Source organism: Rhizobium aethiopicum, from assembly GCF_014197535.1.
Classification (GTDB): Bacteria; Pseudomonadota; Alphaproteobacteria; order Rhizobiales; family Rhizobiaceae; genus Rhizobium; species Rhizobium aethiopicum_A.
Genome location: NZ_JACIFV010000010.1, coordinates 1 through 115,343 on the forward strand (window position 1 = coordinate 1; position 115,343 = coordinate 115,343).

A 115,343-nucleotide genomic window follows, 5' to 3' on the forward strand; every position below is an offset into this window, starting at 1 on the left:
ACCCGGCTCAGCCGGTCGGATCGGGGGCTGAGCGTCAGTGCCAGCGTCGCATTTCTAATCGGTTGGCAGAGTCGCATTCCTAATCAGCTTTGACAGTTATAACATTACGCCTTGTAATGCCGTCGATCGCTGTGAAAAGCCGAGAGCCCGCTAGGAGGAACCGGCCGGGAACTCGAAAGCGCGCGAATGTGTGCCTATCAGACCGCCAATCGGCGGTTTGCTTGAATCCCGCTGTTTCGCCGATGCTTCCCAAGGTCGACGTCAACTGGACATGCTTGAAATCTTCATCGGAGCCGAGTATATGCATGTGTATATGCAAGGAGTCCAACGTGCCCCATCTCCAAAATCAAGAGCCTGCTCCTCCGCGCGAGGCCAAGCTTTTCCGAAACAACAAGAGCCAGGCTGTCCGCATCCCGGCTGACTTTGAGCTGCCAGGAGACCGCGTGATGATCCACCGGGACGGCGATCGGCTCATCATCGAGCCGGTGCGCCGCAAGAACCTGCTGGAAGTTCTCGCTGGTTTAGATGCGCTCGGTCCTGAAGATCAGTTCCCGGATGTCGACGAAACCTTGCCTCCTGCGAAGGAAATAGACCTGTGAGCAAGCTTTATATGCTGAACACCAATATCGTGTCCGAGCTTGCTCGGAACCCGAGGGGCGCCGTTACTCGACGCATCGGCGAGGTTGGGCCGGATGTAATCTGTGTCAGCATCATCACGGCGTCCGAGTTGCGCTACGGCTGCGCCAAGAAGGGATCGCCGAAACTTCTGGCTCAAATCGAGGCGATCCTCGGGAGCGTGCCGGTGCTGGCGCTGGACGTACCCGCCGATGCCGAGTACGGCGGCATCCGGGCTGAACTGGAGACCGCAGGCAAGACTATCGGCCCCAATGACCTGCTCATTGCCGCCCATGCATCTGCTCTCGGCGCTGTTCTGGTGACGGCTAACACAGGAGAATTCATGCGTGTCCGCGCCCTGCAGGTCGAAAACTGGTTGAGTTGATTGCCGCTAACTTGAATATGCGTCGGGCCTACGCATCCTTGAGCGCTCTCTGAAGCTCGAAACAGGCTCGATCAGGCCGCAGCCGTGGGCGAATCATGCCCTCGCCGATGACTGAGACAAGGAGCGCCGTACAGCCGGAAGGATCGAGGCGCGAACCCAGTCGCGAGCCGCTAGAGATCCGGCCGTCCAGGCATCTATCATCCCAGCATTTCAAGAGTGTAACCTGCACCGTACACCGTCCGGATTCTTAGATTGCGGAGGTCCGCAACCGCCCTTCGCAACCGACCGATATGTACGTCGATTGTCCGTTTCCCCACGTCGTGCGGATCGGGCCACACCGCCGCGATGAGCTGTTTGCGGGAACTGATCTGTCCTTGCCTTTCCAATAAGAACCTCAGGATTCTCACCTCCATCGGCGCAAGCGCAACGCGCTTGCCTGAAGCGACGACAGCATTCGGCTCGAATACAATATCGGCAAGGGCAGGAAAAACCGTCGGGGCAATAGGCTCCCAGTGCTGTCTCCTTTCGTGCAGAAAAGCGAGGAGTTTTGAAGGCGACAAAGGACGTGTGATGCCTTCGTCGAGGCCTGCCTTGATCAACCGCAAATGCTGTTTGCGCATATCTCCGCCGATGAGCGCACCCACGGGAAGCCCCGCGTCCTTCAGAAGGGCACATAGCAGCGCAATATCGCTCGGCCAACCCGCGCAATCCAGGACGACGGCGCAAAGATTTGCTGATCTGCAGGCTTCCATGACATCGTCGTCGCTTGCAGCCAGACGAGCCTCGAAGCCCTCACGACGCAGGATATGCGCGAGGAGCAAATAGAGCTCGGCGTCTTGCGAGCAAACCAGAATGACAGGAGTCACGTCGATCGCCCCTCTGTTTGAACAGCCCCCCTCAACTCGGCGCGAACTCGCCGCCGTTGACATCGATGATGGCTCCGTTGACGAACCCTGCATCTTCCGACGCAAGGAATGCGATCACTGCAGCGACGTCATCCGGATCACCAAGCCGACCAGCCGGAATACGGCTGAGCGCGTCAATGTTGGTTTTGCTTTCCGGGCAGCCTGTCAGTGGCGTGAGGATGCGACCCGGCGCCACGACATTCGATGTTATGCCGTAGGAGCCGTATTGAGAGACGAGAACGCGGGATAATCCTGAAAGTGCGGCTTTTGACGCCACATAGCTCGGACCGGCGATCCGAGGCCTTGTCCGACCCGCAAGAGAACCGACGAGTATGACGCGCCCATAGCCTTTTTTCTTCATGGCCGGCAGAACGGCCTGGCAACACAACATCGCCCCCGTCAGGTTGACTGTGAGCACGTCGTTCCACTCTTCGAGGGCAAGATCGGAGATGTTAAGAGGACCGTTGGGGCCTTTCGGCGAGATCCCTGCGTTGCAGACGAGGATCCCGGGGTCGTCAAAGATATCGGCGACTTCCGCGAAAAAACGCGTTAGTGCCGCTGGCTCACGGAGATCTACCTGTCTCGCAATCGAGCGCTCTGGTCCGAAAGCCTTGACAAGCGCGCCGCCAGCGGTCGCGACGCTTGCCGCGCCATGGCTAAAGACGGCAACCCGATGGCCGGCTTTGAGCAGACGAAACGCGGTGGCAAGACCGATCCCGGTCGTGCCACCGCTGATGACCGCAACTGGGCTGCCGTCGGCGCTCACGCCGCTTGATCCATTGCCGCAAACAGCGACAGCGGCGGATGGGCGCCCGGTTCCGTCATGACCTCAATCAGCAGAGGACCCTCTCCAGAGAGACCGCGCTCGAGGTATCTGGGAAGATCGGTGGGGTCGAAAATGCGGACTGCCGGGCAGCCGCAGGCTTCTGCAATTTTTTGATGATCGACATCCGCAAAACTGCAGGCAGTCGTGAACCTGCCGAACTTGGCAGTCTCCGCGTCACGCTGAAACCCCAGTATGCCGTTATTCAACACGATAATGAGGATGGGAAGGCTGCTTCGCACCATCGTCTCCAGTTCTGCCCAGCTATGCGCGAAGCCGCCGTCCCCGACGATCGCAACGACCGGCTTGTCCGGCTCGGCGGCCTTCGCCCCGAGCGCAAGCGGCAGTCCCCAGCCAAGACCAGCAAGGCCGCGCGGCAGGAGAAAGCGCATGCCAGGCGAAAGCGCCCGCAACTGACCGGCAACCCACATCGAGGAATAGCTCGCATCGGCAACAACGGTCGTATCCGCCGTCATCAACTGTTGCAGTTCGAACATGATCCGCTCAGGGCGGATCGGGCTGGCATCAGATCGGGCAACGGATTGACGTTCTGCGTCGAACGCGCACCAGAATCCGGCGATCCGTTCAATCAGCTGATCGCGTTTCGATGCCCGGTAAGAGAGATCGTGGCCGGATAGCTCCCGTCGCAGCGCCCGGATTGTCTCTGCAGCGTCGCCCGCCAACCTGACGGCCTCGTATGTGCGACCGATTTCGGCGGGATCGACATCGACGTGGATGACCGACGCGGACCGCGGAATTTGACGCCAACTGTCCGTGCCATTCTGATTGGTGCGCGTCCCCACCAGAATGACGAGATCGGCCTCTTCGACGAGCGCAACCGTATGTCGTCCGAGTGACCGCGGCCCGACGAGAGCACCGAGAACGCCTGCCGACAGGGGATGGTACTCGTCGACCGCGCCTTTGCCCATATTCGTGGTGACCACCGGAAGCGAGGCCTCATTCTGTAGCGCCGAAAGTTCGCCGGCGGCACGGCTTGCGTGAACGCCGCCTCCGGCGATTATGACGGGAGCGTGAGCCGCCGCAATCATTGAAGCTGCGCGCTCGATGTCGCTATCGCGTGGACGCAATCGATCAAGCGGCCAATCGCCGAGGGCAGCCTGGCGCCGAAAGGGCGAAGGCGCTGTCTGCTCTCGCAACAGGTCGGCGGGAAGCAGGAGTGCGACCGGCCCAGGCCGACCCGAGGCGGCTGCCGTGAAGGCGGCATCGATATAATCATCGATCCGTTCCGCAACGATCACCTTGCGCACCCATTTCGTGCAGGATTGGAATAATGCGAGATGGTCGAGCTCCTGGAATGCGTTGCGGTCAGCCTGATCTCGTTCAACATCCTGGACGAGCGCGACAATCGGTACGCTGGCCTTCAGCGCCTCGGCCAGCGGTGGAACGAGAAGCGTTGCCGCTGGGCCGTTTTGCGCTGCGACCACGCCGATCTTCCCGGACAGGCGCGCATAGCCATCCGCCATGGTCCCTCCCATGTTTTCTTGGCGGTAGGCGACCTGGCGGATGCCGATTGCTTCGGCCGCCAGGATAACCGCCGAAGGCAGGCTCTGAGCGAAGATATCGGTGACGTCGTGTCTTTTGAGAGAATGCGCTATACGTTCGGCGACGGTGAAAACATCAGTTGCCATGGTTAGATGCCTGCTTCTGTTGGATTTGCTTCAAGGGTTGAAAGGAAGTCTGCGAAGGCTGAGATGACCGCGTCACCGTCAGCCTTGGTCATCGCCGTCGATAGGCAAGCCGCAGCGCCATTGGGCAGCAGAATGCCGCACGCGAGGAAATGCCTCGAGAGCCTCGCCATCAATTCCGTCTCTTCAGGGTCGAGATAAGCCTCGCGGAAATCTGTTGGCTCCTTGCCTCTCGGGTGGATGCGAAACAATGATGCGGCCCCCGTAACGCTGAAGGCTGCGCCACAACGCTCGATCTCCCTGCGAAGACCGGCTCGAATCCTGTCGCCAAGGCTTTCGAGCGAAGCGAACGCGGTCTCGGTCATCGCCTCCATCGCGACCCGCCCCGCGACCATCGATACGGGATTTGCCGAAAACGTGCCGCCTTGCGGAAGCAGCGGCTTGCCGCTGTCGCTCGCGAAGACCCGCATGACCTCCTCGCGGCCTCCAATTGCCCCGACCGGAAAACCTCCGCCGATGATCTTCCCAGCCGCGACCAGATCGGGCTGCAGACCATAGCGGGCCGAAGCCCCCATATAGGACTGCCGTAGATTGAGGACTTCATCGGCAACGACGAGGATTCCATATCGCCTGGCGATCGCACCAACGGCTGCAAGGAAACTCGGTTCGGGCGCAATCAATCCGGCGCGGCTCGGCATCGGATCAATGAGGATACAGGCGAGTGACGGGGCTGCCGAGGCGATGCGGCGCTCAAGATCTTCGACGTCGTTGAAACGGATGACGGTCACCTCCTCACCAACCGAGGGCGGCATGCCACGATAAGCAGGTACAGCCGGCGATCTCAGTGGGTCATTCCAAATAGCCGGCGATACCGCCTGCCCCGTTTCAGCCCAGTCATAAGCACCGTGATAGGCGCCTTCGATCCGTGCAATGCCTGGCCGGCAGGTGAAGGCGCGGGCGGCCTTGATCGCAAACATCACAGCCTCGGTCCCGCTGTTGACGAAGCGAATATGTTCGATCGCGGGAATGCGCTCGATCAAAAGTTCAGCCAGCGTGATCTCGTGTTCGGTGGGATTGGAGAAGCACGTTCCGCGGTGAAGAAGGTCCGCGACCGCGTCGGCGACAGGAAGGAAACCGTGACCGTGGATCAGCGTCGTGAAATTGTTGTTGAGATCGAGGAGCCGGTTGCCATCGACATCGATCAGATACGCTCCCTCTCCGCGCGAGATGTAAAGCGGGCTCGGTTCGTGATCCACGGTAACCCGCGTTATCCCGGTTGGAAAAACGCGCCGCCCCCTTTTGAAGAAATGTTCTGACCGCGACCGGGAGAATCCCCGGCCATTGGGTAAAATGTCAGCATGAAACATTGGAATTTCTCCGGTCGATGCGGGTCGCGGCGCGACCCTTCACAATTTTGTTGTAACAAAAATCATGAACCCGAAGAAGTTGCAACAAAAAAAATGCTGCGGCCGCGCTATTACCGCTTGAGTCGCTCCTGGGCCGCTTTTTTTAAGCGACGAAAGCCATCGCGAATATCGTTTTCCATTGCGGCGCGAACTGCAGAGGGATCCTTATCCACCAGCCCCTCGATGGCAGCCATGTGGTTGCGCACACCGTATTTTACTTCCGCGAACTCGGGATAAAGATCGTGAAACGAAGCGCCTACCCTTAACCAGAGGGCCTCGATAGTTGAAAAGAGGTGCGGCATTTCACACAGTCGATAGATCGTAAAGTGGAATTCCTTATTTTCGTGAAGAGCATCAGAATAGCGCCCGTCATCGAGGGCTGACGTTATTTTGCCTTGAAGTTCCAACAACTTATTTATCGTGTCATTGGTCGCGCGAAGAGCGCCTTTTTCAGTGGCCAAGCCCTCAAGCGCAATCCGCATCTGAGTGACCTCATAGAGCGCCGGTAGATCAAGATGCGGGACGATAACAGTCTTGGGCCCAGCCATGACGAGCGCGCCCTCCAAGACCAGCCTGTTGATTGCCTCACGTGCGGGCGTTGCACCAATGTGCAGCATTTCAGCAACCGAGCGGATCGGCAACTTATGACCAGGTTTGTATGCACCGCGTACGAGCTGCTCCTTGATGGATGAATAGGCGAAGTCACTAAGGCGCCCAGACTGCTGCTCCGACGGCGGAGATTCCTCTCCGGTTGTATTTTCGTTCAAAATCGACCCCCATGCGTTGACATTGTCGCATTTTTGTTGCAACAAAAATAACATATACGAATAGCGATAACGTAATGTGACAGCATAACGGGATCGTGAATATCCGCAACGTCATGGCTGCGGAACGCCGTGCCCGCAATAACTGCCGATCTTTTCGGCGTAGCACTGACAGCACCTGGCCGCATGAGCAGGCCGGGAGGTTTCAATGCGCGTCTCAGCACGCGAAATGGAGGAGATATCGTTTTGATTGGTGCGCCTGTTTTCATCGATCGCATAGGTAAAGCCTACGGCAGCCAGACTGCCGTAGCGGAAGTAACCTTGGACATTCCGGCAGGCGAATTCCTGTCGATCCTCGGCCCATCTGGATCGGGCAAGACGACGCTGCTGACGATGATCGCCGGTTTCGAAAGCCCCTCTGCCGGACGCCTGGTCATTGGCGGGCGCGATGTGACGGCCGTATCGCCCGACCGACGCAATATCGGGATGGTCTTTCAGCGCTACGCCTTGTTCCCGCACCTGACCGTCGCGGAAAATATCGCCTTTCCGCTGAAGATGCGCGGCATTTGCAAGAACCTCAGAGCCGAACGCGTTGACCGAACGCTGGACCTCGTCCAACTCCGCGACTACGCCAGACGTTATCCCCACGAACTATCCGGGGGACAGCAACAGAGAGTGGCGGTCGCGCGAGCAATTGTCTTCGAACCGCCTGTTCTTTTGATGGACGAGCCCCTCGGGGCGCTGGACAAGAAGCTGCGCGAATCCATGCAGCTCGAGATCAAACAGTTGCAGCAGCGTCTCGGCGCTACGGTCATCTATGTGACGCACGATCAGGAGGAGGCGTTGACCATGTCTGACCGGATCGCCGTTATGGCAAAGGGGCAACTCGCACAACTCGGAACCCCGGCGGACATCTACCACAATCCGCAAAGCGCCTTCGTTGCGGACTTCATTGGCAAGATGAACTTCCTGGCTGGAGAATTCGTGGGCGAGACCGCCGGCAACCAGACAATCAGACTAGGTGACGATGTGATCATTGATACGCCGGGCGCTGCCCCGGGTTTCGATGGTCCTGCAAGGATCGGTGATCGTGTTCGCCTTGCGCTCCGACCTGAGCGCCTTGGCCTTGCAATGCGCGGCGCGGGGGGAAAGAACGCGCTGCCCGGCAGGATCGAAACTTCGGTTTTTGCAGGCTGCTTCGATCTTCATCTCGTTCGGACGGACTTCGGAAACGGAGAAATCATTCAGGTTCAGGTCCCCGCCAACGGGACCGGATCGCCTTTTGCGGCGGGTACCCTCGTGGATGTCATTGCCGAGCGCGATTGCCTACGGCTCTTTACCGATGCGGAGGCATGAGATGACCATGACCGTCGATAATCTCGCACTCGCACCGACCGTTTCAGCAAGCTGGCTATTCTCGCACTCGGCCCGCCGCTATTCGCACGCGCTGACGCTCCTTCTTATTGCGCCGCTGATCCTCCTGCTCGCCGGAGGCTTCCTCTATCCGATCGGCCGGCTTATCTCTTTGAGCGTCATGGCGCCGGAATTCACGCTCGAATATTACCGCCGTATCGTTTCCGAGCCGCTTTACATCGACGTCCTGCTTCGAACGCTGCAGACAGGCGCGATTGTCACTGTGGCGAGCCTGCTTCTCGGATATCCGGTCGCCTTTCTCATGGCACGCGCCAAAGGCAAGATTGCCATGATCGTCGCGGCGGCGGTGTTCGTGCCGCTCTGGACCTCAGTGCTGGTGCGATCATACGCCTGGATCGTGTTGCTGCAGCGAAGCGGTATCGTCAATGGCTTGCTCATCGAAACCGGCGTCATCACCAGCCCTTTGAAGCTCCTCTATACCGAGGGCGCCGTCATCCTTGCGATGACACATGTCCTGATGCCCTTCATGATCCTGCCGATCTGCAATGCTCTTCGCACTATTCCTGCCGAATATATGCAGGCCGCCCGCAACCTCGGCGCCGGCTCCATGCGCGCATTCATGAGCGTGACCTTGCCGCTCAGCCTGCCTGGAATTTTTGCCGGCTGCGTCATGTGCTTCATTCTGGCGATCGGCTTTTATATCACGCCGGCACTCGTTGGCGGACCGGGAGCATTGATGATGGCAACGCTGATCGGCCAGCAAACTATCGTCCTGCTTGACTGGCCATTCGCCGCAGCGCTCGCGACAGTCCTCCTTACCACAACCCTCGTCTTTGTCCTTGCGTTCCGCAGAGCCCTTTCCATCAGCAAGGGAATGAACAGTGTCAACTGAGCCCATAAGCCCCGCCTCGTTCACCGCCTCTCGCGTCAACAGTAGCCATCGACCTTATGGCCAGGCAGTCTTGCAGCTTCTCGGGGGACTTCTGATCGGCGCGATCCTGTTCTTCCTGATATTGCCCACGCTACTCGTTATTCCAATTTCGCTGAATGATAGCAGCTATATCGAATTCCCGCCGAAAGGCCTGACGCTTCGCTGGTATGGCGAATTTCTCTCCGATCCGGACTGGCGCGCGGCGACGATTTTCAGTCTGAAGATTGCTCTGTCGACAACCATCGCTTCGACGGCAATCGGAACAATGGCCGCTATCGGGCTCGTTCGCGGCAATCTGCCGGGAAAGGCCCTTCTGCAGGCGCTGTCGCTCGGGCCAATGATTGTCCCCCATGTCGTCTTCGGTGTTGCGCTTTATCTGATTTTCTCGCCGCTTGGCCTGACGGGCAATTTTGCTGGTTTCCTGATCGCGCACACCGTGCTTTCGGTCCCCTACGTCATCATCACCGTATCCGCGGCACTCGAACGCTTCGACCCGTCGCTTGAGCTTGCCGCGCTGAATTGCGGGGCAAGCCGGAGCCGCGCCTTCTTCAGCATTGTGCTTCCAAACATCTCGCCAGCGGTTGCTGCTGCTTCGGTTTTTGCTTTTCTAGCGTCATTCGACGAGGCGACGGTTGCCTTCTTCATCTCCGATACCGGGGGCAAAACGATCAGCCGCAAAATGTTCGAGGATATCGATTTCAATCTCACCCCGGTCATTGCATCGGTTTCGACGCTGCTCGTCGCGATATCGCTCGTCCTCATGGGCTCCATCCATCTCCTTACAGGCCGCGGGGAGGATTAACGTGGCCATATTCATCGGGACAGAGGAGTACGCGATGAAAAATCGAATCGAAATCAAGCGTTTGTTGCTTGCGGCTTGCCTCATGATAGCTGGTGCAGGCGCGACGCAAGCCGAGGAACAGGTGGTCATCGCGACCACCGGTGGCGCCTACGATGCTGCGCTGCGAAAATTCTGGTTCGAGCCGTTCACCGAAGAGACAGGTATCAAGGTTGTTTCTATCGCAGCAACGAATGCCGAGATGCGGGCGAAAGCTGCGGCCATGGTCAAGACCGGCAATGTGACCTGGGACCTTTACCCGGATGGCGAGATCCAGGCGAGCGCTGAAGCGCATCGACTGACATCTGAAGACCTGGCCGAGTTTTGCAAGCCTTTCGACGGCCGGCCAGACCTCGTTGAGGATGCCTGTGTCGGTTCGGGCGCGAGGCTCTTTTCGACCGCAACGCTCATGGCCTACGACCCAACCGGTTTCAAGGAAGGCAATCCCTCGAGCTGGGCCGACATGTGGGACCAGACAAAGTATCCCGGCGGCCGCTCGTTTCCGAATTTCGACGATCCGTGGCGGGTCATGGCTGCCGCGCTGCTGGCCGATGGCGTCCCGCGCGACAAGCTCTTTCCACTAGACGTCGACCGCGCACTGAAAAAGCTTGACGAGATCCGCCCTGCGATATCGCTGTGGTGGAAGACTGGTGATCAGAGCGTTCAGGGATTTCGCAACGGCGACTACAGCATCGGGCAGATCTGGCTGACACGCGCAAATACTCTGAAGGCTGAGGGACGCCCGATCGCCTGGTCCAAGCAGGCTTCTTTTCTGGTCGGTGATCGCTTGACCATCATCAAGGGCGCGCCGAACCGGGAGAATGCGGAGAAGCTGGTCGGCTACTGGCTTGATCATCCGGAGGCCCAGGCCAGGGTCTGTGAGGAACTCCTCTGCACCCCGCCCAGTCGTAAGGCGACTGGATTAATGTCGCCGGCCGCACGTGCGGCGCTTCCAAGCGATAAGGATATCAGAGATTACATCGTCATTCCGGACGCCAAATGGATCAATGAAAACGCCGCAATGATGCTCGAGCGCTGGAACGCTTGGATCCGATGACACGTCATCCCCGGGCGAGAAGCGCCCGGGGATGCGGAGACCGGTCGCTAGCCCTTCAGGGCACGATTGATGGCGGCAGAGACGCCGCGCACTTCCGCGGTCGTGTGGCCGGCGGTCGGACATATCCGCAGTCCTGCCCTCCCCTTGGCTACCGTCGGGAAGAAGATAGCCGATGTATAGTAACCGGCGTCGAGCACCACTCTCGCGGCACCGATTGCCGCAAGCTCGTCACCGACGACGATGGTCCGGATGGGCAGTCGTGACCCCGCCTGCGCGGTCGGCACCAGTTCATCGAATAGAGAGATGTATTCTGCAAGCGCCTTTTGCCGCACGCCGAGTTCCGGCATGCGGTGGATCGCCTGGGAGGCGAGAGCGGCACCAATCGCCGCAACATTGATCGAGGCCGAAAAGGCGTGCGCAAGAGCAAAGCGGCGAAAGATTTCTTCCTGAAACGACGTTCCAAGCATCAGCATGCCGCCTGAGGCGCCAAAGCCCTTGCCGAGTGAGGCCGCAATGATCGTCCGCTCTCCGAGACCCTCGGGCATCTGCGAACGGGCAAAGCCCTCGCCTCTTTCTCCGAAGAGCGATATGCCGTGAGCATCATCGATATAAAGGAAAAGGCCGTACCGCTCCTGAAGGTCGCGCAATTCCTGGATCGGTGCGCAGCCACCCATGGAGTAGACCCCGTCACAGACATAGGCGACCGTCTCATTCTGACGGCAGATGTCCTCAAGCGCGTGAACATCATTGTGGCCTATCGTGCGGACCTCGCATTCCTCGGCAACGACGGGCTTGTTGAAGGCAAGCGTCGCATGGGCATAACGATCGAACACCATCACCGGTTTTTTGCCGCCGGTCAGGACTCCGGACGCAATCAGTGGAAGGGCGCTCATATTAGCGGCAAGTACCGTTGTGTAGGTGATGACCCTTGCCGCGAAAAGATCGGAAAGAGCATCCTCCAGATCTCCCAAGGCCGCAAAATTGAGCCGTGTCCGGGCGCAGGACCAGTGCAGTGTTCCATAACGCCGAACGGCCTCGATCGCACCCTCGACGATTGAAGGATGATTGTCGAGCCCAAGATATGAGCAGCGAACGAAGTCGACGAGGGGTTGCGATCGACTCTCCGAAATTGGCAGCGTTACCGCCCGACCGTGCGACGGATTGACATAAAGCGCCATGAGGCCGTCGAGATGGGCCGCCGCGAAATGAGGTCCGGCATGCCTGATCAAGCTGGCGGTGTTTCTATGGGATATAGTGGGCGAGCTTACGCCCGAATCAGCCTCTTGCATGTTGTGCTCCCAAAGGTTGGATCGATTACACGTTAACCGGGAGCTTTTCGTTTATACAACGAACGCCACAGCAAGCTTTTCCAAATTTTTGGTGAAGATGTGAATAGACAAGGTTCATTGCTTCAGGCGACATCGATCGCATATCCGACCTTTGGAACAGTGCGGATTACATCCCGACCAAGTGCATGCTTCAACGCCCGTCGGAGGCGGCCGATATGAACATCGACCGTCCGCGGCTCGACGAATGCTGTCTGCGGCCAAGCGATGTCTATCAGCTCGGCACGGCTGAGAACGCGGCCTGCGTTATCCATAAGGGCGCTCAACAGGCGAAACTCGATCGGACTAAGGTTGACCGGCTCGCCCCGCACCAGAACACGTCGACCCCCAGCGTCCAACTTCATATCGTCAAACATTCCAACCAGGGTGCCAGACGTCTTGTCGGAGGAACCACCTATGACACTGTTCAGATAAGACAGGAGGCGTTGCGGTCGCATTGGCCTGGTAAAGCTCTCATCGACGTTGGCCTTCAGGATGTCGAGATAGGCGGTCTTTTCGGCGACAAGCGCGATGAGAATAACACCGCTGGCCTTTTCCTTTAGGCTGAAGGCGATATCAGCCAGGATTTGCGAGCCCGGCTGACAGTCGACGATGATGGCTGCGGCGTCGCGCTCCGCCGCTGCCGGCACGGCTTCGCTCGGAACATCAATGAGGATTGGTGTGTATCCTGCTTCCTCCAAAATGTGTGAGAGCATCAAATAGTAGTCCGCATCTTGAGATACGATTATCAAAAGCTCGCTCATCGATCGGCCTCGCAATCTGGGGCCCTCACCGCGACAAGTTTTGATACCACAAATTGGTCGTCAGAATTCGTCATACTGATTGGCACATTACGCACATTGCCTCGTAAGGGCATCAAAGAATCGCGAAAGCACTCTCATTCCGAGTTTTTTTATAACTTGCCTTTTCATTTTGTTACAACATAATGTTGAGGGCGCGAGGAATTTCGCGCCGTAGCGCATAGCCAGGGACGGCACGTGATCGTGGCCCATGCGATGGGATCAACGTCCGGCATATTCTGATCACCTGTTTCCGGACGGTAACGGGGCATTTTCTATGCGCGAAAGATTCGAAGACTATCCGCTCGGTTGCGCCGCCGCGGCCACGCCTGATATTTGGAGTGATGGAGATATCGCAGTTACAAGTCATGCTGCTCGATCGCTTTACGGACCCAATGCGAAGACGGCGGCGGCGTGGTGCGCTTTAGGCGCGCGCGCTGACGGCCGCTCCGGTGACTTCAGCTTCTGGGTGAGAGTCTTCAAACACCTGAGCACAGAGGAGACCGCGACATCCCAGCGCGAAAGCGAGCAGGCAACAAGCGTCGATTGCCGGTTGTTCAGCGACCTTTAGAGATCGATGCCGCGGATGCGGTGAGGAGCACGCTGACGCCGTTCTGCGCGGATCTGCCGACTGCTTTCCGTGTGGACTGTCTGTTGCAGGACCTTCAACCTCTCCTGCATTGCCGCAAAGGCCTGGCGCTGCGCCTCTGGCACGCGGTTGATGAGATCCTTGCCGCCGCTGATGATGGCATTGCGGCCGAAGCGCTCGTCGAGCGCCTTGCTGATGTCGTCGAACTCCCGGCGGATGTTCGCGTCGAGAGGACCGGCCGAAACACTTGGCTTGCGCCCGTTCTTCCGCGCCTCCGCGGTCAGACGCACGAGCGCCTCTTCTGCCACCGTCGACAGGCCGGGAATAGCAACCGCCATGCGCCGGCGCTCGTCGATGATGCCCTGGCGCTCTGCATCGAAGATATTGGCATAGGCGGTCCCGAGAGAGCGCAGCCGGCTGGCCGCCTCGGGCACGGCCCGGGTCGCCTCCTTCCGCTCCCGGCCGGAAGCCAGCATTTTGTCCATCAAACGACCCGAGCCGCGCAAGGCGCCATAAGCGGCCGGATCATTGGTCACCGCAGCAGCAATACGCTCGGCGGCGAACTCTTTGACGATCAGTTCCTCGATCTTGCCGACAGCGCCGGCCGGATCACGCCAGATCGTTCTTGCCGCGTTCGCCAGTGCCGCACGCTGCTGACGGTAAAGGGGAGCGGAGAGAGTTCGCGATCGTGCCTCGTCGTCGACTGCACTCTTGAACTCGGTGACAGCGGCAAGCATGGGCAGCACGGTCACCTTCTCCTTGCCTCGCCCCTTCCCTGACTCGCTGCTCGTCACCGCGCTGGCCGCCGCGACGACCTTCGAGCGGTCCTGGCGCTCGGCCAGATACTGCGCCTCGGCAAAACGCTTGACGGCTTCAAACAGGTGGATCAGCCTTTCTCGTTGGGCAGCCGTTAGATCGTCCGGCATGCGCTCGGCCATATAACGTTCAGCAACCGCATCCGCCTTTGCGGTGAAAGCGCTCCAGCCGAAGCGGGCCGTCAGTGCCTCGCCGACAGCCTTGATCTCCTGCACAACCGTGCGGTCCTTCGCGGCAAGGGCAAAGGCTGTCTTATAGGCATCGTCCCGTCCCCTGTTGCGCACCGCCTCGATCTCCAGGAGACGGGCCGTCGCGCCTTCGGAGAGCGCCGGGATCGACAATGACATATGCGCGCGACGCGCCTGCTCATTGAGCTCGAAGCGTTCGGCGTTCCTGCGGAACTCGGTCGCATAGGCGCGAACCATGGGAAGCAATTCCGTCACAGCCGCCAGAGCGACATTTCGCTCCTCCCGCGCCGCGCGTCCGTCGACGATCAGCTCGGAGCCACGCAGGCGGCCAAGCCGATCAGGGCTCACGGCAAGATCGTCGGCGAGCCTGCGGGGTTCGGTGCCGGCCTCTGAAGCAAGCGCATTCAGGGCGACAAGTGCGCCATCCGGATCGCGATAGATCTTTTCCAGCACCGGTCGCAGCAGCGTTTCCCGTTCCTTCCACACTGGGGATGACAACTGCGCCAACCGCGCATCTTCATTGAGGCTTCTGGCGAAGTCGGTGGTCGGCGGGATCAGAGAATGGGCTTTGCCGGCGTTCGCGCCCGAGGTGGGCTGGGGTTCAGTTGGGTGGGATTCAGTTCGCACCTCGCTATAGGAGACGCGCCGTTCCCGCTCGATCGCAAAGCCGAGCGCCATGCTTGCCCGCTCCCAGAGCTTTTCCACCTGCTGTCGCTTTGCGGCAATCCACGCAAAGCGCCGCGAGATGTCCCCCTCGATCTCGGCCGCAGCCAGCGAGAGATGATCGAACTCGCGGCGGCGAGCGAAGTCCTCTGCATGGGCCCGATAGCCGGCCTCGCTTTCAAAATCGAGCGTCGTCGTCTTGGCGCCGGAGCGCGATAGTCGCTCGACGAGCGGCTTGAACAGATCCGGCCGATGACCTTCCCGCTCGATGCGATCCTGGCGCGCTTCGGCGGTTTCGATCTGCCTGGCCGCCCAGACGTTGCGGTCGACCTCCCGCTCCTCGTAACGTTTGTGGCCTGTCTCTTCATCGACAACGGCAATCTGCACCTTGACCCGTTCCACGCCGTCCTTGCGCAAGGTAACGGTGTCGCCCTCTGAGACGCCACCCTCCTCAAGCGCCTTCGGCAGGCTCACGCCCCACAGCCGATGGACGGTTCCATCGTCGGTCCTGACATCGGCATAGGGGCTGTCGTCGGCATCCTCATCATCAGGTCGGAACTTTGCTTCTCCGGTTTCGACAAGCTCGCCGGTCACGCCGGCGGCATGATCGACACGTGGCTTGCGTCCCCATTCCGGCTTTGGCTCAAAATCCTCGCTTGCCGCATAAAGATCGACGCGATCGCGATGACGGGTCATCGCCACATAGGTCAGGTGTTGGTCCATCATGCCGGTGGCAAGCACCAAGGTGCGCTCGACGGTGGTGCCCTGGGCTTTGTGGATCGTTGCGGCATAGCCGTGATCGACATTGCGATAGCTGTCTTCGCTGAAGACGACTTTATGGCCATTGTCGAGTCGAACCGACATTAGAGCTTCGCCGCGTTTGTCACCGGTGGAGATGACCGTGCCGAGCATGCCGTTCTTGACGTATTGCGGACCATACCTCCTGGCCCGCGGCTCGAGAAAGCGGGCGTTCTCCAAAAAGATGATGCGATCGCCGACGGCGAATTCCCGCGCCCCGCGTGCCGTCTGGAAGGTGCGGTTCTCGCTCAACGCACCCTCGCCGGCCATCACCGCACGCAACGCCTCGTTCAGCTTGCCGACATCGTCATTGGTGTGGGCAAGCACGAGCAGTTCGTCGCCGCGAAGCCGACCATCCCTGCCCTCGGAGATCGATCGACCGATCGCCTCTCTGCGCGCCTGGCTCCAGTCGCCAACAATCCGGTCGATCGTTTCCGCGCGCGTGCCCGCCTCGGCAAGGTGACCATGCCGGGCATAAACGTCGAGACCTTTCTCGATCTCGCCGCGGGCAAAGAGCCGCGAGGCCTCACGCGCCCACTCTTCGCGCTGGCGGCGCACGCCGGCAAGCTCGGCAAAGCCGATGCGGTCGCTGATCGCCCGAAAGGCAGCACCCGCCTGGATCGGCTGTAGCTGCATGGCGTCGCCGACGAGAACGACTTTCGCGCCCGCCGCCTCGACGATGTCAAGCACACGGGCCATCTGCTGCGAGGCCACCATGCCGGCTTCGTCGATGACGAGCACATCACCGCGGTGGAGCGTGCCGCGCCCATTGGCCCAGGCCAGTTCCCAGGATGCGAGTGTCCGCGACTTGATGCCGGAACTGTCTTCCAAGCCTTCCGCTGCCTTGCCCGCAAGCGCTGCACCGATCACCCTGTGACCTTTGCTTTCCCAGGCAAGGCGGGCTGCCGCCAGCAGCGTCGACTTGCCGGCGCCGGCAAGGCCGACAACAGCCGCTATGCCGCTGTCGCCGGTGACATGGCGGATGGCATCGACCTGCTCCGCATCAAGCCTCAACGGCTTTTGCGGATCGCCGGTCTCGACGTTTTGAACAGCGGCGGCCACTTGGGCACCGGAGATACCGAAGCCCTTTCGTTCCGAGAGAACCTCAGCCGAGCGCGCCATGTCATATTCGATGCGCAGGATCTCGCGCGTGGTGAACACCGCCGGCGCGACCGCCTTGCCGGTCTCAGCCTCAAGCTGCTGCGGCTTCAGCATCACCAATTCATCCGACGCCATCAGCCGGGCGCGGATGTTGGCGAAGTACGAGGGATCGTCGACATAGCGGTGCAGCGCCTTGGCGATATCCTTCTCGTCGAAGGTCGAGCGCTCGTTGCCGAGCTGCTTCAGCAGCAGCTCCGGCTCTGCCAGCAGCCGGTCGGCCATTTCCTGCCGGCGGGCGAGATCGGCCGGCGCGAAATAGAGCTCCCTCCTCTTTCGCGCCAATGCCGCCTTCTCCGGCCCGAGGTGCCTTTGCGCGATGCCGTCGAAACCCTGTTCGGCATAGGAGCGGCCATCGAGCCGGACCTCATGACCGGCAAGCGCCAGATGCCGGTTGGCTGTTTCCGCCCAGGCGATCTTCCAGGCCTTCAAGGTTTCCTTGTCGCCGGCCCAGCGCTCATAGATGATCTTGCCGTTCGGCCGGTCCGGCGTGACGACGCGCAGCGGCTTGCCGTCTTCGCCAAGAACAGCAACCTTCTTCGGGCCGAAGCCGTCCTCCGTCAGCGGACGCAGCGTGGTCATCAGATGGATATGCGGGTTGCCGTCCTTGTCGTGATAGACCCAGTCGGCCACCATTCCCTTCGAGGTGAAGCTGTCCCGGACGAACTCCCGGACAAGCGCGATGTTCTCGGCTCGCGTCAATTCCTCCGGCAATGCGATGATCAGCTCGCGGGCGAGCTGAGCGTCCGCCCGCGTCTCGAAAGCATCGAGCGCATTCCAAAGCGCCTCACTCGCTTTGGCAACGGATTGCTCACCAATCGCCGCCGTCAGCCAAGCCGGGATCTGATTGGGTAATGCCAGCTCCTCATGCACCAGTTCCCGCGACCCACCCCGGTAGCTGAAGGACGTGCCGGCCTGTTCGTCCAGCATCCGGGCGCGATGGCGATAGGCGGCGGCCGAGACGATGCTGCGCCCCGCTCCCCTGCTGATCACCTGCGCTCTGACGAACATGATTGCCACAGCGGCTCCGCACACCTTCCAAGCACGTCGCGGCAGCGACGTATATTGCGCCCTCAAACCGATCGGACCAAAGGGCCGATGCCGCTTTTCCGGAACACGTGGCCTGGCCGGAATTCCGGCTGCGACGTTTTCGAGGTCGATGCAAAATAGCCTATTTAACTATTTTATTCTAGTTAGTATAATCTGGCCGCTGATGTTGTTTTTAGGAAGGATAAATTCAAAGATGGCCACAAAATCATCGATCTCCGACATAGACGCCCAGATCGAGAAGCTGCGCGAGCGCCGGCGCGCGATGATCGCCAAGTCCGCCGAGCGTTTTGCGCGGGCCGCGACGAAGTCGGGGCTGGCGGAAATGGAGATCACCGACGAGGAGGTCGATCGCCTCGTCGAGGAGATCGCGGCTCGATTTCGCAAAGGCGAGAAGAAAGAGACTGATCGCGCACTCGTTTCGCCGCGTCGACCAGCAACTGGCGGCACTGGAGCGGCGGCGGAGGTTGCTCATGACGGCTGATCGCAAGCATGAGGCGCGCGAGAAGTTTTTGCTCGGCGGCCTCGTCGTCAAGGCGGGACTCACGATGGCTGACCGGGCATTCCTGCTCGGCGGCTTTCTGGAATTGGCAAAAATCGCCCCGGGCTCATCGGAGTATCGACGCTTGCGCGATATCGGCGAGGAGGCATTCAAGATCCCCAAGCTCGACGGCGGTTCGCGGCGCATCGCGGAGGCGGCAGAATGACCACGCGAGCAAAACTGCATCCGAGCCTGTTGCTCATTCTGATGCCGATCGCCATCATTGCTTTTGCCTCCTATCTCGTCGGCTGGCGTTGGCAGGAACTGGCCGCTGGCCTATCAGGCAAGACGGAATATTGGTTCCTGCGGGCCACACCCGTGCCGGCGCTTCTGTTCGGGCCGCTCGCAGGGCTGTTGACGGTATGGGCTCTGCCGTTGCACCGGCGAAAGCCGGTGGCAATGGCGAGCCTCGTCAGCTTTCTGGCTGTGGCCGGCTTCTACGCGCTGCGCGAATATGGCCGACTCGCCCCGTCCGTGGAAAGCGGCGCGGTCTCCTGGAACCAAGCGCTTTCCTATCTGGATGTCGTGGTCGTCATCGGTGTGCTGGTGGGTTTCATGGCGGTGGCCGTGGCCGCGCGCATTTCGACCGCGGTACCCGAGCCGGTGACGCGCGCCAAGCGCGGAACCTTCGGGGACGCAGACTGGCTTTCGATGTCTGCTACTGGAAAGCTCTTTCCGCCGGATGGCGAAATCGTCATCGGCGAGCGCTACCGGGTCGACAAGGAAATCGTCCACGAGCTGCCCTTCGATCCAAACGATCGAGCCACTTGGGGGCAAGGCGGCAAGGCCTCGTTGCTCACCTACAAACAGGACTTCGATTCCACCCACATGCTGTTCTTTGCCGGGTCGGGTGGATACAAGACGACGAGCAACGTGGTGCCGACGGCGCTGCGCTATAGCGGGCCGCTGATCTGCCTCGACCCGTCCACCGAGGTCGCGCCAATGGTGGTCGAGCACCGAACGCGCGTGCTCGACCGCGAGGTCATGGTGCTCGATCCGGCGAACCCGATCATGGGCTTCAACGTGCTCGATGGGATCGAGAGCTCACGCCAAAAGGAAGAGGACATTGTCGGCATTGCGCATATGCTGCTGTCGGAAAGCCTGCGCTTCGAAAGCTCGACAGGATCCTACTTCCAGAACCAGGCGCACAACCTCCTGACCGGTCTGCTCACCCATGTGATGCTCTCGCCCGAATATGAGGGACGGCGAAGCTTGCGCAGTCTCCGCCAGATCGTTTCCGAGCCGGAGCCCTCGGTGCTCGCCATGCTGCGCGATATTCAGGAGCATTCCGCTTCGGCCTTCATCCGCGAAACGCTCGGTGTCTTCACCAACATGACTGAGCAGACATTCAGCGGCGTCTATTCCACAGCATCGAAGGATACGCAGTGGCTGTCGCTTGATAGCTATGCCGCGCTCGTCTGCGGCAATGCCTTCAAATCGAGTGACATCGTTTCGGGCAAGAAGGACGTCTTCCTCAACATCCCGGCGTCGATCCTGCGCTCCTATCCCGGTATCGCGCGCGTCATCATCGGTTCTCTGATCAATGCCATGGTGCAGGCCGATGGCGCCTTCCAGCGCCGGGCGCTGTTCATGCTCGATGAGGTGGATCTGCTCGGCTACATGCGGGTGCTCGAAGAAGCGCGCGACCGCGGCCGCAAGTACGGTGTCTCGATGATGCTGATGTATCAGTCGGTCGGGCAACTGGAGCGGCACTTTGGAAAAGATGGCGCCACGTCATGGATCGATGGCTGCGCTTTTGCGAGTTATGCCGCGATCAAAGCGCTGGACACGGCGCGCAACGTCTCGGCGCAATGCGGCGAGATGACGGTGGAGGTGAAGGGCAGCTCCCGCAACATCGGCTGGGACACCAAGAACAACGCATCGCGGAAATCGGAAAGCGTCAGTTTCCAGCGCCGGCCACTGATCATGCCGCACGAGATCACCCAGTCGATGCGCAAGGACGAACAGATCATCATTGTCCAGGGGCATAGTCCGATCCGCTGCGGTCGCGCAATCTATTTCCGGCGAAAGGAGATGGATCGGGCGGCCAAGGTCAATCGTTTCGTCAAACCGGTGCAGTGACGATCGAAGCTGTGCGGCGACGAGGCTATTGCAAGCGAGACTCAGCGGAATCGGCTGACCTCCGTGGCCGACTTGCGGCGACTGATGAACTCGCGCAGCAGCGGCATGAAGAAAGCCTTGCTGAAGCGGCCGGTTGGCGGCTCGGATTCAACATAGAATGAGTTTCCGACGATATCGGTATTGAACTCATCAAAGATGATCCAAAGCCTGCGATCGGCATCGAGGCCGGCACGGCGCTTTTCGATCGCCGGCACTTCCGCGGCGAACCGCGATGCCTCCGGCTGCTTGGTGGTGATGGGAAAGAAGAGAACCAGATCACCGTCCGGCCGCGGCATTCTCACACCGACTGCGACCGGCCGCTCCTTGCGTCCTTCCGTTTCCCCACGTCCAGCCTCTCGCGCCCATAGGTAAAGATGACGCTTGCGGTCTGGATCAGCTCGTAGCTCATGAGCGGCCTGCCTCGTCCTCGGCGGCATAGGTCTCGACAGCGTTTTCGAACTCGGCAAACAGTTCATCGGGCATCGCTTCGATGGTCGCGACGGTACGCCGGTCCGATTGTTTCATCAGCCGCTCGTAATCTTCGATATTGAGGAGGACCAGACGGGGTTTATTCCGCTGGGTGATCGTCACCGGATGACGAAGTGCCTCGGCGATGATGTCGCCGGACTTGCGTGAGAGATCGCTGGTTGAATAGGATCCCCTCGATTTGGACATATGGCTTCCTTTGTTTGGTTCCTTTGTTGCCGTATTGTTGTTAAATACAGCATTTACAATAATTCCGCAATTGCTGGGAAACTTTGTTGCTTTCGTTACTCAACTCGCAACGCTGGCGGATGTCGTCAAATAAGAGCGACCTCGTCTGTCGCCTCTCAGTATGTGAGATGGTGCTTCCACTTATACGACGCGTCCCGCATTAATCGGAATACCGGTCTCCCTCATGATATCCTTGATGATCGGCGCCAGCGAACCGAGTTCATCCTCGATCAGCGCAACGAGTTTGGGATAGTTGGTTTCGACGCCGGTGTCGTCGGCAGCCCATGCGTTCACCCAATCGCCGCCGTTGACGCGGAATTCGTGCGTGTCGCAATCACATTCGAGATCGTCCAGCAGATTGATGGTGAAGCGCCCGAAGATCTCGTTTTCACCCTCCAACTGATATTCGGCGAATTCATCGTCCCCGATGAGAACACTTCGTTGCAATTCGATGATGACGTGGATCCGAGCGATTGCCGCGTCGAGCCCTTCAATCAGGCGATCGTGAAGCTCGCGCGAGAAACCGCTGTCGCAACCGAAGCGGTTTGCCAGGACGACGAGCCGGAAACCGGCAAGCTTGGTGTAGAGCATGAGGTTCTGATCGGTTGTCATAATGTGATCTCCTTCATCTTGATGACGGAGATCGGCCCCTCTGTTGCAAAGAGGGGTCAAGGACCGCGGAACGCGGCTTGCAAGCGGGGGAACCGATTTTTCCAGAGCGCAGTGAAACGCAGCGGCGGAAAAATTGGGGGAGACCGCGCCGTCCTTGACGCCGGATTTGCTGGAGTAAAATAGGACGTCAGAGAGAAGAAGACCCGCGGACCCGAAGGGGACGCGACCGCTTCCGGCGTGAGCCGGCAGGAAGTGTCGAGGATAGAACCCCCGCCCCGCGGCCGATCGATTCGCTCATATCATCTCGCAAGAAAGGGGGCGTAACCGGAGGGGAGACCGTGGGCTCCGTGCGAAGCGAATAGCACCCGGCCGGCCATCGGCCGGTTCGCCCAAATCCACGATCCTCACCTTCGATGATCATCACGAAAATGAATCGGTGTGGGCCGACCGATTCACAAGTGTCGTTGGACGCAAAAGCTGGAACCAGCGATGCTTCCTTCATGCTCGCTCAACCCTATCAGCTCTACATCGAACGCACGGACGCGACGAAAAACATGGCTCGCTTTTATGCGCTCGCGATCGAACCGACGCTGTTCGGCACGCCCTGCCTGACGCGGCGATGGGGACGCATCGGAACGGCCGGCCAGGCCATGGTGCATCACTTCGACAGGGAAGAAGATGCAGTAAGGATGTTCCTCGATCTTCTCCGTATGAAACGGGCACGTGGCTATAGACCGAACACAAATGTCAGACGTGAACCCATGGTCTGGGCTGTCAGCCGAAGCCGTCCTGATCCCTGCCGGTAATCATTGATGTGAAGCGCAGCTTCGGGTCGACGCGCCGGTCGATCCGGCGTACCGGCCCAGGCGAGAAGGCAAACGCCGCCCTCAGAAGGGTGGCGCGGCATCGATGGTGCCCTCCTGTTCGGCGATCGCTACCGTCAGTTCGGCCTGAGCGATCTCCAGCTCCGCTTCGATCTGGCGACGCTCGGCCGGATCGGCGTTTCTGAGTTCGGCGCGCAGTTCTTCAATCTGAATTTCGAGTGCAATCGTCATCGTCGTCATCTCCTGAATGATGTGAAAGATGACGCCCCGGGGTCGTGGGGGTCGGGCCGGGTCAAGGATCGCGTCAGCGACCGGCGGAGCCGGCGAGCGGAGGAACCGATTTTCTGACGGTGCCCTTCAGGGCGCCGGCTGAAAATTGGAGGGGCCGCGAAGTCCTTGAGGCGGCACGAGCCTCACGGCAGACTTCAAGTATCTGAGCAGACAGTCCTTGGTCTCGTGTGGCACGACAGGAGAAGTGACAAGCGGGCTCGATGCGCGCGTTCACTGCCGATACCGCGCGTGACAAACGAGACACGGCGAAGCTGGCCCCGATTGCTCGGGGCCGCTCGCTTTGCTCTTCAGTTCGGGCTGTTCCAGAGGATGACCTTCTTGCCGGGGTCACCACCAGGCGCCTGGGCGACATTGCCGAAGATCACGCCGATCTCAGGGGCTTCCAGCTTGACGGAGAGATATTCCTCGCCGGTCTGGCGGGCAATGCGGTTCCACGCCGCCCCGATTTCGAAGCCGGTCTTGCGGTGGATGATGCGGTAGTCGGGTGCGTCCTCGCTTGCCTTGCTGGCGTTGGGGACGATGGCGATCGGGGCGTTCACCCGGATGGTCGCAAAGATGCCTTCAAGGCTGCCGTCGGTCTTGGCGGTCAGGGTTGCGATGGTGGTAGCCATGGTATGTCTCCTTCGGTTGCTCGGGACCATTCCCGATGGCGCCCGAAGAAGGGGCCGAGCCGCAGGCGTCACCGGAGCGCCAGCGCAGGGGAACCCCTTGCGGGTTGACGTTGATGGCGGCCGGTCCCTTAGAAAGGCGACACAGGAACGGGAATGGTCCTCGATTGCGACCGAAGGCGGGTACAACCATCACGACAGCCCTTCGCGCATTGTGAGAGAGCCAGGCGGGCTTGAAATTCCCGCCACCATTCTGCGCAAGATCTCGCCCGTCCCGGTCACCACAAGCGGGAAGCACGTGCCAGCTGCGCAATCCTACACCGGCCCAGCGGAACCCCCGCAGCAATCGCATCGAGCCCGGGCCATGTGCAATGCCGTGTGGAGCTGTCGCTCCGAGGCCGAATACCGGATTTCAAACGGCACGCCCGGCAGTGCCGGCTGGCGGATCCCTTGCGCGGCGATTGGCGCGATATTAACGGGAAATCAGGTGATGACCGGCGGCATCGCAGTGGGTTTGGAGCCTTTCTGAGTTTTCCGATGTGGGACCGAGAAAATGGGCCACGGCTTGCTGCTCGGTCGCGAATATGTCGGTCCTGTCGCTGCCACGGCCCAACCCGCCCCAGGTTCAAACGACCGCGGTATCATCTCGATCGCCTCAAATATGGCCTCTATCCACGAGTGACTGCGCAGTCGGGCCATGCTCAGAGCCCACCGGAATACGAGACTGAACTCGATGTCAAATATTGACATCGCGATGCGGATACAGAACAATTCAGCAATCAGAACAAGGAGGGCGTGGCCATGACCAGCAGCCTGCATGTTAGCTTGCCCGATGAAATGCGCGCCTTCGTTGATATGCGCGCCAACGGGAAGAGCCAGTATACGACGCCGAGCGAATATGTGCGCGCCCTTATTCGCGAAGACATGGCACGCGAAGAAGATCGCCGCTATGCCATACGCTCGCTGCTGCGCGCGGAAGAGGAATTCCTGAGCGGAAAGATGCTGCCCCTTTCTGCGCTGGATACCATCGACGCCGAACTGGACGAAGAGCTGCGTTAGTGGCTCCTCGCGTTCTTATCCTGCCGACCGCACTTGAGAACTATCGTCTGGCGATCCGCGAAACGGCCCGGAAATGGTCTCCCGAACAGGCAAAAGCATATGGCCGGCTGCTGCGGGCGGGATTTGAAAGCATCCCTCAAGCCTATGCCCGCGTAAGGACAAAGAAAGACGAGCGAGTCGGAAGTTCAATCTTCCGAGTTCACAAAATCGAGCATCACTACGCCGTCTACATTGTCGTTGACGATGCAACGTTTGTCATTGCCGCAGTGTTGCATGAGCGGATGGATGTTCCCGCACAATTGCGGACAATCGAGCGATTGGCCGACAGAGAATATGAAGCTCTGATGGGACATTCTCGACCGAAGTTCTGAACATGGTCGAAGGGACTACGCCGCCGATAACAAGTTATCTGAAGTGTGCGGTCTTCATCGCTCGTCTTCCTCTCCTGGAAATGGCGCTCACGCGCCATCCTCCGCAGCCTGCCAGACCGGGATGCCGAGACGGCGTGCCTTATCAGCGAGATTGCCGGTGATACCCGAACCCGGGAATATGATGACGCCGGCCGGCATGACGGAGAGCATCTCGTCGTTACGACGAAAGGGAGCAGCCTTGGCGTATTTCGTCCAGTTCGGCTTGAAGAAGATCTGCGTCACCTTGCGGGCATCGGCCCAGCAGGCGGCGATGCGTTCGGCGCCCTTCGGCGAGCCGCCGTGCAGCAGGACCATGTCCCAATGTTTGGCGTGGACCTGGTCGAGCTTGGCCCAGATCAATTCATGATCATTGTACTCCATGCCGCCGGAGAAGGCGATCTTGGTGCCCGCCGGTATTAAGACCTCTGTTTCGGCGCGCCGGCGTGCAGAAAGAAAGTCCCGAGAGTCGATCATCGCCGCGGTCATGTTGGCGTGGTTGACCTTGGAGCCGGTTCGCGGCCGCCATGCCGAGCCTGTTTGAGCTTCGAATATGTCGGCCGAGAAATCGCGCATATATTCAAAGGCGTTTCGGCGCTCGAGCAGCGTGACGCCTTCGGCAACGAGGCGTTCCAGCTCGACACTTTTTACCTCCGAGCCGTCCTGCCCGCGCTGACCATCGCGCTGACCATCCTCGTTGCGCTGAAGTTCGCGCTGGATGCGCTCGCCGGCGCGATGAAAGAGGTTGACCGTCGACCAGAGTAGGTCTTCGAGATCGGGCTCCAGACGGGTGTCGCCGAGCATTTCGAATAGGGCGGCGAACATGGCGGTCAGCGCCGACTCGACGACCGGCTCCTCTGGCAGCGGGCGCGGGTCCGGTTCGTCCTGGAAAGGGCGATGGCCATAGATCTGCAACTCGTAGATGAAGCGGTCGGTCGCGGAAGAGCCGTGATGGGGCTCGAAGGCGTCGTCAATGGGAAGGACAAGGTTCATGATGGTCTCCGTCGGCTTGGGCCGCGCTTCTGGCGGCCTGACGGCGATCCCTGTCCATGCGGCAGACGGGCCGGAACCGCGGCGCCTGATGCCGCGGCCCAGCAGAGCGCCGGGCGGCAGAGGGAAGGTTTCTTTGCCGCGCGAGGAATGGCGGGCCGCGGCCCCGCCAGGGGAAGAAACCTGACCGACCCGCTGAAGGCCCACCCGCCGCATGGTAAGGGTCGCCTTTCGGCAGGCCCGCGGGCGCGCCCACCCGAACGGCGACCGCGAAGGAACCGGCCATCCTGCGATGCCCGCGCCCTAACCTGCCCTTTCGGCGCGATTATGGGAGCAGAAAGACCAGAGCGTCCTCCGGGGCGAGTTGCCCCCTTAGATTGGCGATGAGCCGTTCCGGGCCGAGCCGGCGCAGATCCTCATTGAAGTCGCCGAGCTCCGGGGCGAGCACCAGCGGCAGGATCCCGAGCGTCTGCGCGCGGCGGCTCAATCCCTCGATGCCGTGGCGGCCGGCCGCATCGGCGTCAGCTGCGATGTAGAGACGCCGGCAGCCATCGGGGAGCCGGAAGGCGGCAAGATGATTGGCGGTCAGCGCCGAGACCATCGGCATGCCGGGCATCACATGTGCGAGCGACAGGATGCTTTCGAGACCTTCGCCTGCAGCTATGACCGACACCGGTCCATGGAAAGGAAAGCAGAAGCGCACGGCGTTACCGAGCAGCCCGCCGAGCGCGCGGCGGGGATCATCGACCTTCGCCTTTCCCCCGCCCTGCGGATCGAGCCATGTGCGATGCACGCCGGTGATCGCGCCGGAGGGATCGGTCACAGCTGCGATTAGGGCCGGCAAGGCACTCGTCCTGCCGGTCACGAGGTCGCGGTAAAAGCACGAGGGGTGAAAGCGGAGCGCCGGGTACAGCGCTGCTCGCAGGATGCCGCGCTGGCGTAAATAGCTGTCGGCCAGTGAACCGCCCAGCGGCTCTGTCATCCGGAACAAGCGTCTTGCGCGTTCGCCAGCCGGTCTATTGACCGGCGGATCGGTGTGAGCGTCGCCCCTGCGGGACGACGCGGGGATGGGCTGGGGTTCGTTCAGAAAGCGCCGCGCCTCATCAGCGACGTCGCGGAAATCGACCAGGCCGCAGGTCTCCCGAACGAGGTCGAGCAGATCGCCGTATTGAGAGGTTGCTGTATCTGTCCATCGTCCGGTCCGCGGGCCGGAGAGATGGACATAAAGCGACCTGCCCTTGCTGTTGGCGGTATCGCCGACGATCCAGTAGTTGCCGGCCCGATGGCCGGCGGAGAGGTAATGGCGGCAGACCGCCTCGGCGTCGCGCGCGAGACGGTCCGCCAGTTCGGAGGCGGATGACATAAGGCTTCCTCCGTCACGAGCGGCTGGTGATAGGAAAGATCAAGCGGTCCTGCTGTTTAAGAACGGGCTGCGGTATGTTGCAGGCTTCGAAAACGAAGCCCGCTCGGCTCGGGCGGTCGAAGCAGCCATGCAAGGACATGCGAGTGCTCACGGCCGAGGAAGAAATCACGTTCATGGGAAACCTGTCGAGAGCAAGGAAAGAGCCGGCCTGCGCCGGCGCTCTCCAACCCGCCAAGCCAACCCTTCCCTGCCCTCCTCTTCCTCTTTCGCCAGACCGACAGCTGCGGCCGGCTTGAAGGGCCGGGCAGTACTCGATTAGAACTCACTTTATGCTGGCGCAGCTCCTAAATTTCGACGGATCGACTTCTAATCAACGAACTGTCGACTTCTAATCATGCTTGATAGTTCTAATTTTCGCAGGTTGGAACGGCAGACGCATGAGGTGGAGGTCGTGCTCGAGCGTAACCATGGGATGGTCGTCGGGATCGAGGTAAACGCGAGCGCCACGGTCAGGGCTACCGATTTCGGGGGCCTGAAGACGCTTGCGGACGCATGTGGGCAAAAATTTGCCTTCGGCGTCGTTCTTTACGACGGCGCCGATATCGCGCCATTCGGCGATCGGCTCACGGCAGTTCCCCTTTCCTGCCTATGGCGATGAGATCAGCCCCAGCGACTGTGATATCAATATACTAACTATTTTGCGCTAGTATAATCCATGAAGCTCGTGCTACGGCTCGATCAGCCTTGGTCAGGAAAGGGAGGAACGACGTGCGACAGTTTTTGATCGGCGACCAGGCATTCGATGACAGTTCTCCAGAGTTTCTGCCTCAGCTCGAACGCGCTTACGAACATAAGCTCAGGCCACTTTGCCTGTGTCGTGAGCCGCCGGTGCCTATGTACATCGCGCGGATGGATGACCAATTCCTGATCAAACGCATGCCGCTCTCAGGCCGGCAGCATGATCCCGGATGCCCATCATACGAGCCGCCTTATGAACTGTCCGGTCTCGGTCCGTTAATTGGCCATGCGATCCAGGTCGACGCGGCGACCGGTGCAACGATGCTGAAACTTGATTTCTCTCTCTCGAAACGGGCGAACCGACTGACGTCGACGGTGCCTTCAGACCCATCAGAAAGGGTACTAAGCGATCCCAAAAAACTCTCGCTGAGGGCGATGCTCCATTATCTCTGGGATACGGGAGAGCTTACGGAATGGACCTCGCTATGGGCTGGAAAGCGCGGCTGGGGCCGCGTCCGCAGCAGCCTGCAGAATGCCGCAAGACAGATGATCGTCCGCGGCGGCCCGCTCAGCGATATTCTGTTTATCCCGGAAGTGTATCACCAGGACGACAAGGAAGGAATTTCCGCCCGGCGTGCCGCAACTTTGGCCGGAGCCAAGGCAAATGGACCGGGACCGCGCAAACTGATGTTGATCATCGCGGAGGTGAAGGAGTTTTCGCCAGCTCGCGATAGCCAGAAAATCCTGGTTCGCCACCTGCCCTTTCCTCTCATGATCGATGAGGGAGCATGGAAGCGGTTGAATGGACGATATGACACCGAGCTGGAACTGTGGCGATCAAACGAAGAGTTCCATCTTATCGTGATCGCCACTTTCGGCATTTCGAGTGCGGGGATCGCATCCGTGGAGGAAGTGGCGATGATGGTGGTGAACGAGAACTGGATTCCGTTCGAAAACATCTACGAACAGCGGCTCCTCGAACGGCTCTCCGGGTTAAAGCGCAGAAGCAAAAAGGGATTGCGCTTCGATCTTTCACGTGGTCAGCCGATTGCCTCCGTGACATTACCAGATGCCAGACCGGCGCCCGTGGCCTTTTTCATCATTCCGACGAATGTGGACGAAGACTATGAGGTTGCTCTGAGCGAGATGATTGCTGCGAGGCCAGAGATGGCGCCATGGATCTGGCGTGTAGCCGAGGGTGAAATGCCGCGCCTGCCGTGATTGAGATCTTCCTTTATCTGCTCTCGAGCCTGCACAACGTTAGGCGAGAAGACGCGCAGATTGGCCTTGGCGGGTCACCAGTTCGACTGCCTGCTTGTCGAAAGACACGAAGCTCTCGCCGCCGAGCCATGCTCCTTCATGGGCGATAACGCCATCGGCGAAATCTCCACCCGCCTCCAGCACGGCCAGTCCCGCTTCGACTGCTGGACGGTTCATGGCCACATTGCCGGCATTGAGCAGGTCGCGGATGGTCTGTGAAACATCGTCCTTCGATAGCTTGGCACCTCGGCGCAGTATCCAGACGAGCTCACATAGGCTCGGCAGGGAAACCGCAATCAGCGATGCTTGCCTGAGGAGTTTTGCCGCCGCCCTCCCCTGCTTCGCATCGTCCTGCAGGACTGCCCGAGCGAGAATGTTGGTATCGACTGAGACCTTCATTCCTCGCCGGCCCAACCGGAGGCCGCGATTTCGTTCATCTCTTCGATGGTCAACGGCCTTCTTGCTTTGCCAGCATGCCGACCGATAAAATCGTCGATCGTCCCCGTTGGACGAGCCGCCTTCACCCGCAACTCACCCCCAGGCAGCTTGTCGAATTCGATCCGCTCACCGGGCTTTATCCCAAGATGTGTCAGCAAATCCCGTCTCAGCGTAATTTGCCCCTTCATTGTGACCGCCAGAGAAGCCATTGGAAATCTCCTATTTCAGATATCTGAAAGTAATGGATTTTTTACTTACATTCAAGGTTCAAACGGAAACGCGAGCACCCGGCAAATTTCAGCTCCCGCGGCCATTGTCATTCGCCTTGACGGCGTCCCGATAATAGACCTCGCTCACCCGAAACCGACCATCGATCCTCTTGCATTGGACGATGATATCGATCGCGGCCGTCAGCATCTCGCGGATATCGTGCCGCTCGAGATCCCCGCCGCCGTCCGACTCCTTGACCAGCAATGTCAGTTGCTCGAAGGCGAGGCGGGCGGAATCGGCGTGAACCGTGGTGATCGAGCCCGGATGGCCGGAATTGACGTTGCGAATATAGTAGAAGGCTGTGCCGTCTCGCAGCTCCTGCAGCAGGATGCGGTCGGGCCGCATGCGCAGACAAGATTCGAGCAGGTCCTTCGCGCCGACTTTGGCCAGCCCCTGGCCGCCCTTGGCGTAGAAGAGCCGAACGTGGTTGGGCTGCGGGACCACCAGTTCCGGCGTGTCCTCGATGGAAATGATCCGCTCGTTTTGCGGGATATGGCGGACCAATGCCTTCGAGAGGGTCGTCTTTCCCGACCCCGTCGCGCCGGAGATGATGATGTTCTTTCTGGCGAACACTGCCTCGCGCAGAAACGCCTTATAGGCGCCGATCCGATAGTTTTCCAGCAGCCTTTGATCTGATCGCCTTCCGCTGCCTTCCTCCGGCGCGATGTCGGCGAAGAGGCCCCCATGGTCGAGATCATCGAGGGTCAGCGACACCGACGATGGCTTGCGGATGGTGATGCTCACCGTTTCCTTCGTCGTGGCGGGCGGGATCACGATCTGAATCCGCTCATCATCCGGCAAGGTCGCCGACAGGATCGGGCGTGTCTCGTCGATCGATTGGTTGGAAAAGCTCGCGACCGCCCGCGCGAGACGCATCAGCCTGTCGTACGACAACTCCGGCACTTCGTAGGTCTGCCATCCCTCCCTCCCCTCCGTAACAACTTGGCCGGGCCGATTGACGATGACCTCATAGAGCGTCTTATCGCGAAGGAAGCGTGAAAACGGCGAAAGCAGTTCACGGACAACGCCTGAATCAGCAGCTTCAGTCATTCTCGAACCTATTTTGTCACAAGCCTTGAATCCGGCTTGAAATCTCCAAGCACGGCACGGTCGTAGATGCGATTGCGAGGTTCGGTCACGCGAAGCCGGTAGACGCTCGAAAAATCGAGATCACGCGCGACAAAGATCGAAACCAGTTCGCCCTGATGTTTCAGGAGGGTCGGGGCAATGTTGATCGACTGCTCGACCGCAATCGCTGCGGCCTGCTGACCGGCACTGGTGGTGTTTTGCGCCTCGACCTCGTTGTCTTGAAGCCGGCTGCTGGCATAGGAAGTCGCGTCGCCAACGATCGACAGCAGGATCGCGCTACCGAAACGTTCCCACCAATGCGTTTCGACATAACCGTCGACGCCGGCCCGCCCGAGGGCATCGGTTGCCGGCGACGCCAGCGTAATGATGACGCCTTTCGGCGTCTTCGCGCGATTCCAGAGGACGAACAGGCGTTTTTGACCGCGACGAAGACCGCCACGATATTCGCCGACGACCTGAGTGCCTTTTTCCATCAGCACGACACGTCCATTATCCGACAGAATGTCACGGTTGATGACACAACTCGTAAACCCTGGCTGGTCGGAGGAGAGCGCTGTTTCCAGAACACAAGGGATGGACGTGCCCATTGCGACGACAAAGTCTCGATTGCCGAGCGTGCCGGCGCGCGATCCCTGCAATTGTGTCGGCGATAGCAGGCGGTTGAACCGCTGGTCCTCGTTTTCGTCCTGCGAGGAGAAGCTGCCCGGATTGGAGCCGAGCGGCACGTAGTTTGAGCTCTCATCGGACCTTCCGGCCTCGTCCTGTCGCGGCGTCGGCGACTTCTCGCCGCCATAGGCGATGACCGGTGCGCGGCGCGCAGCATCGAGCAGCTTGTCATCGTCATTTGGCGCCTGCTCGGTTACGCCGGGCGTCGGGAGCAGGACCTGCGCCGGCGGCGCCACCGGCTGAACCGGCTCCTTCGCCGGCTCGAAGTCTGATGTCTGACGGATCACGACCCGCTCCGGCTGCACGCCACCCGACGGCTTATCCTGCCCGCGCATCGACCAGAGCGCGAAAGCGACAAAGGTGACGATAGCCAGGGCGACGGCGCCGCGTTTGAGGATCGGGTTGTTGTCCAGCCGGCGACCGATCGAGGTCTCGGCGCGTTCGCCTGGAATCGGGGTAATTTCTTCTTCGGCCATGACACCGACACCTCCTATTACGCAGCGTCCGGCTGCTCCTTGACGACGCGCTCGACCGACGGTGACGTCGTGTTGGTCTCGGGATTGATGCCGACCCGATCGTAGGCTTCGTTGAAGACGCAGAGGACATCGCCGCCCCTGCGCAACACGAATTTGCGGCTGATCGCATGAACCAGCACCAAGTTCCCGTCGACGGATTTCGGGACCAGGCTTTCGGTGCCGTCGGAGTTTTCCATATAGATCGCCGGCATTTCCTGGTTGCCGACGAAGGCGAAGGTGGTGACCTTGCCATTGTCGTAGACTGCTTGCGGCTCGAGCGCGTGGGCCCCTTGCGCCGAGTAACGCCAGTTCGCGGTCCATAGGCCTCGTGAAGGGCAAGCACGTGATCAGCCTCACCGGCCTGTGCTGCCTGCGCCCGGGCAGCCGCCGCCTGCCGGCGCCGCTCGGCTTCGTCGGCCGGGTAGCGATACTTGACATAGAAGTAGGTGTTCTGGCCGGCTTCGACGCTGCCGTTGCGGACCGTCAGTTCCATCTGATAACTGCGGGTCGACCCGTCCCGTCGTGTCGTCACCACCGAGATGTTTGTTACCGGCTGGTTTTCCCGGGGCTTCAGGAACAGGATATTGCCGGCCGGCGCCACCTCCCACGCAACGCTGTTGCCAACGGCGACATGGGCAATTTCCTCGTCGGCTGCGAATTCGATCTGCACCGAAGAGCGTAGCGTGCCGACGACTTTGGTGATGTTGTAGGGCTGGTAATCGACGAAGCGGATGCGGCTGTCCTGCGTGGCGCCGCGCGGGATTTCGAGCGCAAGCGCCGCGGAAGAAAAATTGGTGGCCAGGATGAGCGGAAGGAGAAGACGTTTTTTCAATTGATGGCCTCCGGATCGGCGCGATATTCACTGACGGCGAAGCCGAGGGGATTGACCAGCCGATCTGTCGAGGACATCGGAGCGTTGACATAGGAGAAGGTGAGCGTTGCGACCCAGTGCGTAGTGCGCACGTCGTCACCACGGGTAACGGTTCTCATATAGCGGACGGATGCCACATTCGCGTTGATCAGCGAGATCGAAACGATATTGATCCGCGAGGTCGCACTGCGGCCGTAAATATTCTGCGGAGAGTCCGGGTTGCCGCCGCGGTAGACCGCTGCAAACCGGGTCTGCTCCGGTTGCGTCGACAACAAGGCGACCGTCCGAAAATTCTCCTCGCCTTCGCTCCAGACATAGCCCTCCCGGGATCGAACATACTTGGCCGCAAAATATTTGGTGACGGCCTCGTCATAGGTGCCGGCTGTCGATGTCAGCGCCGAGACCACGTCGACGATGCCTGTGGAATTATCGACCCGCACAACGAAGGGCTCGACGGTTTTCAAAGGCGTAAGGCCAGCGACGGCAAATGTGGAGAAGCCCGCAAGGACGCTGGCGCAAGCGGCAACGAACCAGGCGATGCGTGCGGAACGCTCGACCTGCATCATTCGATCCTGATCGAACCGGCGGGCCTTTTCAAAATAACTTTTGAGACTGTCCGTGGTCACCATGTCACCTGCCCCCACAAGGACGATAGGAACCCGCGAGATCAAAATGTGCGAAGGCGGGCGGCGTGGCCGAAGCCGATCCTTTTAGATAGGAGGCGGCATGGCTCGTGGTCTCCGCGGCAACAGTCCCGGCCGCCGGCTGCTCCGCTTTTGCGTTGCCGTCCCACTGCCACATGGCGCGGTTCAGCGGTCGACGGGAATAACCATCACATTTGGGAAGAGGGTGGGAGATCGAGCCGCAAGCCGTCAGGCTGGCGACCAGGAAAAGCGATAAAACGAACCGGATCATGCGGAAATAACCTGTCATTGTCTTGAACGTTAAGCCGTCATTCGGTCCGGCCTGGCGCCAGGCGGCGGCCGACCGCACGCGCCCCGCGGCCGGCGGCTCTCACTGTGTGAGATGAGGCCCAGGCGAGCGTGCTTTCGTGTGCATCGCGCGCGGCGCCATAGCCGTAGGTCAGCGAGGCTCCGCCCGCAGCAAGTGCCGATGCGATGCCGGGCAACTGGTAGAAGACGTAGAGAGCGGCAAGGCAGATGGCGCAGAGCGCGATCGGCCGCATCAGGACGTCGCTATAACCTTCGATCGCCGCAAAGGTCGTGTCGATGCAGGTGATCAGCAGCGAGCCGATGGCAACGACCAGCACCTGCAAGATGACGAAGTTTACAAGCTGGCCGATCCAGGATTCAGTGAAACGGCGGGTCGACTGAAACATGGCGAGCGCGATGAAAATCGGGCCGATCGCCAACACGATCGCAAGCGCCAGCCGGGCGTAGAGGGAAACGATATAGCCGATCGCCGCCACGATGAAGCTCGCGCCGATGACCATCATGCCGCCGATACCAGTGACGATGTCGACCGGCCAGGAAGCCCGAGACCAGATTTCGTAGGCACACTTCTGGCCCTTATCGAGCAGACTATCGAAGGTCGAAGCACTTGGCGCCGTGCCGGAGTTCAGCGCCTGGGAGATCTCGCGCGGCAATGAGTCGAAAAAGACATTGGTGACGTAGGTCTGATAGTCGCTCGCATTTCTGACCAGCATGACGATGATGGCGAGCTTCATCGCCCGGAAGGCGAATTCGAGGATCGGCTCCTGGACGGATCCGCGGAGAACCAAGTAGCCGTAGAGCACCACATAGAGTGTCAGCGCCGCCGTCAGCGGGCCGCTGACCCAGCTGGCGATATTCGAGGTGCCGGAGGAAATGAAGTTTTCCAGTGGCGTCTTGAACTGCCCGTCGACGAAGCTGAAGACCTGATACATCGCTCAGCCTCCGAGCGCCCTGCGCCCACGCTCGAGACGCAGCTTGCCGTCGGCGGCTTCAGCGTTGCGGCAGGTGGGCGTTTCCCAAAGCTTCCCGGCATTGTTGCGGCACTCGCCGAGGATCTTTGTCAGCAACGCCTCATCGCCGGCGAGCTCGTCGACGGTGTAGATCTTGTCTGTTTGGGGGGAACAAGCCGACAGGAAAACCAGCGTCGCACTGGAAAAGAGCCACTTCATTTGAGCGCCGCTCCCATCGTGTCCATGCGCTTGCGCCAGTCTTCGGCTTTGCGCTGCTCATCGACCTGCACCTGAGCCTGTTGGACCATCTGCAGGCCCTGCATGCGAAGGACGTCGGTCTGCAAGAAAGCGGTTTCAACCTGGAGGCGGGCCTGCAGGTCGGCGATATCCTTGGCGTCGGCCGCACTGGAGATCTGCTGACGAAGCTGATCAATGCCGTCGATGCGTTTGGTGGCGGCATCGTAGATCTGCTGCCCAAGGCTCATCTGACCTGCATTCTGGTTTTGAAGGCGCGAAAGCTCCTGCGCATAGAAATCTTCGGCATCGGTGCGATAAGTGGAATTGTTCTCAAGGAATTTTGATGCGGAGCTGCCGAAAACCCCCGTCCCGGAACCCTTGAACAGCCCCTCGATCGCGTTGAAGTCCTGCGGGAGCGCCTTGCGGATCGAAGGATCGTTCAGCAGGCTCGCCACATCAGCCATATTGGTGATCTTGTTCAGCGATCCGTAGAGCTGCTGGGCCTGCTGAAGCTGCTGATTGAGCGTATCGAGCTGCGACTTCAGCTGAGCGATGCTCTCGATCTGCTTGGCGATCGCTGATGTATCGATGACCGGGATGCCTTGGGCCTTTGTCAGCCCCGTCGACAGGAGCAGCATCAGCAGCGCAACGCTTGCCCGTATTCCATTCGCCCGCATCAGCCCGCCCTCCTTCGTTCTTGGAACACCGGAAGCCAATCCTCCAGCCCGTCGCCGACCTCGGCACGGATGGCATCAGCAAGTTCCACATTGGCTGTCCGGCCAGAAAGGATGGCGAGCTCATCGTCAAAACCATTGAGGTTCAGTTCGGCGACGACACTGTTGTGTCCTTGCTTGACGATGAACCGCCGACTTTCGACGGAGAGCTCGCGTGAGACGAGCTCGAATTCGCGCTCCGTCAGCTTGAAACCGGCGACGTAGTCGCTACGATCGCCGCGCGGGTTCGGCAGGAAAATCTGCGTCGGGCACTGTTCGATGATCGTATGGGCGATCGGCGAAACGATAGCGTCGCGTGGGCTCTGGGTCGCAAACAGCATGAGCCCGTTCTGCTTTCGGATGGTCTTCAGCTTGTTTTGCGCCAGGTCGCGAAAACCTTCATCCTGCAACGCCTTCCAGAATTCGTCGATAACGATGATGATGCGGCGCCCGTCGATCAACTGCTCGATGCGATAGAACAGATAGGCCATCAACGGCGTGCGAATCTCCTCGTTGTCGAGGAAATCGGTCATGTCGTAGCCGATGAACTTGGCGCCAATGCCGATGTCGTCGGTTCCGCTGTCGAAGACCCAGCCGAGCGGCCCTCCCCTCTCCCATCGTCTCAGCCGCGAGGCGATGCCCTCCGGATCGGTGTTGTTGAGAAAAGTGCGCAGGGCGCCGATGGAGCGACGCTCCACCGGCAGGTCCGCCACCCCGTCGACCGCCGAGGCGACGTCGCGCAACTCGGTGATCGATAGTTCGCCGGATGCTGATCCGACCAGCTTGGCGATCCAGCCGGTGAGGAATAGCTTGTATTCTGGAGTAAGGTCCAGCGCCTTCAACGGCGCGCAGCCGGTGGTGATACCGTTCTTCAGCGGCAGATAGGTGCCACCGGCCGCGCGCACGAAAAGGTCGGCGCCCCGGTCCTTGTCGAAGAAGACCATATGCGGATCATGCTTTTCGAGCTGGGACAGCATGAAGTTCAACAGTACCGTCTTGCCGGCACCTGAAGGACCGCAGACGAAGGTGTTGCCAAGGTCGCTGTGATGGAAATTGAAATAAAAGGGCGATCCCGATACGGTTTTGAGCATGGCGACCGCCGGTCCCCATTCGTTGCCGTCCTTCTGGCCAGCCGGATAAGAATGATAAGGAGCAAATGCTGCAAAGTTCCGCGACGTGATCGCCCCCGAGCGCGCCCGAAAACGGAAATTACCTGGCAATTGCGCCCACCAGGCAGCCTCGAGCCCGAGGTCCTCGCGGGCGACGACCGCACCACCACTGGTGAGATAGGCGCGCGCCTTCGCTATGTGGTCGGTGAGTTCCTTGACCGAGGGGGCAAAGACCGACAACGCAAGATGATGCTCTCCGAGAACGAAACGGTTGGATTCCAGCTCGTCCATCGCCTCACTAAGCTCTTCGATCTGCGAGGCCGCCTTGTCGCCGGCGCTGACCATTTGGTTCTGCTTGCGGCCCATGATCGCACGGGCATCGGCTTTGGAGGCGAAAGCGAAGGACTGCGTCAGGATGAGTTCGAAGGGTGCCGTCAGGATACCGTCGAGCATGCCGCTGCGCGTGGTCGCCGGATATTCCTTGAAGCCGAACATGCCGGCATAGCGGCTTTCGGCCTCGTGGCGGATCTCGACGGTCTCGCGCCCGAAGATGACCCGGTCGGAATAGATCGCCGAAGAAATCTTTCCCTCCGTCAGCGGAACCGGTTCTCGCCGCCCGCCGACGAGCTGATGGAGAACTTCGCTCGGCTCGGAGAACAGGATACCGTCCTGCTCGTGTAGAGTGAGGATACGCGGCTCGAAACGTTGCAGCCCCGCCAGCACGTCCGCCACCCGGTCGGCTAAATGCTTCAGGGCCTGCTCATCGAGTTCGATACCGGACCGGCGCACCTTGCGCAGCCGGGAAAGAAGGCTGGCGGCCTTTTCGACGGGATCCCGGCTGGAATGCCAGACCAGGGTGAGGTAGAGGTCGTTGCAAAACAGATCTTCGCGCACCATCCGTTCACGATACTTGGTATTGAGGCCGTCGGAGAAAGGATTGGCGAACCGCCCCTCGGGATAGGCATTGGCACGGCGGCGCACGACATGCGTCCAAAGCGCCAGCCGCTCGTCGGCGATATTGCGGTAGAGCGTGTTGAGGCTACGGTGCAACCCGTTGAGGTCGCGGGTATCGGCGGTCTCGAAGGACACACCCTGGAGAGCGATCATAGTCATCAGCGCTCTGGAATCGAGCGCGATGGTCGTCTCGTCGACATGCCTGACATAGGGGATGAAAGTCTCCGGCCCGAGTTCGCGGGACCGGAGGGTCGCTATACTAGGCAAGGCTGAGATCCCTTTCGTCATAGCGCCTGGCGAGCGTCAAAGGGGAGAGCGTGGCGCCGCCCCAGTAGGTAGCATTGCGCGAGCGGCCCCGGGTCTCGATCCATGCCAGGAGGATCCGGAACTCGTTATGGTCATGTCTGACGAGGGCGCGAAACAGGAAATGAAAGACGACGCCGGTGAGCGCATAGGCGATGGATCCCGCGGTGATATAGAGGATGGTGGTCAGCATGATGTTGACGCCCATCGCCTCCACGGTCACACCGGCGATCATTGCCGGGCGGGTGCAGGCGAGAAACAGCGTATCGTCGTCGAGGCGCGGGGTGCTCACCATTGCGATCAGCTCCCGACGATAGTGTTGACCAGTTCGGTGGCGCCGAAAATTCCGCCGATACCGATAATCCAGAAGCCTGCGCGCCTCAGATCCATGTATCCAAACATCCAGGCAATGCAGATGATGATGACGGCGATGACCGCCAGCAGACGGGCGATATTGCCGGTCAGCATATCGACGATGTTCTGGAGCACGGTTTCGATGCCCGCGGCCTGGGCGAAGGCCGGTTCAACCATGCAGGCGACGAGGACGGTCGCCATGAGTGTGGAGGCGACAACGGGTCGAAGACGGGCTTTGGAGATCATTCACTTTGCTCCGATCGATCATTATGGAAAACGAGAACCGAGGATTGCCGTCGGGAATTGAAAACGTCCCACGATGCGGCTTCAGTGGCTTTAGCGGCGTGGGCGGGCTCTTTCGGAGGCGCTTGCCCCGGCTGATCCTTCGGCGGTGTGGCTGATGGAACCTGGCTGTCCAATCCGGCAATGGTGAGCGACGCCAGGATTGGCGATAGCTGCTTTATCTCCTGGCGCACCTGCTCGTCATACCGGACCATTGCGCCAACGGATGGATCATCGCGGCCATAGTAGGAGCGGAGCATTACCGTCTCTGCCCGAGCCGGATCGTCACCCGCGCGCACAGCCTGACGGTAGTATCCGTCGAGAAGCCTCGCTGTGGCCTTGAGGTTCAGGCAAGGATCGAGGGCGTCCGCAACGGACAGATCGAGTTTCTGAAGCGCCTCGATCCCGAGGCCACCAAGGCCGATCTGAATATCCTTGCGATCAGCAATCAGAGATGTGGCCACCTCAATCGCCTCGGCCTTCGAAGCGGGCTGGTCGGCAAGTGGCGGGCCGCTGTTGACGCGAATGGCGAGAGGCTGAAAGTGGCTCTCAAGGCTGACGACGCCCGCGAGCGTTTCGACCTCCGCCATCGGCGCGCAGGCCTGTGCGATATCGACGAACACAGCGGCCATTGTCAGTACCACACTCTCTGCGTGGTCGAGCCGTCGATGGTGACGTCGATATAGTGAGGCTGCGGCCTCATATTCGGGCGCACAATCGGATAGCCCATGCACCGGCGGCGCCCATCCTGACGCTGCCAATGCGGCGACAGTACCGAATTGTCGCGGGCGCTAAAGTCGTCACCGTTATTCGGGCAGAGCGCATTGCTCACCGGCTGCGGCGAAATCGACACACAGGTCACTTGCCGCCCCCTGGGGCCGCCATCACCGGTCAGCCTGTACCCGGCGTCGCAATAATAGGGTTCGTAACCAGGCCGCGAGCTGTGAAAACCGACGCCGCTGCAGGTCGGGAACGAGTGCCCCCTGGCAAGCTCCCGCCACAGTTTCTGGATCGGCGGCCGGCATTCGCCATACTGGGTCGGCCCGCCGGGATTGGAAAGGCACAGGATAACCTGACATCCCCAATCTTCAGCTTGCGCTTTACTGCCGGAAATAAGATAGGATGAGATCATGCAGTAGATCGCAAGCAACGAATTCAACAGAAGGCTTTTCATGGAAGACCCCTTCGGAACGACAATGCTCCATCGCATTCGGGAAGGCCTTGCAGAGTTGCCTTCCCGCTCTCATACTGCCTTATATAACACAGTTAAATGACATGACAAGCGCCCTAAAAAAACAGTGGCACAATCTTGCCTTCTCGGGACTTATTCTCCACGAGATCCTCGATCATCCACTGGAGGACGAGACACCGCAAGCACGGCTGAAGCAGGTCGGCATGATGACGATCCTCTACACGATGAGCCAGGCTCACCAGAAGCTAACCCTTTCGAATATCATCGAAATTACCGAGTTGACGCGAACTGGCGTGAAGGAGACCGTCGACCTTCTGGTAAAGCGAGGAATGCTGACGGAGACGATGGTGAAGAACTCCATGGGGCGGGGAACGGCACGGCAGTTCGAGATCTCGGAGGATCTTTTGAACAAGTTGAGTGCCTTCCGCGTCAGCCAGGAACGCGGGTTAAACTGACTTATTTTGGAGAAATTCTAGGACGCAATGGCGAATCACCTGCCGGCCGGACCGTGCTGTTGACGCCAGAAAAAGGGACGGTGGGGCAACCCGCCCGCCGGGCGGGTTCCAAACAGACGATGAAGAGTATCGGAGAAATCAGCATAGCGCCGCCGAAGGCGGGATTTCGGGAATTCTCGCCACGCTAAGGGCGGAACAAGGGCAGCCGCGGGAGCCTCAGCATAGCGGCCGGCAGGGAGGCGGAACCGACTGCCCCCGCCCGTGCGTTCCTTTCTCCCAGAAATGCTGCTCGCATGCGGTCGTCAACGAGCGCGGAAGGCGTTGAGGGATATGGCATTTCTGGAAATGGCGGCGCCGCCAGTCGGGTTCGGACCAATCGACGGCATCGCTTTGTGATAGGTGCGATCAGGCCGCGCTTTCAAGTAGCTTCCGTGCCTTGCCTTCCAGTTCGAGACGGGTGTCCTGATGGGTCTTGTCACGCGCCAGTGCCGTGATCCCCTGAACGAAATCGAAGATCGATTCCGGCGGCCGGCCTTCTTCGGAGAAAACAGTCTCGATGATCTTGTTCGTTTCGCTTTTCGAGAAGCCACGCCGGCGCAGGAACGTTTGGCGATCCTCATCGTCGCGGGCGACGATCCGCTCGCGGGCGGCACGGATGCCAGCGACAAAAGCCGCTGGTGAGGAATTGGCAAAGCTTGTCAGCGCTGGTGCTGCTTCATGGGCGAAGCGCTCGGCGGCGAATTTGCTGTGCCGAATGCTGATCTCCTGGAAATTTTCCGATCCCCAGATGTTCCGGTTGGCGCAGACGGCGCGCAGATAAAAGGAGGCGATGCCGAGCGTCTTCGATCCGACCTCCGAGTTCCAGGCATAGAAGCCGCGGAAGAACAGGTCAGGTTCGCCATTGGGCAGGCGTCCCGCCTCGATCGGATGGGTATCGTCGACCAGGAACAGGAAGACATCGCGGTCGGATGCGTAGAGCGTGGTCGTATCCTTGGAAATATCGACGAAGGGATTGTGGGTCATGCTTGCCCAGTCAAGCAGACCCGGTACTTTCCAGATCGTGTCGCCGGTTCCGTTGCCGACGATCTTCATCACGGCGGAAACGAGCTCGTGGTCCCATATCCTGCCGTATTCCGGACCGGTCACCGCCCGCAGCTCGACACGGCCGTCGTCCATCTCCAGCGTTTTGACGAGCTCGCCGCGATGTTTGAGTAGGCCATGCTGCAGATTGATCGCGGCAAGAGGCGCGGGAAGCTGACGCATATAGGTGGCGGGCGCCCCGACCAGTGTGCACAGCTGACTATAACTCCAATGCGTCGGCGCAACCGGTCGCTGGTTGCCGGACACGATCAGTTCGAGCCGCTCGGGATTGTCGCGATTGGCTTCGAGGCGGATTGAGGAACTTTCCACCGTGCGGGCATGGGCGCGGTCAGCGCGCGACTTGACCGCACCGAAGAGTTCGCCGAGCGAAAGATAGCGCTCGTCATCAGGCCGGGAGAACCATTCGGATGAGACGCGGCCATTACGCTCACCGCGCGAGATGTCGACGTTGAAGCCGGAGGATACTGTTTGCGAGGCAGAAGTGATGGTGTCCATGATATTAGCTCCTTAAAACGAAAGCGGTCCGGTTTCCTGTCGGAGCCGGACCGTGCGAGTGGATCGGAATTGAAGGCCCGGCGTACCGACCGGACCTTGACTGGTCGGGTTAAAGCCTACTCGGCAGCATCGAGATGCTTCTGCTCCTGAACGGCCTCGTGCGGCTCCGCTGCCGTTTCGTCGATATTCGCCTTGCCACCGAGGATAGCTGCAAGATCTGAAGCCTCAGCTTCGGGGAGAGCATCGCCGCCGGTGTTGTCGGCGACGTCACCGGCTGCTGTCCCGGGGCTATCTGCCGATGCCTCTGCAATCGCCATCCTCAGCGGCTCGGGAAGCCAGCCGCTGCCGGCGAGCAGACGCTCGGCTTCACGCGCCATATCGGCCTTCTTCAGATGATCGATCAGATGAGCCGACTGCTCGCCCGTCGCCTCCCGCACGGCCTGCAGGATATGCGCCTTGGTAACGCGTCCAAGATAGGCATCGACTGTCGGCGCCCAGCCGGCGGAGACCATGTCGAAACCGATCGAACGAGCGACCTGATCGGCATGAGCGACCGCGCGCGTGCGCTTGTTCCATGGTTCGATCACGACGTTCAGCGAAAGGGATGCGCAATGGGCAAACAATGCCAGCCGGCTGACCTCATCGAGCGTGATCAGGAAGTCCCAGAGCTCGTCGGGCGCCTTCGGAAGGTCCTGGCCCCATGCCTCCTGCCGCTGATCGATTTCCTTTGCCCAGACCGTGTCGCCCAACCCTTCGCTCTGGCCGAACCTGGCGCTTTGCAGCGTCAGTTCCAGGCACGTGTCGGAGCTATATGGGTAGAAGGTTTTCAGGACAAACGCGTGCAGGACGGCAATGAAGGCAACGGCTGGGTTGTTGGCGAGCGCATTGCGCAGGGCCACGGTGCGGATCGCCGTCAGATCGACAACCAAGCGGTCGGACAAGGGGCGGATGACATCGTCTTCCTCCTCTGCCTGGTCATCCACAGCCCGGCCGCCGATTGATACCCCGCCGGTCGATGATGATCCGGTCACGTCGCGGGCGACATCGCTCCTGAAGATCAAGGCATCGGTCTCCACCGTCTCAGGCTGCGGTTCGTCCTCCGGTCGGACAAAGCCGCGCTCGATCCTCAGTTCGCCGCCGGTATCGAGCGAGACGAACACGCCGCCACGGGCGACGTCCTGAGAATCGAAGACATATGGCCGATCGTTGAACCGATCGAGTTCGCGCCCGACCTCCTCCAGCCGATGTTCAGTTGCCTCGCAAGGCTCCTCGGCCTCGCCATAAGTTGCGTCGAGTTCGTCGTATTCGGTCTTGAGCGCGCCGTACCGAGCAATCTCCTGCCCGGTCATTTCGGCCTGGTGGCCATAGAAACGACGCAGCCCCGCTGTATGACCGTAAGGAAAGTCGAGGGCAGCTTCGACCCACTTCCAGCCTTCCGCTGCTTTGAGCGCCTCGGCATCTGCCGTTAATTTCTCCAGTGCCAATTGCTCGAGCAGGGCAGGGTCCTGAAGCCATCCGCCGTTGTCCTGCTCGAACAGGTCGCGCATTACGACACCGCCAGCGGCTTCATAGGCGTCGATTCCAACGTAGACGGAGCGGCGATCGCTCGCGCGGACCGTCGTTTCCGTCAGAAGCCTGCGGATATAGTAGGGTTCGCGAAGCTGCTGGCGCGAGATCGTGTCCCAGACCTGCTCCTGCCGGGCATGGTCATTGGTGATGGAAAAGGCCATGACCAGTTCAAGTTTCATGTCCTCGTTGGCATAGAGTTCGAGCAGCCGCGGCGAGACCGATGCCAGACGCAGCCGTTGCCGGACGGTCGCTGCCGAGACAAAGAAGCGGGCTGCGATTTCCTCTTCGCCAATCCCCTGCTCGCGCAGTGTCTGGAATGCGCGGTATTGGTCAAGGGGATGAAGATCGACGCGCTGGACATTTTCGGCAAGAGAATCCTCAGCTTCGGGGGTTTCGCCGCTGCTGATGATGCAGGGAATTCCCGCGGTCTTTGCGAGCCGTTTGCGTGAGACAAGCAGTTCAAGCGCACGGTAGCGCCGGCCACCAGCCGGGATACGATAAAAGCCGGTCTCGTTGCCGCCATCATCGACCTGAGCCCGAACATTCAGGCTGGTCAGCAATCCGCGGCGCGCTATGTCCTCCGCGAGATCTTCGATCGAGACGCCCGCCTTTACCCGACGCACGTTTTGTTCGCTCAAGATGAGTTTATTGAAAGGGATGTCACGTCCAACACTGAGCGTGATTTTCTCAATGGCCTGTGCCATGTCGTTTCTCCGTAACGAGCCGGCCGGAACTCTCTCCAACCTCCAAACTCGCCGCGAAATCCCCTTCCCTCCTCTCACTCTTCCGCTCGCTCAGTTTCTGGCGACCATCGCCACAATCCCGGTTCGGCAACAAATCCAGGTAGCGCCGCCTTCCATCAAACGGCCGCCCATCAACGATCATCAACCGATGTCGCAGCGACGCAACCGAGCTGCCGCTCCCCCAAGGCTGATCGATCTGGGCAGGTCTCTTGCCGCACCGTTCATGCAACTGGCGACATGGGTGGTGGACCATCTGGGCGAAATTGAAGCCCCATCGGCCTTTGCACGACGAAGAATCAAGACAACTGCGCGGGTAGCTCTGCAGTTATGGTCTTGAATCCACGTCTGCACCTTTTGTGCCGGCGTGTAAGCCGCTGCTCACAAATGGATGCAAGACTGGAAGCCGCAGCGCTCAAGCCCGCGGCTCCCAGGTGCCTTTACGTGAGTGCCAGTGCGACCTTTCCTCGTAGCAGTTGAAGGGATCAGAACCAATGGCGCGCAGATCCATACTCTCGTTATCGCGACCAGGGATTTATCACTTTCAACTCAGCGGCCTCGAACGGACTTGTGTCGCGAGTTGCGACTGCGAGGCCGTTCGCTGCTGCTGTGGCGGCAATGTAGCTATCGGCCGCACCGATCGCTTTCCCAGATACTCGAGCGCGCGCCATCAGTTCCGCGTAAAACTGTGAAGTCACCAAGTTAAAGGGGAGGATACGCTCGGAAAAGTGAGGCAGCACTTCGCCCTCAAGGCGGTCTCGAAGGATAGTCTGCCGTTTGCCCGAGGGCATGGCAGCGATCCCGAAGCGAAGTTCAGCAATCGTTATTGCGGAAAGGAACAGCGTCTCGATGGCCTGGGCGTCCAACCAGGCGACCACTGCCTCGTCAGGAACCGGTTTCCACGGCTCGGATATAACGTTCGTGTCCAGCAAGATCATTCGAAGGTCATCGGTGCAACTGGCGTCTTATCGCGATTCTCCTGCAGGCCTTCAACGTCGCTGTCTGAAAGCTCAGCGTCCCGACCAATAGACGCCAGCAAGGAGCCGAGCTTAACACGCTCAGAGGGACGAACAGCGGCCTCAATAATGGCGCGGATCTCGGCCTCGGTGCTTCGGCCGTGATGAGCCGCTCGCACCCGCAGAGCACGATGTGTTTCGTCAGAAAGATTCCGAATGGTCACCGCCGGCATTGATATCACCTCTGCAGAAACAATGGCTTTGATATCAAAGTATGCAGTATGATACCAAATTTCAAGTGCTTCGATAATGAGGGCGAAAACCATGCCTAATCACAAGAGTTCAGATAAGGCTTTTGGATAGATATTCGCCGTGCTCTAGTGCGGGTACAATCTTCGCGCGAAATGACGGAGACGGGGCATGCGTCGCAATTATCGCAATCCGCAGAAGAGATCACTGCTGTTCGAGGCGCCGGGCCTGCTCATCGGCGCGCTCGCGTTTGGTGCGGCCGGCGGCTGGACCGCGAGTGACATGCTGGCCTCATGGAGCGCTTCTGGCGGCTCCGGTCTATCGTGCAGGATCAAGGGCAACATCTCCATCGAAACGGGCGAGCGCATCTTCCACGTGCCGGGGCAGAAATACTACGCACAGACGAAGATCAGCCCCCAGTATGGAGAGCGGTGGTTCTGCTCTGAATTTGAAGCTTGGGCAGCCGGCTGGCGGAAATCGAAATCGTGATGCGGAGATTGCCTAATTGCAAAGCCGCCTGCATAGCGGCCCTTTTTCCGAGATATCGCGTGGCTTCGTTCAGCCCGCGCTTTTAATACTTGTATTGCATAGGCTCCAATAGCCGCCACCTCGCTGGCAGAAAGCTACCACCTCGAGACAGGTCGTCATCTCAACGTGTACGGAGACATAGGAGAGCTCTTCGGCGCCATCACCTACGGAATAAAGCTGAACAAGACCTACGCGAAGGGTGCCGATGGTCGGCTTGGCAACGATTCATGTTGAGATCAAAACCATCACGACCGTGGGAACTAGGCGTAGATTTTGTCACCAAATGGTGCTATTTAAAACATCAGAACAGGGATAATAAACGATGCGATCGACTATCAATCTCGACGACACTCTTATGGAAAGGGCCAAGTCCCTGACCGGCACAAAAGAAACCGCGGCTCTCGTCCGCCAGGCGTTGGAGACGCTTGTCCGAGTAGAGTCCGGAAAACGCCTGATCGCGCTCGGTGGAACTATGCCCGATGCGGAGGCAGCTCCACGTCGCCGGAGCGCGGCGGCCAAGTGATACTGGCAGACACTTCTATATGGATCGATCATTTTCGCAATGGCGATGCGGAGCTTCGGACGATCATTGAGGACGACCGTCTACTCTGCCATCCGGCTGTGGTTGGCGAACTGGCACTTGGCAGCCTTCGAGATCGCGAGCGTGTGATTACGTTTCTGGCAGCCCAGCGCCACGCGTTCGTCGCAACGCACGACGAAGTAATGACAATGATCGATCGTCACGGCATTTTCAGTATGGGCATCGGCTATACAGATGCCCACTTACTCGCCTCGATACTGCTTGATCGGCGAGCGGCATTATGGACCAGGGACAAGCGTCTGCAGACGGCGGCCGAAAAGGCAGGCGCTTCATTGCATAGGCCAGCCACTGCTCGCAACTGAACACCAAAATAGTCCCACCGAGTTTCGGATTTTTCCCGTCTCTCGCCTTGAGAGATTTGAACGATCGACCACGCGACTTCCCTGGTGCGGCATATCGTTGATTTATGGAACTTAGTCATGTCGACGACGGCAATCCGGCAAGTTAACCGCATGTTTACTACCGTGGCAGCTTTCGATTTTGGTAAATCGTCCTTTACCTTTCAGCAGTTAGCCTCGGCCGCTTGGAGGTACCTATGTGTGGTGTGGCCGGCTATCTTGGATATGTTGCTGACGGAGTGGCTTTGCTCTCCGCAATGTCTGGTGCTATCGCTCATCGCGGACCGGACGGCGAAGGCATCAGCGTCTTCCCTCACGCAGGTCTCGCGCACCGCAGGCTGGCAATCATCGACCTTGAAAATGGACGGCAGCCAATGGCGAGCGAGACCGGCCGGTTCGTGATCTCCTTCAATGGCGAGATATTCAATCATGTTGAGCTGCGGCGCGATCTCAAAGCGCAGGGGCATCGCTTCAGAACCACGACGGACACGGAAGTGATCCTGTGTCTGTTCGAGCGCATCGGCGAGCGTTGCCTTTCCCTGCTGAACGGTGATTTCGCCTTTGCCATATGGGATACGCTGCGGGAGCGGATGTTCATCGCCCGCGACCGGATGGGCGTGCGACCGCTCTTCTACACCCGCCACCGTGGGGCGGTCTATTTCGCCTCGGAGGCAAAGGCACTCTTGAAGGTGCCGGGCATCGAGGCGAGGCTTGACATCAAGGCCCTCGACCAGATCCTGACAGTCTGGGCACCGATAGCGCCTCGGACTGCCTTCCAGGATATTTTTGAGCTGGAACCGGCGACATATGCGTTCATCGACCGGAACGGCCTGGTCATGACACCGTACTGGAAGCACGAATTTCCCGATTATGGCGATCATGCGGGCAGTGCGGCCGAGGAGAAGCTCGACGATCTGCTGACGGATGCCGTCCGGCTGCGGCTCAGGGCTGACGTCGAGGTGGGCTGCTACCTCTCCGGGGGCCTCGATTCCTCCGTCGTGGCGGCGGTCGCCGCCGGACTCGGCGCGCAGCCACTGCGAACATTCGCCATCGCCTTCGAAAGCAAGGAACACGACGAAAGCTATTTCCAGAATATCATGGCTGTGCACCTCGGGACGCGCCACGTCCAAATGCGGATGACCAGTGCGGATATCGCCACCAATTTTCCCGATGTTGTGCGCCACATGGAGCGGCCCGTCATCCGATCGGCACCGGCACCGCTTTACACCCTCGCCCGGTTGGTGAGGGGCAGCGGGATCAAAGCCGTCCTCACCGGCGAGGGCGCCGACGAGATTTTCGCGGGCTACGACATTTTCAAGGAAGCCAAGGTGCGCAGGTTCTGCACCAGACAGCCGGGCTCCAGGTTCAGGCCGTTGCTTTTTCGTAGGCTTTATCCCTATCTTCCGAACCTCAGCCGGCAGACGCCGGAATACCTCTCCGCCTTTTTCATGGCGGGCTCGGCAGAACTCGGCGATCCCCTGTTTTCCCACCGGCCGCGGTTCCGGTCGACGTCGGCGACGAAGATGTTCTTCTCAAGAGACGTCAAAAGCGCTCTTGCCGGCTATGACGCTGCCGAGGAAATCGTCTCGCTCCTGCCTGCTGATTTCCGCCGCTGGCATCCGCTGAACCAGGCGCAGTACCTCGAAACGCGGTTTCTTCTTCCCGGATATATCCTGTCCAGCCAGGGAGACCGGATGGCGATGGCGCACGGGATCGAAGGACGTTTTCCCTTCCTCGACCACCGCCTGGTGGAATTCGCAGCCCGACTTCATCCGGAGCAGAAGCTCAAGGGCCTCGACGAAAAGCACGTGCTGCGCGGCGTGGCCGACAAGCTGCTGCCGAGCGAGATTTCCGGGCGCCGCAAGCAGCCCTATCGGGCGCCGGACGTGGAGGCTTTCGTCGGCGAAACGAAGCGTGCCTTCGTCGAGGCCGCCATGGGAGCGGAAAGCATCGAGCGGTTAGCGATATTCGATCCGGTGACGGTCGAGAAACTTCACAGGAAATGCGCGATGGGCGCGCCGTCCGGCTTCAGGGACAATGCCGCGTTCGTCGCAATACTTTCAACGCAGCTTTGGCAGGAAACCTTTTCTGCAGGATCGGCCGCCCGTGCGGTCGCCTGACAACACCAAGAGAGGCAACAAATATGTTTGACAATCCGCGTCCGACCATCAGGACCTTCATCATTGAGAACTTTCTCTTCGGCGACCCAAGCCCGATGCCTGACGACGCCGGCTCGCTAATCGAAAACGAGATACTGGATTCCACCGGCGTGCTGGAACTGGTAGCCTTCATCGAGGACACCTTCGGCTTCACCATGGCCGATGACGAAATCGTGCCGGCCAATCTCGATTCCGTCGCGAAGATCGCCGATTTCGTGCTCTCGAAGACGTGGCGCGCATCGGCCTGAGTGGAGGCGTACATGCGTGTCGAACGCTCCCTCGAAGAAAGTGCTGGACGGTTCGCCGCGAAGACGGCGATCGTCGCCGGCACCGAGCGGATGACCTACGGCGAGCTGCAGGCCCGCTCCCAGCAGCTCGCGACCGTCCTTTTCGAACGCGGCCTGCGCCGGGGCGATCGCGTGCTCGTCTTCATGGACAATTGCGCTGAAGCAGCGGTCTCCATCTTCGGGATCCTGAAGGCCGGCGGCGTCTTCTCGGTCATCAATTCATCGACGAAAGCGTCGAAGCTCGCCTATATCGTCACCGATTGCGAACCGGCGGCGATCCTGACGATCGGCCGCCTGCTTCCTGTCGTGCGCAGCGTACTGGCGGAGGCGGCCACGAGCCGCGCGTCGTTCGTGCTGTCGACAGGGCTCGACGCCGAGGCGGCTTCCGATGAGGTCGGCGCGTTCGAGGTTGGCCCTTCGGCGCCTTCCGATCGGGTGGAGCATGATGGGAGCGAAGACGATCTGGCGATGCTCGTCTATACCTCGGGCTCCACGGGGCGGCCCAAGGGCGTGATGATGACCCACCGCAACATCGAGGCGGCATCGGGCTCGATCATTTCCTATCTCGAGAATACCTCCGACGACGTCATCTTCAACGTCCTTCCTCTGGCCTTCGACTACGGCCTCTATCAACTGCTGATGTCGGTCCGCCTGGGGGCGACGTTGCTGCTTGAAAAGTCGTTCGCCTTTCCGGCCGCGATGTTCGACGTGATGCGGCGGGAGAAGATCACCGGATTGCCGCTGGTGCCGACGATGGCCGCCGTCCTGCTGCAGATGCGCGATATCGCGCCGGGCTTCCTGCCGACGCTGCGATACATAACCAACACGGCCGCAGCCCTGCCCGTCGAACATATCGAAAGGCTGCGGCGGCTGTTTCCCGATGCCTCGCTGTATTCGATGTATGGGCTGACGGAATGCAAGCGCTGCACCTATCTACCGCCGTTCGAGCTGGACCGGCGACCGGATTCAGTCGGCATCGCCATTCCGGGTACGCATGCCTTCGTCGTCGACAGGGACGGGCATATCGTTCCGCCCAATGTCACCGGAGAACTGGTCATCCAGGGACCTCACGTCATGCAGGGCTACTGGAGGGATCAGGCCGCGACGGCTCGCGCCTTGCGCACAGGTCCGATTTCCCACCTGCCCGCGCTCCACACGGGAGATCTCTTCCGGCGGGACGAGGACGGTTTCCTCTATTTCGTCGCCCGGCGCGACGACATCATCAAGACACGCGGCGAGAAGGTCTCTCCCAAGGAGGTCGAGGCCGTCCTGCATGCGCATCCCGCTGTCGTCGAGGCCGTTGTCATGGGGATACCCGACGCTGTTGTCGGGCAGGCCGTTTCGGCCATGGTCGTCTCGCGCGACGCAGCCCTCACGGCGAACGAACTCATCCGCCACTGCCAACTGAACCTCGAGGAATTCATGGTGCCGAAATACCTGACCTTCGCGGAGAGCCTTCCGAAGACGGATACCGGCAAGGTCAGCCGCAAGCTGGCCGGCGAACTGCTGGAGAGCGCCCGTTGAGCATCGCGATCACGGAACCGAAGCCGCCCGCATCGATTCTCGAGATCGACTGCGCCGCCGAAGCCGACCGGATCGCGGCGGAGATGCGCGGGCAGCTGCGGGCAATGAAGAAGCGCGGGCTGGTCGTCGGACTGTCCGGCGGCATCGACTCCAGCGTCTGTGCGGCGCTCGCCGTCAAGGCCGTTGGCGCAAAAAACGTGCTTGCCCTCTTAATGCCGGAGCACGATTCGGAGACCGACAGCGGCCGTCTCGGGCGTCGCGTCGCGGACCTTTTCGGAATCGAATGCATCGAGGAGGATATCGCTCCTGCGCTGGCCGCGCTCGGCTGCTACGAGCGGCGTGACCGCTTCATCCGGCAGGTCGTGTCTGATTATTGCGCCGAGTGGCGGTCGAAGGTGGTGATCGCCGATCTCACCTCGGACGAAGGGTTTCGTCTCTCGTCTCTCGTCGTCGAGGATCCGGACGGGAACCGCAGTACATACCGCTTGCCCATCTCCGTCTATCTCGGCATCGTCGCGGCGACCAGCATGAAACAGCGGACGCGCAAGCAGATCGAATATTTCCACGCCGACCGGCTGAATTTCGCTGTGCTTGGCACACCCAACCGGTTGGAGTTCGACCAGGGATTCTTCGTCAAGAACGGCGACGGCGCCGCCGACCTGAAGCCGATCGCCCACCTCTACAAGACCCAGGTCTATGCATTGGCCGCTGCGCTCGGCATCCCTGACGAAATCCTGAACCGCCCGCCAACCACTGACACTTACAGCCTGGCCCAGACCCAGGAGGAGTTCTACTTCTCCGTGCCATACGCCCAAATGGACATCTGCCTTTATGGCCTGAACAACGGGCTTTCCTCTGCAGATATTGGCGTTGCGGCCGGACTGACGAGTGAGCAGGTCGAACGGGTCTGGCGGGACATCGTTTCGAAGCGCAAGTCGACGGCCTACCTGCATGCCAGGCCGCAACTGGCCGGCGATGTTGCTGAGGTGCCGTAAATTTCGGTCATCAGGTGAAATTGCCGCCGATGTGGCGGCCCCAGCTCTCTCCCGCAAGGCCGTTCGCCAACGCCTGGCCGCGTCGGAAGCAATCGATGATCGCCTCGTCGCGACAAAAGGCGACGGTGTTCGTTACGTTTGCGAACATCATATTCCTGCCGAGCATGGCTTCCAGAAAGGCGGGATGTGTGCGCCCTCGCAGGCCCGCGGCTCCGCGCCGATCGGCATCGGCGAGCAGGCAATCGATGACCTTGCCCTCGCGGCCGGGCAGCGCCAGCATCTGGAGGACGCGGCCGACCCCACCCTCGCGCAGATGATAAAGGAAGGCGCCGATGGGCGAACCGTTGCCGGTCACCAGGGCTGCGACCGGCTGTCCGTAAAGAGGTTTTTCAAATGCCTCGCGAACGACGTGCCGCCACTGCGGCCCCGGCCAATCGGGCCGCAACTGATAATGCGATGTCAGGATTTCCACAGAACCCGCGAACGCTTCGGCGTCGACATGCTTCACCGGCTCCGCCTTTGCGGTCCGAGCGGCATCTTTTGCGACCCGGCCGCCGGCATACCCGCTCCACCCGTGGAGCCAGTCGAGCCCGCGGGCGGCCGGCAACGCCCACTTCCGCAAGGATGACTTTCTGAGCGCCATATCGCAGGCGAACGCGGCCGGCTTGAGGATGCGCATCCATTCGAGGCTGTAGGATGCGAATGGCACGCCCCTGAGCGCCTTTGCCATTTCGAGCGAGGTCGTATTGGCCGTTTCGCTCAACGAGAGATCCTGCGGACCTGAAAGGAAAGTCTTGAGCAACCTCGCTCCAGCCATGGGATCCTGTTCTCGATCGCGCACCATCAACGTGCCGCCGAAAGCGGCGCGCAGCCGGTTCTCCGAGAATTTCATCGGGACGACGTTAACACCGACGAAGCCCGAAATCGCGCCCTTGTCGTTCACATGCACCAGAGACGGAATCTGCCGATCGACGGTCGGTCCGCTCAGATAGAAGTTCTCGAGACAGGTTATCAGATCCAGAGAGGGGCTTTTGCCGCGCCGGAGGAAAGTCTCCAGGTAAAGTGCGGCCACCTGGTCGATGTCGGCGGCCTCGAGCGGCCGAACGCTACTCATCGGACAGGCCTTTTCATTGCGCCGTCATCGGTCTCCAGGCGCCGTGCGACGGCAACTCTCGGAATACCGCGCGGATCAACGGCGTTTTCGAGAGATTGGTATCCCTTGCTGCGCCCGATCAGGCTCGCGACCTGCCGGTCCTGCCCCTCTCCGAACTCGCACATCAGAAACCCGCCCGGCTTGAGGAAGGCGACGGCGTCTCGGATCAGGCGCTGGTGTATCGACAGCCCGAAGGGGCCGCCATCGAAGGCTTCCCGTGGCTCCCCCCGGAGAAGATGGGCGCTCGGGCCGTCGAGGCGGGACGCGGAAATATAGGGGGGATTGCAGACGACGAGGTCGATCGTCTCTTGGAGCCTGTCACCATCGAGCGCGGCGAACAGATCGCCCTGCCTCACTTCGATGCGATCCGACAGCCCGTGGCGCTTGACATTGCGCCTGGCCGCGCCGACGGCGGCATTCGTCAGGTCGGTGGCCCACACCCGACAATCAGCGACGTGGATCGCGATCGCCACGGCGAGATTGCCGCTGCCGCAGCACATGTCCACCACCCGCAGAGGTCGGCGCGCGCCGATCTCCCTGAGGTAGTCGACGGCGCGCCTGCCGAGAAGTTCGGTTTCGGCACGCGGCTTGAGGACATCCTCGGGTGCGAGGATGTCGACGTCCATAAATTTCAGCGAAGCTCGATGCTCGCCAGTCGGCATGGCATATCCCTTGCGTTCAAATTGATCCGGTCGGGCATCAAACAGCAGCTGCCTTAAATTCGTACTAATCTTGCTACGGGGACCGTATTGTTCTCTTCAGCCATCAGTCATCTGCTTCGTCGCCAAGTCTGTTTTCGACTGAGTGCAATTGACGCCATCGTGGTCTGAGCCTCCAGCTCCAGCATAAGCTTGCGGACAAGGGGCAGAGCAGGTCCGAAAGTGTCCGGATGTGTTTGGACTCGGCATTGCGATCGTCATAGCGCTTTATTCCGCCCCATGTTTCACCATTCCAGACCAAAGTAGATAATTGCCACGCGGGGCGAACGTTTCGGGAGGATATCGGTTCAGCTCGGCCGCAGCCCCTTCGGCATTGAAATAGGTGACCGAGTATCGCACCAGCGTCGAAGTTTGCGTTCTGGATAACACCGCAAGGAGGAGATTTTCCAGGGCCATCGAAACTATGTTCGCAGGCCAAGGTTCCGTGTTGGGTGGAAGGCCTGGAGGGGACTCATAACATACCTATCCAAGCCTTCCAGCGTCCTTCAGGGGGCGGACGCCACACGCTATGCCAGTTGGTCCACACGTGGAAGCCGGACTTAGGTCCTGTTCAGTATCGTACCGAGCGCCAGTAGGACCCAGCGCCATCATGCGTAACGGCTCCGCTCGTGGAGGTTCTCATGTCCAACGAACTCTAGCCTGCGCGCTGTCCTAACGATGCCGTCCTCGTCGAGCAATTGAAGATCGCCGGAGGAAGCCACCACACGGTACCTGTCGCCGCTCGGACTCGGACTTTCTGAGACGGCATAGAAGTCGCCGCCCAGTTCTTCCAGCATTTGCTCGTTCGTTGAACCGTCGGCGAAGCTATTCCGACCGATCGGAGTGTGGGCTTCAAATATCACGATCTCGATCGTCCGATTGTACCGCGGCAAATTTGGTAACATGCGGTCGCACCAGCGCCCGATTGTGATTTCCGCGGGCATGGCAGGCGCGGCGATCAGAGCGGCTGCCACAAGCACGATTGCGTATCTCTTCTTCATCTTGCCCCTTCTGAACTGCGATGTTTTCCGGAGTACCCCGCGCTGCTCGTGCAGCGGTTTCATGGTGATCGAAGGACCGCTTTAGCCCCATCAATCTGTTCTGGATCAAGAAATGCTTCCGGAGATAAACCGCGCCGCCGAAACAGCGCTGGATCGCATAGCAGGCGGCAGCCGTTGATGCCATTCCGTGTGGCTGGCTCCGCAATTAGTTCCTGACCAATCTTGAACCAGCGTTCCTTCCCGGCTATCGTCGGGGTATAGAGATATTCCCCCCGTATCCATGACCCGGGCAGAAAGAAGGCGTTGGAATAGGCCAGATTCCCAGTTTTCGGAGGAGCCGCCTCGAGGGCCTCCCGAACGTTCCCGTTTGCGGCAGACGCTTTAGGTCGCCTTGATCGCGGCAGCGCACAGGCCCTCAAGCATTCGAGACCATTCCAGAGGATCGGCGTCGGCGGCCGCAGACGCGGATCGCATAAGCCTAGCTGTCTCAGCGTGTACCTATCCTTGCCAAAGTTGCACAGGGCGCAGCTGATGACAATGTTCTCCTCGGCTGACGCGCCGCCGTGGCTATGCGGCACAACATGGTCGTACTGGAGCCAGAGGCATTGAAAGGCTGCGTGCTGTTTGCCCGGGTCGCTCGCCTGCCAGGGAACGGCGTCTGGATAAAGCGCGTGGGCAATTTTGCGGATATCGGCATGGATCACCGGAATGCCGCAGTAACGGCATCGATACCCGTCGCGCGCCAAGACCGCCGCCTTGACGTGCAACGGCGGGTGCCGAACTGGATCGCGCATGGTTTTCGGAATCTCTTGCGTGTCGCCTTCGGGCTGATGATTCCTGACATTCAGATGAGGCTTCTCCCAGTCCGGATTGATCCAGTTCCAGATTTCCCGCATGTCAGCTTGACAAAACAGGGCGTCGGCGACCTGGCGTTCGCCGTTCAGATGAGCGTCCGCCGCGGCTGATAGAAGCCCGCAGACCTCGAATATGGCTGGAATAGGCTCCTTGATGAAGTAATGCGGAGGCACCGCCCCAGATGTCATCGTGTCATCCCCCTATTGCCTGGTTGCGACAAGACCTTCGCAAATCGTCAAGCGCCCCTTGTGATGGCCCCTCGACGGCCGCAAGTCTTCCACCTCTCTTCGAAGGCGCTACGATGCGGGGTTGAATTCGGCTCGCACCAACAGGTGGCGCTCTCGGTTTTGTTTCGAATACGCTGTGGCCATTCGCCTAACGCATCGATCAGAGAAAGGGCTCACTGAGATGCCTTCCTCCATCCAGCTTCGCGCGCCGCCTCCTCAGTGCAGAACCATCGCTCCCCTCGTAACGGATTGACCACTGCCTCGCGGTAATATTCTTGGCCAGGGACGTGAAAAATTCGCTCGCCGGTGTGGCTGACATTACCTTTGATGCCGCAGCCGACGCCGGACGCCATAGGCGATGTGAATATAACGGTGGCGAGTATCGCAATCCCTGTCGCTAGCGCTGCGCCAGGTACCCAGCTGGGAAGCTGACTGTTGATTGGATTCTTGCGGGCAGAGCGCCTCTGCGGTCCGTGAGACGGTGTGCCTTTCGCCTTCCATTTCCGACGCTTTCGCGGATCGAAATCGATAACGTTGCCCATATGTGCCCCCTGGCCAGCACGATGACGTACATCGGCGGGCAAGTCCATTAGTCCCATCTGATGAATTGACGAGGCATCGAGCCTCTTGGTCGTTGCGCTCAGTAGCACAGGACTCCGAACTCCAATGATCGACTTTACCCAGTTTTGAGTTCGCACCAGCGATCATGTCGCGGGTTGACTGTCTGAGTGAACTTGGCAGATCTCATCCAGCCTAGACAATTCTGACTGCGATCATTTACGACGAAGCGCGCCCGAGGCTGGGCTCTTTCCTAGAGGGGCGGCAATCGCCGTTTGACAGATGTCCCCTTGATGACGGCCGTGCTGGTGACGGCGTGTTCCGAGAGCCCTTCAAGAACATCGTCCATCTGCTCGATCGAATGGACGACCAGGCGAGCGAGAAAAGGATCGTCGCCGGTAATCTTGTCGCATTCGACGAACTCCGGCCGTTCCTGAATGAGCCGCTCGACCAAGTGCAGTTTGCCAGGTAGCGGCCTAATCCTCACCATGGCCCGTATCTGATAGCCGATCGCACGGGTGTCGACATCAACGGTGAAACCCCGAATGACGCCGGCGGCTTCCAGCCGACGAACCCTCTCCGATACGCTCGGCGCGGACATACCGACAAGGCGGGCAAGCTCGCTCATCGACAATCGGGCATCGGAATCCAGTGCGGCAAGAATGCGAGCGTCCGTGCCATCCAGCGTCGAATTTTCGGTTTGAAGGTTTTGAGGTGCTTTTGCCTTTGACATGGCGGGCAGAATAGCTGCCGATCCACTGTCTGGCCATATAAAATCGGCAGATCACATAGCATGATCGCTCCAAAAAGGGGAACATCATGCTGCTTGGAATTATCGCGGGCCTTACCACCTGCGCCTTATGGGGACTGACCTTCGTCGCTCCGCGCGCGATCGCGCCATTTACGGCATGGGATTTGGCCATTGCCCGCTATGGCATCTTTGGCTCGGCCTGCCTGCTCCTGATGATCGATCGGCGGTTTCGACCCACGGGGATAGCACCATCGCGGCTCCTCGTCGGCTTGCTTCTTGGTGGCGCGGGCTATGTGGGCTATTTCGTCAGTGCTGCTTTCGCCGTTCAGCTCGCCGGCGCGGCCGTCCCGCCGGTCATCATCGGCACGATGCCGGTGTTCCTGGCGACCATTGCCAACTTTCGGGACCGATCAGCACCATGGCGAGCTCTTGTCATGCCTCTGACAATGATTGTGATCGGGGTGGCAATCGTCAATGTCGCGACGATCGGCGTGGTCGATCTCGCCGCAACGGCATCTATCATGCTCGGTGTCCTCGCCAGCTCCGTGGCGCTGGTAATCTGGATCATCTATGGCCTGGTCAACGCCGCGGTCATGCGGTCGCCCGACGCGCCAGACGGACTGCAATGGACAGGATTACAGGGCGTCGGTGCGGCGATCGGCAGCTTGCTCCTGTTGCCGCTGGCTTCGTTCGATCTGACGGATACGATCTCGGGTTCCGAGGTCTTGCGCTTCGTGGGCTGGGCGTTGGTGATGGGGCTGGCCGGCTCTTGGCTCGCAACATGGTTCTGGGTGGTCGCCTCCCGTCGTCTGCCGCTGGCGCTTGCTGCCCAGCTCATTGTCGCCGAAACCGTGTTCGGCTTTGCCTACGGGTTTATGTTCGAGGAGCGGCTGCCATCCTCTGCCGAAACGATCGGCGCTACAATGCAGCTCGTTGGCGTCTGCATGGCCACGGCGGCGTTCAATAAGCCGCGAAGCTCCAATCAAAGTCTGCCTTGCCTGGATGAGTCGGCACACTCTCGTGTCGCTCGGTAAGGACCTCGCTGGATCGCGCAATCTTTTATAGCGCTTCAAGACTGGCTTGATTATTTGGGCCGCGATTCCGAGCTGAGGCACGATAGCTTTGCCGAAACCGCTCTCGATGAGGGCAAGGTTCCGCGCGAACGACGCCACCGAGCTCGCATTGCCGAACTCGAAAACTTGCGGAGGTACAAACTCAGAAGACGACAAATCGCTCAAGCATCTGTCGAAGCTGCAAGTTCTCCTGGCGGAGTTGCTTAATCAGCAATGCCTTGAGGCGTCGGTTTTCCGCATCAAGTGCAGCCAACTCATCAACGGGTGCTTCGACGTAAGCGGCGGAAGGCTCCTCGCCGCGGGCGTTGCTTGCACCATTGACATGATTTTCTAAGCGCCTTTGATCGATGCGCGTCGCCGGACTTGCCGGCCTTGCGGTCGAAATTTTTTTCGATTGCGAGATGGAGCCGACGTGACCGTGCTCGTTCCGCGATGGATCGATTTGCACCGGTTCGATCAAAGGAGCGGCGATCTGGTTTTGGTCGATGACGGCATCGCTCTGATCGGGCTCGTTTCCTAGCTTTTGACCCTGCGGAAGCTCGACAGGCTGATTTGAAGCCTCCAATTCCATCTCGGATTTGAACAGGTGCGGCGCTTCCGTCTCGGCCTGACGGACAAAAGCCTTGATGTCAGTGCTTCCCCAGATCGAGCCAGGATGCGCAGTCGATCGCCGGCGGCCTGACTTGAATTCGACGACGAACTTTCGCTGCGGTGTTTTCATTAACTCTTAGACCTCTAAATTCCATGCCAAGCTCAAGAAATGTCGAAGCGCTTCAGCATCTTTTTGAGCTGGGCGTTCTGTCGCTCTAGTTTGCGAGCGAGCTCACTTCTAAGCTTCTTGATGTCCTCATCAAGGCTTGCCACTTCATCGAAGAAGGCATCCCGGGAAGATGCGGACTGCATGCTTTGACCTTCATGCGGAGCTGCAGCACTCGGCGCGACCACGGTCACCCAGCTTCCCTTTGTCCGTTCGGCGCTGCTGAGCCGAGGCTTTCTCCGAGACCTAACACTAGCCTCGGCCGGCCCATCAGTCCCAGGATCCGAATGACGGGAACCTCTTGGCTCGGCCTTCCGTTCCTCTTCGCCATCAGCCGGCGGTGCCGATGACTGCGCGACTTGGCGACTGTCTTCCCTCTCATCCGATGCAGCTGCCACTTGATCAACCGGAACCTTCTCACGGTTGGCGAAGGTGGAGACTTCGATTGAAGGAGGTGCCGGCGTTTGCTCCGCCTCGTGATCGAGAGCTGCGGGATCGGTGTCATTCCCGCCCGAACTCTCATGTTCCTTTGCCCATCGTCGCCGCGACGTCAATTCGGCGAGGAATTTCCACGGTGTTTTCATGGGTTTTTCACCTCAATGAACCCGGGTTGCGATGCTGCGGCAGGTGGCTTGCCCCCACGGCAGTTCGGCCGGGCACGACGAGAGCGCCCGACGACAATTTTTCCTGCTGAAGATCCGGTGGCTGAGGCCGCTGTGGCGGCCGACTGACGTCTGTGTGCTGATTAATCAAGCCCGAGCCGTTTGCGCAGGTCGCTATTTTCCTGGCGCAGCTTTTCCGCCAGCAATTTGCGCAGTCGCTTGTTCTCTTCTTCAAGCTGAATCAGATCTTCCAGCTCATCGATTACGGGCGCGGACACCGTTGCGGTTTGGCCGGTAGGCCCAGCGATTTTCTTCCTCGGCGTCCCCTTGCCCCTACGATCGGAGGCTTTCGTCTCGATCGACTTCGGCTTTCTTCCCCTGCCTCTTCCGCCAGCTTTTGCCGCACCTGTCGCCGGCGACGGTTCGGTCACCGCGTCCGACACGGCAGGCGCCGGTTCGGCAGCTTGCTTTTGACGACGTGGCGCACGCTGCTTCTTAACGTCCGTTTTTATCGGCGCATCCGTTTCCCCCGCCCCGGCAACGGGGACCGTATTGTTCTCTTCAGCCATCAGTCATCTCCTTCGTAGCCAAGTCTGTTTTCGACTGAGTGCAAGAGTGAGTCAACAAAAGACGCAATGACGATCCAACCAAACGGTTGAATTCGACAGCTCGTGACTCGGCCGCGTACGCCACATAATTCTTTTAGCTAACTTTTCGCGGATCACGCGCGCGTCCTACTATGTTGGCGGGAAATCCGGAGAGGGGCATGCATTATCGCCAAAGGTCGATGCTGTTCGCGGCACCGTTTGCGCTAATCATCGGAGCTGCCGCAGTAGGCGCGTCAGCCGACATAACTGTTGCAGATCTCGATAGGCCGGAACTGCTGATTGCCGCGCTGTTTATCGGTTTCGTCTTCGGCACGGCCGTTGAGCAGCTCCTCGCCGCGATGAGGAAACGGGCGTGGCAGGAGGAAAACAGGTCACGTCGGGAGGCAAGGCGCAGCAACGAGCGCATCGTGCTGGGACCCTGGCGGCCAGTGCCAGCTGCGGAGTTATTGAGACCCGTCGATGCCGCAGATCAATTGCGTGTCGTGGTGCGCTCGCAGTTCACCATTCAGCCGTTGCTGAACAAGAGCGAAGCGCGCGTGTTTCGGGAGCTGGACAGCATCGTGATCGGTTGCAATTCTTCCTGGCAGGTCATGGCGCAGGTGTCGTTGGGCGAGATTCTCCGAAGCGCCGATCCGGACGCCTACAGTTGCATCAACTCAAAGCGGGTCGACTTACTGCTCGTGGACAGCAATTGCCGACCGCGGCACGTCATCGAATACCAGGGCGGAGGACACCATCAAGGCACCGCGGCCGCACGCGATGCGGTAAAGAAGGAGGCGCTGCGACGCGCCGGGGTCGGCTACCACGAGGTGGTGGCTGGCCACACCACCCCATCAGAACTCAGGCAATTGGTCGAAAAACTGGTGGATAAACCGATTGCCAGCTAACGCGCTACTCATGTCTGCACGGCCGAGCCGCTTCCAACGGAAGAAACCATCTCCTCGTCTTGATGGTGGGGAGGCGCAAACGGGATGATCTCCGATTTTCAGGCCGTTCGCGAAAATCTGTTTCCGGCCAGCCGCGGAGCCATCGAGGACTGGGAGGAATTCCCCTGGCATCGCGACCGAACCAATCGAATTCAGGCTCATAAGGCACATTCGTCACAAGCCATCGCGATCGATGTGTTCGGCACAATCAAGATGAGCACAGATCGCGAGCGCATCTTCGACGCCATCGCTTCAACAATTGGCGTAGCACCGGGTGGTCCATGGGCGATAACACTCGAGTGGACGGATAGTAATCGGCTTTTGGGAGAACCAAGGCCTACGCAAGTCGATGTCCTCGCCGTCGGCTCGAAGGCTGCGCTCGTCATAGAGTGCAAATTCACCGAACCCGGCGGACAATGTAGCCAAACGGCCTTGTTGCCCTCGGGCGAGCGCCAATGCAACGGAAGCTATATCGAACAAACCAACCCAGGCAACGGCTTGCGCGCCCGCTGCGCTCTCACAGGCAAAGGCATTCGTTACTGGGAATACATTCCAGATGTCTTCGCGCTCGATGCGGCTGCAGACCATACGCCCTGCCCATTTAAGACTGATGCCTATCAGTGGATGCGCAACGCCGTGCTGGCGGCAGCGTTTGGCAAACAACACGGCCTTCAAGCGGCCGCCCTCGCAGCCTTTGCCGATCATCCCAGTTTTCCGACGGCGCGCAAAGCGAAGCGAGGCCTGATCGATCCTGGTCTCAGTGGCCGGGCTGCCATCACACCCATTTCCTACCAGCAGATCATTGCGATCGCTTGTCAGGTCGGCCTCGACCAGGAACTTTGGCACGGCCTTTCTGCGTGGGTCGATCGAAAGATCGCAATGGCGGCGGCGCAAAAATTGGAACTCCATGGGGTTTGAAATGGATGCTGATATCTGGAATCGAGCCTTCTATGACGACGGCGAATGGGTTTCTTGGTCCGACGTGGAAGAACAGCTCCGATATCATGAGTGGCGCGCAAATATCCCAATGCGGTCACATCTTTAATACGGTATTTTGAGGAGCTCTTGTCGCTGGCAGAAAGCTACCACCTCGAGACAGGTCGTCATCTCAATGTGTACGGAGACATAGGAGAACTCTTCGGCGCCATCACCTACGGAATAAAGCTGAACAAGTCGTACGCACAGGGTGCTGACGGTCGGCTTGGCAACGATCATGTTGAGATCAAAACCATCACGCCATTCAAATCCAAGGACGAGGTTTTCGTGAAGGTATCTGGCATTTTCAGCAAGCTTCTCGTCGTGAAGATCAACGCCGCCTTCGAAGTCTCATCCCGGATGGTTGATCGCAAGAAGCTTCCCAAGACGGCGAAATCTCTCCTGAGGATAAGGTGGAGCGATCTTCCTCACACCAAATAAGGGGGCTCATCGACAACGCGGACCTAGAAAAGAGCAGAGCAAATCGGGACCTGATTAGCGATGGCGCGGGTTCAAATTGCGAACGCAGTACGGAATGCGGAAAGCGCCGCCTTAGGCAACGCATCATGATGCTTGGACGGGCCGAAGCCGAACTCTCACGCTCCCTCGCAAACGGATTTCACCACTCAATGGCATCCCTGCATCGACAACTACACCAAGCCGATGCAGGTGAAAGCAATCGAACCGATACACCCCAGTTAGCTTTGCTATGCCCCTGTCCACCCTGCGTTATTGCGGCGTAGGCGGCTATTATGGAACTGCCGGAGAAGGTGATTGGGAATTTATTAACGGCGACTGCGAGGTAGATCATGGCCGCGAAGCTCGCAGTCCGCCGTCACAAGCCACCGCCGCAGGCTTGCCATAATCACCCTCGCCTTCAATTAAATTTCACCTCAGCGACAACGGTGAAAAAAAGGGCGCTCCACGACCGTCTGTCGGAGCGCCCTTGGCTGCATCGCCCGGTGTTGCGTTTGTGGACGACGCGCCGAAATGATTAAATTCACGATAGGTCAACGAGCGGAGTCGATTTATGATGGCACCGCCTTCGGCCAAGGAGCCTATTCATTCGATCTTATCGCTATCTGGAGAGAGCGGAGGATGACAAGCGCCGACCATCGCCAGCACCCGAACACGATGGTCCGAAGATACAATTCACCATGATCCACATCGCTAAAGATGAAATAAGAAATTTGGGCGTCGTGTTTCCTGAATTTTATCGTTCAAGCGGACGCTCTATTGGCAATTTGTAATTGAGCTTCAAATTCTTCTTCATCGGAATCCGGCACCTTGGGACTAGCGACGGATAGAAGGTTAAGCTCATCGATGCAAGATGAACAAATCATCTCGTCTCCATCGATCTTCTTGCCGTTGCCACACCGCATGCATGTATGCCCACGTTTCTTCCTGCCGAACAACATCGAACTGGTTCTTCCCCACTTTGTAAAATGCTACCAGCAACGCGAGTGTTATACTCGCGATGCATTGCGACAATGCCTATAATTTCCATTGCATTTTAAGATCTCCCAGAGCTCACCCTGCGCTTACTGCACAGCAATGCTTTGGCCCATGCGAGCGAGCGAAAGTTCTTTCAGGATCGTACAACGCGGACCGAGACACGATTGTCGTATCGCCTGCAATGCCCGAACCAAGCCCAGCGAGGAACTCGATGGGATCTGACCTTTCGGCTTAACGGGCGCAGGCTATGCAGCGAATAATCACTTGCATCCCTTCGAGCTGGTTTCTTCTGGAAAGTGCCGTAAGGGAGGCACCAAACGCGGGCATCGCAGTCGCAGCGCGGTGCCACATAAAATATCAAATTTCAAAACTATCCCCAACAGTACCTAAACCATCATAAGCCCAATAATCTGGACCTTCGATCGCGCCCAACCTTATTACAAACACTAATTGCAAATTTCTTCGTAAAGTCGAGCCCTTCCGCGGACTTTTTTTGGGTTTAGATAATGATCCAAGACTTTATTAACAGACCTGTCGGCATCGTAAGCTCAAACATTTATTTTCCCCGAAGTGACTTCGGCGGTTGTTAAGGCATTGAGTCAGTAATTCATCGGAGTTGTCGAGCATCATCCTTGCTCCGTATCCGGGTATTCCGGTGTTGATCTTTTACAGACCGTCGAGATCGCTCACCTCTATCCAGCTGTTGTCGGTTTGAAGCGCACCGCCTGCTGTCCCATCAATCGAGCTCTCGAACGGGTGACGATCGCTCAAAGAAACGACCGAACTATTTCGGTCTCGCTTGCTCAAAGTAACGGCAGCACCTGACCTCAAAACGCCTAATGGCATGGATGCGTTGCTGGCTAAGAAGCGCACTGCGATCGTCGATGGACGGACGCGGGCACGGCAAGCCGGTCGGCACCCCGGAGTGATGATCCGCGACCATGACGAAGGTTACATCAGTTAGGACGAATACGAGCGCACCGCGCCCCTGTGATGGAAGAGAACATCGCCGTACGCCACTCATGAAGGAGCGCGGATGATACCCTGAAAGCCCATCGACCTCGCCGGGCGACGGTCTAGCGGTCGGCATCAAAGCCTCGCGCTTCAACTGCCGCCACACCTTTCGAACGCCGTGGAGTCCGCAGTCAGCAACCAAGACGCGTGTATATTGGATCCTGAAGGAGGGTCTTTCTGCGGCGGGACCGAAAGGCGGCCCACGTCTACACCCGATCCGTCACTTCGGGGTCAGTACGCGCTTTCATCAAAATAACGAAGGGGCATTTCCCATACGACGTACTTGAGGTTCTTCTGATCGACCAACTTTCCCCTGAGAAAAGTTTCCATTGGCTCAAAGGGGCCCTTCCCTTCCTCAGCAAAATTGACAACGTCTAGTTTCCCCTCTGCCTTTAGCTGAGCTTCGAAACTCCATTTGGCATTGGCACTGTAGCTGGAGCCCACAATTGCTACCTCCGGTGCCTCATCCTCATCCGAAATCAGGTCATCGAGGCTGGCATCCGTCGTCACGGCCTCAAGCGAGGTGAGAGGATCCCCCGGCAAGTTAACAAGAGGCTCAAAGATAGAGAACTTGGCAAACTTGTAGAGGTCACCCCGATGCACGATCTCATCTTTTGGCTTCAGCGCGAATTCTTTGCGCTTCAGCCTGGAATCCTGTGCCAACACCTGAGCGACAGAACGTGCGGCTATACCTGCGCCCTGTACCGTCCAATGCGTGTCTGACTTAAGGAATATTGGTTCCTCTTTTCGCGCTTGTAGAAAGAGTTCTCGCAAATCGGGGGCCGACACGCCCATGCTGCTCAGCTCGAGCCGAACGCTCTCATAATACTGCTCGCGTGACGCAGGCGCTGAAACATTACCAAGCTTGTCGCGATAAATGTCCGCTTTTTCTGGAATCAAAAGAAGAATGGGTTCGACGCCGGCCTGCCTGAGCGTCGAAATCGTGTTTCTGATAATGCTCAAGTGTTTGTCGAGCATGCTGGAGGATTTGCGGTTCCAGCTGAACTCTTCATCGCTGAAAAACCAGTCGTCAGTCCCCTTGATTAGTCCCTTACGAGCTTCGCCAAATGCCTTGAAGCTTATAAGGTTCAGCAGGCCAGTAGAGAAATCCCGAATGGGAAACACATCTTTATAGATCCTCTCGACCGCCGATGCCTCACGTCCCTGGATAACGTCAGCAAAGGAACGCTTCGACTGCATGTGCGCGACCATCTCCTTGCTATTCCAGAAATGACCGAGGACCACAACGCCGCAAGCAAATAGCACAAAAATCGAGAGAGCGGGGAGATAGGCCAATATCTGATTAAGACGAAGCCCGCCCCTCTTTGACGGAGTGTCTATTTCACCGGAAGTGACTACCTGAGTGATCTCATCCATATCAGGGGCTTCCCTTAAAATTGAAAATAGAGGAAAGGCGTGTCGCTGTCGGCGACGAGCTTGACGATCGCGGCCAGACCGAGAAGCGCCGCGGTAATTCCCAGGACGGGATTGACATGCGGATGATCTATCGCTCCCACGAATACCAATTCCTTGGTGGTTTTCAGCCTGAAGAGCCTCCGCAATTGCGGCTCGCCAAGTGCCGTGAGTATGCCGACGATCATCAGCAGAAATCCAAAGTTGGGGAACTCCCAAGCATAGTCGCTACGCAAACCGAATCCATTCAGCCCGACCATTCCGGCAAGCATGTTCATCGCTTCGGTCATGTTGGCTGCTCGGAAGAAGACCCAGCCAATTATTATGAGGAGCATGGTGAACAGCCAAGACGAGACACGAAAGGGCGCACTGGCGGAAATGTTGAAATAGCGCTCCACCGCCAGCCATAAGCCGTGCCAAGCCCCCCAAACGAGGAAGGTTGTGTTTGCACCGTGCCACAGTCCTCCGAGCACCATTGTGGCGGCCAAGTTGAAATAAGTGCGGCCGACGCCCCTTCGATTGCCGCCCAACGAAATGTAAAGATAGTCGCGAAGCCAACTCGACAATGAAATGTGCCAGCGGCGCCAGAAATCGGTGATGTTGACTGACCTGTAAGGTGCGTTGAAGTTCTCGATGAAATGGAAACCTACCATCATGCCGAGTCCAATTGCCATCGACGAATAGCCAGAGAAATCGAAATAGAGCTGGAGCGTGTATGCTATCGCGCCGAGCCAGCTTTCGGCCATGGTCGGATTTGGGATCGAGAAGGCCGCGTCGGCAATGGGAGCGATTGAATCGGCGATTAGCACCTTTTTGGCAAGCCCAGTCAGAAATCGCATCGCACCGTAATTGAACTTCGCCCAGTTGTGCTCTCGACCATAGAATTGTTCGGCCAGATCGGAAAAGCGCAGTACTGGACCGGCGATCTGATGCGGAAAGAAGGCGATGAAAGCCGCATAGTCAACGAAAGTGCGCGAAGGTTCGAGATCGCGCCGGTACACGTCAACGACATAGCTGATGTTGTGGAAGACATAGAAGGAGATGCCGATCGGCAAGATGACGTCCGGTAAGGACCAGCTATAGGGCTCGCCCCGATTGAACAAATAGGCACTGCTGTCCGCGAAAAAGTTGAAATATTTGAAATAGAAGAGCAGGGCGAGATTACTGGCCACGGTTCCAATGAGGAACAGTTTTCGCCTATGATCGGTTTGTGTCCCGTGGACTAACAATGCCGCGAAATAGTTGAAGGCGGTCGTCGCCAACATGAGCAGAGCAAAATCCACACGCCACCATGCATAGAAGCAATAGGACCCGATCAGGATGAAATATGACCGGTGGCGGGTCGGCCAAGTGTAATAGAGGGCGAGGAACAGCGGCAAATAGACGAAAATGAAGATGACCGACGAAAAAACCATATCCGCAATTTCCTAGTTTAGCTCTGATGGGAACTCAGGCGGCGACCCGTGCAGCTCGACGCCCAGGAGGGCAGGTAAACCGCGCAAAGCTGTGTCGGCATGGTCAAGAGCAAGATCAGTGGCCAGGTTGATGTCCTCATTCATGATTGCAGACCGGCATCCAAGCCGTTCCAACGTCGGGTCAGATCGGGAAAGAAGGGGTGGAATTCACCGCAACTGTTTTAGGGTATCGTCGACTTCGTAGATCGAGCAAAGGATGTGGTAGAGACTGCTGGCAGGCACGGGCTCCTTAACAAACTGGCCGCTGGGCGGGAGCTTGTCGTACCAGAGCCCAGCAATGTCGGTGGCGAGGAATTTCCGTAACGCCCCCGCTGCCCTCACGGCCTGTCGGAGGTAATAAGTCCGTTGCTCGCCATTGCTGATCAGGGCCAATGCAGCGGAAGCCTTAAGCCACTCGGTCTGTGGCCAAAGTCTGGCAACATGGTCTGAAATCGAAAAATCATCAAACAGGCCCATAAACACCACCTGTCGCTCCTCGCATATGCCGTGTTCGACACCGATCTCAAAAAGCCGTTTGGCGGCCGCAATTGCCTCCGGAGCGTTGCGCGCATTTCCCCAGCGTGTCAGAAGCCATGCCCATTCAAATTGATGCCCCGGCTCGACGATCCGTCCACTGTCACCAGGAAAGGGTGTCCAGTCGCGGTCAAAGAACTCCCTAAGCGCACCGGTCTCTCGGTCAATGAATCGAGTCATTGCAAGGTTGGCAATCTCATCGGCGGATGCAGTCCATGGTGTGGGATCGGCAGCGCTCGCTTCCCAGGCGAGGCAGGCCTCGAAAAGATGCATGTGCGGATTTGAGCATAAAGGCAGCTTAACTGGGCGACCCTCCTGGAATCCCGCTTCCGGATGGGCGTATTCCGTCTTGAGCGCGCCGAGTAGGTCGCGTGCCTTTTGTTCCATCAGTGCCTTTTGCTCGGGAATGGACACCGCCAGATGCGATAAGGCAAATAGCGCAAAAGCCTGATTATAAAGGTCGAAGCTGTCGTCAATCATCTCACCCGAGGGGGACGCGACACTACCAAAGAACGCATCGTCCCTGCGATAGACGCGCTCAAACCATGAAAATCCCAACTGCACCAGTTCGCGCCAATCGACTAGCGCTTTGCGCCCCCCCGCCGCCGCGAAGCAGTAGATCTGCCGCGGCTGTACCCGCGCCCTCCGATTATCCGTCACACTGGGCGTGCCTTCGAGCTCTATCCGTTCGAAGAAACCTCCTCCCTGTCGGTCATAGCCAACCTCGAACCAAAGTGGCAACGCGTCATTGTGCAGCCAGTCGCGCAAGCATGAGACTTCGTCCGCAAACGTGGCCAAGGCCCGTGCGTATTCAGCATCCAACATCGTCAATGCTCCGGTCAGGTTTTGGATTTGAGGTAAGTCAGTGCGAAGAGATCACCTTGGCCGGCTGCCTTATTGAGATATTGCAGCGCCATCTGCTTGGATTGCTGATTGCCGCCGTTCTCGTAGAGATCGACACCAAGCTCGTATTGAGACTTGGCGTCACCGGCATCGGCTGCTTGTTGCAGCCACTTCAGGCTCTCTGCCCGATCGGCGGCCTTGAAGCCGCCGATTCGATAGAGCGAGCTAAGTGAGCGAGCCGCCTCGACGTTGCCTTTTTGTGCAGCTTTTACGACACCGTCGAACAGGATGTTCGCCGCGCCCTGTCCGGCTTCCGCGCGCATTAACTGCGAAATCATCAGATCAAGCGCCTCTGGCTTGCCCTTGGAATAGGACTCCACGAGAAGATTGTTGATCTCGCTCGGTTCGCCCCGCGTGCTGATGTAGATTGCCGCCAGTTCAAAGGATGCGTTCGGATCGTTTTTGCGCGCTGCGGCCTTTAATGGTTCGAGGATTTTAGCGCGGTCAAGATCGGTCTTGGCACCGCGATATGCTTCCAGCAACTGCTCTCGCGACAGCACGTCGACGCCGGCGGCGGTCGCAACGCTAATCAGATAGGCCCCGTCCGTCGCGCCAGAAGTGGTGCGATAGACACGCGCCGCCAGCTGGCCGGCGCCTTGCTTATCGAGCTTGCGCGCCAACTCGAGCCAAGCATGACCAAGCTTAGGGTTTGGACCGCCTTCAAGTCCGAGATACTGAACCCGCGCCTGCCGCAGGGCACGATCGGCCTTCGATGTCTTTTCAGCCCGGTAGTAATAATCAGAGGCAAGGGCTACATTGCCGGACTTTTCTGCTCGCTCGGCCAATTGCCGGAATGCCTTCGTGGCGCCCGCCGCCGCTGCTTCGTTCAGCCAAAGATCGACTGTGCGAGATTCAGCGCCGCCGATCTTGCCCTGGTCAACCAATTGCGCCAGCAGCAGTCGCGTGTTTGCATCGGACTTATCAGCCGTCAGCGGCAAATATACCGACTTGGCTATCATGGAAACGTTTTCCGGTTGATAGACACCGTCGAGTTGCCCCTTGACTAGGCGGCGACCGGCGCTTGCGTCGCCGGCAAGCGCGGCGCGTTCATAAGCCGCGTAGGCCTCTTGGCTCTTGCCATGATCGAGCGCTAGCTTCCCATAGGCGCGGTTGTAGCGGACCACCTCATCGGGTGTCTTCGCATTCTGCGCGGCATAGGAAAGCAACTGCTCCGGATCACGCAGTGATTTGAAACCGGCCTTCTGGTGGCCGATCTGTGCTTTGGCGTCCTCATAGGCCAATTTAGGCGAACTCGTGCACCCCGCCGCTGAGATCGCCACCGTTCCGATGACGAGCATCCTATTAAAAGTCATCTTCTTCATTGTTAATCCACCTTACCCCTCAAAAAAATTAAACGGCGGTCCCAACCGATCATGCGTCGGCAGATCCAAACCCACTGCCAGGACCGGCGTCAGGCCGTTCCTATCCCCTCATTCAATACTGATCGAGCGGTGCCGAAGTTGCGTAACAATTCCAGGCCGACATCCAAAACATGCGCCGTCTCCTCGGCGCTCCCCGCCTCGACATAACAACGCATCTCAGGTGCATTGCCGGACGGCCTGAAATGGACCACTCTGCCATTGGTCAGAGTCACCCGCAGTCCATCGAGTTCGCTTACCCTGCAAACCTGCCCTAGCGGAGCAGTAAACTGCTCGAGATTGGCGCTGTCGGCACGCAGCCAGGCCATCAATGCGGCAGCCCGCTCTGTCGCAAAATTCTCCAACCGGTCGGCAGCTGCGAATGGAAGACCGAGCCCTAGTTTCAACTCCGACAGAGCCTGACGATTAGCCGCTGCAGTAGCAAGCACCGCCAGAATGGGGAGGAATGAGTCCCGCGTTGGCAATGGGTCTATTGCCCCTGACGCAACTGGAAAGGAGGAGCCCGTCAGGGTACCGCCGTTAGCTTCGAAACCAACGACGCCTTGATGCGTCTTCAGCACTTCTTGCATCCCGGCAATCACGAAGGGAGAACCCACCTTGGTGCGCATGACATGCCTGCCGAGCGCCTCTATGCCGGAGTTGGAGGTGATTGGCGTGACAATGGCATCAGCGCCGAGAAAGCGGGCAGTGATCAGTCCGCAAATGTCTCCGTTGATCGGCGTGCCGGTTTCGTCGGCAATCAGAGGCCGATCACCATCACCATCGGCCGACACGATTGCATCGAGCCGGAGTTCCGCGGCCCATTTTTGCAAGGTCGCGACGGTTTGGGCAGAGACAGCTTCAGTATCGACCGGAATAAAAACTTCGGATCGGCCGAGGACAAACACATCAGCCCCATAATAACTCAGTATCTCGTTCAGCATGTCTCGCGCAACCGTCGAATGCTGATATACACCGACGCGCATACCGGAAAGGGCGTGTTCCGGCAGCAAGGTTTTGTTGCGATTCATGAATAGCAACGCGGCATTCGCCGCTTCGTCGATTTCCATAGCCGGAGCGACGCGCTCCAGATCCACCAACTCCTGGGCGATTGCGGAAATTTCCTGCTCGTGAGTTTTTCCAATTTCACCATCTGGAAGGTAGAATTTGATACCATTCCGATCGGCCGGAATGTGCGAGCCGGTAATCATCATTGATGCAGCGCCCGTGCGGATCCCGTAGAAAGCAAGCGCAGGCGTAGGCAGATTGCCGCAATCGACCGGCTGCAGGCCGACTGCGCCAATCGCCGATTTGACGTTTGCGGCGATCGCAGGACTGGAATCCCGGAAATCATAGCCGACGAGAACGCGATCGCCGATTTTTGCAATGCGGTTTCGCAGCAGAGAGGTTGCGAATGCTGCCGAATAGATCAAGGACGGCTTTCCCTTCAGATCCACCGCCAGACCGCGCAAACCACTTGTACCAAATTTCAGGCTCAAAGCGGCCTCCTTGAATTAAAAACTGGATAAATATCAATCTCGTTCGGATACGTTGTAGAGAACGCTGATGCGGCCTCCGAAATTCGAAGAGAACAACGCTCCGTCAAAAAGCTTGCCGTAAAGTTTTCTGTCCTCTGGATAGTAATGCAGGTAGGCATCCAGCCAAGCGATGCGATCAGGACGGATTAGCCCATTCTTATCGCGTGGCAGCTTGACCTGTGGTTCTCCCGCCAGCGTTTCGATCCTCGAGGGATCGTTGATCGAATCCAAGGCGAAGTGCGCCAGCCTCTTCAAACCATTGTCGCATTCCGACAAAGCATCGTATCCATTAGCCTGTAAAAGGGACGCCATCATCACCAGAGGTCCGGTAGCATGGAGATGATAGTCTCGCGCCTTCTTCTTGCGCATAAGTTCGAGAGGTAGGGCACCGTCGGCCGTCACCTGGCAAACGCCAAGCTTATAGCTCTCGAAACCGAAATCCAGATAGTCCTTTCGCCCGATCGCAACTCCCACCGCGGTGACGGCCAGCCCGCCCCAATAGCGATGATTCTGTTTGTTGGAGGTACGATCACCAGATTCCGTGTAGATCGGAATCGTCCGGTCGGCGAGACCGCTCAGCCATTTCTCAATGGTACCGGTATCGAACTTGAGCAGTGCCGCAGCAGGACGGACTTGAATATAGGCCAAGGCGGCACCGGCCAGAATTCGTGTCGTGCTCAGATAGCTTTGGCGCGTCTTTAGATCCGAAAGCGCATCGGCACGAGCCCAGAGGTCCAGCGCTTTCAAGGCGCAACTTGCGGCGTCCAACCGGTTGCCATCTGTCCCTGTATAGTTACTCGCTTGTCTCGTAACGAAGGCGGCGAACTGGCGGGTCTGCGCGACAGCTTTGTCGTAGCGATCCTTATGCTGCGGATCGATTGTCGAGTGGCTATCGTCGTCATCCTCGTAAATGCTGGACAAATTGAGCGACACCACCGGTGCTGGAGGGTTGTCCGCGCAATTTTCCTTACCATTATTTTTCGTAACATGCCTTGCCAGCTCGAAAGGCACCGTCAATGTAGCGGCCTGAATGGGCTGCACTGTGCCCACCAAGATAAGGGCGCCTGCCATGAGGCTGAATCTCGAAAGCTTGACCAATGCCATTTACTCGCTTGTTTCGTTGCACAGACAGCCCCAGCCGGTATGACCGGGGCTGCTTTCATCACTGTCCTGCAGACATCGACCTGTATTTGCCGTCCCAATAGACAGCTTTTTCGGGATCGGGATTTAGGCCGGCAACGCCGACCTTGTAAGCGATCGCCAATTCGCGGGCGGCCTTGGAATTCCCGGCTTCCGCCGATTTCGTCAGCCATTCGAATGCCGTTGATGTATCTTTTGTAATGCCGCTGCCAAAGAAGTAAGCTTGGTAAAGGCGATACATCGCATTCGGCTCTCCGCCCTTAGCCGAGGTCGTCAACCAACGGATAATAGCTGCATCATCCCGCTTCCCCAGTTTGCCGTCGATATTGAGGCGCGCGATCTTCAGCAGGTACTTGCCAGGCGCACTGACATCCGGTCCCAGGAAGATCAGAAGCTCGTTTACTTCGCTCGGTATCGACGCGATGCGTTCATCCGCGATCTCGCTGATCAATTTGTTCGCCGCATCCTTGTCACCGGAGGCGTAGAGCTTCAGCAGTTCTTCCTTGGCTTTCTCCGGTGAGGAGTCAGTCCACATTCCCTGCAGATGGCCCTCTGCCAAGTCACGCAGCACTGAGATGCGTCCGAGATCATAGGAGCGCAGAAAGAAGTCTTCTGCCTTGGCTCGATTGTCCACGCCGTCCACGCCGTCGCGGAATGCTGCGCCGACCGCATAGAGGTCGTCCGCGTCCTGATCTGACATACTCTCGGCCAAAGAGAGCCAGTAGCGCGCCAAGTTCTTGGCCTGAGGATCAGGCAGGGTCGAGTAGACGCGAGCCAGATTGACGATAGCATCGACCGTGCAAGCTTCGCCTGCAGCGCTGATTTTCGCCAGGCTCTGCAGAGCGTTGGGATCGCCGGGATCAACAAGCGAGATTTTCGCTTTGAAATCGCCAGCATCGGCCGCCTTTTGCAGCCACGCACGCCCGGATGTGGAGTCCTGTGACAAGTCCGCCAAAAGGATCTTGCCGTATTCCCGCATTCCCCGGGGATCGCCCAAGTCAGCGAGTTTCTTGTAAATGTCATTTAGCGCAGCTGGCGTCGCCTGCCCGGCTCGCTGCAGGAGCTGTGCTTTCAGCATCAGCGCATCCCGATCACCTGTGCTGATCAGCGGATCGAGAGCGGCGATCTGCACGAGTTTGTCGTTAAGCTTGGTCGCAACGTCGAACCGATTACCGATGATCGACAACTGCGCCAAGCGCTGCTGTTCCTTGTCCTGCAGCGACGAGACGAAGTGGAGCAGGCGTTGAGTTGCTTCCGGGTTCCGCTCAAAGCTGTTGGTACCGGTCTCCCATCGGGCAACAACATAGCCGATTGCATCGGGACTGCCCTTGAAGGCCGCCTGTTGCAGGTAAACACGTCCCTTGGCGCGCTCGGCTTCTTCGGCCTTGGTCATCATGTTCAGGCCTGTTACGTAGATCGAATATACTGACCCGAAGATCGCAGCCTTATGGCGCCAATCGTTTGCCAGCTCCACTGAGATCGGCGCGCCCTGTCCGCAGGCGAACATGCCGGCGAGTTTCGCCGCGCCGTCAGAATTTCCAGCCATTGCCGCGTCGCTGAAGAACTGCATGGCTTCGTTCAGGTAGTTGGGATCCTTCCTACCCATTGCCAGATAGATCTTGCCGATCTCATCGCTGGCATCAGAGGAGCCCGCTGCGGCCGCAGCCTGCAGGATCTTCACTGCTTTCTCAATGTCGTCCTTTGAAGCATCGCTACCAGCAAGAAATTCGCCATATCGCAAAGGCACATCTTCTGAACGGTCAGGGGCCTCCATGGCGCGGTCAAAATAGGGTTTCGCCTTCGCTTCGTCGCGGCCACCGCCGAATTCACCCGAATAGATTCGAGCCAACCACTCGTCTGCCGGGCGAAGCCCGGCCTCGCTGGCGGCGGTTAGGTACTTTACGGCCAACTTGAAGTCCTGCGGCACCGAGATCCCGGTCGCGTAGGCTTTGCCAAGGCTGAACTGAGCCGACGACATTCCCCCCTCGGCGGCCTGCTTGAGATAGCTTATGGACTTCTGAATATCGATCTGGTCGATCTGGTTTGAGCGGTAAAGTTCCGCTAGGTTCTGCGCCGTTCTCGGATCGCCGGTTTTAGCGAAGGCTTCCAGCCACTTCAGCGCAGTGTTCACCTCCTTGCTGACAAGATTGCCACGCAGATAGAGAAAACCGATCTGACTAAGGGCCGAGCAATCGCCCTGCTTAACCTGGGACACGAGTCCAAGCAGAGCGTTGGTCACTGCACTCTTCTTCTGATCGTCCGGAGCCTGCGGGTCGAGGGTGATGATGCGGGCATATTCGATCATCCCCTGGGGGTCGGATGCTAGCGCCGATTTTTCTAAGTAGAAGCGCGACTTGGTCAGATCACGCATCTCACTCGGACCTTCGTCACCATAGAACTGGCCGAGCACGAAAGCAGCGCGAGTGTTGCCGGAACCATAGGCGTCGAGCAGATAGGATTCCGCCTCCCGAAGTTCGTCAACCGTCGAGCCGTTCTCCATCAGTGCACGCGCGAGCGGAATGATAAAGATGTCACGTTTGGTCGGATATTTCTTCAGGCCAGCGCGCAAGAGTTCTTCAGCCACAGCAGGTGACTTTTGTACCCGTTCGCTGCCCCGACCATACTCAAAGGCAAGAGCGATGACATCCTGCGCCGACAGATTGACGTCGCCGATCGGGCTCTTCGTCCAGTCCCGATCGAGTTTCACGCGCTTTATCTGATCTGTTACGGGCTTGCATACAGCCTTGTAATCGAGATTCGGGGGGTCGAGCGGGATTACCGGATTGTCGGCCCGCACTGCCGTTGCAAACCCGACCGAAGCGGCGGCGACCGCGACGGCAGCGACTAAATTCTGATGAAAATGAAATTTGCGCACTCTACTCGTCCCCACTCTCGTGCCCCATGTATTGCGAAATTATCGGTCGATACCCGTCGCTGCCAGGAAACCGACCGGGCCGTTCGCCGTTTCCACGACGACGACGTTCTGTCGATCCTTGGCGGTCAGAGAAACCTTCCCTATCTCGGTGACCTTCCTGTTTCCCTCAGAGACTTCCAGGCCGATGTCGATGACCGGCAATTCCTTGGATGCCATGGCCGCCGGAGCGATATCCTTGAACAGCACCTTGCTGTCGCCGTTGAGGCGTAGCGCAAGGTCGGCCGGCTTTGTTGAGAAATTGTAGAAGGTTAAAGCTGACTTGGAGGGATTTTCGACCTCCTTGTCGGGAATAACTACGATACCATTTTGTCCGACGCCGTCGGCACCGACCGCCACGGTGTAGAATTTGCCGGGTTCGAGCTTGGCGTCGGTCGAACTCGCATCGTCGGAAATTTTATAGGAGCCGTTGCCGATCAGACGGTAATTCGACAATGCGACGGGATCGACGTCGAACTTCTGTCCAGAGAAATCGAGGTTCACTCCGTTCTTCAACTTCACATTGAGGAAGCGAACGAGGCTTTTGTCGGCCGGGATAGGCGCATCGTAGAGGCCGGCGTCATTTGCCAGCACATGCGTCGAGAAGGTGCCCACCGAGGCTCCCAAGACGAGTGCAATACGGATTGCTTGGATTTTACATTTCATGATCTCATCCCATTCTTCAATTTGACGTTGCCGCACTTTGGAAAATGCGTTCCGGATAACGGCACAGCTTCACCGAACCCGCCGATTTTGCCGGTCCCTCAATCTTGAGGCGAACATGGACGGGCGCATTCCGCGTCCCTCCGGGGAGCGCCTGATAAAGCCTGGCAAGTCCGCTCACGCGCGACGGGTTTTGGAAAGATACGTTCTTCGCGGGACCATTAGCGTAACTATAGCTCGACTGGAACCCAGTGAGTGCTTTGTTGGTAAATTCGTAGACCAGGTAATGATCGGATGCCTTGCCAACCAATGCAGGTAGATCAAGATCAACCGTATCTGCCTCATCAAATGCCTTCTCAGCGAGCTTCAATTTATCGTCGCAATCACCGACAATTGCAGGAACGATCGACTCGTCAACATAATCCACGCTTCGCAGAACAGACTGTAGATCCGAGTATTCCCACACCAATACTTCAGGCTTCTTGGCCAACCCATTGGCGTTCTGTGTCCAGCCGTAAATCGACTGCGTCAAACCACCACCAGCAATCGAGAAACCAGATACATCGTGCTTCAGGGCCTCCCGAAGGAAGCCGTTGAAGTTGAAATCCATCCGCTCATCCGTAAAGGACGTTCCGACGACATGGACCAGTTCTCGACCCGGCTCGTCCCCCTCAGTCAGCAGCTCATCTAAGCTATCGACGTTGCGCTTGGTCGAATAGCCGGTGACGCTTTCAGGAGGGATCTTATCTTGGCAAACTTCGTTGAGCGCTTTACCCATATTGAAGCGTATCGGAGCGACCTTGCCAGTCATCTCCGTTTTAAACTCAACGGCGTCAGTTATGTCGCCAACCACGTCACGGATCCTCTCGGCCAGAGCCTCGGCAACCACCTGTGCCCCCTCCGGCGTCCAGTGAATATCCCGCTTCAGATAGTACGCACTCCAGTCGAACTCTGGTTTGGTGTCCTTGATTTTAGTAATGTCGACTGCATCAATCCCGGCGCCCCGCAAAGACTGAACCATCGCTCGGAACTGCTCGGCGGAGAACGCCGGATCGTAGAACATGTCGGAAAATATGCCCCCATTGGGGATAAACTGCGCGCCGGCAACACCACGTGGCAGCATCGGAACCAAAATGAGGTGAATGCCTCGATAGCGCAGGGCGTCGTTTACATCTTTGAACGCATCCAGCGTTTCCGCTGACAGCTCATACATGTTCTCCATGTCCCCTTCGCGGAAGAACCAGCCGCCATAACCCTGATACACTTTTACAGCTATCGAGGTCTGGGGAGACTTTTCCTCGAGCTCCTCACACTTGTAGAGTATTTCACCAGCCGACACGGAAGTTACAGAAGAAAGAGCGCAGGTAAGAGCTGCCATGCCGAATATGGAAAAAATGCTCAATAAACGAACTGTGCTGAAGAAGTTGGCTTGCATCATTTCGAAATTCCTGCGCGGGCTTCTTTGACAAAGGAGTTTTTCAGCCGCCGCGCGAATTGGCTGCCCAATTCCTCGGCGTGATCGAGCAGGGCGAAGATTTCATCCTTGTTGGCGTCCTTATCGCGGTCGTAGAGAAGAACGGCCTTGCGCAGGATCATGTCCGGAACCTCCGCCGCAACGAGCGCATTGAGCCAACGTTCGGCCTCGGGGTTCTGGTTGGTCGGGTTCTTGATGAAGGAGTAGTAGTAGAGCTGTATCATGGCGTCGGTGTTGCCGAGCGCGGCAGCCTTTTCCAGCCAGGCAACGCCCTTCTGTTCGTTCTGCACGGCACCCGCACCGGCAAGATAACTCCGGCCCATCTCCGTCATTGCGGTGACAGACCCGTTGAGCGCGGCCTTGATGTAATAGGCGAAAGCACGCGATTCATAGACGCGTGAACTCGGTCCCTTGGAATAGCTGCGCGCCAGCGCCAGGGCACTACGGTTTGATCCCATGAAGGCCAAATCCCGATAGAGCGCTTCGGCCCGATCGCGATCCATCTCGACGTCCTGGCCGAAATAATAATTTGTCGCGATGCTGTTTAGGGCTTCCTCGTTGCCGAGTTCAGCTGCCTCCTTGGTCAATTGGTCGGCTTTGGCGAAGTTCTTAGGCCTGTATTTGCCGGACAGGTACTGCCGGGCAAGGAACATGCGTAGATTGCCGTTGGTCGGCAGATGCGGCAGCGCGCTTTCGACCGTATCGATCAGATATTGGTAGCTCTCGTCGCCGACCGCCTTGGCATTGACGTTAACGGCTACGCGTGTCAGTGGGCCGCCCTGTCCGCGTTCAGCGAGGATATTGCACCAGCCAACCACCTTGCGGAAATTTAGTGCTTGGCTCGATGGCCATTTCTGGCGGATTTTGAACGCAGCGGTGATCGCATTGACATCGCGCCGATCGGCAAGTTGTGCCAGCCGTATCAAAACAGGTTCGGCAAAATCCGCGCTGAGGCCGTCCTCTAGCGACAATTTCTGGATGAAGCCAAGTAGAGTGGCATCGTCACCATTGAAGGACACGACGACATCTTTCATTTGTCGGTGCGCTTCCGCCGCGTCTAGTTTGCCATTTGCAAGCCCTACTTGAGCCAGGAGAAAGCGGCCCGTCGGCAACTCCATCATTTCCGGCGTGTTCAGCAGCGCCTCGGCCTCGCTGAACTGCTTGAGCGCAAAATCGATCTTTGCTAACTGCACCTTGCTTTCCGGCGTCAGGGTGCGCGGATCGAAGCTTGCGTAGACGTCGGCAAGACGCTTGAGCTTGTCGGGACTTCCAGTCGAAAGCGCGAGTTCGGCAGCTTCTGGTCCGGCGGTGAAATAGCCTTCCGACAGGGCATTCAGAAGCAGAGTGAATCCAACCTCCAGATTTGCTTCGAGTTGCGGGGCCCCCTTTGCCAGCAGTACGCCATATTCCTTCATCGCCCAGAGGTTGTGCTGATCCGCCAATGTACGGACTTCGGCATAATAGGGCGAGTAGTTGAGCGTGACTTCGAGATCTTGGCGGACCAGCTTGGCTAGTGCCTCGCGCAGTTTCAGCTGCATTTCGGACGAATCCGCATACTGCTGCTTCAATTCTTCGTAAATCGCTCGAGCCCGGGTCGGCTCTTCCTTGACCAAGCGCCCCTCGCGAAAAATATCGCCGAGGATGAAACCTATCGAAAGGTCACCCGCGTTATAGGCGCTCGATAGCTCGCCGACGAGCTGCTCCGGCGGGATCGGCATGTCTGCCTGCGTCGCATAGTAACCGGCCTTCTCGGCGCTGACGATTATGCGAGCCAGACGACCGATGACTGACGAATTCCCCCCCTTCCAGATCTCCAGATAAATCGGTAGGGCGTATTTTGCGATCAGGCTGTCCGACAGGTTGATACGGGCGAAGCGGTCGGCAACTATAAGACGCTCCTGTCCTGCCTCCGCGGCACCTTCCAGCATTTTATCCATGGCAGCAGTGGCGCGAACCAAATCCCTTTTGACATAGATGCCCTGGTAATAAAGCTTTGCGTTCAGGTAATTGGCACGGTAGCTTTTGGCCTCGTCCAGCATCGAGAGGGCCCACTTGGAATCCGTCTCATCGAATCCGTAAATGTTGTCGTCGACCAGGTCGAGCGCTATAAGCTCGGCGGCGCGGGTCGAGCCGCCGTCAACCAGCATCCATATCAGATGGCGCAGTTCCTCCTTGCCGAGAATGGAAACTAGCACATCGCGGTTCTTTTCGATGACCCCGACTGCGCTATCACGCCCGCCGGCAGCGGTCAGCTCGAGCAACGACTTGAGCACACTAGGATGTTGTTGTGCATCGAAGGAGGTTGCATAGCGCCCGGCAAGGCGGATAACCGCACTGTCATCGTCGAGTGCTGACAGGTTGGCCATCAGCATCATCTGGCTGCGCAGTGTATCGACTTCGTTGGAATTCTCACGTTTGAGCGACAGAAGTAGCTCGAATGCCGCATCAAGCGAGCCATTTGACATCTTATCGCGCAAAGCCGCCTCGGTGTCAGTCGACAGATCCTGCGTCGGTGCTTCGACGTCGGCCGGGGCTTGGTTAACTGGTTTAGCAGGTTGGAGTTTGGCGCGCAGAGCCTCTGCTTCAGCTTCGTTTGCAGCGCCGCCCCTGCGCATCAGCAATTCGCCGAGCTCCGCCGTCACCTTGGCATTGAGCTTGGCATCGCGACGGTCAGTCAGCAGGCTGCGGTAGACGGCAATGGCCGCGTCGATGTCGGCAACCCGCAAGGGATTGTGATCGCTGGTTATTCTACCCCGCGCCAGCAGTCGAGCGTAGTCCAGGAGCTCGCTCGCCTCCTTGGAAGCCCTATAGTCCGCGAGTGCCTTCTGCTCGGACTGATAGGCCTTCTTCGTCTCGGCCGCCAACTGTCGCGGCATTTCGGACGCCCTCAAAGCTGGCGCCAGCGCAAGGATCACCACCGTAGTCGTCAATGCGCCGACCAGGAGGCGGGACTTTCTCGTTGCGAGATTCATCCTCTCACTCCCCTTGTTGCGCATTGAACGCGGCCGACTGCGGCGAGCCAGCGGCGTCGATACAATAATTGGCCGAGGCCTCATCCGAGCGGAATTCAGGTTGCCGGGATTGCGACATGATGATGCCATTCTCTGCAAGCGCGCACTGCTTTTTCACCGGCAGGCGCGGCACGCAAACCGATCGGACCAGTACCCCCGTCTTCATGTTGCGCGTAACGACGTCGAGCCCGAGCGGTTTTAGATCACCCGAAACGTACCGAGGCAGTTGGTCGATAAACTTGTTGCCGTAGAACATCGCCTCGGACGCACCGCGGGTCATCAGACCGGCTCGATTATGCTCGAGCAGGTTATCTCGGGCAGCCACCGTTGCGACAGGATAGTAGGGATCCTCGGCGAAGTCGCGAAACTCGCTTTGCTCTGCTGCCTGCAGGTTGTCGATATAGGCTTCGATACCGGCCGCCTTGTTGTGACGGATCTGGTTGCCCTCCACGTGGACATCCCAGGAATTGCGTACCTTCACGCCAGATCGACCATTGCCGTAAAACACGTTGCTGTCGATAAGAGCGCAAGGACTTTCCATTGCGGAGAACCCATCACCTTCGTTGCGGCTCGCATCGTTCGCATAGACGATCGTACCGTAGCTCTGTCGGTCAAGCATGATACCTGTACCGTGGTTCTCGAACGACAGGTTACCGAGGATGAAGCTGTCGTCGACCTCGCGCGAAATGATGATGCCATGCTTCTTCTGCGTTCCGTAGGCTGTATTGTAGGCCATCATCAGGTTCTTCGATCGGTCGTGCGGGTCGAGACCATAGATCACACCGTTGACCAGCTCGTTGCCGACGAAGACGATGTCTTTCGCCTCGAATGCGTAGAAACCGTAATAAAGGTTCTCGAATGAGTTATTGATGAAATAGCCTGTTGGTGGGGCCGCCTGCACCTTGCGAGCGACTGTGTCGGTCGAACCGGAAGACAGCGACATCCCGTAAGTGCGGCCGCCGGCATAGCCCAACGCTACGAAGCGGGAATTCGCGGCAAGAGTCTCGCTGCCGCTCCAACTCAGGATGAAGGGGCGGAAGAAGATGCCCTTCTCGTGATCGAAGACGAAACTCGGTTGACCCGTCGTCTGATCTACCGACGAGACGGTCACGCCATCGAAATAGATCTTGCCGCTGTTGACGATGAAGGCGCCGGCCTTGGTATTGAGCTTCAGCGATTTGATTTCTTGTCCACTGACGATCAGCGCGGCACCGTCATTGACGGCAAGAGGTACGTTCAGGGTAACGTCATTGCCATCCAGCGAGATGGCGTCCGGATCGCTCGCCCGCACCTGGGCGATGAGCTCGCTCATGGTCAGCACCCCCCGCGTAACGAAGATGATGCGCGGAACGGTCGACTCAGAATTGAGGTAGAGATATTCGCGAACACCGAGATTGATGATCTCGTCGAAATGTTCGGACGAGAAGCGGATCAGGCGGGTCGCACGTGTCTCGCCGCGCTTGGAAATGTCCGCAAGCGCTTCATTAACCTCCCGCAGCGGCGGCACAGGAATCTTCGAGTTGACTGACTCGGGTCCGAGCAACAGATTTGGCATGAAAGGCCGGGCGGCCAGCGGTAGGCTGTTTTCTTTTGACGAGGAGACGGCGATGCGGCCGTCGCTGATGGTCGGCGTGCCACCGAGGTCGAACATATTGGGTGCCGATTTTGATGGAGCGGTGGCGCTGTTCAGCCAGCCCTTGTTGTCAAGCACGCCCGCGCGGGCCTCGGCTAAGCGGCGGAATTCGCCGACGCGGGCTTTATAATCAGAGACTTTCTTTAGAGTGGCGGTCGCCAAGTCGACATTGCCGAAGATGGCCTCCGCTTCGTCGACTGCAGCCTTTTCGGGCACGGCTGCTAGCGGAGCCATGGACTGGCCGCTCGCGGCCAGATAACGCGCGTAGCGTGCTAATGCTTCGCCCCGCAGCTTGGCGGGCTCCGCCACCTGGCCTATGGATGCGGCAAGGAGCGTCTGCCCCTCGCCAGAGGTCAAGGGAAGCAGGTCTCCGATAGCGGCGATGAAGTCGCTGGTTCCGGCGCCGCCGAAGCCAGCAAAGCCTGTCACGCCGAGTGCAACCGCCTGCCTGAGATCGGTGTCGGCTCCACTGCGTACGAAATTAGCCAGTAGTTCTCGACGGCCGGCATATTGCCATAGCCGCGCGGAGACTTGCGAGAGTAAGACAATATCGTTGCCGCTCGAGGAGTCGAGCTCTGCGAGCGACGCCGCATCCGGCATCTCACCGTTGATCAGGCCTGCGGCCACCTGCAAAGCCTTAGTCGCCGACGGATCTATTGCAATCGTCACCGCGCCGATGGGCTGGTCGACGGGAAGGGAAAAGACATTCCGGATAGCGGCTCGCAATGCCGTAACCTGCGAGATCTTCGCGGCCCCCGGTATCTCCTCTCCCCGCGCAAGGATGAAAGCGGGGTCACGAAGAATTTCGATGTCACGGAACAGCGCCACGACCTGCCCGTCGCTCAGTTGCACCTGTTTCGATTTGGCGGCTACAGCCACGGGCTCTACCAATGCCTTCACATAGTTGGCGTAACCCGCTGCGGAGAAGCTGTGAATAAGGGCAAGATAGGCGTCAACAGCAACGGCTGGCGGGAGCGCAAGATTGACTGCCCTATCATAGCCCACCAGCGGTCGCTCTTCTCGGATGTCTGCCATGACCGCGTCCGAGACCAGCCGGTTGCGAGCGACCTCGTCCTTTTCAGCCAAGATCAGTAGCTCGAAGGCGCGCGTGTCGAGGTTCCGTCTCGCTTGTTCGCGAAGCACCCCGATATCGTTTTCAGGTTTGCGGCCGTGCGCGAGTTCGACGCTATTGGCCCACGCGGCCAGAACGAGATCTCCAGAATCGGTAGCGGTATCCCTGGCTTGACGAATGAAGTCGATGTCAATCTGATCGAACACCAGTTGAGCGAGTTCCACCTTCTCCGCCCGCGGCGACATCCGCAACAGATCGGTCAGCACCCGTAAGACAGCCGCATTGCCGACCGCTCCGGCATTCGCGCTCGCGAGCTTCATCAGCTCCTGCCGGTCCATTGCCGAGCTCAGGCCATCGAAATAGAGCGGCAGGAAATCGACATAGATGTCCAGGGCAAGTTCGTTCAGATTTGACTGAGCCAACCGCTTGGCAAGATCGAGACTGAGCTTCGCCACCTCGATCCCGGACATGTAGTCGAGGATGAGCGTGTAGCGTACCTTGAACCAATCCGGGTCCGTCGACGACAATTGGTCGGAGCTGGCAATGAGAGTCTTAAGTGCGCTGATGCCGGCATCGCGTGCCGACAGTCCCTGGGCGTTCATCTGCTTGTGTAGCTCGGCGGCTGCAACGGACAGGTGGCTGCGCACGTCGACGCCGGCGATCTTTGTCGCATGGTCGAGGCTCTCGATACGAGCAACTTCCCTGAAGATCTCGAAGTAAGCATCAAAACTGCGAGACGTCTTCTCGTCGCGAAGGGCCTGCCAGCGCGTGAGCGCGAGCTGTGCTCCGTATTTCAGGGTATCTTCGGTAAGGTCGCGCTCTGCCGGCGCGAGCTCGTCCATGTGCAAGCTTTGCTCACCGGTCGTCAATTCCTGCGCATGGGCGGCATGAAAATTCAAGTCCGTTGGTGCACTCGCGAAGAGCACAGCCATAGCTGTAAGGCCGACCATGCCCTTGACCACGGCAGCAGTAATCAGTGTCAAAGATGTGCGCATGCCGTTGATCCCTATGACAGCAGTGAGGAGACGGACTTCAGCCACCGCGGCGATATCACCGGAGACGTCCATACCGCCCGTCGGAACTTGACTATCACCGGCTCATCGACCGGGACGCTCAAGCCGTCTGGGATTCCAAGGTTGATTTCTGCAAGGGGCTTGCCATCCTCGTCGGTCAAGACCCTGGTGCTGTTGACGTAGTCTCGGGCATCGATCGGAACCGAAACGACCCGTCCAGATTGCGGAAACTCGATTCGGGCTTCTGCTGCGTTTAGGGCAGTGACCGCATCGCTCAGCTTGACAAAGGCCGCCACATAGGGCCTTGCATCCTTGTCCGAGAGACGCACGACTGGCGTACCTTTGCGCACGTAGTCCTGTGGCGAGACGGCCTGAGCACTGATTTCCCCTACACTGCTGGCCTCGAGAAACTTCGTGAAATCCCGCGATGTCTTGAGTGCGGCGAAGAATTCCCCCTTCGCCACCTTGCCACCATCCCTTACATACACGACTTGGCCAGCGGTATGGGAACCGAGCTCCTTGCCGGGCACAGCGACATAGGCCACTTGCGATACGGCGCCCATGCTGCGCTGCGAAGTCAACTGGAAGATTAGTCCTATCAGTACGAGAGAGACGATGCCAAAGCCTGCCAGCCTAGCGTATCCGGCCAAGCCTGTAGTAGCACTACGAGCATCCGGCGGAACCCTGTCGGCGAACTGATCGGCATAGGAGAAATTGCGCCCAGCATACCAACCGAGGACACTGACCAGCCTTCTATATTGCTCGCGCTCGCCTGTCAGAAGGAGGTTGATCTTGTCGCCATGCTGTTCCGCGCGAACAAGGACATCTCCCTTCCATGCCATTTCGCCTTTGGCCGTCGCGACGCGCGCTGTACCGCTATAGCCCAGCAGCTCTTGTGCCAACGGCACGATGAGACCACCGGAACTTAAACCGAGCACAGAGAACGTGCGGCCAGAAATTTCCACCGTTATATCCGCAGACGCGTTCATCTAGTTGGTATTCCTCGTGCTCAACCGACACGGACCTTCGAAGCTTCGACCTCGGCCACCTGTGGAAACCAGTCATCGATCTTCCAATTGAGGTCAGGGTCTTTGCGGACATACGTGAACTCGGACAGCCCGGAAGCGTTGCGGATCGTCACGACCTGCCCCCTGCTGAAAGAAACCGGATTGCCCGGCACGAAAGGTGTGAAGTCGCCGTCCACTCCGTACTCAGCGCGGTGATCACCGTGCAGAAACCAAGTCTCGCGCTCGGCACCGGAGACCCGGTAGGTGACTGAATTCCTACCGTGGAAGGTCACGGCGCAGACTTGGCTATCGTCGTAGGTGCGGTCAATCTTAACCGCTCCCCAGCTCTTCAGCGCACTGCGGGTGAAGCTTACCTCCGGCGCATCCATCTTCTTCAGCGAGGCAACGATGTCCTTTACCCGTTGGGCCTGAGCCTTGGGCAGGACAACGATGGCATCTTCGCTATCGATGACCATGATGTCCTCGATGTGACTGAGGACGACGCGGCGTCCGGACTGCGCGTGCACGAGACAATTTCGCGACTGCGAGACGAAACCGTCGCCACGCAGGACATTGCCGTTCTCATCCTTGTCGCTGATATCCCATAGAGCTGACAGCGACCCAATATCGGCCCAGCCGATATCGTCGCACGGCACGACCGCGACATTGGCGCTCTTTTCCAGCACCGCCGTATCGATGGGAACGTCGTTCGGGCAGCGGGCGAAATCCTCATCGGCCGGCATCAATAACGTATGACTGCCGAGGTTACGGGTGGTGCCCCGAGCGATTGAGGCCGCAACCGCTTCATAGACGGACGGAGCATGCCGCTTGAGCTCTTCCACCAGTGCCGACGCGCGAAAGAGGAAGATGCCCGCGTTCCAGAGATATCCCATCTCGACGAACTGCTTGGCTCGCTCCAAGTCCGGCTTCTCCAGGAAGCCGCCGGGCTGGTCGACTAATGCACCGACCGCCTCACCGTTCACGAAATGGGGCTCACCCGGACGGATATAGCCGAAGCCGGTTTCCGGCACCGTCGGCACGATGCCGAAAGTGACGATCTTTGAGCTCTCAGCCAGCGGTATCGCCTTTTTGACAGCGTCCAGAAAGAGCGACGGATTGTCGATCACATGGTCGGCCGGCATTGCCAGTACGAGCGCATCTTCGTCACCCTGACTGGCGGCCACTGCTACGGCCGCAAGTGCCGCGGCCGTACCACGTTGAAATGGCTCGAGAACGATTCCAGCAAATTCCTGGTCCATCTGCCGTGCCTGAGCATTGACCATCTCGATGAAAGCGCGGCTGGTCAAAAGCCAGGGCGCAGAGAATATCGGATCATTGATCCGTGCCAATGTATTCTGGAAGAGGCTGCGGTCGTCGACCAACTGCAGGAACTGCTTGGGCATATTGCTGCGTGACAACGGCCACAACCGTGTGCCGCTACCGCCGATCATGATGGCAGGCGTTATTTTCAAAGACTTTGTCGGTACGCTCATTGTCATGCCTCCGGCTTCGTCGACGGAATGGATCTCAAACTTGGCTTCAGTGCCACGGGGCCGTGTCGAACGTTGCCAGAACAGGCTGACCGACCATGGACGGGTCGAGATCGCGACCTGGCTGGACCTGAATCTCGAGCTGCGTGGCGGTATATTCTGTCACCTTGGGAATGGAGACGATGCCAACGTTGTTTGCCTCATTGCCGTCGAGGTAGCTGAGCGAGATCTGCGGCTTATCGGAAATATTCGCGAGCCGGCGGAACGGCACGCGAACCGATACATAGAGGGGCGCATCCTGGCGGACGAGAGAGAGCATCCGGCCTCCCGCGCGGCCGTAAGTCAAACTCGGATGCTCGATCGACAGCACATAGCAATCGCAGGCCGACAGTACCTCCATGGTCGACTTGCCGTCGGCAGTCGGCGAATCGAGGGTAATCGTTGCCAGACGGTCTCCTTGCTTTACCTTCTGCGGCAGGCTGGCATATTCAACCACGCCATCCCGTGGCTGATAGACCGTAACTGTCTCAGCAGCGATGCTCGCCGAAACCGCATCAAAGGTGAAAAGCCTCTTATAGACGATATTGAACAAGAAGGAGAAAGCGGCCAAACCGACGACAACGAATATCAAAAGCCCGATTATGCGGCCTGCAAGACCGTTGCCAGTCGACGACGTCGCACCGACCACCGCAGCCTTAGCATTTTCTATTTCTGCCATCTGATTTCCCAATATGTAAATTTTTGAACCGCGTTGAATGACTCGCCCGGCGAGATAGAGGTCGGCGAAATGCGCCAACGGCGCCGTCTTCTCCGCAGGGTCGAGAATTTGTAGGCCCGCGCGCTTTTCCTTAGGATTCACCCAAACGACCCGCGTGTTGAACGTCAGCTCAAGGCAGGAGCCATCGGTTTCCAGGAGCAGGGTCACGGCGAGTTGGTCGCCTGGAGCTTGCGTAAGCTCGACTTCAGCGATTCCGAGACCAGTCACTGACCAGTCGCACACCTCGACGCGCTTTTCGTCGATGAGCGCCACCAATGGCAGTTTGAAACGCGGAAACTCCCGTTCACGACGCGTTGACACGGCAACCGCTGTCATCAGAACACCCTGTTGGTGATTTTCGGCAAACGTTCCGGCACTTCGTCCGTAAAGTAGCTACCGAGATTGGCGAGAAAGACTAAAACGGACACGAAGACCAAGACGGCAACGGTATTGACCAGCCGTGAGGACCATAGCTTGAAAGCTGCGTCCATCCGGGAATCGGTTCTCTTGAAGGCGGTCTTCTGACGCGTCCACTTCTGCCGGTCGAGCCGGAAGAAAATCATTACCTTCACCGCCGAGCCGAATATCTGATTGAAGTAGAGTAGCGGGATATAGACGAGATTGATCGACGGACGTACAGTGAGGAATGTGAGCGCCAGGATATATCGCGAGACGATGACCCAAAGAATATAGAAAGCAGCCGTCCAAGGCGTGATCATCATGGTGCCCAGGAGGGCAAGCGTTACGCCGGACAAACTGGTCCACATCGACATGCGCTGATCGAGAACCGACCACCATGTAAACGCGCCGATCTTCATAGGCCCAAGATTGAGGGCGCGAGCATTGGTGCGCAACATGTTGCCGAACCATCGGGTCATCAACACGTAGGCGGAGCCGATGAAGCTTGGGCTTGGCGGCTGCTCAATGGTCTCCACCTGAACGTCTGGCACGTAGTACATATTGTAGCCGTTCTTCAGGAGCCAGAACCAGCTTGACTTGTCGTCACCGGTCAGCATGCGGATTCGGCCTAACCGCCAATGGTCGATATAGTCGTTCTGCACATGATCGATGAAACCCGGATCGCAAGCGAGCCGCGCACGGAACATTGACATGCGTCCTGTCAGTGTCAGCACGCGCCCTGCAAGGCCGTGTGAAGACATCAGAATCTGCCGCTGTGCGAAACGCATTGAATACCACTGCTTGAAGATTTCCGCACCTTCGACTGTGCACACTTCGTCCGTGGTAAGCGCGCCCAGATTCGGATTGGTCAGGAACATGCAGGCACAGCGCTCGACGAGATCGGGCGGCACGATGCTATCGCCGTCGATCACCGAGACGGTGTCGTCGCCAGAAGGATTGAGCGCTGCAATGGCGTGGAAGCCGGCAGCCAGGGCGTCGCGCTTGCCCGTCCCGGGGATGCGTACAATTTCCAATCGAAACGGCGGGGTATCGCCAAACATTACTTCGGCCAGACGACGAATGAGGCGCTCGTCACCAATTTCGACGATAGAGCAGACGATGGTTGCACCGGCTGGCGCATTGGCTGCCGCAACGAAAGCGCCGCGATAAACCTTCGTGGTGGTCGGGGCGTCTATCCTGAAGCTCGTAATCAGGAAGTAGGCATGCCCCAACCCTTGCGACTTCGACGCCGCTTCGGCCGCACGGCGCATTGCCGGAAACCGCACCAGTCGGAACCAGACGCTACGCAACAGATGGAGCAGTCCCCAAGACCATCGCCACAGCCCAATGACGCCGACGACCAATGCGGCATCACGCGCCTTTTCGTCGAACGCCTGCTGCGGCAGCAGCGCTGCACAAAGAGCCAGCAGCAGGACGAAAACGATATGCTTGAGGACCCCCACCATAAGCGTTTACCAGACGAGACCTTCGTAGTGCACGCCGGACGGCATCTCCACGGGGATGCGAACCAGGTCGATGACCTTGACACCTTCCCGTGCCCCTTTAAGAGCGTCCTTGGTAGCCTGGCCGTTGATGCCGACAACGATCGCTTCGCTCTCCGACACGACTTCCTCCGGCGACGCGCGCATGAAGCCGGCGAGGTGCGAAATGTAGTTCCGACCACCATGATTGTTGGCCGAAACGTTCGAGTCATAAATTGACAGTTCGTAACCCTTGCCGATCAAGCGTTCGGCCAAGAGCACCAGCGGGCTTTCACGCAGGTCGTCCGTGTCCGACTTGAAAGTCAAACCAAGCAGACCGATTTTTTTGGCCCCGGAACGATTAACGAGACGGTAGGCTCGCTCGAGCTGGTATTGGTTGGCCTCGACAGTGGCGTCGAGGACCGGAGTCGACACGTTCTGCATCTTGCCGAAATGGCGCAATGCACGGAGATCCTTCGGCAAGCAGGAGCCGCCATAGGCGAAACCCGGCTTCATGTAGGCGCGGGAAATATTAAGCCGAGTGTCGGCGCAGACAACATCCATAACTTCGTGGCTGTCGATGCCCACGGACTTGCATAAGTTCCCTATTTCATTGGCAAAGGAAATTTTGACCGCGTGCCAGCAGTTGTTGGTGTACTTGACAATTTCGGCACTGCGGATCGGAATGACGTGCGGCTTTAGCTCGACCGAAGCGCACAGGTCATGTAGTGCCTGAATGGTTCTTTGGTCGTCTTCGTACTGGCCAAAGACGATTGCACCTGGACTGTAGTAGTCAGCTATCGCAGTGCCTTCACGTAGAAATTCCGGGTAGTACGCAAGACCAAAGTCGACTCCAACCTTCTTGCCGGAGGCGCTTTCAAGAGCAGGGATGACAACAGCCTCGACCGTCCCTGGAAGGATTGTCGAACGCATGACAACCATGTGGAAATCGCTTTTGTCACGCAATGCGACACCGATTTGCTCGGAGACCAGCTTCACATAGCTAGTGTCCAGCGAGCCGTCTTCACGGCTCGGAGTGCCCGGGCAACAGAATGAGATATCGGTTTCGTTAATTGCAGCGATATAATCACTGGTTGCAGTCAAAAGACCATTTTCGACACCCGTTTCGATCAGATCAGGCAGACCCGGCTCGTAAATCGGAGAGCGACCCTCCGAGAGGCACTTGATCTTGTACTGATCCGGATCGACTGCAACAACTTTAAAACCGTCGTTCGTAAGGCAACCTGCCGATACTGCTCCAACATAACCTGCGCCGAAAATACTTACACGCCAGTTTTTCTTGCCCATCACCTGGACCTTTCCCCCAATGTCTATTCAACAAAGAATGCAACTTCCGTTCTTCTACCCGTCACAATAAATTCAAATAAATCTATATGCAGGACCTCGGAACGGCGCCCGTTTTGGCAATACAATATTTCTTCGGAACGTCAACATAACCAAATTCAATTTCCAGTATTTAAGTATTTGTAAATATGCACAAAAAGCGGGCACACGCATGTGGAATCAGCCGGTTTGCGGACATAGAGGGAAAAGTAGGAGGGCCAACTTCGACAGGGATATCAGTTGGTTAGTAAACCGTAAAAAAACACGCGTTCGATGCACGATCATTGTGCGATGCACCATTAACCAAGATCCTGTTATCTTAAGTTTTTTTTAGCTGAGGCACTGCAGCAACGTCCAATCGATTACGGTACCGGACAGAGAATGCATCCCAAGGGATACTTGCTAGAGGCATGCGCTATCCAAGGTGGCGACTGCTCCTCCGCAGATCGGTTCCGGCTTAGGTGAGGTCGACGAGTAGAAAATGACTGTCTCCCCTTTTCATGAGCCTTCAGATTCCCTTTTGAACCTCATGATTCAAAGTAACCGATGAAGACTTCGTACCGGGAACGGCACCGACTATCTCCTGAGTATACGGCGGGTTACATCAGCAGGTCAGGCAGAGCCGGGACGCCACTGTTCTCGTCGTTGCATGTTTGGCAAATCATCCGCGGTTAAGCTGAGTTTTTCACTAAGCGCGTCCGGGGCCTCGGGATGGGAGCGTTGACGGGGTGGGAACCATTGATCGCTAAGAGAAGCGCAGACACGTATCGAGGCGATCGCGATAGATCCCATTGCCTGTCCGGCCGCATCGTTAGCTGAATGCTTGTTGGCGCGCAGGAACAGTGATCCAGAAGCTATTAGACGCGTGGGCGGAATTTGACGTGGCTGTCGTCAAATTCTCAGCGCTGCCGAACCAGCCGTAAGATTGGCACACGAGCGAGCGCTTGAAAGCTTCCCGATGCAGTGGCGAAAGGCGCTACCCGGGCTGCCAAAGGAAAGCGATTAGAAAGCAGTTTTCTGGACGAAGCTCGTGTCGGGCCGCGGAACAAGAGCTTCCGTCGCTGAACCAGGAACGGTTCGGTGGATCCCTATTCGAGCCTCATCAATCAGGAGGACTGGCAGATGTTCAACAGTCTCATAGCATTCCAACAAGACGTACTTTCTTGGTAAATTCGCACTTAATGGAGTGAGTCCAATGCAATTAACTTTCATCTGGATATAAAATAAAAAAGCCAATGCATAAAATTTTATGATTTGCCAGAACGGACTGTTTCTTCCTGGCCCTTAGTCTCCCACAAAAGACGGGAGATAAATATGCGGGCAAATTCATTACATACATTAACTATTCTTTCGCTCAATTTGTTCTGTTCAAGCATCTGCAGCGCCCAGGAAATCCCAAGCACCCCCGATGTGGTTGTTTCGGCAGAATCGCGGGGCGCTTCTGGCGGTCTGATGGCTGCGCTCCACGAGATGAGTGATCGTTTTTTTGGTTCGGCTGCCAAGGAGAACCGCTGGACGTCCGCCGACAACGCGGAAGCGACGTCGGCCCTCGCCACCGAGAAGGACTATACGATTCAAACGAGCAGTATTTCGTCCCTCTCCCCGAGCAACGGCGCTGGAACCGGAATACCCGGCATCGATTCCCAGCAAATCCCTCTTTGCGTGAGCATCCCGTCGCCGCCTGCTTCATTACAGACACAGTCGAAATACCAGGCTGACGACAGTTCAAAATCGTCAATCGATGAGGACGCGTCGGAAACGCGTGATAAGCTTGTGCAGCCGATACGCAATTCCATTCGGCTGCTGACCAACATTGCCTATGCCACGTCCGAAAATTCGTTAGTTACTCAGGCGCGAGCAGAATGCGTTCTAGAAAACGTCGATCGATGGGCCTCTGCGAAGGCGCTGACTGATATGCGAACAGTTGATGCCTACCTTAGCCGCGACCGTTGGGTGGCCGAAATCGCCCTCGCGGTTGGAGCAGCCAGCAAACGTGTTCCGCTTTCCAATGAGCGGGAAGCGCTCTATTTGACATGGTTCGGCGCGCTTGCTCACGATACTATAGACGCCTATTCATTCCGTCTGGGCCCCAAGGCAAAGACCAATAATCACCGTTATTGGGCGGGCCTGTCGGTCACTGCCGTCGGATTTCTTCTTGATAATTCTGACCTCAAGAAATGGGGTGAGACAAGTTTCGAAATTGGCGCTTGCCAAGTAGATGAGCGCGGCTTTTTGCCGGCGGAACTGGGACGGGGAGAGAAAGCCCTTGACTATCATGTCTATGCGTTGAGGCCGCTTGCAGCCATCCTCAAGCTTGCTTCCGACAATGGCGAGCCGCTTAAATCAAAATGCATCGATCGATTTAAACGCCTGACGGCGATGACGCGGGAGGCCCTACAAAATCCAACCGAGTTCGAGCGTGTCGCTGGTCAGCGCCAATCGGCAGTCTCGTCGGAAGCCAGCTATTCTGCGGCGTTGAAACTCGATGCACTTCCACTGCTTTGACACGACAATGCGAATTTGAAACTGACTGGAATTCGAGTCAGTTGCGCGTAGACGGAACAGGAGGGTGAGCGACGTGCCATCCCTTCTGATCTGCAATGGATCTGCTTGCTGTAGCGGCCTTGCCAAGCAGCAATCGAGTGCAGATGGCCTGCTTCATGCCTTCTGGTCCAAGCTTGGCAAATTGGACCATGTCCATCCCAAGCGCGGCGCTCACCTCATCTATGTGTCGAGGTGCTGCGAGATTTTCAATGTCGGCAAGCGCGGCCCTTAAAATCTCTCTCTGCTGAAAATTCACGGGAATCCTCCGATTATTTCCTAAGTGATTTCCTCACAGTCCGATCGAACACCCCCAGATCGGCAATTCTGACATGAGTTGTATGATCATACAAACATATTGCACAGCGCTAATATAGAATATGATTAACCGACGCCTCTACCTTGGGCTCTGCCTCTTACTGAACAACGGTTTACCTATCTGTATGTTGCAGACAGTGAGCGACGATCCGGTGAGACAGTCGCACCTGGACGACGGCGGGCGGCACACCGGGAGCGACACAGCAGATAGTGTCACATCAAGGTAAACCCAGTGGATAAAAATAATGTATTGCCATCGGGAGGGGCAATGTAAGCAACCTTCTAGATTGACAAGGACGCCGATGATCGCCAGATGATCAGCCGATGGGAGCAGTTATCCTCGAGCAGTGATTTTAGTGCGCTGCCAAAGAAGGTGCGTGCGCCGATTTCGATACTCATACTCAAATTCGTTATGCGTTTTGAAAAAATATTGAATTTAGGGACAGGGCTCCTGTGAAAGATGGACGTCACACCTACTCTAACTTAATGCAAATAGACTGAAACAGCTTGCTGACAAATCAAACATATCCGGCGCGATGAAGTGCCCAAACGGAACTACGGTGGACAAAGAAAATCTCCCTACTCACAAGAGGCTGGTCTTGCGCCTCCTGCATGTCTATTTCTCCTTAACCCGCAGCATGACAATGGGTGTCAGGGCCGCCTGCTTCGATGCGGACGGCCGGATTTTCCTCGTGCGCCACAGCTATGTTGGCGGCTGGCATATGCCGGGCGGCGGACTGGAACATAACGAGGCGGCCGAAGAAGCGTTGGTCAAGGAGCTACGCGAGGAGGGCAACCTTAGGATCATCGGCAAACCGCAATTGGTCCAGGTCTATTTCAATAAGAAGGTCACAAAGCGCGATCATGTCGTGTTCTATCGGGCGACCGTTGAACAGACGACGCCACGCCCGCCGGACTGGGAAATCTCCGACAGCGGGTTCTTTTCGCTCGACAGCCTGCCTGAAGGCACGACTGAGGCGACACATCGCCGTATCGCCGAACTTCGCGGTGAGCAACAGTCCGGCCGCCACTGGTGAACGAATGTCCAATAAATGGAGCCATTCATTAGGCTCAAACAAGTAGCGTGTCCTAACGATCTCAGAGTATGAAGTCACCGCTCTGAAGGTGGATGACGCCATCGACGTGAATCGAAAAGTCCGCGGCGCCATCACCATTGGTGTCACCGAAAATGTAGGTTTCCGACGGGGTGTTGACATAGCGCAATTCGCCGGCGTTCCTCGAGAACGCCTCGGTTTCAATGAAATGGAACGCTTGACTTCCGTTGATAACAGTGTTCGCGTCGATCGCGCTCAGATTGATGATATCGTTTTCGGCTTCGGAAAACTGATAAATATCATCGCGACCAGCGGACGTTAATGTGGACTGGTCGAGCCAAGTGAAAATGAAGGTGTCGGAGCCCGCCCCCCCATACAGATTGTCAGCACCTTGATCGGCGTAAAGCCGATCGTCGCCGGCCCCGCCGTAAAGTGTGTCATCGCCTTCACCGCCCACCAACTTGTCCGAGCCGGCATCCCCGTAAAGCTTGTCATTATCGCCATAGCCATAGAGGCTGTCATTGCCGTCCCCGCCGGAAAGCCTGTCGGCGCCGCCCTCGCCAGCGAGCATATCGGCCCCGTCCTGGCCATAGAGCTGGTCAGCGCCTTCACCGCCATAGAGCCTATCGTCACCGGCACCACCGCTTAGAATGTCACTGCTCTCGCCAGCAACAATGGTGTCAGCACCGGCGTCGCCGCTCAGATCATCGGCCCCTGCACCGCCATAAACACGATCGTCTCCGTCGCCCCCGGCAATAATATTCGCGCCGGCTTCGCCCTTGAGCGTGTCGTTACCCGTGCCGCCGTCGATTGTGTCGTTGCCGTCACCACCATAGACAATATCATCGCCGGCTCCGGCGTAAATCCTATCATCGCCCTCCTGCCCCAGCAGCTTGTCAGCGCCAGATCCTCCAACGATTTTATCATTTCCGAAACCGGCGTGAACTATATCGTCGCCGCCGTAGCAGTAAATGACGTCAGCAAGCTCACCACCCGTAAGCACATCGTTGCCAATCGTGCCAGTTGAATCTGCCGCGTAGTGGCTCGTGCCATCATCGGCTGTCACCGTTCGTTCCAGACCGCCCAGCCCTTCGCCAGCTTCATGAGAAGAATCGAACCCATAGAATGATACTTGGCCGGCGCCGGTACTGTTCGTCTCATTGCTTCCGAGATAGGCTCCTGCCTTGAAGTAGAACTGTTCGCCGTCCCAGGCAGAGCTGATCGTTGTGACAGACGTGTAAATGTCCCCATCCGCATAGGCGACGACCGTCAGGGTATCTCCGTGAACATCGATTTTGTAGGAAAATTGCTCCCCAAGAGAAACCTGCGGTGTGGCGCCTCCTGCATTGGTCAGTTCGAATTTCAACGATTCGTTGCCGTCCCCGCCCCTGTCGCTCTTGAAATAGACTGCGCCATTATCCCAATAGAGCCTGACCAATTCATCTTCTGAGCCGTGAATCTGGCCGACGACAATACGTCCATCCGCGCCGTCGGTCGTTCGCGGCGCCTCATCGACCCTCAGGGTCGCGGTCATCGTGCCTCCTTCATACAAGCTCCAGGAAGCCAATGAGTGATCATCCATCTCTCGCAGCTCAGACCTCGCGCAGGTCGTGCCCTTCGTCACGGCGCCTTCCGTGATTGCACGAAAAACCATCGCACCATCGTCCGCCGTATAGAAATATTCTGAATGTTCGAAACCTGAGAGATCAAGGATTTCGAAGGCCGTCCCATCGGTGCCTCCATCCTCGTCGATCGGCAGGCACAGTTTCCAGTCCGTTAAATTAAAGTTATCGGAATTTGTCGCCACGAAAAATTTCCTTATGGGATAAACTTAAATCCATGCGACTCTGTCAAAGCCGTTCAGCTGGAGCGTTGATAGCTTCTGCGAGTGGGTCTTTATGATAGAGCAGAAACCATCCCCTCATCCCTCCCCATTCTTTTCTGGTGCTACTATGCGCGAGGAATTGCTACGGGAAAGTAAAGGCCGCCCCAGGTTATTGGCAGCATCAAAGAGGTCTTGAAATCAGCCTCTTGTGTGGTTGCTGGCTTATGATTTGGTACGTGCTGCATCAGACGTTCGTCGCGCTCGTCGCCTACTTCCTTCAGCGGTGCCGCCGGCAAGGACCGCGAAGGAACCGTCTTTCAGCGAGGCAAATGCGGGCGCGGGAGGAGTCGTCAGCCGTTTTACTCTATTGACACAGACGATGCGCGCCTTCATGCCGATGATCTTTGCCGCACGCAGAAGATGGTTCGCAGCCGCCTGCGCAGTTAGGCCAGCTCTCGGCTCAACGAATCCAGACGCGAGGGGGTGGTCCTGAAATAACCGGCAACGGCAGAGATCGCCGCCAGTCCACTGTCGCGATCGCTGCTTCTGATATGGGATGCGGCTCGCCCGCCATCTCCGCCACCGCGGCTTGAGAGGCGGGAGCTGTGTGGATGTGGGCAGAACGTCGCGGGCGTCGCGAGCTCGTCGAGCAGGCTCTCAACGCGCTCCATCTGTTGAAGCGGGACGTTCACTACATCGTCGTCTATGACAAAGTGCAGATCATTGACGAATATATGCGTTAAATGAGTTCGCTGGCCAGGTGGTCTGCAAATCGCCGGGTGGGCGATTATCCGCTCCAGAGACAAGAGAGGGGCACAGCAGCAAGTCTGTCCCCGAACGGCAGAACCTTGTCACCGTCATAGAGCACCCAGCCCGCTTTGAAGGCGGCTCCGGTTGCGGCTGCGACTTTTCTCAGCCCCTTGAAGTCGGCCGGTGTCACGGTTGCCGACGCCTTGATTTCAAATCCCGCAATGCTGCCCATTTCGTCTTCGAGAATGACATCGACTTCGTCCTGATCCTTGTCGCGGTAGTGGTGAATATTTGTTTGAACATCGCTCCAAGTCGAGAGCCTGAGGATCTCGTTCGCGGCGAAGGTCTCAAGTATCGGCCCGAAGAGCGAGCGCTCTCCTCTGACCCGATCTGTGGTGATCCCAATCAACGGCCCATCTCCTCCGTCCGATTCGGAGCTTGTTCTCGTCTAATTCGGATTTCAAGCTCGTCCGTTTCGGATTTAATGCCGGCTATCTCGGATTTTAGGTAATCGGTGTTTCTCCGCACATTGACTAAGCGCGGCAGGCCAGAAAGCTACCGCTGCGACACTTATGGGAATGCGCCAATAGCAGTCATTGCGGCCCCGCGTGAAAGGTTGCGCTCACAGTCAGAAACTGCTTTTCTCAGCGGCGCAACCTTAGGCGGAGTGCCATGCCGAACCGAATTCAATTGATTGCCTCTCTCGTTGCTACCCTCGCGCTCCCGTCTTTGGTCCGGGCTGATGGCGGTGCATGGAACAGAGAAACTTTCGAATACTACGCTTCTGTCATTCGTGAACAGCCGTCGACCCATTCGCGAATTATCCAGGGATGTGCTGAGAACGGGTTGGCGGCGATGACCGACCGAGCACGGGCAGAGGTCGAACGGGATAGCGGAATGCCCGCAGCGAAGGCTATTGCCGAGGTGTGCCGTCGCATGATCAAGGGAATCGCGTCCGGTGCTCTGAAATACGAGGCCTATCGAGCATGGGCGGAGACGCCTGACGACAAGCGGGTAGTCTTTCCCGATTTCAAGTGAGGTCCGCTTAGGGCGGACAGCAGACTTTAGCCGTCTGTTCGCCCGAATAATTCCACGGCATCAGCTCGCCGATCCGGCTCTGCTTGTGGCCGTTGACGATGGCAGTGAGCGTGTCGGTCAGATAGGAGAACGGATCGATAGCATTGAGTTTGCACGTGTCGATGAGTGAGGCGATGGTCGCCCAATTCTCAGCCCCAGCATCGTGGCCTGCAAAGAGCGCGTTCTTGCGATTAAGTGCAATCGGCCTGATGGTTCGCTCGACGGTGTTGTTGTCGATCTCGATCCGACCGTCACCCAGGAAGATGCAGAGGCGGTCCCAGTATTTGGCGATATAGGCAAGTGCTTCGCCGAGTGGCGACTTGCCCGCGACGCGGGCGCGATGATGCGTGAGCCATGTCCGCATGTCCGCGATTAAAGGCGCTGACCGTTCTTGCCTTCCGGCCAACCGAGCTTCTGGGGAAAGAGCATGCAGTTCGGCTTCGACGCGATAGAGTTCACCAACCCGCCTCACGCCTTCCTCGGCAATCGGTGCTGCACCAGCACGGGTGATTTCGACCAGCTTACGCCGCGCATGTGCCCAACAATAGGCTAGCCGGATGCCAAGCCCGGCACGATCCGGTGCGGTCAACCGGTTATATCCGGCATAGCCGTCCACTTGCAGGACGCCCGTGAACCCTCGCAATATCCGCTCGGCATGTAGTCCGCCGCGACCGGGGCATAGGAGAAGGCGACACCTGGAGGCGCGCCTCCGCCCCATCGTCGGTCATCACGGGCCAGCGCCCAGAAGTATCCAGTTTTGGTTTTGCGAGAGCCTGGATCGAGAACCGGCGCACGGGTCTCGTCCATGAACAGCTTCGTCGACCGCTTCAGGTCGGCCATCAGAGCGTCGAAGACCGGGCGCAGTTCGAACGCTGCCCGGCCGATCCAATCGGCGAGCGTGGAACGGTCGAGATCGATACCCTGTCGGCTCATGATCTGCGCCTGCCGATAGAGCGGTAGGTGTTCGGCGTATTTTGCACCAGCACATGAGCGATAGTCGCTTCTGTCGGCAGGCCACCCGGGATCAGTCGTGCGGGCGCGGGAGCCTGGGCAACGCCGTCGGTGCACGCGCGACAGGCGTATCTGGGGCGACGAGTGACGATGACACGGAACTGCGCCGGCACGACATCCAGCCGCTCGGATACATCTTCGCCGATGCAATGCAAACCTCCGCCGCAAGAGCAGATCAGGGTTTCGGGCTCTATGATCTCTTCCACGCGAGGAAGATGAGCGGGAAGAGCGCCGCGATTTGCTGCAGGGGTTTGGGCTGTGGCTTCCCCGAGGGCTATCGGCTTCATCTTCGGCATGGACGGCCCGCCATCGCCGTTTCCAGGTCTTCCAACGCAAGATCGAATTGCTCTGGGTCGGCCTTCTCGGACTTGCGGCCGAAGGCAGCTTGCTTGAAGGCGGCAACCAGCTTCTCCAGTCGTTCAATCCGCTGCTCTTGCCGACGTCGGTATCCTTGCTTTTGGCGCGTTGTTCCTATTGCCCTTAAGACTTCTGGTCGGTCAGGAGGCTGGGTGTTAAGGCCAGCCGAAAATATGGCTGGCATGCAAGAGAACCACCGAAAGCGCAGCTATTCCCCGCAGCTCATCCAGAAAAAGGAAGCGGTTTTTCGCTTGATCTGTCTCGCGACTGAGATCTTGTTCATCGATCTGAACCGGATCCGTTGTCCCAGGAAACGCTGAACCGGCTAACGCATCGGCGATGGTAAGAAGTCGTTCTTCCCTCTGTCTGTGATCAACGCGCTGCATTCCCTATTCTTCCTTGAAGGCCCGTGCGACCTGATCCATCAACGGCTTCGTCAGATAGGCCAGAGCAGTCCGCTCACCCGTCTGTATGAACGCTTCGACCGGCATGCCGGGAACAGGCGTGACCTGCCCAAGTCTCGGCCACTCGCCCTCGGACACCTCGGCCCGAACGACATAGTAGCTGAGCCCCGATCGTTGGTCCGCCGTCAGGTCCGCCGCCACCCCTGTCACGACGCCGTTCAGCTCCGGCGTATTCCTCTGGCTGAAGGCAGAAAATCTCAGATGCACCGTCTGACCAATGCTGACCTGATCGATGTCGCTTGGCGACAGCTTCACCTCAGCGACGAGCGCATCGCGATCCGGAACGATCTGCATGATCGCTTCTCCCGGGGCAATGACGGCGCCGGGCGCGTGGACGGCAAGCTGATGCACGATGCCTTCCTGGGGCGCGCGAATATCGATGCGTTGCAGGTCATCCTCGGCTGCGACAAGGCGTTCGGAAAATTCGCCGATGTCGCTCTCGGCCTGGCGAAGCTGGTCGGACACCTCGCTACGATGATCGTCGTCGATCTGGATGATCTGAAGCTCGGTCTCGGTAATCCTGCCCTTCGCCTGTGCCTCGTTTGCAAGCAGACTGCCGAGCTCTCCCGTCAGGCTCGCGGATTCTCGCTGCAGCGCATACACCCGGTTGGCCGGCACAAGCCCCTGATCGAACAATCGCTGAAGGCTCTCCAGCTCCTTCTCGATCAGGCCGATCTCTTGCCGCTTTCCGGTTTGCTGCGCGACCGAGCCTTCAGTTTCCTGTTTGAGCTGCTCAATCCTCTCGCGCAATTGCGCCTTCCGGCTCATGCGCGAAGACTTCCTGTCGACGAAGAGGCGCTTCTCGCCTTCAATCGAACGGCTGACTTCGGGATCGTCGGCTTTAGCAAGAAAGTCTCTTGAAAACTCGACCGTCTCTGCCCCGGCGCGTTCCGCCTCAAGCCTTGCCGTTCTGGCGAAAAGCTCGTTGAGACGCTTTCTGACGATGGCGAGATTGGCGCGCGTTTGCGTGTCGTCCAAATGAATAAGAACTTGGCCGGCTTCTACGCGATCGCCATTCTTGACGAAGATCTGGCCGACCGTTCCACCTTTCTGGTGCTGGACCGGCTTCACGTAGCTGTCGACGACAACCGTTCCCGCTGCAATGACGGCGCCTGACAGGTGGGTGGTCGCGGCAAGACCTCCCATGACGCCGCCGAGCAACAGGACGGTGCCAAGCGCAGCCACCGTCAGATTGCGGATGGCGCGTTCCGCCGAAATCGCCGGCTTCTCTCTCACGATCCCGTCTCCTCGCCACCAATTAGCAGACGGACGGGTTGCGGCGTTGCCTTTGCAGGCCTTGCCGTTGTCTTGCTCAGCACTTCGTCCTTGGGACCGAAGGCCTGCATCTGGCCGTTGCCCATGACTAGGACCTTGTCGACGGCCACCAATGCGCTTGGCCGGTGGGCGATCACGATCGCGATTCCTCCTCTGCCGCGAACGCCGGAAATCGCTCTTGTCAGCGCCGCCTCCCCATCAGCGTCGAGGTTGGAGTTCGGCTCATCGAGCACCACCAGGAATGGATCACCATAGAGCGCTCGAGCAAGAGCGACGCGCTGGCGCTGGCCAGCCGAGATTGCCGATCCATGCTCTCCAATCTTCGTGTCGAATCCATCGGGGAACTGCACGATCATGTCGTAGACGCCGGCTGCCCGCGCTGCGGCAATGATTGCCTCGGAACCGGCGTCCGGATCGAAGCGCGCAATGTTTTGAGCAATCGACCCATCGAAGAGCGAGACATCCTGCGGCAGGTAGCCGAGATGGCGGCCGAGCTCTCGCGAATCCCATTGCGCGAGTAATGCCTGGTCGAGCCTCACTGCTCCGCCTAGTGGCAGCCAAAGGCCCGTGATGGCGCGGGCGAGCGTCGATTTCCCCGATGCGCTTGGGCCGATGACGCCAACGGCCTCGCCCGCCGAAACCTTGAAGGAGACACCCCGGACGATAGGGATGCGGCCACCGGGGGCAGCTACCTGCAGGTTCTCGACGCTCAGGCTTTCTCGTGGCGCCGGCAGAGCGATCTCACGCTCGTTCGAAGACATGAGCGTCATGAGCTTCGTCAGCCGTCCCCAGCTTTGCCGAGCTGCAACGAAACCTTTCCACTGTCCGATCGCAAGCTCGACGGGTGCGAGAGCACGGCTGACCAGGATGGAGCTAGCAATCATGATGCCGCCGGTTGCCTCCTGCCGGATAACCAGAAAGGCACCGACGGCAAGCACGCCCGACTGCAGCATCATGCGCAGGATTTTCGAAGCGGTCGCAAGCCCACCCGTGACGGTGCTGGCGGCAACGTGGTTTGCCAGATATTTTCGGTTGAGCTCGGACCAGCGCTCGCCGATGAAATGGCCGAAGCCCATGGCGAGGACGGCTTCCGAGTTTCGTCTGGTCGCTTCGGCAAGATTGATGCGCTCGGCGGCAAGCCTGGCCGCTTCCTTCGCCGGCTGCCGCGACCGGACCTCGGTGAGCATGGTCAAGGCGATAAGCATCAGCGCGCCGGCAAGCGCAGTCACCCCGATCCAGAAGTGGAAGAGAAAACAAAGGAAGAGATAGAAGGGCATCCAGGGCATGTCGAATAGAGCGGTCGGCCCCGGTCCCGACAGAAAGCCGCGGACGGTATCGAGATCGCGCACGCACTGCAGCCCATCGCCCGGCATCTGGATGCGAGATGGCAATAGCACCAGAGAACCGTAGACGCGGTCACCAAAACGCTCGTCGACCGCGGTGCCAACCCTGACGAGGAGCAACGATCTGATCAGCTCCAGAATACCCTGGAAGACGAAAAGCGTTGCGGCGATGATCCCGAGCCCCACCAATGTCGGCAGGCTACGGCCGGGAATGACCCGGTCGTAGACCTGAAGCATGAAAAACGAGCCGGTCAGGGCAAGGATGTTTATGACGCAGCTTGTTAGGCCGACACCTAGGAAGGCTCGACGAAGCGACGACAGGACCGCCACAAGAAACACTTGTGACGGCTGTTCCGAAGTGTTGTTCACTACAAACGCCCTTCCATCACGCTGCAGTGGTGAAATGGAAGTCGTCTTGATGGAGGCTTGTCAGCCCTACGTTCTTCAGCGTGATCGAGTTGTTGGCATCGTAAGTGATCAGCGTATCCGCACCGACCTGGCTTGCCGCTGCCATCACAGCGGCAAAGTCGCTGAAAAGGCTCGTGCTGATGTCGAGCACATCCACACTGGCTGCACCGGCCGTGAAATCGGTCAACGTGTCATGACCAAACCCTGCTTTGAACACGAAGGCATCATCGCCTGCGCCACCCGTGAGCGTGTCGTTGCCGAGATAGCCTTCCAGCCGGTTGGCCCCCGAACTGCCGACCAGGATGTCGTCGCCGGTCCCGCCCATCAGCGCTTCGATCGACACCATCGTTTCCGTGGTGCCGCTCGATAGTGCCTTGCCCTGCTGAAGATCCAGCGTCCAGGCGGCTGTCGAATAGCTGAAGTCGGCTGTATCGAAGCCGCTGCCGCCATCGAAACTGTCGAGACCGGCGCCCCCTGCCAAGTTATCGTCGCCAGTGCCCCCGCGCAAAGCGTCGTCACCATCGCCGCCAATGAGGATGTCGTTTCCGTCATTGCCGAAGAGCGTGTCGTTTCCTGCGTCCCCATACAGCGTGTCATTGCCGCCCGTGCCGGTGACGGTGTCATTGCCGACTGTGCCCCGGATCCATGAAGCCGCCTGTATCTGCGTCCGATCCCAGATCGTGCCGTCCGCGAACTGGATCCTCTCCAGGCCGTAATTTGCCGTTGCCGAGTAAAACTGCTCGTCGAGCGTGATGATGGCTCCCGTTTCGTTGACGGTGATGATCGAATGCAAACCCGAACGGCTGAACGTGACGTCGCTGGCATTGAGGTTTGTGAAACGCAGCACGTCAATGTCAACCGTCGAGCTCGACTGGTCATCGATATAGTCGCTGCCGTCACCCTTGGCATAAACATAGATATCGCTGCCCGTACCGCTGTTGTAACGATCATCACCGGTCCCGCCGATAAAAGTGTCACCGTCCGGCGTTCCGGCCAGCGTATCGTTGCCCGCCGTGCCGTAGATGCCGACCATACCCTTAAGCGCCGTATCGAGAGTACCGGACGCACCACCGAGGACCTCGCCATCCTTGAAGACGATCGATTCAACGCCGCCTGCCAGGTTGAACTGGTTCTTGAGCGTGATCGTTTCGCCAGTCGAAAGCACGCGGATGATGACGTCATTGACAGCCGCTGCGGTTCTCTCGAAACGGAGATCGCTCTTGAGAAGGTCATCGAGGCGCAGGATGTCGCTGTCGGCTCCGGATGTCTGCTCGTCGATGATGTCGTTACCGTCGCCTGCAAGATAGATGTAGGTGTCGCCGCCGGCGCCGCCGACCAAAGTATCGTTGCCATGCCCGGCATGCACTTCATCTGCGGCGGACGTGCCGCTGATGGTCTCATTGCCCGGCGTTCCACCGACTGAGGTGATATGGGCGAGGATCGCAGCGGAATCCCATGTTGTTCCGTCCGCAAAAACAAGCCGCTCGACGCCGGTCGAATAGGAGCTGTTTATCGAATTGTACAGGACCACAGATCCACCATCCTCCGCGCCCGGAGAACTCTCTGCGATCAGGATTACGACATGGTTGCCGTTTCGTTCGAGTGTGACTTCAGCGGGGTTGATATCGACCAGTTTCAGTTGGTCCGTGCCTTTGTTGGAGGACTCGGTGATCGTGTCATTGCCGCCGCCGCGGCTGTAATAGTAGGTATCGTTGCTTGCAAAGCCGACGAACGCCTCGTCCGCCGACGTGCTTGTGAGTAGAATACGCGTCCAGTCGGCTGGCCCCCAAACCGTGCCATCGGCAAAGGCAATCGTCTCGACGCCGGCAGAGTAGGAGGCTCCGATACTGCCGACCAATTTCACCGATCCGCCATCACCGGCACCGGGTGAGCTTTCGTTGATCGTGACAATCAGATCCGAACCCTGATAGCTCAGACGCACTTCGGCTGGATTGATGTCGACCAACTTCAGTTGGTCCGTGCCTTTGTTGGAGGCCTCTGTGATCGTGTCGTTGCCGCCGCCGCGGCTGTAATAGTAGGTGTCGTTGCTCGCAAAACCGACGAACGCCTCGTCAGCCGAGGTGCTTGTGAGTAGAATACGCGTCCAGTCGGCTGGACCCCAGACCGTGCCATCGGCAAAGGCAATCGTCTCGACGCCGGCATAGTAGGAAGCTCCGATGCTGCCGACCAATTTCACCGATCCGCCATCACCGGCGCCAGGGGAGCTCTCCTTGATCGTGACGATCAGATCCGAACCCTGATAGCTCAGACGCACATCGGCGGGGTTGATATCGACCAGTTTCAGTTGGTCCGTGCCTTTGTTAGAGGACTCGGTGATCGTGTCGTTGCCGCCGCCACGGCTGTAATAGTAGGTGTCGTTGCTCGCAAAACCGACGAACGCCTCGTCAGCCGATGTGCTGGTGAGCAGAATGCGTGTCCAGTCAGTCGGACCCCAGACCGTGCCATCGGCAAAGGCAATCGTCTCGACGCCGGCAGAGTAGGAAGCTCCAATGCTGCCGACCAATTTCACCGATCCGCCATCACCGGCGCCAGGGGAGCTCTCCTTGATCGTGACGATCAGATCCGAACCCTGATAGCTCAGACGCACATCGGCGGGGTTGATGTCGACCAGTTTCAGCTGGTCCACGCCGTTGTTGGAGACCTCTGTGATCGTATCGCTGCCGCCGCCGCGGCTATAATAATAGGTGTCGTTGCTCGCAAAGCCGACAAAGTTCTCATCCGCTGACGTGCCAGTCAACAGGATCCGCGTCCATTCCTCCGGACCCCAGACAGTACCGTCGGCAAAGGTAATGGTCTCGACGCCGCCATAGTAGGAGGCCCCGAGGCTGCCGACCAGCCGGATCGATCCACCGTCACCGGCATCAGGCGAGCTTTCGTCGATCGTGATGATCAGATCCGATCCCTGATAGCTCAGATGCACATCGGCGGGATTGGCATCGACAAGCCTCAGCTGGTCCGTGCCGTTGTTGGAAAACTCGGTGATCGTGTCGTTGCCGCCGCCCTTCGTATAGAGATATATGTCATTTCCCCCTCCGCCGTTGATGGCTTCATCCAACGATGTTCCCAGTAGCAATTCATGGGCAGCACTGCCGGTCAGGCTATTGCCCAGGCTATCATTTGTAATGACATTGCGACTTTCAGCTACGAGATCGAAGACTTCTTTTTGCGATGCAGTGAGCATGGCAAACTCCGGAATTTCCTCAAGCGATGCTCGGAGTTCGTCGATACTGTTATGAAAAAAATCTACGCGCAGCGCCTTGATGAGCGGGACGGCGGTTTGGAGGAAGTAGCCGACCCCCCTATCCATCGACTTGTCTACAATCGACGAAAGTATTTCTTCAATGTCGCCATCGATAGTGTCAGTCGCGAGGTCGTAGCCAAGGTACTCGAAGGATCCGAGCCAACTGTCGTAAACCGAGATATCGCCTCCGACTGATATCGCGCTGGATACAGCTTGCGAAAGGAAACGCACTTTAAGATAGTCGATGATAGTCTCGTACGCTCCCTCGATTGTGTTTATCGTTGGAGCAGTCAGTCTGTCGAAACCATAGTCGGAGCCGTAGAATGCTTCAACGACTGAGAGATGATTGTCAAAAGAGTTTATATTTGAGTCGAATGTTCTTCCGGTTGCCGACGCAACCCAAGACATGATCAGTTTCTCGAACTTTGTATCAAACCTACCATCTCCGAGCGAAGGAGCCTGAAGTACAAATTCTTTAAATTCCTGAGCAAGATCCCCGTCTAGCGATGCGGAAATCCTGAAGTTCGGTACATCTCCGTAACCGCGCAGCGCGGGCAATCTCATGGCATCTACGGTATAAGAAAAGCCCTCAGGGACTTCATACTGGGAGTGTAACGTCTGGGTGGCGAAGTTGAACTCGGATGCGTAAGCCGTCGTACCATCCGCCCGAGTGAATTCAATTGTTCCAACTAAAAGATTTCCGTTATTGTTTACTTGCTCAGGCTCAAGATCGAGACGAATTGATCCAACTCCCGATTCAGCTAACGTCCGAAGCTCCCCGGCATCCAGTCGACCATTTGCGTTAGAGTCTGTCCAAAGCGAAAGCTCACCGAACGCGCTATCATTGACGTCAAGTACGCCATCACCGTTTTCGTCAATTGCCACTAGGTCGGCGATAGCGTCGCCGCTAATTGCACCGACAAGATCATTCGCCGATACAGACTGAGCATCACCGTCAGCTTCGCGAACCAGCATGGCGTCGCTGCTCACCCATCCTGTCTTGGTCGCAAGCCCATTTCCCGTATAGTCAAAGTATACTTCAGAATTTTCAACCGCTATAGTCTCGATTCCGTTGTCATCTAAGTCGAAGACCAATGGGTCCACCAAGGCAAGGGGATTTGGGAAATAATCCGAAAAAGATGCCGCACCCTCCCCGCCGAGCTGATCCCATGCATATGATACCAGTCCTGCGGTGACCAAACCCGCCAGCAAGGCGGCCCCAGCACCAGCACCGGCCGGCCAGCCGAACGCCGCAGCCAAAGCCAAGGCTGCATCGCCGGCAAGCAGGGCCGCAGCACCATTGGCCCATGACCCTACCGCGCCATCCGTATCTCCTGCCGCCGCCTGCCCTACCGCGGCAAGTGCGCTGATCATAGCGGCAGGACCGGTAACACCATCAAAGTAGGGGCCATACCGAAAAGCAAATTCGGCGGATGACATCGATCTCATTGCCTGCTCAGCAATGCCCATTCCTACCACAGCAGCGTTAGCCTGATCTGATACGAGATTCCCGGCAAAACCCATTGTACTTGCGTAATCGTGAGGTAATCCGTCTCCGAAGCCTAATATTGCATCTACAGCAGCTGAACCGGTGGTAACTGACATCAATTCCTCCTTGACAAGGGATGACGCTCCCCTAAAAGAAATAAACCCATAGCGCGCTGATTTGCTATTTGCAATCACAGGAGGAAGTGGTGGATCAGAAAAAAATGCAGTCGTACAACCAGCGAGCGTCCAAAAGCTTCTACTTTCTTGTCGCACTCTTCATTTGCGTCAGATTTTTAGTTTTCGTTTTTGATATCAAAATTCAAAATACTGGATATTTGGTATTTGGTATTTTTCTCGCAGTTATCATGTTTTTCTACAATTTTCGCCCTAAGGCTGACCTTTTGTTCTTGTTGGAATACAATTCTGATAGAACCGATGACTTATTCGTCTGGTATTTTAAAATAACCTGCGGCGCAGTTCTATTCTACACGGTCATGATATTCGGAACTATTTTTCTGAATTTCGCAAGTCAGACAAGCCCCTCTGCGAACCTAGTGGCAGTGAGCAAGGTCACATCGTTTCTAGTTCTGCCAGTTTTGGCAATAACATTTCCCCGCGTCATAGCGTCATGCAAGTTGTTGCGAGCTGAGTACAAAAAGCTATAGCGGCTAAAATCCCGAAATCTCCCCAAACAATTATCATTTCCTTCAGTAGCGAAGCCTGCTTAAAATAGAAAAGGCGACGGTCGAAAGCCGCCAATTTCAGCGTATAGTATTGGGCTATCAACTTTCCGAAGTTGTGGATCTGCATTCAACTAGAGCAGATCCTGTTCAATCTGGGTCATACCCTGCAGCCCTGAAGTAGTTTGCGCATTCTGCGGGTGTGAAGCGGGGGATCAATGTGCCGACCGCATCCCATAGAGCATCGATCTTTCTCTCCGCCCGAGCCCGCAGCATGGCTAGAATGCGTTTTCAATGGGGTTGAAGTCTGGGCTATAGGGCGGCAGGAACATGAGCATGGCGCCGGCGCGCTCGATGGCGTCGCGCACACCGGATGCCTTGTGGGCCGGCAGATTGTCCATGATGACAACGTCGCCGACCTGAAGGGTCGGCAGCAAGACCTGCTCGACATATGCCAGGAAGACGTTGCCGTTCATGGCTCCATCGTAGACAAACGGGGCAGTCATTCCTGTAAGGCGCAGCGCGCCGGTGAAGGTCGTTGTTTTCCAATGGCCGTGCGGCACGCCAGCTCGGCAGGGGTTTATCGGACAAGCCTACCGTGGAGCGAAAGCGGCCTATGAGCGCAATATCTGGTCGAAGGTCTGGTTTCGGCGAATGCGAGACGCGAAAGACAGGGAGAGCTTTTGGCAGTCTTCGGTGATGCTTTCAAAGATCGTTGACGCTCGTCTTGATGTCTGGTCGTTCAGTCTCGGTAGCGGAAGCGAAGTCTCTGACGCGTTCGAGCTCACTGTGAAGGCAGAGCTCGAACGCCGGATCGAGAAGTGGCAAAAAGAGCGGGAGAAAAAACTTTTTGGGGACGCGACGCCGTCGAGCGCCTTCCTCTCCGACCCTCTCCCTCGCCCGCCGCTTTCGCCGCGCCTTGTCCCTTCTTTTCTCGCTCTTTCCCCACCCGGCATAGGCCGGCGGTGAAAGCATACACTCGGCCCCGGGAATTATTTCGAAACCTATGACGTGTATCTGTTGGATGGTGATCGGAATTAGACCGTCTGACGGTGAAGGAGGCGTCTGGTATGAACACAGGCTCGAGTGACCGCAGCGTCCCAGCATCAGGGCGAGCGGGCTTGCGCGACTATATCGCCATTGCACGGCTCGATCACAGCACGAAGCATGTCTTCATCGTTCCGGGCATCATCCTCGCCTATCTTCTGCGCGGGGTCAGAAACGACGACCTGGCGTCTTCGGTCCTGCTTGGCCTTGTGACCGCGCTCTGCATCGCCTCTGCGAACTATTGCATCAACGAGTGGTTCGACCGCGAGTTTGACCGGCATCACCCGACGAAATCGCAGCGGTCCGCCGTGCAAAGCGCGATGAACGGCAGGCTGGTTCAGCTTGAATGGACCGTGCTGCTCATCGTCGGCCTCGGCTGCGCCATTCTCTCAAGCAAACTCCTCTTCTGCGTCGCCTGCCTGTTTGCGATTCAGGGAATCCTCTACAATCTCGACCCGATCAGAAGCAAGGACAAGGCCTATCTCGACGTCATCTCGGAATCGATCAACAATCCGATCCGCCTGGTGATCGGCTGGTCGATGATCGACCCAACGAGCCTGCCGCCGGGATCGATCATTCTCGCCTATTGGTTCGGCGGCGCGTTCCTAATGGCGGCCAAGCGCTTGTCGGAATATGACGAGATCGTCGCGTCCCATGGCAAAGAACTGCTGTCGCGCTACCGGGCGAGTTTCGCTCGGTATACACAGGTCTCGCTGACCGCCTCCTGCATTGCCTATTCACTGTTTTCGATTGCGTTCCTGTCCGTCTTCCTGGTCAAGTATCGCATCGAATACATGCTCGTCCTGCCCTTCGTCGTTGCCCTCTTTACTGCCTATTTCGTGATGGCGACGAAACCGGGCTCTACGGCGCAAAAACCGGAGAAGCTCTTCCGCGAGCCAGGGCTGATCGCAATCGTCATGGCCCTGGTGGCCGCCTTCATCTTCACGACATTCGTCGACATTCCGCTTTTAGTGACCCTGACCGAGCAGCACTACATCACCATCCGATGATCATGGCGAAGGATATCGACTGGGGCAGTATCCGTTTCGTCGTCTTCGACGTCGACGGAACGCTATATAGCCAGAGGAGGCTGCGCCTTCGGATGGCGGGCGAATTGATCGCTCATGCTGTGGCGCGGGGCAGTCTAACCAATCTGCGTGTGCTTCGTGCATATCGTTCCTTGCGCGAAACCATCGGCGAGGAGGAAATCGACGACTTTCAGGTGAACCTGATGGCGCGTATCGTCGCGCGAACTGGCGAACCTGCCGAAAGGATAGAGGCAATTGTCAGCGAGTGGATCGGCCGCCGTCCGCTCGCTCATCTCGCATCCTGCCGGTATGACGGGCTGGTCGAGCTGTTTGCCGGTCTTAGACGGCAGAACAAGGCGATCGGGATCTATTCTGATTATCCTGCCGAAGAGAAGCTGCAGAGGATGAACTTGTCGGCCGATTACATATTGACCGCAGGCGATCCCGGCGTCGGCATCCAGAAACCTCATCCACGCGGACTGCAGATGCTGATGCAGCGCGCCGGTGTCGGTCCGGCGCAAACCGTGCTGATCGGCGACAGACCGGAGCGAGACGGTCTTGCGGCGCGGCGCGCCGGTGTCCTGCCGCTCATTCGCTCCAACGTACCGCGGGAGGACTGGCTGACCTTTTCAACCTATTCGGACCCAGTGTTCGCGGCGCTTCGGACAGAGGAAACATCCGGATGATCTTTTCCAAGGCTATCCGTTATGTATTCACCGGGGGGCTCGCTGCATTCGTCGACCTCACGATGTTTCGCTGCGTGCTGGCGCTTGGCCTGCCGCTCGGCCTTTCGGCGACATCGAGCTGGCTGGTCGCGGCCGCCGTCAATTACAGCGTCACCAGCCGCTATGTCTTTAATCAGGCAATAAGCCGCAAGCGCGCTTCACTGTTTCTGATCGGCGCGCTCGTCGGCTTGTCCATCAACGTCTGTGTGACGCTGATCCTCGCGCAGCAGGTCGGGCTCTCGCCCTTATGGGCAAAGTTTTTCGGCATAGGGACGGCCTTCACCTTCAATTTCCTGATAAACCTTCTCTGGGTGTTCAGGTGAGGCCCGCAAGCGACATGCGCGCGCCATAAGTTTCCGCCCAAGGACCGTGCCTGCAATAGCAGCAAGTCTCCGGCTGAAGGGTCATCGAGGTCGGTCGTCACCTCCTTCCGCTTTACCTAGTCGACCTGAAGAATCTGCAGCTCATTTTCTGAGATGCGGCCTTTGACGACCGCTATGGAGGCGACGGCTGATGTCACCTTCTCCACGGAGCTGGGCAGGATTGCTATCTGGAGGCATCTATCGGTGGAATGACCAGAACCTTCCCTCATGGCCCTTTCACAAGGGCGACGAAGCGCTATGCTGTCATCACAGGACGAGCGAGAGAATTCCATGCGACGATCACGGCAGAGCGAGTTGCGCGAACGGATCACCATCATTGGCGACGTCAACTCCGCGTCGTTCGTCCCGTGGATTCGCCGTCATGCCGACAAGCTCGGCCTTTCCCAGAATTTTCTGCATGCCGGCGCCGAACGGATCGAACTCGAGGTCGCAGGGCCTGTCGAGCTGATCGACATGCTGGAAATGGGATGTTCGCTGGGGCCGATCGATGTCTGGGTCGATCAGATTCAGCGCAGGATTGTAGATCCCGTCTCGACACCGAAGCCCGAACGGCATCTGAGTTGATGCCGTTTATTTAATCATTGTTGCCAATGCGAATTTTTTATGCAAGCCTCAAAAGCTGGGACTGCAATTGCTGGCGCCGGCACCAAACCGCAGCGCCAGGCCACTGGTAAGATTAAGGAATTAACCGTCATGCCTTCCGATACGGCCGGCTCCTGGACGCCTGTCGCTCTTTCTGCCGATCTGCCGCCGGCAACCGTGATCCCGGCCTGGACACCCGCAGGATCGATTGCTCTCTGGCGCAGTCAGTCCGGGCGCCTATCGGCATCGTCCGATCGCTGCCCGCATCGGGGGATGCGGTTATCGCATGGCTTCGTGCGCGGCGAGGCTCTCTCCTGCATCTATCATGGCTGGAGCTATTCTCCGGCGGGAGGATGCATCCGTATTCCGGCTCATCCCGATCTCGTCCCGCCGGAAACGATCCGCGTGGCGGTTCAGCAGGTCGAAGAACAGGGCGGCATCATCTGGGTGGCGGTCGGAGAATCGGCTCTCCGGCCGCCACGCCTCGATCATCTCGTGCCAATACGCTCGCTGACGCTCAATGCCGACATTGCGGCGATCGAAGCGGCCGCCGGCGAAAAAGCTGATGCGGGCGGGCTGATCCGCCTGGCTGATTGTCCCTGGGTGCGGGTGCTGCCGACGGCGCAGATCGGCTCTACGCTTATTCACGTCCTAATCGAACGGGGTCGCAACGCCGCGGATCGGGTTACGGCGTCCCGCATTGCCGAAGCCCTGCGCCGCCGGGTGGAAACAAGCCAGAAGGATGTCGCATGAAAGGGGCCGGTGCGATGATCGATGAATGGTACCCGGTGGGGCTCTTCAGTAAGCTCACCGAGGCAGGAAGCAAGACCGCCTTGATGGGCGAGCCCATAGAGGTGATGCGCACGGCTGATGGTGCGGCGCGGGTCACATCGGGCGATGGACGTGCCCTGCCCGTCCGCGTCCGCTATGGTCACGTCTGGTCTTCTCTTGGCACCCCCGCCAAGGAGCTCTTCGCCATTCCCGAAGCCGATCAGCCCGGCCGCCGCTTTGTCGACGTTGGGGTCGTGCGAGTACGCTGCTCTCCCTTAAGAGCAGTCGAGAACTTCCTCGATATCGCGCATTTTCCTTTCGTCCATACCGATATTCTCGGCGCCGAACCGCACACGGAGGTCGAAAATTACAAAGTCGAGATCCGCGAGGAGGAGGATGAAGTCTGGGCGACGCAGGTGAAGTTCTACCAACCGCAGGCTGCAAAGTCGGCGACCGGCGGGATAACCACCGAGTATATGTACCGGGTGCCGGCCCCGACCTGCTCGGTGCTTTACAAGACCTGCCCTCCCCGCCCGGAGGAGTGGGATGTCATAACTCTGTTCGTCCAGCCGCTTGCGGAAGACCTTTGCGATGTGTGGCCGTGGATGGCCCTCTTCGACGACGTGACGCCAATGACAGACCTCATCCATTTTCAGCAAATGATTTTCCTGCAGGATCGGTCGATCCTCGAAAACCAGATCCCGGCACTTCTGCCGCTCGATCCCGGCATGGAAATTCCGACCAGGGCCGACCTGACCTCGATCGCTTACCGGCGCTGGCTGAAGCGCCACAACTATCTCTATGGCGCGCAGCTGGTCGCACAATGAAGCTCTACGACTACATCCTCTCACCGAGCTGCTACAAGATCCGCCTGATGGCTGCGATCCTCGGTGTCAAGCTGGACATCCGCCCGGTCGACTTCCATCCCGGCATGGAACATCGCGGTCCTGAGCTTATGGCGCTCAATCCGGCCGGCTCGATCCCGATCCTCGTGGACGGTGATCTCGTGCTGACCGAATCTTCGGCCATGCTGGCATTTCTCGCCGCGCGGAGCGGGCCTGATTGGCTGGGTCTGAACGCGCCCGAGGAAGCGGCGCGCGTGCAACAATGGCTCTCTTTTTCGCATCGGCTGACGACAAATCTCGGTGGGGCACGG

103 protein-coding genes and 5 pseudogenes (1 of these 108 running past the window's edge) are annotated in these 115,343 nt (G+C 58.4%); 40 read left to right on the top strand and 68 right to left on the bottom strand.

What is annotated here, in order from left to right:
* Positions 1-305: 305 nt before the first annotated feature.
* Positions 306-599 (top strand): antitoxin, encoded by a 294-nt coding sequence (locus tag GGD53_RS15385; RefSeq protein WP_210303233.1) that lies wholly within the window; start codon positions 306-308, stop codon positions 597-599.
* Entirely contained in the window at positions 596-1,000 is a 405-nt protein-coding gene (locus tag GGD53_RS15390; protein WP_184457375.1) for a PIN domain-containing protein, read from the top strand. The genes GGD53_RS15385 and GGD53_RS15390 overlap by 4 nt, the downstream gene beginning before the upstream one ends.
* A 197-nt stretch (positions 1,001-1,197) precedes the next feature.
* Here GGD53_RS15390 and GGD53_RS15395 read toward each other — a convergent pair whose 3' ends face one another.
* From GGD53_RS15395 to GGD53_RS15415, 5 genes are all read right to left on the bottom strand, one after another.
* Positions 1,198-1,866 carry a winged helix-turn-helix domain-containing protein gene (locus GGD53_RS15395; protein ID WP_184457377.1) on the bottom strand — a complete coding sequence of 223 codons (669 nt, stop codon included), beginning with the start codon at positions 1,864-1,866 and terminating at the stop codon, positions 1,198-1,200.
* A 31-nt stretch (positions 1,867-1,897) separates the two neighbouring features.
* Positions 1,898-2,671 (bottom strand): 3-oxoacyl-ACP reductase FabG, encoded by a 774-nt coding sequence (fabG, locus tag GGD53_RS15400; protein ID WP_184457379.1) that lies wholly within the window; start codon positions 2,669-2,671, stop codon positions 1,898-1,900.
* Positions 2,668-4,377 (bottom strand): acetolactate synthase catalytic subunit, encoded by a 1,710-nt coding sequence (locus GGD53_RS15405; RefSeq protein ID WP_184457381.1) that lies wholly within the window; start codon positions 4,375-4,377, stop codon positions 2,668-2,670. The genes fabG and GGD53_RS15405 overlap by 4 nt, the downstream gene beginning before the upstream one ends.
* 2 nt (positions 4,378-4,379) lie before the next feature.
* Positions 4,380-5,741, bottom strand: a complete 1,362-nt coding sequence (locus GGD53_RS15410; protein WP_184457383.1) for an aspartate aminotransferase family protein — start codon at positions 5,739-5,741, stop codon at positions 4,380-4,382.
* Positions 5,742-5,851: 110 nt separating this feature from the next.
* Positions 5,852-6,547, bottom strand: coding sequence for a GntR family transcriptional regulator (locus tag GGD53_RS15415; protein ID WP_184457384.1), 696 nt, complete (start codon positions 6,545-6,547; stop codon positions 5,852-5,854).
* A 243-nt stretch (positions 6,548-6,790) separates the two neighbouring features.
* Here GGD53_RS15415 and GGD53_RS15420 point away from each other — a divergent pair, with 243 nt between their 5' ends.
* The 4 genes from GGD53_RS15420 (at position 6,791) to GGD53_RS15435 (ending at position 10,744) form a co-directional block, all read left to right on the top strand.
* Positions 6,791-7,900: an ABC transporter ATP-binding protein gene (locus tag GGD53_RS15420; protein WP_184457385.1), complete on the top strand. Its 1,110-nt coding sequence runs from the start codon at positions 6,791-6,793 to the stop codon at positions 7,898-7,900.
* Position 7,901: 1 nt separating this feature from the next.
* Positions 7,902-8,810 (top strand): ABC transporter permease, encoded by a 909-nt coding sequence (locus GGD53_RS15425; protein ID WP_184457387.1) that lies wholly within the window; start codon positions 7,902-7,904, stop codon positions 8,808-8,810.
* Between the two features lie 70 nt (positions 8,811-8,880).
* Entirely contained in the window at positions 8,881-9,651 is a 771-nt protein-coding gene (locus tag GGD53_RS15430; RefSeq protein ID WP_184457389.1) for an ABC transporter permease, read from the top strand.
* A 34-nt stretch (positions 9,652-9,685) separates the two neighbouring features.
* Positions 9,686-10,744, top strand: a complete 1,059-nt coding sequence (locus GGD53_RS15435) for an ABC transporter substrate-binding protein (RefSeq protein WP_184457642.1) — start codon at positions 9,686-9,688, stop codon at positions 10,742-10,744.
* Positions 10,745-10,791: 47 nt separating this feature from the next.
* On the opposite strand, the gene GGD53_RS15440 is transcribed toward GGD53_RS15435, so the two are convergent.
* From GGD53_RS15440 to traA, 3 genes are all read right to left on the bottom strand, one after another.
* Positions 10,792-12,033 carry an aminotransferase class I/II-fold pyridoxal phosphate-dependent enzyme gene (locus tag GGD53_RS15440; RefSeq protein ID WP_184457390.1) on the bottom strand — a complete coding sequence of 414 codons (1,242 nt, stop codon included), beginning with the start codon at positions 12,031-12,033 and terminating at the stop codon, positions 10,792-10,794.
* 122 nt (positions 12,034-12,155) lie between these two features.
* A complete protein-coding gene (locus GGD53_RS15445; RefSeq protein WP_184457392.1) occupies positions 12,156-12,833 on the bottom strand; it encodes a winged helix-turn-helix transcriptional regulator in 678 nt (225 codons plus the stop codon).
* 603 nt (positions 12,834-13,436) lie between these two features.
* Entirely contained in the window at positions 13,437-18,101 is a 4,665-nt protein-coding gene (traA, locus tag GGD53_RS15450; protein ID WP_184457394.1) for a Ti-type conjugative transfer relaxase TraA, read from the bottom strand.
* A gap of 223 nt (positions 18,102-18,324) precedes the next feature.
* Here traA and GGD53_RS15455 point away from each other — a divergent pair, with 223 nt between their 5' ends.
* From GGD53_RS15455 to traG, 3 genes are read left to right on the top strand one after another with little or no spacing between them, the layout of a single operon-like run.
* Entirely contained in the window at positions 18,325-18,612 is a 288-nt protein-coding gene (locus GGD53_RS15455; RefSeq protein WP_184457396.1) for a TraC family protein, read from the top strand.
* Positions 18,602-18,835, top strand: a complete 234-nt coding sequence (locus GGD53_RS15460; RefSeq protein ID WP_184457398.1) for a conjugal transfer protein TraD — start codon at positions 18,602-18,604, stop codon at positions 18,833-18,835. The genes GGD53_RS15455 and GGD53_RS15460 overlap by 11 nt, the downstream gene beginning before the upstream one ends.
* Positions 18,832-20,751 (top strand): Ti-type conjugative transfer system protein TraG, encoded by a 1,920-nt coding sequence (traG, locus tag GGD53_RS15465; RefSeq protein WP_184457399.1) that lies wholly within the window; start codon positions 18,832-18,834, stop codon positions 20,749-20,751. Before GGD53_RS15460 ends, traG begins: the two co-directional genes overlap by 4 nt.
* Positions 20,752-20,792: 41 nt before the next feature.
* Here traG and GGD53_RS15470 read toward each other — a convergent pair whose 3' ends face one another.
* The 3 genes from GGD53_RS15470 to GGD53_RS15480 all read right to left on the bottom strand — a co-directional run bounded on the left by GGD53_RS15470 (position 20,793) and on the right by GGD53_RS15480 (position 22,116).
* Positions 20,793-21,086, bottom strand: a complete 294-nt coding sequence (locus tag GGD53_RS15470; RefSeq protein ID WP_210303227.1) for a hypothetical protein — start codon at positions 21,084-21,086, stop codon at positions 20,793-20,795.
* Between the two features lie 109 nt (positions 21,087-21,195).
* Positions 21,196-21,465 carry a type II toxin-antitoxin system prevent-host-death family antitoxin gene (locus GGD53_RS15475; RefSeq protein WP_184457403.1) on the bottom strand — a complete coding sequence of 90 codons (270 nt, stop codon included), beginning with the start codon at positions 21,463-21,465 and terminating at the stop codon, positions 21,196-21,198.
* A gap of 180 nt (positions 21,466-21,645) precedes the next feature.
* Positions 21,646-22,116 (bottom strand): hypothetical protein, encoded by a 471-nt coding sequence (locus GGD53_RS15480; RefSeq protein ID WP_184457405.1) that lies wholly within the window; start codon positions 22,114-22,116, stop codon positions 21,646-21,648.
* 413 nt (positions 22,117-22,529) lie between these two features.
* Between GGD53_RS15480 and GGD53_RS15485 the strand changes: the two genes are divergently transcribed.
* Entirely contained in the window at positions 22,530-22,922 is a 393-nt protein-coding gene (locus GGD53_RS15485) for a WGR domain-containing protein (RefSeq protein ID WP_348647426.1), read from the top strand.
* Positions 22,923-23,003: 81 nt separating this feature from the next.
* On the opposite strand, the gene GGD53_RS15490 is transcribed toward GGD53_RS15485, so the two are convergent.
* Positions 23,004-23,171, bottom strand: coding sequence for a hypothetical protein (locus GGD53_RS15490; RefSeq protein WP_184457655.1), 168 nt, complete (start codon positions 23,169-23,171; stop codon positions 23,004-23,006).
* Positions 23,172-23,518: 347 nt separating this feature from the next.
* Positions 23,519-23,842, bottom strand: a complete 324-nt coding sequence (locus GGD53_RS15495) for a DUF736 domain-containing protein (RefSeq protein ID WP_064709477.1) — start codon at positions 23,840-23,842, stop codon at positions 23,519-23,521.
* A 97-nt stretch (positions 23,843-23,939) separates the two neighbouring features.
* On the opposite strand from GGD53_RS15495, the gene GGD53_RS15500 reads away from it, so the two are divergent.
* The 3 genes from GGD53_RS15500 (at position 23,940) to GGD53_RS15510 (ending at position 25,269) form a co-directional block, all read left to right on the top strand.
* On the top strand, positions 23,940-24,368 hold the full coding sequence (locus GGD53_RS15500; protein ID WP_184457407.1) for a hypothetical protein: 429 nt from the start codon (positions 23,940-23,942) through the stop codon (positions 24,366-24,368).
* Positions 24,369-24,640: 272 nt separating this feature from the next.
* Entirely contained in the window at positions 24,641-24,898 is a 258-nt protein-coding gene (locus GGD53_RS15505) for a ribbon-helix-helix domain-containing protein (RefSeq protein WP_184457409.1), read from the top strand.
* A complete protein-coding gene (locus GGD53_RS15510) occupies positions 24,898-25,269 on the top strand; it encodes a type II toxin-antitoxin system RelE/ParE family toxin (protein ID WP_184457411.1) in 372 nt (123 codons plus the stop codon). The genes GGD53_RS15505 and GGD53_RS15510 overlap by 1 nt, the downstream gene beginning before the upstream one ends.
* Before the next feature lie 87 nt (positions 25,270-25,356).
* Here GGD53_RS15510 and GGD53_RS15515 read toward each other — a convergent pair whose 3' ends face one another.
* Together GGD53_RS15515 and GGD53_RS15520 are read right to left on the bottom strand one after the other, a co-directional pair.
* Positions 25,357-26,298, bottom strand: coding sequence for a DUF2493 domain-containing protein (locus tag GGD53_RS15515; protein ID WP_184457413.1), 942 nt, complete (start codon positions 26,296-26,298; stop codon positions 25,357-25,359).
* A 322-nt stretch (positions 26,299-26,620) separates the two neighbouring features.
* The gene (locus tag GGD53_RS15520) at positions 26,621-27,658 is read right to left on the bottom strand and encodes a DUF7146 domain-containing protein (RefSeq protein WP_184457415.1); all 1,038 of its coding nucleotides are present in this window, start codon (positions 27,656-27,658) and stop codon (positions 26,621-26,623) included.
* 439 nt (positions 27,659-28,097) lie between these two features.
* On the opposite strand from GGD53_RS15520, the pseudogene GGD53_RS15525 reads away from it, so the two are divergent.
* Positions 28,098-28,316, top strand: a pseudogene (locus GGD53_RS15525) (ATP-binding protein); the annotation flags it as partial.
* 110 nt (positions 28,317-28,426) lie between these two features.
* On the top strand, positions 28,427-29,617 hold the full coding sequence (locus tag GGD53_RS15530; protein ID WP_184457419.1) for a DUF1173 family protein: 1,191 nt from the start codon (positions 28,427-28,429) through the stop codon (positions 29,615-29,617).
* A gap of 39 nt (positions 29,618-29,656) precedes the next feature.
* On the opposite strand, the gene GGD53_RS15535 is transcribed toward GGD53_RS15530, so the two are convergent.
* The 15 genes and pseudogenes from GGD53_RS15535 to GGD53_RS15605 form a co-directional block, all read right to left on the bottom strand.
* Positions 29,657-30,055 (bottom strand): type II toxin-antitoxin system VapC family toxin, encoded by a 399-nt coding sequence (locus tag GGD53_RS15535; protein ID WP_184457421.1) that lies wholly within the window; start codon positions 30,053-30,055, stop codon positions 29,657-29,659.
* The gene (locus GGD53_RS15540; protein ID WP_184457422.1) at positions 30,052-30,303 is read right to left on the bottom strand and encodes an AbrB/MazE/SpoVT family DNA-binding domain-containing protein; all 252 of its coding nucleotides are present in this window, start codon (positions 30,301-30,303) and stop codon (positions 30,052-30,054) included. Before GGD53_RS15540 ends, GGD53_RS15535 begins: the two co-directional genes overlap by 4 nt.
* Positions 30,304-30,391: 88 nt before the next feature.
* The gene (virB11, locus tag GGD53_RS15545) at positions 30,392-31,414 is read right to left on the bottom strand and encodes a P-type DNA transfer ATPase VirB11 (RefSeq protein WP_184457424.1); all 1,023 of its coding nucleotides are present in this window, start codon (positions 31,412-31,414) and stop codon (positions 30,392-30,394) included.
* 8 nt (positions 31,415-31,422) lie between these two features.
* Complete coding sequence (virB10, locus tag GGD53_RS15550; RefSeq protein WP_184457425.1) at positions 31,423-32,595, bottom strand: type IV secretion system protein VirB10; 1,173 nt, start codon at positions 32,593-32,595, stop codon at positions 31,423-31,425.
* 17 nt (positions 32,596-32,612) lie between these two features.
* A pseudogene (virB9, locus tag GGD53_RS15555) lies at positions 32,613-33,466 on the bottom strand (P-type conjugative transfer protein VirB9).
* Positions 33,463-34,134, bottom strand: coding sequence for a virB8 family protein (locus tag GGD53_RS15560; RefSeq protein WP_184457427.1), 672 nt, complete (start codon positions 34,132-34,134; stop codon positions 33,463-33,465). The pseudogene virB9 and the gene GGD53_RS15560 overlap by 4 nt, the downstream one beginning before the upstream one ends.
* Position 34,135: 1 nt before the next feature.
* On the bottom strand, positions 34,136-34,420 hold the full coding sequence (locus GGD53_RS15565; RefSeq protein ID WP_184457646.1) for a hypothetical protein: 285 nt from the start codon (positions 34,418-34,420) through the stop codon (positions 34,136-34,138).
* Between the two features lie 37 nt (positions 34,421-34,457).
* Entirely contained in the window at positions 34,458-35,390 is a 933-nt protein-coding gene (locus GGD53_RS15570; RefSeq protein WP_184457429.1) for a type IV secretion system protein, read from the bottom strand.
* Positions 35,391-35,393: 3 nt separating this feature from the next.
* Positions 35,394-35,627 carry an EexN family lipoprotein gene (locus GGD53_RS15575; RefSeq protein WP_184457431.1) on the bottom strand — a complete coding sequence of 78 codons (234 nt, stop codon included), beginning with the start codon at positions 35,625-35,627 and terminating at the stop codon, positions 35,394-35,396.
* Complete coding sequence (virB5, locus tag GGD53_RS15580) at positions 35,624-36,322, bottom strand: P-type DNA transfer protein VirB5 (protein WP_184457432.1); 699 nt, start codon at positions 36,320-36,322, stop codon at positions 35,624-35,626. Before virB5 ends, GGD53_RS15575 begins: the two co-directional genes overlap by 4 nt.
* Positions 36,322-38,688 carry a VirB4 family type IV secretion/conjugal transfer ATPase gene (locus GGD53_RS15585; protein WP_184457434.1) on the bottom strand — a complete coding sequence of 789 codons (2,367 nt, stop codon included), beginning with the start codon at positions 38,686-38,688 and terminating at the stop codon, positions 36,322-36,324. Before GGD53_RS15585 ends, virB5 begins: the two co-directional genes overlap by 1 nt.
* Complete coding sequence (locus GGD53_RS15590) at positions 38,681-39,019, bottom strand: type IV secretion system protein VirB3 (RefSeq protein ID WP_184457437.1); 339 nt, start codon at positions 39,017-39,019, stop codon at positions 38,681-38,683. The genes GGD53_RS15585 and GGD53_RS15590 overlap by 8 nt, the downstream gene beginning before the upstream one ends.
* Before the next feature lie 5 nt (positions 39,020-39,024).
* Positions 39,025-39,324, bottom strand: a complete 300-nt coding sequence (locus tag GGD53_RS15595) for a TrbC/VirB2 family protein (RefSeq protein ID WP_184457439.1) — start codon at positions 39,322-39,324, stop codon at positions 39,025-39,027.
* Entirely contained in the window at positions 39,321-39,992 is a 672-nt protein-coding gene (locus GGD53_RS15600; RefSeq protein WP_184457441.1) for a transglycosylase SLT domain-containing protein, read from the bottom strand. Before GGD53_RS15600 ends, GGD53_RS15595 begins: the two co-directional genes overlap by 4 nt.
* 2 nt (positions 39,993-39,994) lie before the next feature.
* Positions 39,995-40,534, bottom strand: coding sequence for a hypothetical protein (locus GGD53_RS15605; protein ID WP_184457443.1), 540 nt, complete (start codon positions 40,532-40,534; stop codon positions 39,995-39,997).
* Positions 40,535-40,635: 101 nt separating this feature from the next.
* Between GGD53_RS15605 and GGD53_RS15610 the strand changes: the two genes are divergently transcribed.
* A complete protein-coding gene (locus GGD53_RS15610; protein WP_184457445.1) occupies positions 40,636-41,007 on the top strand; it encodes a MarR family transcriptional regulator in 372 nt (123 codons plus the stop codon).
* Positions 41,008-41,412: 405 nt separating this feature from the next.
* Here the strand turns inward: GGD53_RS15610 and GGD53_RS15615 are convergent, their stop codons facing one another.
* Both GGD53_RS15615 and GGD53_RS15620 read right to left on the bottom strand, forming a co-directional pair.
* Positions 41,413-42,603, bottom strand: a complete 1,191-nt coding sequence (locus GGD53_RS15615; protein ID WP_184457447.1) for a DUF932 domain-containing protein — start codon at positions 42,601-42,603, stop codon at positions 41,413-41,415.
* Positions 42,604-42,719: 116 nt separating this feature from the next.
* Positions 42,720-44,876 carry a ParB/RepB/Spo0J family partition protein gene (locus GGD53_RS15620; protein ID WP_184457449.1) on the bottom strand — a complete coding sequence of 719 codons (2,157 nt, stop codon included), beginning with the start codon at positions 44,874-44,876 and terminating at the stop codon, positions 42,720-42,722.
* Between GGD53_RS15620 and GGD53_RS31725 the strand changes: the two genes are divergently transcribed.
* Positions 44,875-45,252 carry a hypothetical protein gene (locus GGD53_RS31725; RefSeq protein ID WP_246717792.1) on the top strand — a complete coding sequence of 126 codons (378 nt, stop codon included), beginning with the start codon at positions 44,875-44,877 and terminating at the stop codon, positions 45,250-45,252. The genes GGD53_RS15620 and GGD53_RS31725 overlap by 2 nt on opposite strands.
* A gap of 178 nt (positions 45,253-45,430) precedes the next feature.
* Here the strand turns inward: GGD53_RS31725 and GGD53_RS15630 are convergent, their stop codons facing one another.
* Both GGD53_RS15630 and GGD53_RS15635 read right to left on the bottom strand, forming a co-directional pair.
* Positions 45,431-45,850, bottom strand: coding sequence for a type II toxin-antitoxin system VapC family toxin (locus GGD53_RS15630; protein ID WP_184457452.1), 420 nt, complete (start codon positions 45,848-45,850; stop codon positions 45,431-45,433).
* Positions 45,847-46,101, bottom strand: a complete 255-nt coding sequence (locus tag GGD53_RS15635) for a FitA-like ribbon-helix-helix domain-containing protein (RefSeq protein WP_184457648.1) — start codon at positions 46,099-46,101, stop codon at positions 45,847-45,849. Before GGD53_RS15635 ends, GGD53_RS15630 begins: the two co-directional genes overlap by 4 nt.
* Positions 46,102-46,288: 187 nt before the next feature.
* Here GGD53_RS15635 and GGD53_RS15640 point away from each other — a divergent pair, with 187 nt between their 5' ends.
* The 7 genes from GGD53_RS15640 to nadE all read left to right on the top strand — a co-directional run bounded on the left by GGD53_RS15640 (position 46,289) and on the right by nadE (position 52,549).
* The gene (locus GGD53_RS15640) at positions 46,289-46,606 is read left to right on the top strand and encodes a sunset domain-containing protein (RefSeq protein WP_184457454.1); all 318 of its coding nucleotides are present in this window, start codon (positions 46,289-46,291) and stop codon (positions 46,604-46,606) included.
* Positions 46,607-46,967: 361 nt separating this feature from the next.
* Complete coding sequence (locus tag GGD53_RS15645) at positions 46,968-47,168, top strand: type II toxin-antitoxin system VapB family antitoxin (protein WP_013851145.1); 201 nt, start codon at positions 46,968-46,970, stop codon at positions 47,166-47,168.
* Positions 47,165-47,548, top strand: a complete 384-nt coding sequence (locus tag GGD53_RS15650) for a PIN domain-containing protein (RefSeq protein WP_184457456.1) — start codon at positions 47,165-47,167, stop codon at positions 47,546-47,548. Before GGD53_RS15645 ends, GGD53_RS15650 begins: the two co-directional genes overlap by 4 nt.
* Positions 47,549-47,781: 233 nt before the next feature.
* Positions 47,782-49,704, top strand: a complete 1,923-nt coding sequence (gene asnB / locus GGD53_RS15655; RefSeq protein WP_184457458.1) for an asparagine synthase (glutamine-hydrolyzing) — start codon at positions 47,782-47,784, stop codon at positions 49,702-49,704.
* Positions 49,705-49,727: 23 nt separating this feature from the next.
* Complete coding sequence (locus GGD53_RS15660; protein ID WP_184457460.1) at positions 49,728-49,991, top strand: acyl carrier protein; 264 nt, start codon at positions 49,728-49,730, stop codon at positions 49,989-49,991.
* 12 nt (positions 49,992-50,003) lie between these two features.
* Complete coding sequence (locus tag GGD53_RS15665) at positions 50,004-51,554, top strand: class I adenylate-forming enzyme family protein (protein WP_184457461.1); 1,551 nt, start codon at positions 50,004-50,006, stop codon at positions 51,552-51,554.
* The gene (gene nadE / locus GGD53_RS15670) at positions 51,551-52,549 is read left to right on the top strand and encodes an NAD(+) synthase (RefSeq protein WP_184457463.1); all 999 of its coding nucleotides are present in this window, start codon (positions 51,551-51,553) and stop codon (positions 52,547-52,549) included. Before GGD53_RS15665 ends, nadE begins: the two co-directional genes overlap by 4 nt.
* 10 nt (positions 52,550-52,559) lie before the next feature.
* Here nadE and GGD53_RS15675 read toward each other — a convergent pair whose 3' ends face one another.
* The 6 genes and pseudogenes from GGD53_RS15675 to GGD53_RS15695 all read right to left on the bottom strand — a co-directional run bounded on the left by GGD53_RS15675 (position 52,560) and on the right by GGD53_RS15695 (position 57,774).
* Positions 52,560-53,663 carry a hypothetical protein gene (locus GGD53_RS15675; protein ID WP_184457465.1) on the bottom strand — a complete coding sequence of 368 codons (1,104 nt, stop codon included), beginning with the start codon at positions 53,661-53,663 and terminating at the stop codon, positions 52,560-52,562.
* On the bottom strand, positions 53,660-54,364 hold the full coding sequence (locus tag GGD53_RS15680) for a N5-glutamine methyltransferase family protein (protein ID WP_184457467.1): 705 nt from the start codon (positions 54,362-54,364) through the stop codon (positions 53,660-53,662). Before GGD53_RS15680 ends, GGD53_RS15675 begins: the two co-directional genes overlap by 4 nt.
* Before the next feature lie 164 nt (positions 54,365-54,528).
* Positions 54,529-54,745, bottom strand: a pseudogene (locus tag GGD53_RS31730) (GNAT family N-acetyltransferase); the annotation flags it as partial.
* 263 nt (positions 54,746-55,008) lie between these two features.
* Positions 55,009-55,401 (bottom strand): hypothetical protein, encoded by a 393-nt coding sequence (locus GGD53_RS15685; protein ID WP_184457468.1) that lies wholly within the window; start codon positions 55,399-55,401, stop codon positions 55,009-55,011.
* A 59-nt stretch (positions 55,402-55,460) separates the two neighbouring features.
* Positions 55,461-56,444: an HNH endonuclease gene (locus tag GGD53_RS15690; protein WP_210303228.1), complete on the bottom strand. Its 984-nt coding sequence runs from the start codon at positions 56,442-56,444 to the stop codon at positions 55,461-55,463.
* Between the two features lie 850 nt (positions 56,445-57,294).
* Positions 57,295-57,774 (bottom strand): Lrp/AsnC family transcriptional regulator, encoded by a 480-nt coding sequence (locus tag GGD53_RS15695; RefSeq protein ID WP_184457470.1) that lies wholly within the window; start codon positions 57,772-57,774, stop codon positions 57,295-57,297.
* A gap of 86 nt (positions 57,775-57,860) precedes the next feature.
* Between GGD53_RS15695 and GGD53_RS15700 the strand changes: the two genes are divergently transcribed.
* Positions 57,861-58,826, top strand: coding sequence for a DMT family transporter (locus GGD53_RS15700; RefSeq protein ID WP_184457473.1), 966 nt, complete (start codon positions 57,861-57,863; stop codon positions 58,824-58,826).
* Between the two features lie 181 nt (positions 58,827-59,007).
* Here the strand turns inward: GGD53_RS15700 and GGD53_RS15705 are convergent, their stop codons facing one another.
* From GGD53_RS15705 to GGD53_RS15715, 3 genes are all read right to left on the bottom strand, one after another.
* Entirely contained in the window at positions 59,008-59,586 is a 579-nt protein-coding gene (locus GGD53_RS15705) for a hypothetical protein (protein ID WP_184457475.1), read from the bottom strand.
* Positions 59,587-59,618: 32 nt separating this feature from the next.
* Positions 59,619-60,206: a hypothetical protein gene (locus GGD53_RS15710; protein ID WP_184457477.1), complete on the bottom strand. Its 588-nt coding sequence runs from the start codon at positions 60,204-60,206 to the stop codon at positions 59,619-59,621.
* A 161-nt stretch (positions 60,207-60,367) separates the two neighbouring features.
* Entirely contained in the window at positions 60,368-60,793 is a 426-nt protein-coding gene (locus tag GGD53_RS15715; RefSeq protein WP_184457479.1) for a SyrB2 regulator, read from the bottom strand.
* Positions 60,794-60,990: 197 nt separating this feature from the next.
* On the opposite strand from GGD53_RS15715, the gene GGD53_RS15720 reads away from it, so the two are divergent.
* From GGD53_RS15720 to GGD53_RS15730, 3 genes are all read left to right on the top strand, one after another.
* Positions 60,991-61,719 (top strand): DUF2726 domain-containing protein, encoded by a 729-nt coding sequence (locus GGD53_RS15720; protein WP_184457480.1) that lies wholly within the window; start codon positions 60,991-60,993, stop codon positions 61,717-61,719.
* An 84-nt stretch (positions 61,720-61,803) separates the two neighbouring features.
* Positions 61,804-62,676 carry a PGN_0703 family putative restriction endonuclease gene (locus GGD53_RS15725; protein WP_184457482.1) on the top strand — a complete coding sequence of 291 codons (873 nt, stop codon included), beginning with the start codon at positions 61,804-61,806 and terminating at the stop codon, positions 62,674-62,676.
* 147 nt (positions 62,677-62,823) lie between these two features.
* Entirely contained in the window at positions 62,824-63,174 is a 351-nt protein-coding gene (locus tag GGD53_RS15730; RefSeq protein WP_246717793.1) for a hypothetical protein, read from the top strand.
* A 2,259-nt stretch (positions 63,175-65,433) separates the two neighbouring features.
* Here the strand turns inward: GGD53_RS15730 and GGD53_RS15735 are convergent.
* The 16 genes from GGD53_RS15735 to GGD53_RS15810 form a co-directional block, all read right to left on the bottom strand.
* The gene (locus GGD53_RS15735; RefSeq protein WP_184457484.1) at positions 65,434-66,579 is read right to left on the bottom strand and encodes an alginate O-acetyltransferase AlgX-related protein; all 1,146 of its coding nucleotides are present in this window, start codon (positions 66,577-66,579) and stop codon (positions 65,434-65,436) included.
* A gap of 14 nt (positions 66,580-66,593) precedes the next feature.
* Entirely contained in the window at positions 66,594-68,030 is a 1,437-nt protein-coding gene (locus GGD53_RS15740; RefSeq protein ID WP_184457486.1) for an MBOAT family O-acyltransferase, read from the bottom strand.
* Positions 68,031-68,237: 207 nt separating this feature from the next.
* Positions 68,238-69,428, bottom strand: a complete 1,191-nt coding sequence (locus tag GGD53_RS15745; RefSeq protein WP_184457488.1) for an AGE family epimerase/isomerase — start codon at positions 69,426-69,428, stop codon at positions 68,238-68,240.
* Between the two features lie 14 nt (positions 69,429-69,442).
* Entirely contained in the window at positions 69,443-70,828 is a 1,386-nt protein-coding gene (locus GGD53_RS15750) for a tetratricopeptide repeat protein (protein ID WP_184457490.1), read from the bottom strand.
* Positions 70,829-70,917: 89 nt separating this feature from the next.
* The gene (locus GGD53_RS15755) at positions 70,918-72,363 is read right to left on the bottom strand and encodes a phosphomannomutase (RefSeq protein WP_184457491.1); all 1,446 of its coding nucleotides are present in this window, start codon (positions 72,361-72,363) and stop codon (positions 70,918-70,920) included.
* A 33-nt stretch (positions 72,364-72,396) separates the two neighbouring features.
* Complete coding sequence (locus tag GGD53_RS15760; RefSeq protein WP_184457493.1) at positions 72,397-73,506, bottom strand: alginate lyase family protein; 1,110 nt, start codon at positions 73,504-73,506, stop codon at positions 72,397-72,399.
* A gap of 58 nt (positions 73,507-73,564) precedes the next feature.
* Entirely contained in the window at positions 73,565-76,417 is a 2,853-nt protein-coding gene (locus GGD53_RS15765; RefSeq protein ID WP_184457495.1) for a tetratricopeptide repeat protein, read from the bottom strand.
* Positions 76,418-76,456: 39 nt separating this feature from the next.
* Positions 76,457-77,119, bottom strand: coding sequence for an alginate O-acetyltransferase AlgF (locus GGD53_RS15770; RefSeq protein ID WP_184457497.1), 663 nt, complete (start codon positions 77,117-77,119; stop codon positions 76,457-76,459).
* Positions 77,120-77,135: 16 nt separating this feature from the next.
* Positions 77,136-78,554 (bottom strand): alginate O-acetyltransferase AlgX-related protein, encoded by a 1,419-nt coding sequence (locus tag GGD53_RS15775; protein WP_184457498.1) that lies wholly within the window; start codon positions 78,552-78,554, stop codon positions 77,136-77,138.
* Positions 78,551-81,562 carry a tetratricopeptide repeat protein gene (locus GGD53_RS15780; RefSeq protein WP_184457499.1) on the bottom strand — a complete coding sequence of 1,004 codons (3,012 nt, stop codon included), beginning with the start codon at positions 81,560-81,562 and terminating at the stop codon, positions 78,551-78,553. The genes GGD53_RS15775 and GGD53_RS15780 overlap by 4 nt, the downstream gene beginning before the upstream one ends.
* Before the next feature lie 4 nt (positions 81,563-81,566).
* Entirely contained in the window at positions 81,567-85,373 is a 3,807-nt protein-coding gene (locus GGD53_RS15785) for a right-handed parallel beta-helix repeat-containing protein (protein ID WP_184457501.1), read from the bottom strand.
* On the bottom strand, positions 85,313-86,308 hold the full coding sequence (locus GGD53_RS15790; protein WP_184457503.1) for a hypothetical protein: 996 nt from the start codon (positions 86,306-86,308) through the stop codon (positions 85,313-85,315). The genes GGD53_RS15785 and GGD53_RS15790 overlap by 61 nt, the downstream gene beginning before the upstream one ends.
* 20 nt (positions 86,309-86,328) lie before the next feature.
* Positions 86,329-87,819, bottom strand: coding sequence for a mannose-1-phosphate guanylyltransferase/mannose-6-phosphate isomerase (locus GGD53_RS15795; RefSeq protein WP_184457505.1), 1,491 nt, complete (start codon positions 87,817-87,819; stop codon positions 86,329-86,331).
* 46 nt (positions 87,820-87,865) lie between these two features.
* A complete protein-coding gene (locus tag GGD53_RS15800) occupies positions 87,866-88,909 on the bottom strand; it encodes a PilZ domain-containing protein (protein ID WP_184457507.1) in 1,044 nt (347 codons plus the stop codon).
* Entirely contained in the window at positions 88,909-90,438 is a 1,530-nt protein-coding gene (locus GGD53_RS15805; RefSeq protein ID WP_184457509.1) for a glycosyltransferase, read from the bottom strand. The genes GGD53_RS15800 and GGD53_RS15805 overlap by 1 nt, the downstream gene beginning before the upstream one ends.
* A 6-nt stretch (positions 90,439-90,444) precedes the next feature.
* Positions 90,445-91,761, bottom strand: a complete 1,317-nt coding sequence (locus GGD53_RS15810) for a UDP-glucose dehydrogenase family protein (protein WP_210303229.1) — start codon at positions 91,759-91,761, stop codon at positions 90,445-90,447.
* A gap of 1,350 nt (positions 91,762-93,111) precedes the next feature.
* On the opposite strand from GGD53_RS15810, the gene GGD53_RS15815 reads away from it, so the two are divergent.
* Entirely contained in the window at positions 93,112-94,302 is a 1,191-nt protein-coding gene (locus GGD53_RS15815; RefSeq protein WP_184457513.1) for an alginate lyase family protein, read from the top strand.
* 37 nt (positions 94,303-94,339) lie between these two features.
* On the opposite strand, the gene GGD53_RS15820 is transcribed toward GGD53_RS15815, so the two are convergent.
* Positions 94,340-94,597 carry a hypothetical protein gene (locus GGD53_RS15820; RefSeq protein WP_184457515.1) on the bottom strand — a complete coding sequence of 86 codons (258 nt, stop codon included), beginning with the start codon at positions 94,595-94,597 and terminating at the stop codon, positions 94,340-94,342.
* Positions 94,598-95,192: 595 nt separating this feature from the next.
* Here GGD53_RS15820 and GGD53_RS15825 point away from each other — a divergent pair.
* Positions 95,193-95,693, top strand: coding sequence for an NUDIX domain-containing protein (locus tag GGD53_RS15825; RefSeq protein WP_184457517.1), 501 nt, complete (start codon positions 95,193-95,195; stop codon positions 95,691-95,693).
* 61 nt (positions 95,694-95,754) lie between these two features.
* On the opposite strand, the gene GGD53_RS15830 is transcribed toward GGD53_RS15825, so the two are convergent.
* Positions 95,755-97,518, bottom strand: a complete 1,764-nt coding sequence (locus GGD53_RS15830) for a polysaccharide lyase family 7 protein (protein ID WP_184457519.1) — start codon at positions 97,516-97,518, stop codon at positions 95,755-95,757.
* Positions 97,519-98,147: 629 nt separating this feature from the next.
* Here GGD53_RS15830 and GGD53_RS15835 point away from each other — a divergent pair.
* On the top strand, positions 98,148-98,279 hold the full coding sequence (locus GGD53_RS15835; RefSeq protein ID WP_184457521.1) for a hypothetical protein: 132 nt from the start codon (positions 98,148-98,150) through the stop codon (positions 98,277-98,279).
* A gap of 44 nt (positions 98,280-98,323) precedes the next feature.
* Here GGD53_RS15835 and GGD53_RS15840 read toward each other — a convergent pair whose 3' ends face one another.
* Positions 98,324-98,695 carry a DUF4143 domain-containing protein gene (locus GGD53_RS15840; protein ID WP_246717794.1) on the bottom strand — a complete coding sequence of 124 codons (372 nt, stop codon included), beginning with the start codon at positions 98,693-98,695 and terminating at the stop codon, positions 98,324-98,326.
* Between the two features lie 263 nt (positions 98,696-98,958).
* On the opposite strand from GGD53_RS15840, the gene GGD53_RS15845 reads away from it, so the two are divergent.
* On the top strand, positions 98,959-99,324 hold the full coding sequence (locus tag GGD53_RS15845) for a hypothetical protein (RefSeq protein ID WP_184457523.1): 366 nt from the start codon (positions 98,959-98,961) through the stop codon (positions 99,322-99,324).
* 7 nt (positions 99,325-99,331) lie between these two features.
* Here the strand turns inward: GGD53_RS15845 and tnpC are convergent.
* From tnpC to GGD53_RS15875, 6 genes and pseudogenes are all read right to left on the bottom strand, one after another.
* Positions 99,332-100,915: pseudogene (gene tnpC / locus GGD53_RS15850) on the bottom strand (IS66 family transposase).
* Entirely contained in the window at positions 100,887-101,117 is a 231-nt protein-coding gene (locus GGD53_RS31445) for a hypothetical protein (RefSeq protein ID WP_210303244.1), read from the bottom strand. Before GGD53_RS31445 ends, tnpC begins: the two are co-directional and overlap by 29 nt.
* A gap of 3 nt (positions 101,118-101,120) precedes the next feature.
* Positions 101,121-102,434, bottom strand: coding sequence for an HlyD family type I secretion periplasmic adaptor subunit (locus tag GGD53_RS15860; RefSeq protein ID WP_432443124.1), 1,314 nt, complete (start codon positions 102,432-102,434; stop codon positions 101,121-101,123).
* On the bottom strand, positions 102,428-104,182 hold the full coding sequence (locus GGD53_RS15865; RefSeq protein ID WP_184457527.1) for a type I secretion system permease/ATPase: 1,755 nt from the start codon (positions 104,180-104,182) through the stop codon (positions 102,428-102,430). The genes GGD53_RS15860 and GGD53_RS15865 overlap by 7 nt, the downstream gene beginning before the upstream one ends.
* Positions 104,183-104,198: 16 nt before the next feature.
* Complete coding sequence (locus tag GGD53_RS15870) at positions 104,199-109,088, bottom strand: calcium-binding protein (RefSeq protein ID WP_184457529.1); 4,890 nt, start codon at positions 109,086-109,088, stop codon at positions 104,199-104,201.
* 713 nt (positions 109,089-109,801) lie between these two features.
* Positions 109,802-110,226 (bottom strand): annotated as a pseudogene (locus GGD53_RS15875) (transposase); the annotation flags it as partial.
* Here GGD53_RS15875 and GGD53_RS15880 point away from each other — a divergent pair.
* From GGD53_RS15880 to GGD53_RS15915, 8 genes are all read left to right on the top strand, one after another.
* Positions 110,180-110,620: a hypothetical protein gene (locus GGD53_RS15880; RefSeq protein ID WP_184457531.1), complete on the top strand. Its 441-nt coding sequence runs from the start codon at positions 110,180-110,182 to the stop codon at positions 110,618-110,620. The pseudogene GGD53_RS15875 and the gene GGD53_RS15880 overlap by 47 nt on opposite strands.
* Before the next feature lie 101 nt (positions 110,621-110,721).
* On the top strand, positions 110,722-111,708 hold the full coding sequence (locus tag GGD53_RS15885; RefSeq protein ID WP_184457533.1) for a UbiA prenyltransferase family protein: 987 nt from the start codon (positions 110,722-110,724) through the stop codon (positions 111,706-111,708).
* A 2-nt stretch (positions 111,709-111,710) separates the two neighbouring features.
* Positions 111,711-112,412, top strand: coding sequence for an HAD family hydrolase (locus GGD53_RS15890; protein ID WP_246717795.1), 702 nt, complete (start codon positions 111,711-111,713; stop codon positions 112,410-112,412).
* Positions 112,409-112,774 (top strand): GtrA family protein, encoded by a 366-nt coding sequence (locus tag GGD53_RS15895; RefSeq protein ID WP_184457535.1) that lies wholly within the window; start codon positions 112,409-112,411, stop codon positions 112,772-112,774. Before GGD53_RS15890 ends, GGD53_RS15895 begins: the two co-directional genes overlap by 4 nt.
* Positions 112,775-113,104: 330 nt before the next feature.
* Entirely contained in the window at positions 113,105-113,398 is a 294-nt protein-coding gene (locus tag GGD53_RS15900; RefSeq protein ID WP_184457537.1) for an acylphosphatase, read from the top strand.
* A 129-nt stretch (positions 113,399-113,527) separates the two neighbouring features.
* Positions 113,528-114,169, top strand: coding sequence for a Rieske 2Fe-2S domain-containing protein (locus tag GGD53_RS15905; protein ID WP_184457545.1), 642 nt, complete (start codon positions 113,528-113,530; stop codon positions 114,167-114,169).
* A complete protein-coding gene (locus tag GGD53_RS15910) occupies positions 114,166-115,014 on the top strand; it encodes an aromatic ring-hydroxylating oxygenase subunit alpha (protein ID WP_184457546.1) in 849 nt (282 codons plus the stop codon). The genes GGD53_RS15905 and GGD53_RS15910 overlap by 4 nt, the downstream gene beginning before the upstream one ends.
* Positions 115,011-115,343: the 5' portion of a glutathione S-transferase family protein gene (locus tag GGD53_RS15915; RefSeq protein WP_184457548.1), read on the top strand. 327 nt of this gene lie beyond the right edge of the window; only the first 333 of its 660 coding nucleotides appear in the window; its start codon is at positions 115,011-115,013; the stop codon falls past the right edge of the window. Before GGD53_RS15910 ends, GGD53_RS15915 begins: the two co-directional genes overlap by 4 nt.

What these genes read in the sequence shown, in the direction of transcription:
- virB10 (WP_184457425.1), bottom strand. Translation starts at nt 32,595, where the DNA reads ATGGCCGAAGAAGAAATTACCCCGATTCCAGGCGAACGCGCCGAGACC.
- GGD53_RS15575 (WP_184457431.1), bottom strand. Translation starts at nt 35,627, where the DNA reads ATGAAGTGGCTCTTTTCCAGTGCGACGCTGGTTTTCCTGTCGGCTTGT.
- GGD53_RS15720 (WP_184457480.1), top strand. Translation starts at nt 60,991, where the DNA reads ATGCATTATCGCCAAAGGTCGATGCTGTTCGCGGCACCGTTTGCGCTA.
- GGD53_RS15725 (WP_184457482.1), top strand. Translation starts at nt 61,804, where the DNA reads ATGATCTCCGATTTTCAGGCCGTTCGCGAAAATCTGTTTCCGGCCAGC.
- GGD53_RS15665 (WP_184457461.1), top strand. Translation starts at nt 50,004, where the DNA reads ATGCGTGTCGAACGCTCCCTCGAAGAAAGTGCTGGACGGTTCGCCGCG.
- GGD53_RS15870 (WP_184457529.1), bottom strand. Translation starts at nt 109,088, where the DNA reads ATGTCAGTTACCACCGGTTCAGCTGCTGTAGATGCAATATTAGGCTTC.
- GGD53_RS15680 (WP_184457467.1), bottom strand. Translation starts at nt 54,364, where the DNA reads ATGCCGACTGGCGAGCATCGAGCTTCGCTGAAATTTATGGACGTCGAC.
- GGD53_RS15485 (WP_348647426.1), top strand. Translation starts at nt 22,530, where the DNA reads ATGATCATCACGAAAATGAATCGGTGTGGGCCGACCGATTCACAAGTG.
- GGD53_RS15590 (WP_184457437.1), bottom strand. Translation starts at nt 39,019, where the DNA reads ATGGTGAGCACCCCGCGCCTCGACGACGATACGCTGTTTCTCGCCTGC.
- GGD53_RS15760 (WP_184457493.1), bottom strand. Translation starts at nt 73,506, where the DNA reads ATGGCATTGGTCAAGCTTTCGAGATTCAGCCTCATGGCAGGCGCCCTT.
- GGD53_RS15610 (WP_184457445.1), top strand. Translation starts at nt 40,636, where the DNA reads ATGACAAGCGCCCTAAAAAAACAGTGGCACAATCTTGCCTTCTCGGGA.
- GGD53_RS15905 (WP_184457545.1), top strand. Translation starts at nt 113,528, where the DNA reads ATGCCTTCCGATACGGCCGGCTCCTGGACGCCTGTCGCTCTTTCTGCC.
- GGD53_RS31445 (WP_210303244.1), bottom strand. Translation starts at nt 101,117, where the DNA reads ATGCAGCGCGTTGATCACAGACAGAGGGAAGAACGACTTCTTACCATC.
- GGD53_RS15605 (WP_184457443.1), bottom strand. Translation starts at nt 40,534, where the DNA reads ATGAAAAGCCTTCTGTTGAATTCGTTGCTTGCGATCTACTGCATGATC.
- GGD53_RS15480 (WP_184457405.1), bottom strand. Translation starts at nt 22,116, where the DNA reads ATGACAACCGATCAGAACCTCATGCTCTACACCAAGCTTGCCGGTTTC.
- GGD53_RS15740 (WP_184457486.1), bottom strand. Translation starts at nt 68,030, where the DNA reads ATGGTTTTTTCGTCGGTCATCTTCATTTTCGTCTATTTGCCGCTGTTC.
- GGD53_RS15745 (WP_184457488.1), bottom strand. Translation starts at nt 69,428, where the DNA reads ATGTTGGATGCTGAATACGCACGGGCCTTGGCCACGTTTGCGGACGAA.
- GGD53_RS15815 (WP_184457513.1), top strand. Translation starts at nt 93,112, where the DNA reads ATGCGGGCAAATTCATTACATACATTAACTATTCTTTCGCTCAATTTG.
- GGD53_RS15435 (WP_184457642.1), top strand. Translation starts at nt 9,686, where the DNA reads ATGAAAAATCGAATCGAAATCAAGCGTTTGTTGCTTGCGGCTTGCCTC.
- GGD53_RS15640 (WP_184457454.1), top strand. Translation starts at nt 46,289, where the DNA reads ATGCGTCGCAATTATCGCAATCCGCAGAAGAGATCACTGCTGTTCGAG.
- GGD53_RS15710 (WP_184457477.1), bottom strand. Translation starts at nt 60,206, where the DNA reads ATGAAAACACCGTGGAAATTCCTCGCCGAATTGACGTCGCGGCGACGA.
- GGD53_RS15495 (WP_064709477.1), bottom strand. Translation starts at nt 23,842, where the DNA reads ATGGCTACCACCATCGCAACCCTGACCGCCAAGACCGACGGCAGCCTT.
- GGD53_RS15410 (WP_184457383.1), bottom strand. Translation starts at nt 5,741, where the DNA reads ATGTTTCATGCTGACATTTTACCCAATGGCCGGGGATTCTCCCGGTCG.
- GGD53_RS15600 (WP_184457441.1), bottom strand. Translation starts at nt 39,992, where the DNA reads ATGGCCGCTGTGTTCGTCGATATCGCACAGGCCTGCGCGCCGATGGCG.
- GGD53_RS15750 (WP_184457490.1), bottom strand. Translation starts at nt 70,828, where the DNA reads ATGAAGAAGATGACTTTTAATAGGATGCTCGTCATCGGAACGGTGGCG.
- GGD53_RS15890 (WP_246717795.1), top strand. Translation starts at nt 111,711, where the DNA reads ATGGCGAAGGATATCGACTGGGGCAGTATCCGTTTCGTCGTCTTCGAC.
- GGD53_RS15470 (WP_210303227.1), bottom strand. Translation starts at nt 21,086, where the DNA reads ATGCCGCGGCCGGACGGTGATCTGGTTCTCTTCTTTCCCATCACCACC.
- GGD53_RS15385 (WP_210303233.1), top strand. Translation starts at nt 306, where the DNA reads ATGTGTATATGCAAGGAGTCCAACGTGCCCCATCTCCAAAATCAAGAG.
- GGD53_RS15685 (WP_184457468.1), bottom strand. Translation starts at nt 55,401, where the DNA reads ATGAAGAAGAGATACGCAATCGTGCTTGTGGCAGCCGCTCTGATCGCC.
- GGD53_RS15645 (WP_013851145.1), top strand. Translation starts at nt 46,968, where the DNA reads ATGCGATCGACTATCAATCTCGACGACACTCTTATGGAAAGGGCCAAG.
- GGD53_RS15705 (WP_184457475.1), bottom strand. Translation starts at nt 59,586, where the DNA reads ATGAAAACACCGCAGCGAAAGTTCGTCGTCGAATTCAAGTCAGGCCGC.
- GGD53_RS15440 (WP_184457390.1), bottom strand. Translation starts at nt 12,033, where the DNA reads ATGCAAGAGGCTGATTCGGGCGTAAGCTCGCCCACTATATCCCATAGA.
- GGD53_RS15620 (WP_184457449.1), bottom strand. Translation starts at nt 44,876, where the DNA reads ATGGCACAGGCCATTGAGAAAATCACGCTCAGTGTTGGACGTGACATC.
- GGD53_RS15615 (WP_184457447.1), bottom strand. Translation starts at nt 42,603, where the DNA reads ATGGACACCATCACTTCTGCCTCGCAAACAGTATCCTCCGGCTTCAAC.
- GGD53_RS15835 (WP_184457521.1), top strand. Translation starts at nt 98,148, where the DNA reads ATGTGGGCAGAACGTCGCGGGCGTCGCGAGCTCGTCGAGCAGGCTCTC.
- GGD53_RS15695 (WP_184457470.1), bottom strand. Translation starts at nt 57,774, where the DNA reads ATGTCAAAGGCAAAAGCACCTCAAAACCTTCAAACCGAAAATTCGACG.
- GGD53_RS15805 (WP_184457509.1), bottom strand. Translation starts at nt 90,438, where the DNA reads ATGGTGGGGGTCCTCAAGCATATCGTTTTCGTCCTGCTGCTGGCTCTT.
- GGD53_RS15570 (WP_184457429.1), bottom strand. Translation starts at nt 35,390, where the DNA reads ATGTATCAGGTCTTCAGCTTCGTCGACGGGCAGTTCAAGACGCCACTG.
- GGD53_RS15515 (WP_184457413.1), bottom strand. Translation starts at nt 26,298, where the DNA reads ATGAACCTTGTCCTTCCCATTGACGACGCCTTCGAGCCCCATCACGGC.
- GGD53_RS15825 (WP_184457517.1), top strand. Translation starts at nt 95,193, where the DNA reads ATGAAGTGCCCAAACGGAACTACGGTGGACAAAGAAAATCTCCCTACT.
- GGD53_RS15900 (WP_184457537.1), top strand. Translation starts at nt 113,105, where the DNA reads ATGCGACGATCACGGCAGAGCGAGTTGCGCGAACGGATCACCATCATT.
- GGD53_RS15715 (WP_184457479.1), bottom strand. Translation starts at nt 60,793, where the DNA reads ATGGCTGAAGAGAACAATACGGTCCCCGTTGCCGGGGCGGGGGAAACG.
- virB11 (WP_184457424.1), bottom strand. Translation starts at nt 31,414, where the DNA reads ATGACTGAAGCTGCTGATTCAGGCGTTGTCCGTGAACTGCTTTCGCCG.
- GGD53_RS15660 (WP_184457460.1), top strand. Translation starts at nt 49,728, where the DNA reads ATGTTTGACAATCCGCGTCCGACCATCAGGACCTTCATCATTGAGAAC.
- GGD53_RS15520 (WP_184457415.1), bottom strand. Translation starts at nt 27,658, where the DNA reads ATGTCATCCGCCTCCGAACTGGCGGACCGTCTCGCGCGCGACGCCGAG.
- GGD53_RS15780 (WP_184457499.1), bottom strand. Translation starts at nt 81,562, where the DNA reads ATGAATCTCGCAACGAGAAAGTCCCGCCTCCTGGTCGGCGCATTGACG.
- virB5 (WP_184457432.1), bottom strand. Translation starts at nt 36,322, where the DNA reads ATGCGGGCGAATGGAATACGGGCAAGCGTTGCGCTGCTGATGCTGCTC.
- GGD53_RS15885 (WP_184457533.1), top strand. Translation starts at nt 110,722, where the DNA reads ATGAACACAGGCTCGAGTGACCGCAGCGTCCCAGCATCAGGGCGAGCG.
- asnB (WP_184457458.1), top strand. Translation starts at nt 47,782, where the DNA reads ATGTGTGGTGTGGCCGGCTATCTTGGATATGTTGCTGACGGAGTGGCT.
- GGD53_RS15425 (WP_184457387.1), top strand. Translation starts at nt 7,902, where the DNA reads ATGACCATGACCGTCGATAATCTCGCACTCGCACCGACCGTTTCAGCA.
- GGD53_RS15785 (WP_184457501.1), bottom strand. Translation starts at nt 85,373, where the DNA reads ATGGACGTCTCCGGTGATATCGCCGCGGTGGCTGAAGTCCGTCTCCTC.
- GGD53_RS15845 (WP_184457523.1), top strand. Translation starts at nt 98,959, where the DNA reads ATGCCGAACCGAATTCAATTGATTGCCTCTCTCGTTGCTACCCTCGCG.
- GGD53_RS15795 (WP_184457505.1), bottom strand. Translation starts at nt 87,819, where the DNA reads ATGAGCGTACCGACAAAGTCTTTGAAAATAACGCCTGCCATCATGATC.
- GGD53_RS15535 (WP_184457421.1), bottom strand. Translation starts at nt 30,055, where the DNA reads ATGAAGGTCTCAGTCGATACCAACATTCTCGCTCGGGCAGTCCTGCAG.
- GGD53_RS15405 (WP_184457381.1), bottom strand. Translation starts at nt 4,377, where the DNA reads ATGGCAACTGATGTTTTCACCGTCGCCGAACGTATAGCGCATTCTCTC.
- GGD53_RS15690 (WP_210303228.1), bottom strand. Translation starts at nt 56,444, where the DNA reads ATGACATCTGGGGCGGTGCCTCCGCATTACTTCATCAAGGAGCCTATT.
- GGD53_RS15735 (WP_184457484.1), bottom strand. Translation starts at nt 66,579, where the DNA reads ATGGATGAGATCACTCAGGTAGTCACTTCCGGTGAAATAGACACTCCG.
- GGD53_RS15895 (WP_184457535.1), top strand. Translation starts at nt 112,409, where the DNA reads ATGATCTTTTCCAAGGCTATCCGTTATGTATTCACCGGGGGGCTCGCT.
- GGD53_RS15445 (WP_184457392.1), bottom strand. Translation starts at nt 12,833, where the DNA reads ATGAGCGAGCTTTTGATAATCGTATCTCAAGATGCGGACTACTATTTG.
- GGD53_RS15775 (WP_184457498.1), bottom strand. Translation starts at nt 78,554, where the DNA reads ATGATGCAAGCCAACTTCTTCAGCACAGTTCGTTTATTGAGCATTTTT.
- GGD53_RS15635 (WP_184457648.1), bottom strand. Translation starts at nt 46,101, where the DNA reads ATGCCGGCGGTGACCATTCGGAATCTTTCTGACGAAACACATCGTGCT.
- GGD53_RS15460 (WP_184457398.1), top strand. Translation starts at nt 18,602, where the DNA reads ATGACGGCTGATCGCAAGCATGAGGCGCGCGAGAAGTTTTTGCTCGGC.
- GGD53_RS15810 (WP_210303229.1), bottom strand. Translation starts at nt 91,761, where the DNA reads ATGGGCAAGAAAAACTGGCGTGTAAGTATTTTCGGCGCAGGTTATGTT.
- GGD53_RS15630 (WP_184457452.1), bottom strand. Translation starts at nt 45,850, where the DNA reads ATGATCTTGCTGGACACGAACGTTATATCCGAGCCGTGGAAACCGGTT.
- GGD53_RS15540 (WP_184457422.1), bottom strand. Translation starts at nt 30,303, where the DNA reads ATGGCTTCTCTGGCGGTCACAATGAAGGGGCAAATTACGCTGAGACGG.
- traG (WP_184457399.1), top strand. Translation starts at nt 18,832, where the DNA reads ATGACCACGCGAGCAAAACTGCATCCGAGCCTGTTGCTCATTCTGATG.
- GGD53_RS15770 (WP_184457497.1), bottom strand. Translation starts at nt 77,119, where the DNA reads ATGAAATGTAAAATCCAAGCAATCCGTATTGCACTCGTCTTGGGAGCC.
- GGD53_RS15490 (WP_184457655.1), bottom strand. Translation starts at nt 23,171, where the DNA reads ATGACGATTGCACTCGAAATTCAGATTGAAGAACTGCGCGCCGAACTC.
- GGD53_RS15790 (WP_184457503.1), bottom strand. Translation starts at nt 86,308, where the DNA reads ATGAACGCGTCTGCGGATATAACGGTGGAAATTTCTGGCCGCACGTTC.
- GGD53_RS15560 (WP_184457427.1), bottom strand. Translation starts at nt 34,134, where the DNA reads ATGGTGACCACGGACAGTCTCAAAAGTTATTTTGAAAAGGCCCGCCGG.
- GGD53_RS31725 (WP_246717792.1), top strand. Translation starts at nt 44,875, where the DNA reads ATGTCGTTTCTCCGTAACGAGCCGGCCGGAACTCTCTCCAACCTCCAA.
- GGD53_RS15505 (WP_184457409.1), top strand. Translation starts at nt 24,641, where the DNA reads ATGACCAGCAGCCTGCATGTTAGCTTGCCCGATGAAATGCGCGCCTTC.
- GGD53_RS15800 (WP_184457507.1), bottom strand. Translation starts at nt 88,909, where the DNA reads ATGACAGCGGTTGCCGTGTCAACGCGTCGTGAACGGGAGTTTCCGCGT.
- GGD53_RS15475 (WP_184457403.1), bottom strand. Translation starts at nt 21,465, where the DNA reads ATGTCCAAATCGAGGGGATCCTATTCAACCAGCGATCTCTCACGCAAG.
- GGD53_RS15595 (WP_184457439.1), bottom strand. Translation starts at nt 39,324, where the DNA reads ATGATCTCCAAAGCCCGTCTTCGACCCGTTGTCGCCTCCACACTCATG.
- GGD53_RS15675 (WP_184457465.1), bottom strand. Translation starts at nt 53,663, where the DNA reads ATGAGTAGCGTTCGGCCGCTCGAGGCCGCCGACATCGACCAGGTGGCC.
- GGD53_RS15910 (WP_184457546.1), top strand. Translation starts at nt 114,166, where the DNA reads ATGAAAGGGGCCGGTGCGATGATCGATGAATGGTACCCGGTGGGGCTC.
- GGD53_RS15565 (WP_184457646.1), bottom strand. Translation starts at nt 34,420, where the DNA reads ATGATCCGGTTCGTTTTATCGCTTTTCCTGGTCGCCAGCCTGACGGCT.
- GGD53_RS15455 (WP_184457396.1), top strand. Translation starts at nt 18,325, where the DNA reads ATGGCCACAAAATCATCGATCTCCGACATAGACGCCCAGATCGAGAAG.
- GGD53_RS15700 (WP_184457473.1), top strand. Translation starts at nt 57,861, where the DNA reads ATGCTGCTTGGAATTATCGCGGGCCTTACCACCTGCGCCTTATGGGGA.